Consider the following 113590-nt stretch of genomic DNA (forward strand, 5'->3'; position numbering starts at 1 on the left):
AAACAAATGAGCGGTCCCGCTTGAGGCCCAGAACCCAACAGATCCCAGCACCTTTGGGGTGACAAGAAGAAACAATACCCACACCCCACCAACCACCCAAAACCACCCACCACACCCGGGCGTGTCGTACGGGAATGACCGGGGGCGTCTGACGTGCTGCCCGCGCACGGGAGCTCATCGAGACCGGAGCCGCTGCAGCCTGCGACAGCGCACTCTCCCGTGCACAGGAACCGCTTCCCTCGGTCAGGGACGCGAAGAGGGAGCCGCCACCGGTGGTGACCGCTCCCTCTGGAATGGCGACGGGCCGATGCCCCGGCTGCACGCCTAGGCCACAGTGAGACTGGCCAGCGTCTTCTTGCCGCGTCGCAGCACCGCGTGGCGCCCGTGCAGCAGCGGCTGGCCTGCCAGTGCGGCCTCGGGGTCGGTGACCCGTACGTTGTTGACCGAGACCCCTCCCTGAGAGATCGCGCGTCGGGCTTCGCCCAAGCTCTTCACCAGTTCGGTCTCGACCAGTGCCGCAGCGACTGTGGTGTCTGGCGCGACCGTCGCGGCCGGCAGCTCGGCAAGGGCGGCGACCAGGGTGGCTTCGTCGAGCGTCGTGAGATCTCCGTTGCCGAAGAGCGCCGCCGAGGCCTCGATCGCCGCGCGTGTGGCGCTCAGCCCGTGCACGAGTGCAGTGACCTCCAGCGCCAGGCGACGCTGTGCCTCACGTCTGTACGGCTCGTCAGCGACCTTTTGCGCGTACTCCGCGATCTCGTCGCGATTCAGGAATGTGAAGACTTTGAGGCGAGCGATCACGTCTGCGTCATCGGTGTTCAGCCAGAACTGGTAGAACGCGTAGGGGGCCGTGAGATCGGCGTCGATCCAGATGGCGTTGCCCTCGCTCTTGCCGAACTTGGTGCCGTCGGAGTTCGTGATGAGCGGTGTGCCCATCGCATGCGCAGACTGCTTCTCGACGCGCCTGATCAGATCGACGCCGCCGACCAGGTTGCCCCACTGATCCTGACCGCCGCTCTGCAGCGTCACGCCCTCACGCCGGAAAAGCTCGAGAAAGTCATTGGCCTGCAGCACCTGGTAGCTGAACTCGGTGTAGCTGATGCCGGCGTCGGAGTTCAGCCGCTTCGAGACGGCCTCTTTCGAGAGCATCGCGCCCACGCGGAAGTTCTTGCCGATGTCACGCAGAAAGTCGATCGCGCTCAGCTGTGCCGTCCAGTCGAGGTTGTTCACGATGTGCACCGCGTTCTCGCCCTCGTCGCTCAGATACCCCGAGACCTGATGCTGTATGCGTGTGACCCACTCCCCGACCTGCTCTCGGGAGTGCAGCGTGCGCTCAGCGGTCGGCCGGGGATCGCCGATGAGTCCGGTGGCCCCGCCGACCACGGCGTACGGGGTGTTGCCGGCCAGCTGGAGACGACGCATCAGCAGCAGCTGCACCAGGTGCCCCAAGTGCAGGCTCGCCGCAGTGGGGTCGAATCCGCAGTAGTAGCGGATCGGGCCGGCGGCGAGGGATGCCCGCAGGTCGTCGAGATCGGTGCTCACTGAGATGAGTCCGCGCCATTGGAGCTCGTCGACGATGGAGTCGAAGGATTCGTCAATGCGCTGCGGAGCAAGTTCGGTCGGAGTGTCCGTCACGGTTTCAGTCACTTTCTCTCTATGCCTGCGGCTCGGCGACGCCGATGCGACGCAGCGTCTCACCGAGTGTTCGTGGTGCCTCTTCCAGCTGGGCCCGCACGTTCACCACAGCAGTGCCGCCGCGACCGGTGCGGGCGTTCACCGACCCGGCGACGGTCAGCACGTCTCGCACGCCGGGCGTGAGCCGAGCATCCACCGACGCGTACTCGGCGTCAGTCGGCTCGTCGAGCCCGATGCCACGCTGCTCGCAGTAGCCGACCAGCTTGCCCGAGATCTCGTGCGCATCACGGAACGGCACGCCACGCTTGACGAGCCACTCGGCGACGTCGGTCGCCAGAGAGAAGCCCTTGGGCGCGGCCTCGGCCATGCGCTCGGTGTTGAAGCGGGCCGTCGCGACCATACCGGCGTAGGCGGGCAGCAGCACTTCGAGCTGTGTCACCTGGTCGAAGATCGGCTCTTTGTCTTCTTGCAGGTCGCGGTTGTACGCCAACGGCTGGGCTTTCAGCGTCGCCAGCAGGCCGGTCAGGTCGCCGATGAGCCGGCCGCTCTTGCCACGGGCCAGCTCGGCGATATCGGGGTTCTTCTTCTGGGGCATGATCGACGAGCCGGTCGAGTACCCGTCATCGAGAGTCACGAAGTCGAACTCGGCGGTGTTCCAGGTGATGATCTCTTCGGCGAAGCGCGACAGATTGATGCCGATCAGCGTGAGGATGAACGAGAACTCCGCCACCACATCGCGCGAGGCCGTGCCGTCGATCGAGTTCTGCACCGACGAGGTGAACCCCAGGTCTTCGGCGACCGCCTGCGGGTCGAGACCCAGCGTGTTGCCGGCGAGCGCGCCCGAGCCATAGGGCGACACGTCGGCGCGATCGCGCCAGTCGGCGAGTCGGTCGAGGTCGCGCAGCAGCGGCCAGACGTGCGCGAGCAGGTGGTGTCCGAGCAGCACGGGTTGCGCGCTCTGCAGATGCGTGCGGCCGGGCAGCGGGTCGTCGATATGGCGTTCAGCCTGCTCGAGCAGCGCGTCGACGACGTGGGCGACCAGACCGGCGATGGTTCGGGCATGATCTTTCGCGTACATGCGCACGAGGGTCGCGATCTGATCGTTGCGCGAACGACCGGCGCGCAGCTTGCCGCCGAGCTCGCCGCCGGCGATCTCGATCAGGCCGCGTTCGAGTGCCGAGTGCACGTCTTCGTCTTCGGGCTGGGCGGCGAACGCGCCGGATGCCACGCGCCGACCGAGTTCGTCGAGCGCGGCGATCATGTCTCGGTACTCGTCGTCGGTCAGATAGCCTGCCCGGTGCAGAGCCGCCGCGTGTGCGTGCGAGCCTGCCAAGTCGTACGGAGCGAGCACCCAGTCGAACTGTGTCGACCTGCTCAGCTCGGCGAGAGCCGGCGACGGCCCGTCGGTGAAGCGTCCACCCCAGAGAGCTCCGGCTTTTCCTGCGCGTTCAGACATTGTGCTCCTTCATGCCGCGCCTGCGGCCGTGATCATTCTACGCGAGAGGTCTCGTCGAGCCGGTGCACCGCGTCGCGCGCCGAATGCGCAGAACGGGCCGCGGCAGGTGGATGTGCCGCGGCCCGTTCAGGACTCGTCGATCTGGGCAGCCGTGCGGGGCTGCCCTGCTCAGTGCTGCAGCAGCCAGGCCAACAGCGCTTTCTGCGCGTGCAGACGGTTCTCGGCCTCGTCCCAGACCACGCTCCTCGGGCCGTCTATCACCGACGCCGAGACTTCATAGCCGCGATAGGCCGGCAGGCAGTGCAGAAAGACCGCGTCGTCGGCGGCCTGCCCGAAGAGCTCGTCGTTCACCTGGTAGCCGGTGAAGAGTCGTTGGCGTTCGGCTTTCTCAGCCTCCTGCCCCATCGACACCCAGGTGTCGGTGAGCACGACGTCGGCTCCACTGACCGCGGCCTGCGGATCAGTGCCGACCCAGACGGAGCCGCCGGTCTCAGCGGCACGTCGCTCGGCATCCGCAACGACCTTCGGGTCGGGCAGATAGCCCTCGGGCCCAGCCACGCGCACATGCATGCCGGCGGTCGCACCGCCCAGCAGGTACGAATGCGACATGTTGTTCGCCGCATCGCCGACGTAGGTCAGGGTGAGGCCGGAAAGCGCACCCTTGTGCTCGCGAATCGTGAGCAGGTCGGCCAGGATCTGGCATGGGTGAAAGTCGTCTGACAGAGCGTTGACGACCGGAACGCGGCTGTTCGCGGCCATCTCTTCGAGGCCCGACTGCGCGTAGGTGCGCCAGACGATCGCCGCGACCATGCGCTCGAGCACATGTGCGGTGTCGCTGATCGACTCCTTGCCGCCGAGCTGGCTCGATTGCGACTCGACGATCAGGGGCGAACCTCCGAGATCGGCGATGCCGGTGGCGAACGACACGCGGGTGCGCGTCGAAGTCTTGTCGAAGAAGACGGCGACTGTCTGCGGGCCCTCAAGCGGCCGCTGCGAGAATCGATCGGCCTTGAGCGCGGCAGCGAGGTCGAGCACCTCGGCCTGCTCTGCTGGGGTCAGATCGTCGTCTCGAAGAAAATGCCTAGTCATGCGTTGAGCCTCTCTGTCGCCTTGGTCCATCGTTCGCCGAACTCCTGCACCTCTGCCTCGCCGATGATCAGCGGCGGCGCGAGGCGAATGGTCTGCGCGTCAGGTGCGTTGATGATGAGGCCCTCGTCGAGCGCAGCTGCGACCAGGTCGGCCGCGACCGGCTTCTCGAGCTGCACGCCGAGCAGCAGCCCCATGCCGCGCACGCCGGTGACGAGCGGCAGCGTCGGCAGCGCGTCGCGCAGGTGCTGCGACTGATGCTGCACGTTGTCGAGCAGCGCCTCGCCCTCGATCGAGCTGATGACCGTGCGGCCTGCGGTCGTCGCCAGCGGGTTGCCGCCGAAGGTCGAGCCGTGATCGCCGGCATGCAGGATGCCGCTGGCTGCTCCGACGGTGACCGTCGCGCCGATCGGCACGCCACCGCCGAGGCCCTTGGCCAGCGTGAAGACGTCGGGCATGATGCCTGACTGCTGGAAGGCGAACCAGCTGCCAGTGCGGCCCATGCCGGTCTGCACCTCGTCGACGATCAGCAGCGCGTCTGCCTTCGTCGTCAGCTCGCGGGCCTTCTGCAGGTAGCCTTGGGGCAGCGGCAGCACACCCGCCTCGCCCTGTACGGGCTCGACGAAGATCGCCGCCACCGAGTCGTCGATGGTGTCGAGCGCGTCGAGCGTCGCCGGGATGAACTCGACCTCACCGGCAAGCGGTTCGAAGCGTTCGCGCAGCTTGTGCTTCCACGTCACGCTGAGTGCACCGAGGGTACGCCCGTGAAAGGCATGCTCAAGCGCGAGAATGCGGGTGCCTCCGCCCTGGTGCGCGTGGGCGCGGGCGATCTTGAAGGCCGCTTCGTTGGCCTCGGTGCCACTGTTGGCGAAGAACACGCGGCCGTTCTCGGGGCTGCCGGCGACGCGCAGCAGGTCTTCGGCGAGACCGATCTGCGACGGCGAGGTGAAGATGTTCGAGACGTGGATGATGCGAGCGGCCTGCTCGCTGATCGCACGCACGAGTGCGGGGTGGGCGTGGCCGAGCGCCGAGACGGCGATGCCTGCCAGAAAATCGAGGTACCGATTGCCATCGACGTCGTATACCCATGCGCCCCGACCGTGATCGAGCTCGCGTGCGGGGGTGCCGAAGACGGGAAGCAGATGCTCCTGATAGTCAGTGGTCCAGTCTGCCATGTGTGTGATGTGCTCCTGTGCGGTGAATGTGTGCGTTTCGCGATGAGTGGGCGGATGCGGTGGTCGGGGCCGCCGTGAACGACCGGTCAGTCGTGGCGGTCCCGCATCATCGTCGCTCGATGGACGCTTCGCTCGTCTGGGCACCGTCGGCCGCGTCGGGCTCCGGGGTGACGAGCGTTCCGATGCCCGACTGCGTGAAGATCTCGAGCAGGGCCGAGTGCGGACGACGCCCGTCGACCACGTGCGCCTGCGGAACTCCGCCGCGTACGGCGTCGAGGCAGGCGCGCATCTTCGGGATCATGCCGCTCTCAAGGCTCGGCAGCATCTGTTCGAGTTCGTCGGCGGTGATCTGCGAGACCAGGCTGGTGGGGTCTGGCCAGTCGCGGTAGAGCCCGCCGACGTTCGTCAGCAGAACGAGCTTCGCGGCGCCGAGCGCCACGGCGAGGGCAGAGGCAGCTCGATCGGCGTTCACGTTCAGCGGCTGTGCACCGCACTCTCCCTCTGGCGCGATCGACGAGACCACCGGCACACGGCCGGCGTCGAGCTGCGCGCGCACGATCTGCGGCTGCACGCCGACGACCTCGCCGACGAGCCCCAGATCGACGGGCTTGCCATGGTCGTCTCCCGTGATGCGCTCGCCGATGAACAGTCCGGCGTCTTCGCCCGAGATGGCCACGGCGAAAGGACCATGATGATTGATGCGCCCGACCAGGTCACGCGAGATCTGCCCGGTGAGCACCATGCGCACGATCTCCATCGCCTCTGGCGAGGTGTAGCGGTAGCCCACGCGAAACTCGGTGGGAATACCCAGACGTTCCAGCATCCGGGTGATCTGTGGGCCGCCCCCATGCACCACGACGGGCCGGATGCCGACCATGCTCAGATACACGACGTCCTGCGCGAATGCGTCGATCAGCGCCGGGTCGACCATGGCGTTGCCGCCGAACTTCAGCACGAAGGTCTCGCCGTGGAACTTCTGCAGCCACGGCAGCGACTCCATCAGGGTGGCGGTCTTGACCTCGGCGAGAGCGGCGTCTTCGGACAGCGAGAGATGCTCAGTCATGTCAGCTCTCGTATTCGCTGTTGATCTCGACGTACTCATGGGTGAGATCGCTGGTGCGCACCATACCGGTCGCCTCGCCTGACTTCAGGTCGATGAGCACACGCACCGCGCGGGGCGCCAGATCGACGGTGGCCGGGTCTCGGTCGGGCTGACCCGCGTGACAGACGCGCGTGCCGTTGATCGTCACGTCGATGTCGAAGGGGTCGAACGCGGCCCGGGTGGTGCCCACGGCAGCGAGGACGCGCCCCCAGTTCGGGTCGTTGCCCGCGATGGCGGTCTTGAAGAGGTTGCTGCGTCCCACGGCGCGGGCGACCTCGATCGCGTCGTCCTCGTCAGCCGCGTGCTGCACCTCGATGTCGATGGTGTGCGAAGCGCCCTCGGCGTCGTCCTGGATCTTGGCGGCCAACGCGTCGCAGACCTCGGTCAGCCGGGCGACGAACTCCGCGTGCTCCGGCCTGACGCCCGAGGCGCCCGAGCTCAGCAGGGTGACCGTGTCGTTGGTCGACATGCAGCCGTCGACGTCGAGCCGGTTGAAGGTGTGTCGTACGGCTTCGTCAAGCGCCTGCTGCAGCTCGGCGGCCTCGATCTCGGCGTCGGTGGTGACGACGACGAGCATGGTGGCCATGCCCGGGGCGATCATGCCCGACCCTTTGGCGATGCCGCCGATCGACCAGCCGTCGGGGTGCTGCACAGCGACCTCTTTGGCCACAGTGTCAGTGGTGAGGATGGCTTCGGCGGCCAGGCTGCCGCCGTCTGCCGAGAGTTCGGCCGCGGCAGCGGTCACCCCGCCGACCAGCTTCTCGAGCGGCAGCTGATGGCCGATGATGCCGGTCGAGCAGACAACCACGTCGCCGGCCGACACACCGACCTGTTCGGCGACGGCCTCGGCTGTCGCATGAGCCGTCTGGAAGCCCTGATCGCCGGTGTAGCAGTTCGCCCCGCCCGAGTTCAGCACGACGGCGTCAACGCGCCCGTCTGCCGCGGCCTGACGGCTCCAGCGCACTGGATTCGCCTGGCAGCGATTCGTGGTGAACGCTGCAGCTGCATCGAAGCGCGGCCCGCGGTTGACGACGAGCGCCAGGTCGCGGTCTCCGTTCGCCTTGATGCCGGCGGCCACGCCGGCCGCCTCGAAACCTGCTGGTGTGGTGACGGTCACGGAGCGACTCCTTCGATGGGCAGCCCGGCGGCCTCGTCAAGGCCCAGGGCGATGTTTGCAGACTGAATGGCGGCACCTGCGGTGCCCTTCACGAGGTTGTCGAGCGCCGAGACGGCGACGAGCCGGCGAGCGGCTTCGTCGACGGCGATGCCGAGCGAGGCGACATTCGAACCGAGCACGGATGCGGTCGCCGGAAAGCGGCCGGCGGGCAGCAGTTCGATGAAACGTTCGTCTTCGTAGGCAGCCTCGTAGGCGTCACGGAGGTCGTCGAGCGTGGTGCCCGCAGACAGTCGTGCGGTCGAGGTGGCCAGGATGCCACGGGCCATCGGCACGAGCACCGGGGTGAACGAGATGCGAATGTCGCGCGACGAGGTCTCGCCCGGGATGCTGGCGGCCCAGCGCAGATCCTGTTGGATCTCGGGGATGTGCCGGTGCGTGCCTCCGACGGCGTAGGCGCCGGCCGAACCGAGGATCTCGCTGGCGAGCAGATTCGGTTTCAGCGAGCGTCCGGCGCCCGAGGGGCCGACCGCGAGCACGGCGACCAGGTCGTCGGTCTCGACGAGGCCCGCCGCGACGGCCGGGGCCAGCCCGATGCTGACGGCGCTCACATTGCAGCCCGGCGCGGCGATGCGGGTCGCGCCGCGCAGCCATTCGCGCTGACGGCTGCCCTCGCGGGGCAGCTCTGGCAGGCCATAGGCCCAGGCCCCGTGGTAGTCGCCGCCGTAAAAGCGATTCCAGTCGTCTTCATCGATCAGTCGATGATCCGCTCCGGCGTCGACGACGATGACATTCTCGGGCAGCTGGTCGGTGAGCTCGCCGCTCTTGCCGTGCGGCAGAGCGACGAAGACCACATCGTGACCCGCCAGGCTCTCAGCACTGGTGTCATCGAGCACCAGGTCGCCGAGGCGATGCAGGTGCGGATGAATGTCGCCGAGACGCTGCCCGGCGTTCGAATGAGCGGTGACCGTGCGCACCTCGAGCTGCGGGTGCGACGAGAGCAGCCGAAGCAGCTCTCCACCCGCGTACCCGCTGGCTCCGGCGACTGCTACAGAGATCGACATGGCATTCACCTTACGTCAGGCCCGCAGCTGCGCGCCGAAGCGCTCGGCTGCCAGCGCGACCGCGGCATCCTTCGCCTCGGTCGCCTCCGCGGCGGTCAGCGTGCGGTCGGCCGCGCGGAAGCGCAGGGCGAATGTGAGCGACTTTTCGCCATCGCCGACACCGTCTCCGCGATAGTCGTCGACCAGCTGCACATGTTCGAGCAGGTCGCCGGCCCCCTCGGCGACGGAGGCTCGCACCTGCGCCGCGGGCGTGTCGAGCGGCACCACCAGCGAGAGATCCTGAGTGGCAGCCGTCTGCGTGCGCACCGGTGCCGCGTGCACCTGAGCCGGAGCGACGCGCTGCAGCGCGTCGATGTCGATCTCGGCGACGGCGATGCGTCCATGCAGCTTCATCGCGGCGATGTGGTCGGGGTGCAGCTCCCCGGCGAACCCCACGACCAGTTCGCCCTCTGCCGTCGAGACGACGACCTCACCGCCGCGCCCGGGATGCAGACCGACGAGCTCTGCCTGACGCAGCTTGAGGGTGACGCCGAAGACGAGGCCCACCTGCGCCACGAAGGCGCCGGCCTCCTGCCAGTCGACGGGCAGCGCCTTGATGCCGGGCTGATGCGCGATGCTGTTGCCGGTGATCACAGCAGCGATGTGTCGCGGCTGCGCCGGCAGACTCTCATAGAGCGCCTGCAGTGTGGCCGCATCGGGACGAGCCGTGCCGATCGGCAGCTGCTGCGAGCCGGTCTGCTGCCCCGTCTCAGGGCGAAAGACCAGCTCCTGCTCCACGATCGCCAGGTCGGTGAGGCCGCGGCTGATGTTGCGCCGCGCGACGTCGAGCAGACCGGGCAGCACGAGCCGGCGCAGAAGCCCCTCTTTGGCGTCGAGCGGGTTCGCCAAGGTGACCGACGGCAGCTGCGCCGACTCGAACAGTGCGTTCTGCGCTGCCGAGACGAAGGGGTAGCTGAAGACCTCGGTGTAACCGGCGCCGGCGAGATGCCGGGCCAGGCGACGGCGCGCCTGCTGCACGGCGGTGTAGCCGTGGCCGGGAGGGGCCACCGGCAGACGCACCGGAATGCGCTCGTAGCCGGCGATGCGGGCTACCTCTTCGACCAGGTCGACCTGTTCGGTGATGTCGGGGCGCCAAGTGGGGGCCGTGACATCGAGCACATCGCCGTTGTCGACGACCTGGGCACCGATCTGACGCAGAATCGAGACCACTTCGTCACGGGTGACGTCGATGCCGGTCAGGGCGGCCGCCGCATCGACCGGCAGCTGCACGGTCGTTCTGGGCAGTTCGGGCAGGTAGGCCGAACCGAGCTCGGAGGCAGTTCCGCCGGCGAGCTCGATGAGCAGGTCGACGACGCGCTGCGCCGCCGCCGGCGCGATGACCGGATCGACTCCGCGCTCGTAGCGCTTCGACGCCTCACTGGGCAGTTTGTGCCGGCGGGCGGTGCGAGCGATCGAGACCGGCTCGAACGCTGCGGCCTCGACGAGCACGCGTTTCGTCGTCTCGCTCACCTCGGTGGCGGCGCCGCCCATCACGCCGGCCAGGCCGACGACATGAGCGTGATCGGCGATGACCAGGTCTTCGGGGTCGAGGGTGCGCTCTTTCTCATCGAGCGTGGTCAGCTTCTCGCCGGTCTGCGCGCGCCGCACGATGAGTCCGCCATCCAGCCGGTCGAGGTCGTAGCCGTGGATGGGCTGCCCGGTCTCGAGCATGACGTAGTTCGTGATGTCGACGACGACCGAGATCGACCGAATGCCGGCCAGCGTCAGCCGTTCCAGCATCCACGGAGGCGTCGGGGCGCCGGCATCGACGCCGTCGACGACGCGCGTGACGAAGCTGCGCACGCCGGCCGCGCCGCGGATCGGCTGTCGGTCGTCGATCTCGGCCGAGAAGCCGGAGGCGAGCGCGGGCGCGCCCACCCGATCGATCGGGTCGACGAAGGCCGCACCGGTCGCATGGCCGTACTCGCGAGCCACACCGCGAATCGAGAAGGCGTAGCCGCGATCGGGCGTCACGTTGATCTCGACCGCCCGGTCGTCCAGGCCCAGCAGCGGAATCGCCGGCGTGCCGACCTCGGGATCGAGCCCCAGATCGGCGAGCACGATGATTCCGTTGTGGTCTTCACCCAGACCGAGCTCACGCGCGCTGGCCATCATGCCGTCAGAGACGTGCCCATAGGTCTTGCGCGCCGCGATGCGGAAGTCGCCGGGAAGCACGCTGCCGGGCAGCGTCACGACGACTTTGTCGCCGACCGTGAAGTTGTGGGCGCCACAGACGATGCCGCGCACCGCCTCGCCGCCGTCGGCCGCCTGCTCGCCTTCGGGGGCCACGCGCACGCTGCACCAGTTGATGGTCTTGCCGTTGGTCTGCGGCTCGGGCGTCGCCTCGAGCACCTGACCGACGACCAGCGGGCCACTGACCTCGAACGCGTGCACGTCTTCTTCTTCGAGCCCGACTTTGACCAGCGCGGCCAGCACCGCATCCGGCTCGGAACTCTGCAGCTCGACGAACTCGCCGAGCCAGCTCAATGGAACCCGCATCAGATAATCACCCCGAACTGCTCGCTGAAACGCACATCGCCCTCGACCATGTCGCGCATGTCATTCACATCGTTGCGGAACTGCAGCGTGCGTTCGACTCCCATGCCGAACGCGAAGCCGGAGTACTCGTCGGGGTCGATGCCCGCCGCACGCAGCACGTTGGGGTGCACCATGCCGCAGCCGCCCCACTCGACCCACTGCGGGCCGCCTTTGGCTCCCGGATACCAGACGTCGAGCTCGGCGCTGGGCTCGGTGAAGGGAAAGTAGCTGGGACGCAGGCGAATGCGCGCATCGTCGCCGAACATGATGCGCGCCATGTGCTCGAGTGTGCCGCGCAGGTCGGCCATCGTCAGCCCGCGGTCGACCGCGAGCCCCTCGAACTGGTGGAACACCGGGGTGTGCGTCGAGTCGAGCTCATCTGTGCGGTACACCTGACCAGGCGCCAGAATGTAGACGGGCAGGTCGCGCGACAGCAGCGACCGCACCTGCACCGGCGAGGTGTGGGTGCGCATCAGCAGATGCCGGTCGACCGGTTCGACGAAGAAGGTGTCCTGCATTGCGCGGGCCGGATGGTCGGCGTCGAAGTTCAGCGCATCGAAGTTGAACCACTCGTTCTCGATCTCGGGGCCCTCGGCGATCTCCCACCCCATGCCGACGAACACGTCGCTGACCTCTTCGACGAGCAGGTTGAGCGGGTGGCGGGCGCCGGTGCGGTGGATGCTGGCTGCGGCCGTGACATCGACGGCCTCGGCTGCGAGCCGCTCGGCCTTCTCCGCAGCCGCGAGCGAGCTCTCACGCGCGGCGAAGGCCTTGTTGACCCGACCGCGCGCCTGGCCGACGAGTTTGCCGGCCTGAGCCTTCTGTTCTTTCGGCAGGCTGCCGATCGACCGGTTGAGCGTGGCCAGCCGAGAACCGTCGCCGCTGTGCGCGGCACGAACCTGCTTCAGCTCATCGGTCGTCGCCGCAGCCTCGATCGCTTGCAGAGCATCGTCGACAAGACCGTCGACGATCTCGCCCGTGATGGGAGTGTGATCAGACATGATTCCGTTCCGTGACGTTCCTCGCGAGGCGGCTGCCACATGGTGCAGCCGCGATCGAAGTGGAGGGTGCGCCTGCGCGCACCTCTCCATTCTAGCGACGTCTGCGTGTCACACCCGGAATACCCTCGACGATGCTCACGCCGGTCAGGCGTGCATGCGAAACGCAGACTGATAAAGACAGACGCTGGCGGCGATGGCCAGATTCAGTGACTCTGCCCGACCGTAGATCGGCAGGCGCACTGCCTGGTCGGCGAGGGCCAGCTCGGCCTCGTCGAGACCGTGCGCCTCATTGCCGAAGAGCCATGCCGTCGGCTGAGCCAGCAGCTCTGCCGTGGCAGTGTCAGAAGAGAGTTCGTCGCCGCTGATATCGGCGGCGAGCGTCTGCAGGCCGCTCTCGTGCGCCAGTCGCACGGCGTCTTCCAGGCTGACACCGACTGCCACGGGCAGGTGGAAGAGCGACCCCGTCGTCGAACGGACCACTTTCGGGTTGTACACGTCGACGCTGCCATCGGTGAAGATCACTCCGTCGGCGCCCACTGCGTCAGCAACGCGCAGCACGGTGCCGGCGTTTCCGGGGTCTGAGACATGATGCATGATCACGAGGAGCCTGGGGTCCGCAGCGAACAGGTCTTCGGCACGCACGGGAAACTGCCGGGCCACCGCCACGACGCCTTGTGGATGCACTGTGTCGCTCATCGCTTTGAGCACGCGCTCGGTGACGGTCTCGACCGGCACACCGGCGGCGCGAGCGGCGTCGAGCAGGTCGCCGAGACGTTCGACCGCGTTTTCGGCCGCGTAGACCTGCTCGACCGCCTGAGACCGCCATTGCACAGCCTCGGCCACAGACTGTGGCCCGTCAAGCAGAAAACGCCCGGTCTTCGACCGGGCGTCTCTGCGTGCCAGTGCGGCAGCGAATCTCACGCGCTCATTGTGAACGCTGGTGAGCATGTTCAGGCCTGAGGCGCATTCACATCAGCGGGCAGAGCCTGCTTGGCGGTCTCGACCAGGCTGCTGAACGTCTTGGCGTCGGTGACGGCCAGTTCGGCGAGCAGGCGACGGTCGACCTCGACACCGGCCAGGTTCAGCCCCTGGATCAGACGGTTGTAGGTGATGCCGTTCGCACGGGCTGCAGCGTTGATGCGCTGGATCCAGAGGCGGCGGAACTGCCCCTTCTTCGCACGACGATCACGGAAGGCGTAGGTGTACGAATGAGTGACCTGCTCCTTCGCCTTGCGGTAGAGGCGCGACCGCTGACCGCGGTAGCCCTCTGCCTTCTCGAGGATCTCGCGACGCTTCTTCTTGGCGTTGACGGAACGCTTGACTCTTGCCATTTCAGTACTCTCTCTTCGGTCCGGTTCGCTCTTACTTGCCCAGCAGTCGCTTGACCTGCTTGGTGTCAGCGGCCGAGACCGGGACATCCGCGCTCAGGCGACGGGTGCGACGTGACGACTTGTGCTCGAGCAGGTGGCGCTTGTTCGCCTGCTCGCGGTACAGCTTGCCGCTGCCGGTGGTGCGAAAACGCTTCTTGGCACCGGAATGTGTCTTCTGCTTTGGCATCTTCTTCTTCTCTTTCGTATCTGCCGACCGGTGGATCGGTCAGTTGGTCTTCTCTGCCTCGGCCTCTGCCTCAGCCTCGGCTTCGGCGGCCTTCGCCTCGCGCTTCGCGGCGCGCTCGGCCTCGGCCTTGATCTCAGCCTTGGTGCGGATCGGCGCCAGCACCATGGTCATGTTGCGGCCGTCCTGCAGTGGCTTGAACTCGATGGTCGCGTATTCTTTGAGCTCTTCGGCGAGCTTCATGAGCAGTTTGTAGCCGAACTCGGGGCGGGACTGCTCACGACCACGGAACATGATCATGACCTTGACTTTGTCGCCGCTCTTGAGAAAGCGGAGCACGTGACCCTTCTTGGTCTCGTAGTCGTGGCTGTCGATCTTGAGACGGAAGCGAATCTCTTTGAGCTGAGCGTTCGTCTGGTTGCGACGGGCCTCACGGGCTTTCTGAGCGGCTTCGTACTTGAACTTGCCGTAGTCCATGAGCTTCGCCACCGGCGGCTTCGAATGCGGGGCGACCTCGACGAGGTCGAGGTCTGCCTCACGTGCCAAATGCAGTGCCTTGGCTACAGAGACGACACCGATCTGCTCTCCCTTGGGGCCGACCAGGCGGACTTCGGGAACTCGGATACGGTCATTGATGCGCGGCTCGCTAATCGGCTGCTCCTTACTCGTGCACGGCATGGTGAACGTCAGAGAAGCAGCAAGGCGCAGGCGCGTCTTGAGCACTTTAGACCCGGCAGTCTGTATTGAGGTCGACTACAGTAGGTGGGAGTGTGAACTCCTCTTCAGCTCAGCGCTGGGCATCATCGAGATGCACAGCAGAAGTCATACTACCAGAAACAGGCGCGTTCCTGCGAGCACCTGCGCCACTCCCACGATGTGGAGTTCCGAGAAGACGAGAGAAAGAGCGACGATGACCGAGCGAAGCATCCACGAGGGCGACATTCTCGGCGAGCGTTCCAGCAGTCTGCGCCGAGACGACGCCGTCGCGGCGCGCGAGATGAACGACACCGAGCGAGAGGCGCTCGACGATCTCACCCGTGACATCGGCGACGTGCCTGCGGTCGAGATCATCTCGACGGCGGCGGTGCATCTGATGAGCGCCGCAGCGGTCAAGATCGGGCTGGCTCAGGATCCCGAGCAGGAACGCGACCTCGACGAGGCGCGAAAGCTCGTCGAGGCACTGGCGGGGCTGGTCGTCGCGTCGGCTCCCGCTCTCGGCAATCTGCATGCACGCAGCCTGCGCGACGGGCTGCGCACCCTGCAGCTCGCCTTCCGCGAGGCATCGCTGGTTCCCGATGCCCGCGGCGAGGGCCCGGGCGAGAAGCTCACGGGCCCGGTGAACTAGCGCACCAGAACGCCCTCCGTACAAGACGGGTCGTGCGTGCTCGGGCTCACCGACCCGGGGTTCAGTACTGAGTGCGCACGAACCGCACGCCGATCGAGTCGACCTGCCCCATGATGGTCTCATCGGCACGCCACTGCGCAGAGAGCCAGTCAGACATCTCTTTCAGCGCCGCGGCGTCCAGACCGTCGATGATCTCGAGCTGCACCAGAATCTCCGGCCCGCGCAGCTGTGAGGTCGGATCCCCTGGAAGGAGCACCAGAGACTTGATGCTGGGCAGTTCGCCGGCCGGACGCATGAATGCCTCCAGCACACGCGGGTCGTCGATCGCAGGGGTCCAGGCACGACCCGTCGCCAATGCCTCCAGCGCCGGCCAGCGCACGACGAACTCGCTCTCGGCACCGGGGTCGACCACGACGCGCGGCGTGTGCTCCCCGGCTGCCGCCAACGCGACCCGCGGAGCCTCGGCCGGCACGGGTCGGGCCTCGGGGTTCCATCGCTGCATGGCGTCCACCGCAGTGAACACCGGCAGCGCACGCTGACCGTCAGGAGTCGCCACGGTGACGGTCGCGAGCTCGGCCGACTTGTCGACCGGCAACCCGTTCGCGCCCACACCCGAGGATTCGAGCTCGGCGACCAGCGGGATCAGCAGTCTGGTCTCGTGCAGCACTGCGATGACCTCGCTGATGCTGATCTCGGCGAGCCGGAACCGGCGCACCGCCTCGAGCCAGGCCGTCGGCGAGCTGCCGTCATCGGCCGCGAAGCGGTTGCGTTCGAATCGACGCCCGGCCCATGGCGTGCCGGCCGAATCGGCAGGCAGCCCGGCTGCGCAGTTGTCGCTCATCAGCGCCCTCAGTCGCGCGCGATGTCGAGCGCCTCGGCCAGGGTGAAACGGCCGGCATAGAGGGCCTTGCCGATGATCGCCCCCTCGAGACCGGCAGGAATCAGGCCGCGCAGTGCGGCGACGTCGTCCAGAGAGGAGACGCCGCCTGAGGCCACGACCGGCTTGTCGGTGCGAGCGAGCACCTCGCTCAGCAGCTCGAGGTTCGGGCCTTTCAGCGTGCCGTCCTTCGATACGTCAGTGACGACGTACCGCGCGCAGCCGGCCTCTTCCAGACGTTCCAAGACCTCGAAGAGATCGCCGCCCTCTTTCGTCCACCCGCGAGCGGCCAGCGTGGTACCGCGCACATCGAGACCGACGGCGATCGCTTCGCCGTACTCGCCGATCACCTTGGCGGCCCATTCGGGGTTCTCCAGTGCGGCCGTGCCAAGGTTCACGCGCTTGACTCCGGTGCTCAGCGCCTGTTCGAGCGAGCGGTCGTCGCGGATGCCGCCCGAGAGCTCGATGTTGACATGCCCGGCCTGCTTGATCACGCGTCGAATCGCTTTGCGGTTCTCGCCGCGTCCGAAGGCCGCATCGAGGTCGACCAGATGGATCCAGTCGGCCCCCTGTCGCACCCAGTCGAGCGCGGCATCCGTCGGGTCGCCGTACGACTTCTCGGTGCCTGCCTCGCCTTGGGTGAGGCGCACGGCCTTTCCGTCGGCGATGTCGACAGCAGGCAGGAGCACCAGTTCAGGGCGCTGGGCCAGATCTTCCTCACTCATGTGTCTCTCCCTCATTCCTCGTGGTCACGGGGTGCCCGAGTGACCTGATGTCTCATTCGCGGCGTCTCAGTGTGCGGTGTTCGGCAGGGTGCCGAGCCAGTTGCGCAGCAGTCTGATGCCGGCGCGGCCCGACTTCTCGGGGTGGAACTGCGTCGCGCACAGGGCGCCGTTCTCGACCGCGGCCAAGAAGGGTTCTCCGTAGGCTGCCGTGGTCACGACCGGCTGCGGAAACGGCGGGTCGGTCTGCAGCGTCCAGCGTTTCGCCGCAAAAGTGTGCACGAAGTAGAAGCGCTCGTTCTCGATGCCCGCGAAGAGACGGCTGTCTTCGCCGGGCTGAACGGTATTCCACCCCATATGCGGCAGCACAGGTGCCTGCAGCCTGGTGACGGTGCCGGGCCACTGTGCAAGACCGTCGTGCTCGGTCTCACCTTCGACTCCCCCGTCGAACATGACCTGCATGCCCACGCAGATGCCGAGCACTGGACGCCCTCCGGCGAGGCGCCGCTCGATCATCTGCGGAGCGCCGACGTCATTGAGCTGATCCATGACCGCACCGAACGCGCCGACGCCGGGCACGAGCAGCCCGTCGGCGGCGAGCACCGCGCTCTTGTCTCGGGTCAGCCGCACAACGGCCCCGGCCTGGGTCAGCGCCTTCGCTGCAGAATGCACGTTGCCGCTGCCGTAGTCGAGAACCGCGACTGTGGGTCGTGCGCTCACAGCGCTCCCTTCGTAGACGGCACCCCGGTCACGCGCGGGTCGAGCGACACTGCGGCTCGCAGTGCACGAGCGACCGCCTTGAACTCGGTCTCGGCGATGTGATGCGGGTCGCGGCCGGCCAGCACACGCAGGTGGATGGTGATTCCCGCGTGGAAGGCGAACGACTCTACGGCGTGACCGACGAGAGAACCGGTGAAGTGACCGCCGATCAGGTGCATCGTGAATGCCTCAGACTCGCCGGTGTGCACGAAGTACGGACGCCCCGAGATGTCGACGACGGCCTGTGCCAGAGCCTCGTCGAGCGGCACCGTGGCGTCGCCGTAGCGCGTGATGCCCCGTTTGTCGCCCAACGCCTGCTTCACTGCCTCGCCCAAGACGATGGCGGTGTCTTCGACGGTGTGATGCACATCGATGTCGATGTCGCCGGTCGCCTCGATATCGAGGTCGATGAGCGAGTGTCGGCTCAGTGCCGTGAGCATGTGATTGTAGAAGGGAACCCCGGTCTCGATGTGCGACGTGCCGGTGCCGTCGAGATCGACAGTCACGCGGACTGACGATTCAGAGGTCTCTCTGCGCACGGTCGCTCGACGCGATGATTCAGGCATCTCTCTCCCTTGTCAACTGCCCTCGTCCAGGGCGATCAGCCGCCCGGAGGCAATACGATCACCTAGTCTAACCGGCGGTGACCGGCGTGGCGATTCGTTCGAAGGCGGCAAGGAACGCGCTGGTCTCGCTCTCGGTTCCGGCGGTGACGCGCAGCGTGTGCGGAATACCGTTGTCGCGAACGATGATGCCCTCGGCGAGCAGACGCGTGAAGGTGTCTTTCGGGTCTGCCACGCCACCGATCAGCACGAAGTTCGACGCAGAGGGATAGGGCGTGAAGCCGAGCTCGGCAACTCGCCGTTCGATGCGGTCTCGCTGCGCGCGGATGCGATCGACATTGGCGAGCATCGCCGGCGCGTGACGCAGTGCGGCTTCGGCCGCGGCCTGAGTGAGCGCAGAGAGATGGTAGGGCAGCCGCACCAGCCGAAGTGCGTCGACGAACGCCGGATCTGCGGCGAGATAGCCGACCCGTGCACCCGCATAGGCGAACGCCTTGCTCATGGTGCGCGAGATAGCCAGACGTGGGCGCCCGGGCAGCAGTGTGAGTGCACTCGCAGCGTCGGCACCGCTGAACTCCTGGTAGGCCTCGTCGACGACCACGATGCCCTCAGTCGCGGCATATGCCGCTTCGATCACCTCGAGCGAGGCACCGGTGCCGGTGGGATTGTTCGGCCGGCAGATGAAGACGAGATCTGGGCGGTGTTCGCGAATCGCTGCCGCAACGGCGTCTGGGTCCAGGACGAAGTCAGGCTGCCGGTTGATCGGCAGCCACTTCGTCTGTGTGCCAGCAGCCAGCAGCGGATACATCGAGTAGGTCGGCACGAAGCTCAGCAGCGAGCGGCCAGGCCCGCCGAAAGCCTGCAGCACCTGCTGCAGCACCTCGTTCGAGCCATTCGCCGCCCAGATCTGCTCTGGCGTGAGATCGTGGCCGAGGTACTCGGCCAGGGCTTCGCGCAATGCGGTGAACTCGCGATCGGGATATCTGTTCAGACCGGTGACCACGGCTGCGACGCTGTGCTGAATGTCGCGAACGGCCTCTTCTGGCAGACCGAAGGTGTTCTCATTCACGTTGAGTTCGATGGGCACGTGCAGCTGCGGTGCGCCATACGGCTGTTGTCCGACGAGTTCTGCACGAAGAGGAAGATCATCAAGAGTGGTCACGCCCGCCAGTCTACGCGTGTGATCACGGGAAGCAGACGACCGAACCGGACGGCGTCGTCGTGGCCCTGGTCTCTGTGGTGTGCTCGGTTGGTGGTTCAAGCGTCGAGCAGATGCGCGGGAATGATCAGCTCTTCGCCGGGATGCACCATGCCGTCGCTGAGGTGATTCGCCCGGCGGATCTCGGCGACGGCGTCTCGCACATCGTGACGCGGAGCCGAAAGCTGTGCGATGCCCCAGAGCGTGTCACCCGGCTGGACCTGCACCTTGGTGATCTCGATCGGCCCGTCATCTCCGGCGAAGGCCTGGGTGCCGAACGAGATGGCGGCAGTGATCACAGCAGCCAGCAGCAGCGCCAGCGCGACTGCACGCACCTGGCGACCACGGCGCGTGAGCCGCGTGCGCGTCTTGACGGTCGGGGCCGGTGAGAGGGTCTTCGTCGCATCCATGAGGGATCCTTTCGAACGTGTCTTTCGAATATATCTTCGAACTGGCGTTTCGGCAAGCCGTTCTCGCCACGCCTGTTCGAAGACATCTTTGGTCAGATGCGCGGTGTTCGGATAAAGTTTCGAATGAGCATCACCTGAGTCAGTGCACCACGACCCACCGACATCACCCGCAGAAGGACTGAGAGATGACCACGAGACCACGCACGTCGACGACGTCAGGCCGCGGTGACCGCTCACGGCTCAGCGCGAAGCAGCAGAGCATCCTCGCGTTCATCACCGAGTCGATCGGCGACCGCGGATACCCGCCGAGCATGCGCGAGATCGGCGATGCAGTCGGCCTCTCGTCACTCTCGTCCGTGACCCATCAGCTCAACCAGCTCGAACTGGCCGGCTGCATCCGACGCGACCCGAAACGGCCGCGCGCGCTCGAAGTCCTGGTGGAGCAGGATGCTGCCGCAGTCATCGAGCCGCCGTCGACTCCGGCGCAGCAGGCACTGTCAGTCGTCTCCGAAGAGACCGCCATGGTGCCGTTGGTCGGCCAGATCGCCGCGGGCTCTCCCATCCTCGCCGATCAGCACATCGACGACGTCTTTCCCCTGCCTCGTCAGCTGGTCGGTCAGGGTGAGCTGTTCCTGCTCAAAGTCCGCGGAGACTCCATGATCGACGCCGCGATCTGCGACGGTGACTGGGTGGTGGTTCGGCAGCAGCAAGATGCGGTCGCAGGTGACATCGTCGCCGCACTGCTCGACGAAGAGGCCACGGTCAAGACGTTCCGTCAGCGCGACGGGCACACCTGGCTGCTCCCCCAGAACACGCAGTACGAGCCGATCCTGGGTGACCACGCGGTCATCCTCGGCAAAGTCGTCGCCGTGCTGCGCTCCGTCTGAGCCCAGCCCTGAGACGTCAGTCGCCCCTGTCGCAGCGCCGCATCTGGCCCCATACACTGCACCACGCCCACGCGTCGAACCGGCGACGAGCGCTGCACGGCCCAAGGGTCACTGCGCGGCAGGAACGCTGACGGCGACGGCTTCGATCTGCTGGGCCAGCTGCGGACTGACCCGCGCAGACAGCCTCGTGCCCGCGTCAAGGTACTCGGTGTGCAGCACCTGACCATGCTCGTGTGCATGCGCCACGAGGTCGCCGCGGTCATACGGCACCACGACATCGATCTCGACGCCTGGGTCGGGCAGGGTCGTCTCAATGCGGCGCACCAGCTCGGCGATGCCCTCACTGGTGCGGGTCGAGACCATCGAGGCCTCAGGCTCCATGGCGCGCAGCACCATGCGACGCTCGCCGTCGACGAGGTCGATCTTGTTGAAGACCAGGATCTCGCGAGCGCCCTCGAGCCCTGACTCGGCGAGCACGGTTCGCACGGCGTCGATCTGCGCCTGCGGATCGGGGTGCGAGCCGTCGACGACGTGCACGAGCACATCAGCGTCGGCCGCCTCTTCGAACGTCGATCGGAACGCCTCGACGAGCTGGTGCGGCAGCCGTCGCACGAAGCCGACGGTGTCGCTGAGCGTGTAGACGCGACCGTCTTCGGTCGTGTTGCGTCGCACGGTCGAGTCCAAGGTCGCGAACAGCTGGTTCTGCACAAGTTCGTCCGAACCGGTGATCGCGTTGACCAGCGACGACTTGCCGGCGTTGGTGTACCCCACCACGGCGACCGAGGGAATCGCGAAACGATCGCGGTTCGCACGCTTCGCGGCACGCGCCGGCGCCATTGCCTTGATCTGCTTGCGCAGCTTCGCCATGCGCGTGTGAATGCGGCGGCGATCCATCTCGATCTGCGTCTCACCGGGGCCGCGCGAGCCGATGCCCTCGCCGGCCGCGGCACGACCGCCGGCCTGACGACTCAGCGAACCGCCCCAGCCGCGCAGACGCGGCAGCATGTACTCCATCTGCGCCAGCTCGACCTGCGCCTTGCCTTCTCGGCTCTTGGCGTGCTGAGCGAAAATGTCGAGAATCAGCGCGGTGCGGTCGACGACCTTGACCCGCACGACGTCTTCGAGGGCACGGCGCTGGCTCGGGGCCAGCTCGGTGTCGGCGATGACGGTATCGGCGCCCAGTGCGGCGACGAGCTCCTTGAGCTCGTGCGCCTTGCCATGCCCGAGGTAGGTGCCTGGGTCGGGGTTCAGCCGGCGCTGCAGCAGCGCGTCGAGCACTCGCGATCCGGCGGTCTCGGCGAGCGCAGCGAGCTCGGCCAGCGAGTTCTCGGCATCGGCCAGGCTGCCCTGCGTGTACACGCCGATCAGCACGACGTTCTCAAGCCGCAGCTGTCGGTACTCGACCTCAGAGACGTCTTCGAGCTCGGTCGACAGCCCGGCCACGCGCTTGAGCGCCTCGCGTTCGAAGCGTTCTTCGTCGCCGCCGTGCGCCTCGGTCGCCTCGGACTGCAGCGCCTGCGCATGGCCGACCTTCGCCGTGGTCGCGTCGATCTCGCGGCCGAGGGCCTCCGTCGCCTGCTCGCGAGCCTCGATCCTCTGTAGCAGCTCGTCCAACGGGCGCCCGGAATCTGTCATGTATGTGTACCTCCACTAACCTGAACGCATGGCTCACGAGCATTATTTCGCAGAACATCCACACGTCGCCGCCCATTGGCGCGACATCGATGTCGATCTCGATGGTCGCACACGCACCGTCGCCGTCGCCAGCGGACTGTTCTCGCCCGACGGGCTCGACAAGGCCACGCGCATCCTGCTCGATCGCGTGCCCGAGCCGCCGCAGACCGGCGAGGCGCTCGACATCGGGTGCGGCTGGGGGCCGATCGCGCTGACACTCGCGCTGCGGGCGCCGCAGACGCGGGTGTGGGCGGTCGACGTGAACGAACGGGCGAGGGAGGCCACGGCGCGCAACGCCGATCACCTCGGCCTCGATCGCATCGTCGTCGCCTCCCCCGAAGACGTTCCGGCCGACCTCGGGTTCGACGTCATCTGGGCGAACCCGCCCATTCGCATCGGCAAGCAGGCGCTGCACGCGCTGCTGCTGACCTGGCTGCCGAGGCTCGCTCCCTGCGGCGAGGCCTGGCTCGTCGTCGGCAAACAGCTCGGAGCCGACTCGCTGCAGCGCTGGCTGGCCGACGAGCTGCCCGGCGCATTCGACGTGCGACGTGCGGCCACCGCGCGCGGATTCCGTGTGATCCACATTCGACGAGACGCCTGACGTAGGCTGTGTGCCGGGTGCAGCAATGGCGCTGCGCCCATCCTGAGAAGGACGACAAGACTGGAGCACAGATGACCGAAGCGCAGCAGCCCGACCCCGAGACCACTCGGCGCATCGACGAAGAGATCGCCCGCTGGCGGGCCGTCTACGATGCGCCCGAGGCGAACGCGCTCGACCTGCTGCTGCGGGCGCATCCCCGCGATGCCGTGGCCTTCCGCACTGTCGACGCCGACTGGAACGCCACCGATCTCACCTATGGCGATCTCGACGAGCTCTCGCAGCGTTCGGCTCGCGTGCTCGCCGATCTCGGCGTCACCGAGGGGTCTCGCGTCGGCGTCATGATGGCCCGGTCGGCCGACTACATCGGCATCCTGCTCGGCATCTGGCGCCTCGGCGCCGTGCACATCCCGCTCTTCACCGCACTCGCGGCACAGGCCATCGGGATGCGGGTCAACGCCGGTCGCGCCACCCTCGTCGTCGCCGACGCGAACCAGCGACACAAGCTCGACCCCAGCGAAGACCTGCCGGCGGACGGACGCAGCTGGAGCATCCTGCGCGTCGACCCGGTCGACGACGACACCACAGCCGAAGCTCACCCGGAGTGGGCAGACGACGCGGTCTACGGGCCGCTCGTCGAGGCGGCCGAGCCGCTGACCGAATCGGCGTCGATCGGCGGCGACGGCGTGCTCGCACTGCTCTACACTTCGGGCACGACCGGGGCGCCGAAGGGCGTGCCGCTGCCGATGAAGGCGCTGGTGTCGTTCCGCTCGTACATGGTCAACGGGCTCGATCTGCAGCCCGACGACGTGTTCTGGAACGCCGCCGACCCCGGCTGGGCCTACGGGCTCTACTTCGGGGTGCTCGGGCCGCTGGTCGTGGGTCACACGAACCTGCTGCCGCACGACAAATTCACCGCCGAGCAGGCCTGGAACGTGCTCAGCCGGTTCGGCGTCACCAACTTCTGCGGAGCACCCACCATGTTCCGTGCCATGCGCAACGACCCGCAGAGCGACCTGCCCGTGCACCTGCGCCGCGCGTCGTCTGCCGGTGAGCCCCTGACGCCTGAGGTGCTCGAGTGGTCGCGCGATGTGCTCGGAGCCGAGCCGCACGATCACTACGGACAGACCGAGCACGGCATGCTGATCGGGGTGCCCTGGCGCGAGGGCATCTCGCTGCCAGCCCAGGCCGGTTCGATGGGTGTGACGCTGCCCGGCTGGCACTGCGAGATCCTTGATCAGGATGCTGACCGGCCGGCCAAGGCCGGCGAGGTGGGTCGTCTCGCCTTCGCGCCCGCCGAGAGCCCGGTCTGGTGGTTCCCAGGTTATGACGATGCACCGCAGAAGACCGCCGAGCGATACACCGACGACGGCCGTTGGTACCTCACCGGAGACCTCGCCTGGCAGAGCGACGACGGTCAGCTGCACTTCGTGTCGCGCGACGACGACCTCATTCTGGCTGCTGGATATCGCATCAGTCCGCTTGACGTCGAGAGTGTGCTCGCCATGCACCCGGCAGTGCGCGAGGTCGCGGTCGTCGGCAAACCCGACGAGCTGCGCGGCGAGGTCGTCGCAGCCTATATCGTGCTCGCTCAGAGCTTCACCGGCGACGAGACCCTCATCCACGAGCTGCAGCAGGAGGTCAAGACCCGCTACGCAGCGCACGCCTATCCGCGGGTGATCGAGTTCGTCGACGAGCTGCCCCGAACGGCGAGCGCGAAGGTGCAGCGCTACGTGCTCAAAGAGCGGGCCTGATCGTCGGCGCTGCCGACTGCTGTGGGACCGCCTGAGTCCCTCGGAACGAGAATCGCAACAGAAGGAGACAACATGTCAGTCGTCGTCATCAATGCGCTTGAGGTGCCCGAAGGCGAGGGTGCCGAGCTGGAGCGCCGCTTCGCCGCTCGCCGTCACTCGGTCGACGGGCAGCCGGGGTTCGAGAGCTTCCAGCTGCTGCGCCCGACCGCGGGTGAGGATCGCTACTTCGTGCTGACGCAGTGGGCGACGCAGCAGGACTTCGAACACTGGCGCGACAGCCGTGCGAACCATGCTGCGCACGCTCACGGCGAGGGCCACAAGCCAGTCGCCACTGGGGCGCATCTGCTCGAGTTCGAGGTCGTCGACCTCGAAGAGATCTGATTCCGTACTCGTTCAGTACTCGCGGCAGACGAGCTCTGGGCGCAGCAGCGTCTCAGGGCCTGACGACTCACTTCACAGTCTGGAAGCCCCATCCGACGCACCCCCTTCCCCTGAATATCCGATTCCTCAAATACTCACCGGGTTCAATACCAACGCCCGATCCGACACAGCACTTCACATGGTTCACCAGACTTCACAAGCCCCCCTCTGGCCAACGTCACGTCAGTCTGGTCAGAGAGTGTCGAGGTCGAATGCTGCGTCATCCTCCGCGGCGGCAGCGCCCTGGCGATCCCGCATATTTTCGATGTGAAGCGGGTCGTTGAGGTTCTCAGGCTCCCGACGGACACATTCCCACAGACCATCGATATGCTCGTGCAGTGAGTCCGAAATGTGAGCCCACATGGGATCAAGTACAAAATCAATACCGGCACGTCGCGCATGCTTTGCCGCCGGTACAAAATCGCTGTCACCCGCAATCATGATGATCTGATTGACTTGGCCATTCATGGCTAGAGTCGCGATATCAAGGCCGAGCCGCATATCTACACCCTTCTGGGTGATGTCAAGGGTGAAATCGTTTTCAGTGAGATCACTGACGGCGATCGAGCCTTTCAGCAGTCGCTTGAGCTTGTCAGGCTTTAGCTGATAACCGGACTGAGTTTCCAAGATCTCACCACGTCTCAGCGCCACTTTACGTCGCTTGACCAGCGCCTGATGAAATTCGACCATCCAGTCGTGATCTTTGGTCTTTGCAAGGTTAACGTCTCGCCTGGTCAATGGGTGAAACAAGACTTTCTCAGAAGGCGGGCAATCGTAGTAGAAGATCCGATAGAGCCGTGACTTGGCTTTTCTCGTATGGCGACGACAATACTCAAGAAGTTCATCAGCACGTTGCTCCGGAGTCTTATGCCCGAACAGACGCGCAGCACGCCGACGATAGAAACCTCCGTCAACCAGAATGGCAGTGACTTGCTCAGCTCGTGTCGGAATCGGGGACGAATCCCGATGGCCGGTAACCGCCACCAATTCAGCCCCAGAACTACCGCGCCGCCCTCGTCCCCCAGTCATCCGCGACCCTTCTGTTCTTCGAGAAAAAGCCCCTGTCATCGGCCGACCCATGATCAAGCGGGTGGTCAACGGCAGGAGCTCTTAAGTAGAAGAGCATACCTCAATTCCGAGAGCAAATGTCACCCTGCGAGTCAGGTGACACCCTTCACGATGCAGACCGCGCTCATGCCCCCTCGATGGCCTGTTCGAGTCGTTCGAGCTTCCCATCCAGCTCGCCCTCGTATCCGGGGCGAATATCAGCCTTGATCACGAGCGAGATTCGCGATCCGAACGGTTCGACGGCCTCGGTCGCGCGCTTGACGACATCGAAGACCTCGTCCCACGAGCCTTCAAGCTCCGTGAACATACTGTTCGTCCTGTTTGGCAGGCCGGAGTCGCGCACAACCTTGACCGCCGCAGCGACCGCATCGTGCACCGACGCATCGGCTCGGCCAGTGCCCGACGGCGCCACAGAGAATGCCAACAGCATGATTGCCTCCTCAGATTCTCAGTTCTCGTTCAGTCGGTGCCCCACGCTGGCTCAGTGCTCGGGCCAGCGTTCGCGGCGCTTCGCCGTGCGCCAGAACAGCAGCTCGTAGCGTGTGGCGATGAGGAACGCGTCGAGCATGCGCTGGCGCTCGTCAGAGCCGACCTGCTCGGCCGCCGCATCCGTCCAGCGCCGGGCCTCGGTCACCGCCTGCTGGAACTCCTCGCCGTCGTAGTTGGCCACCCACTGGGCGAACGGATGCTGTGGATCAGCGGCGAGCACATCGTGCGCGTGCACGGCCAGCCGGGCCGAGACATCCGCATACACCCAGAAACACGGCAGCAGGGCCGCCACGGTGACGGCATACGACTCGGTCGCTGCAGTAGCGACCAGGTACGAGGTGTAGCCGAGCGAGGTGGGCGACGCCTGCAGCGGCTCGCGCACCTCTTCGGCGCGGCCGTGCGGCAGCAGCGTCTCGTGCAGCTCGGTCTCACCGGTGCTCGCCTCTGCCGCCGCGCTCGCCCAGAAGGCGGCACTCTGCGGGTCGGGTGCACGGGTCGCCGCGAAGGCGAGCGCTTTGGCGTAGCCCGTCAGGTAGAACGAGTCCTGACGCAGATAGAACAGGAAGTCGTCCATATCGAGGGTGCCGTCACCGAGCTCGCGCAGAAAGTCGAGTTCGTCGATCTGAGCGCGCAGCCCGGCGGTCAGCGTCCAGGCTTCGTCGCTGAACGCGGTGCTCATGCGTGCAGCTCGGGGTTCAGCTCGATGCCCTGGCCTTTGCGGTGCAGCGCCTCGACCGCGCCGGTGACCGAATTGCGACGGAACAGCAGGTTGCTCTCACCGCTCAGCTCGACGGCCTTGACGACGCGCTGCGTGCCGCCGCTGCCGAGCAGCGTGACCTTGGTGCCCGCCGTGATGTAGAGCCCGGCCTCGACGACGCTGTCGTCACCGATCGAGATGCCGATGCCGGCGTTCGCGCCGAGCAGCGCGTGCTCGCCGATGCGCACGCGCTCACGACCGCCGCCCGAGAGCGTGCCCATGATGGATGCGCCGCCGCCGATGTCCGAGCCGTCGCCGACCACGACGCCCTGCGAGATGCGCCCCTCGACCATCGACTCGCCGAGAGTGCCGGCGTTGAAGTTGACGAAGCCTTCGTGCATGACCGTCGTGCCCGGAGCGAGGTGTGCGCCCAGACGCACGCGAGCGCCGTCTCCGATGCGCACGCCCTTGGGGCTCACGTAGTCGATCAGACGCGGGAACTTGTCGACCAGCAGCGCGACGACGCCTGCTGCGCGCAGCTGCCCGCGGCGACGGTCGAAGGTGTCGGGCTCGACCGGCCCGCGGTTGGTCCAGACGTTGTTCGGCAGGTGGCCGAAGATGCCGTCGAGGTTGATCGAGTTGGGCTGCACCAGCAGATGCGACAGCAGGTGCAGGCGCAGGTACGCGTCAGCGGTGTCTTCGACGGGCTGCTGCAGGTCGACGACCACTGAGATCACCCGACGTTCGACCTCGCGCAGCTCGTCTCGCGCCTGATCGCCTTCGACGAGCCCCGCAAAGTGCGACTCGAGCCCCGGCTGCTGGCCCGGTGCATCTTCGACTCTCTCGAGCAGCTCGGGCAGCGGGAACCACACGTCCAGCACATCGCCCTTCGCAGTGAGCGTGGCGAGGCCGGTGCCGAATCCGATGCGGGGTGCGTTGTCTGGGGTGTCAGTCATAGGCACAGATTGTACCCGTCGCTACCATGTTGACCATGAACACTTCGCCCGACGCTCTCGACCTCTCCGGCTCGGTCATCGACCTGACCCGCGCCATCTGCGACATTCCGTCTGAGTCGGGTGACGAACGGCGGCTGGCCGACACGGTCGAGCATGCGCTGCGCGCGCAGACCGACCTCGAGGTGCTGCGCGACGGCGACACCGTTGTGGCGCGCACGCACCTCGGACGCGACCGACGAGTGCTTCTGGCGGGGCACCTCGACACCGTGCCGATCCGGGACAACGTGCCGACCACCACCACGACCGACGCCGAAGGCACCTGGCTGAACGGTCGTGGCACCGTCGACATGAAGGCCGGTGACGCCGTGTTTCTGGCCGTTGCGGGTCGTGTGCCTGCCCCGAGCGTCGACATCACCTATGTCTTCTACGACAACGAAGAGGTCGCCGCCGACCTCAACGGTCTGGGCCGAGTCTCGCGTGAGCACCCTGAGTGGCTGGCCGCCGACTTCGCCATCCTGGGCGAGCCCACCGGTGGCGAGATCGAAGGCGGGTGCAACGGCACGTGCCGCTTCCTGCTGCACACTCGGGGCCGGCGCGCGCATTCCGCCCGCGCATGGGTCGGGGTGAATGCGATTCATGCCGCCGCCGGCATTCTCGACATTCTGCGCGACTTCGAGCCCGAGACGATCACGGTCGACGGTCTTGCCTACCGCGAGGGTCTCAACGCCGTAGGCATCACGGGAGGTGTCGCCGGCAACGTGATTCCCGACGAGTGCACCGTGCACGTCAACTATCGCTTCGCACCGAGCCGCAGCGCAGCCGAGGCAGAACAGCGCATGCGCGACCTCTTCGCCGGCTACGAAATCGAGTTCATCGATATGTCGCCGGGAGCCCGCCCCGGGCTCGACGCCCCGATCGCCCAGGAGTTCGTCGAGGCCGTCGGCAGCGAACCGAAGCCGAAATACGGCTGGACCGATGTCTCCCGATTCAGTGCGCTCGGCATCCCCGCGGTCAATTTCGGGCCCGGTGACGCGCTGCTGGCGCACGCCGACGATGAACGTCTGCGCGTTGACGAGGTGCCGCGCTGTCTGGATGCGCTGGTCGCCTGGCTGCGCTGACCCGAGGTGTGCGAGGCTCAGTGAACACTCGTCTGTCGGTGGGAGCGGTTATTCTCAGATAACACACAGCCGATTCATGATTGGAGCTTGGCCACATGACCAACAACACCCCGAGTACCCCTCCCGCAGGTTGGTACCCCGACCCGCAGCAGCCAGGTGCAGAACGCTACTTCGACGGCACCGGGTGGACGGCACAGCAGCGAAACCCGCACGCTCAGTTCGGCGCTCCACAGCGAGGCCAGTCGCCGAAGAGTTTTCTGGCCACCTGGCTGCTCAGCCTGTTCTTAGGCTCCTTGGGCATCGACCGCTTCTATCTCGGCAAAGTCGGAACCGGCATCCTGAAGCTCATCACCCTCGGTGGCTTCGGCATCTGGTCACTGATCGATCTCATTCTCACCCTCACCGGCAACGCAACTGACAAGCAGGGGCTCAAAGTGCGTCCGGAGGGCAAGCAGGCGACCATCGCCTGGATCGTCTCTGCCGTGGTCGTTGTGCTCGGCATCGCCTCGGGTGCCACCTCAGGCGCCACGCTGTCGTCAACCACGACGGGCGTCGGCACGTCGGCAACGCAGCAGCCATTCGTATCGAGCACACCCACGAATGAGGCACAGACCGATGCTGCCCCCAAGACCGAAGCCACACCTGAGACCGCACCGACCACGAGTGCGCCCGAGCCTCCGGCGGTCTCAGTGTCGCAGACACAGGCTGCGCGAAAGGCGCAGAACTACCTTGATCTGACCGGCTTCTCACGAGATGGCCTCATCAAGCAGCTCGAGTTCGAGCACTTCTCGGCTGCCGACGCCGCCGCCGCGGTCGACTCGTTGAACGTCGATTGGAGCACCCAGGCCGAGCGCAAAGCTGCCGACTACCTGAAACTCACCGGCTTCTCGCACAAGTCGCTCGTCGATCAGTTGGTCTTCGACGGGTTCACGACAGCCCAGGCCGAGCACGGGGCCCAGAGCGCCGGACTCTAGCCTGCGTCGTCTTCGTCCCCGACTCATCAATGTGCAGAAGGGTCTGGGACGAAGTGCGCTCTGCCCCTTTTCGGTCGCTCGTGAGATACTGGAGTGGTGCAAAGCAGCACGCTCGTATCGCTCAGAAAGAGGTATAGGCCATGGCAGCGATGAAACCGCGCACTGGTGACGGACCGATGGAGGCCGTCCGAGAGGGCAAGGTCATCGTGGTACGCGTGCCACTTGAAGGCGGCGGACGACTTGTCGTCTCGGTCACGCCAGATGAGGCCAAAGAGCTGCACGCCGTGCTGGCCGACGTGGTCGCCTGAACCGGCTTGCCAGGGTCTCAGCTCGCTGGGGCCACCACAGTCAGCAGCCCGTCGTCCAGCGGAAGCAGCGACGAGCGAATCTGATCACGCTGACCGATCTCTTCGATGAGGTCGCGCAGCCCGGTCGTCTCGGCATCCCGCGCAGCCGGATCAGCCACTCGCCCGTGGGCAAGTGCATGGGCCAGCACGATGAGGCCGCCCGGTCGCGCCAGCCGCAGACCGTGTGCGACATACGTCGGCGCCGAAGCGATGTCTGCGTCGATGAAGACCAGATCGTACGAACGGTCGGCAAGTCGTTCCAGCACGCCTGACGCGCGCCCCAGAATGGCCCGCACGTGCGAGCCGGGCAGGGCCGCCTGCGCAAACGAGCGCTTGGCCGACTGCTGGTAGTCGACCTCTGTCTCAATCGTGGTCAGCGTGGCCTCTGGCGCGCCTTTCAGCAGCCACAGACCGCTGACACCGGTTCCCGTGCCCACCTCGACGATATTGCGGGCATCGACGGCGCCGCTGAGCAGCGCGAGCTGCGCGCCGACGATCGGCGAGACCGCCTCGACATTCCACTCGAGCGCCGCCGCTCGGGCGCGTTCGATCGTCTCAGGCTCGGTCTGGTATTCGGCCGTGTACCTGGCGATGTTCGCCGCTGATGTCATGGCAACCTCCTGCTGCAAGCATAGGAACAACTCGGCTACTGTAATACTTGTGGGAATGAGTTTCGAGAAAATCCTCTTGGTCGCAGTGGTCGCTGCGCTCATTCTCGGCCCGGCGAATCTGCCTCGCTACGCAGAGATGCTCGGTCGCGGCACGCGCAAGGTCAAGGAGTTTCTCGAGAGCTCGAAGCAGCGCGTCAAAGACGAGACCGACGGCGCCATCGACGACCTCGACTGGAAGAAGCTCGACCCGCGCCAGTACGATCCGCGTCGTATCATCGCCGAGGCGCTGCAAGACGACCCGCCAGTCACCACGGCCACAACCGCAGCAGGCTCCACTGGTGCCGCAGGCGTCACAGAGACCGGGGCCATCGCGTCCACCGCACTCACGGCCACGGCACTCGTCGCGAGCGAACGAGCCGAGCGCGAACGCAACCAGCGTCCCGCTCCCTTCGACAGCGACGCCACCTGATCACGCAGGCCTCAGCCGCAGTCAGTCGACCCTGAGCGGGATTGACCGCCCCTGCAGCCCGCGGGGCCGCTCGACGAGTCGGGTCGCCAGTGCGTGCAACGCCTGTGCCGCTGGGTCTTCCCCGGCGGTCAGCACGGCCGGCTGACCGATGTCGGCGCCCACCCGCAGCGAAATGCTCATCGGAATCTGCGCGAGCAGCGGCACCGGGCGCTCGAGGTCTTGGCTGAGTTCGTCGGCTGCACGCCGGCCTCCTCCGGTGCCGAAGACTTCGATGCGCTCGTCGCCCTGCTGCAGCCACGACATGTTCTCGACGACACCGACGACCTTCTGCCCCAGCTGCCCGGCGAGCAGCCCGGCTCTCACGGCGACCTCTGAAGCGGCATCCTGCGGCGTGGTCACGACGACCACCTCCGCGTTCGGCAGCAGCTGCCCGGCGGTCAGTGCGACGTCGCCGGTGCCCGGCGGCAGGTCGAGCAGCAGCACGTCGAGATCACCGAAGTGCACGTCGGTCAGAAACTGTTTGAGCGTGCGCTGCAGCATCGGGCCGCGCCACGACACGGCTTTGCCCGCGCCGACGAACATGCCGATCGAGATCGCTTTCACACCGTGGCCGATCGGCGGCAGCATCAGCTCGTCGAGCTTGGTCGGGCCGGTCGCAATGCCCAGCTGGCCGGGAATCGAGAAGCCGTAGACGTCGGCGTCGAGCACCCCGACGTTGAGGCCGCGGGCTGCCAGGTCGGCGGCCAGGTTCGCTGTGATGGTCGATTTGCCGACGCCGCCCTTGCCGCTGGTGACCGCGATGACCCGGGTGAGGGTGCCCTCGCCGAACGGATTGCCGCGGTGGCCCTTGCGCAACGAGGTGAGCAGGGCGCGCCGCTGCTCGTCACTCATCACTTCGAGGGAGACGCCGGCGTTGCCCGGGCCGACGACGCTCTCGAGTGCCTCGATGACGTCGCGCTCGATGCGCTGCGAGGCCGGGCAGCCCACGATCGTAAGGCGCACGAGGGCCTCGGCACGGCCGTCGGCGAGCGTCGCCCGCTCGATCATGCCGAGGTCGACGAGCGGCCGCCGCAGCTCTGGATCCTGCACCCGAGACAGCGCGGCCTCCAACGCCGGGTTGATGCGCTTCGACGTGGGATCCGGCATCATCAGCGCCGCTCCTGAGCCTGCCCGTCACCAGCGTGGTCGCGGGAGACAGGCGTCGTCTGGGCATCGCCCTGGCCAGCGGCGGATGCTCCGACGGCCGATGGAGGAACGCCCACGCCCGCCTGCTGCGGCACCATTTCGCCACGCAGCTCTTGGATGGTGGCAGTCAGATCTTCAAGCTGCTCTCGCAGCTCGTCGCGCACGAACCGCTCGCTGGCGAGCTCGCTCACGGCGAGACGCAGCGCGACGACTTCGCGTGCCAAGTACTCGGTGTCGGCCAGATTGCGCTCTGCGCGCTGACGATCCTGCTCGATCTGCACGCGGTCGCGGTCGTCCTGACGGTTCTGCGCCAGCAGCAGCAGCGGAGCCGAGTACGACGCCTGCAGACTCAGCACCAGGGTCAGAGCGATGTAGCCCATCGCCGCCGAGTCGAAGCGCAGACCTTCAGGGCCGATCGTGTTCCAGGTGATCCAGAGGACGATGAACACGCTCATGCCGAGCAGAAACGCCGGGGTTCCCATCGCTCGGGCGAACGACTCGGTGAACCGGCCGAAGGTGTCGGCGCTGCCGAACTCGACAGGATCCTTGCGCCTCCACAGCCGCACGCGACGTGCCTGTGGTGCGTTCAGCAGTCCGTGATCACTGCTCGCCTGCTTCGCCATCATCGTTCACCTCCCCGACTCGGTGCCGCCAGTCTTCAGGCAGCAGGTTGTCCAAGACGTCGTCGACCGTCACCACGCCGAGCAGACGCCTGTTGCCGTCGACGACGGGAATCGACGTCAGATTGTAAGCGGCCAGATTGCGCGCAACCTCGAGTGCTGAGGTCTCAGGGGCCATTGGCTCGATGTCGTCGTCGACCAGTGTGCCGAGACGCTCATGCGGAGGATACCGCAGCATCCGCTGAAAGTGCACCATGCCGATGTAGCGACCCGTCGGGGCCTCGTATGGAGGGAGGGTGACCCAGATCGCGGCGGCCAGCGCCGGAGCGATCTCATGCCGGCGGATGAGCGCGAGACCTTCGGCCACCGTCGTGTCGGCCGAGCAGATCACCGGCTCGGTGGTCATCAGACCACCGGCGGTGTCGGGTGCGTAGCGCAGCAGCATTCGCACGTCGGATGCCTCTTCGGGCTCCATCAGCTGCAGCAGCTTCTCTTTGCGGTCAGGGGCGATCTCTGCAACGAGGTCGGCTGCGTCGTCGGGCTGCATGTGGTCGAGCACCTCGGCGAAGCGGATGTCATCGATGGTGCGCACGAGTTCGGCCTGGTCGCTTCGGCCGAGCTCTTCGAGCGCGTCGGCGAGACGTTCGTTCGACAGGTTCTCGACGACCTCTTCGCGCCGGCGGTCAGGCAGCTCCATCAGCGAGCTGGCGAGGTCTGGGGCCTGCAGCTCCTGGAACGAGGCGAGCAGGTGGGTGGTGTCCTGCTCGACGCCGTCACGGTGGATCTCTTCGGTCTCGTCCCAGGGCACGAGCACGGTCTCACCGCGGGAGAACGGCGATGCGCTGGTCTTCGGCTTGCGCATGAAGGCGTCGGCGATCACCCACTCGCCTGTGCTGAGCTTCTCGATGCTGACGTCTTCGATGCGGCCGGTCTGCTGGGAGTCGCGGAGCCGCACGGTGCGGCCGAAGATCTCAGCGAGGATGCGGGTCTCGCCGGCGCGCTGCTCGAAGCGGCGCAGATTGATCAGGCCCGTGGTGATGATGGCACCAGAGACGATGCCGGTGACGCGGGCGATTCGCAGAAACACCCGTCTTCGGCCGGGAACCTCGACTAGCAGGCCGACGACGACAGGCGGGCCCACGGTGCGATAGGTGACGATCACGTCACGTGCGCGGCCCACTCGGTCACCGGCAGGGTCGAACACCCCGCTGCCGATGATGCGGGAGACAAAGATCTTGGGTGACGTCACATGCAAATGGTACGCTGCACTCCCGGCTGAGTGCGACAATCTCGCATGAGTGCGACAATGAGGTCATGGCAAACGGACTGAACTCTGCAGGGCAGGGCAACGCGCACATGTTTCCGACGCTGCCGACAGGCACGACCGTCGCAGAGTACGAGACGTATCGGGAGGCTGTCGCCGCGGTCGATCAGCTCGTCGAGAAGGAGTTCCCCGTCGAGAAGGTCAGCGTGGTGGGCAACGATCTGCACAGCATCGAGCGAATCACCACTGGCCTGAGCTATCCGAAGGCGGCGCTCAGCGGACTGGTCAGCGGCCTGTGGTTCGGGCTTTTCCTCGGGCTGATCATGATCATCTGGACGCCGAACAACGGGATGAACTATCTCTTCGCCGCTCTCGCGCTGGGCGCGGGATTCGGGATCATCTCGGGCATCGTGACCTACGCGCTGACGCGTCGCTACAAGAACTATCAGTCGACGACGGCGGTCGTGGCGGGCAGGTATGCGCTCGTCACCGATCCCTCGGTCGCCGGGCAGGCGCAGCGCATCCTCGGCACCGCACCGTCACTCGGGGATACGACCCCGCCGCGCCCGCCGCAGGCCTGAGCCGCATTCCGTCTGCACAGGAGTGCCAGGCACGCTCGAGAACTGCACCGACGTGCCAACACTGCCACTCCCACGCAAACCTGTCGCTCTCGCGCAAATCAATCTGACAGACAGCTGCGTAACGGTCACGCAGAGGCAAGTGACGAGCACCACTCCTCGACCTCGTCAGCCGTCCGGGGGAAGGCCGCGGTCAGCGGCTCGACGCCGTCTTCGGTCACGAGCACGTCGTCTTCGATGCGCACGCCGATGCCGCGAAAATCCTCGGGGATCGTCAGATCGTCCGCCTGGAAGTAGAGCCCCGGCTCGATCGTGAAGACCATGCCGGGCTCGAGCAGAGCATCCTGATACATCTCGCGGCGCGCCTGCGCGCAGTCGTGCACGTCCAGCCCCAGATGATGGCAGGTGCCGTGCACCATGAACCGACGGTGCAGCTGCCACTCGGTGTCGAGCGTCTGCTCCAGCGGAATCGGCAGCAGCCCCCACTCGCTGGTCTTGCGAGCGATCACCTCGAGCGCCGCATTGTGCACGTCGCGAAAGCGCACACCCGGCCGAGCCATCGCGAACGCCGCATCAGCGGCCTCGCGCACAGCCTCGTAGACCTCGCGCTGCCGCGCCGAGAACCGCCCCGACACCGGAATCGTCCGCGTCACATCAGCCGTGTACAGGCTGTCGACCTCGACACCCGCGTCGATCAGGATCAGCTGGCCGTTCTGCACGGCGCCATCGTTGTCGGTCCAGTGCAGGTAGCACGCGTGATCCCCCGCCGCAGCGATGGTGTCGTAGCCGACGTCGTTGCCGAGCTCGCGAGCGCGCGCCCAGAACACGCCCTCGACGACGCGTTCGCCTCGCGGATGCCCGCTGATCTCAGGCATCCTGCGCAGGATGTCATCGAAGCCAGCCTTCGAGGCCGCGACCGCCTCGCGAATCTGTGCGATCTCCCAGCGGTCTTTGACCAGACGCAGCTCACTCGCATCGCGTTCGAGCAGGCCGTCGCCTGCGGCGTCATGGCGCTTTCCCAAGTCGTCGACCGCCGCATCGACAGTCGCGTCGACCCCGGCGATCACCGAGATGGGACCGGCGTGTGCGCTCAGCACTGCAGGCAGCTGACGGATGTCGGCCGTGCTGACGCCCAGGCGTGCGGCGATCTCATCGAGGCCGGGCCGCGGTCCGTTCCAGAACTCGCCGATGGCCGGGTCGGCGTAGAACTCGTCGGTGTCGCGCCCGGCAGGCCGGCGAAAGAGCAGCACAGGCTCGTCGTCGCTGTCGACCGGGGGCAGCACGAGCACGGCGCCCGGCACCGCGTCTGCTCCCCAACCGGTCAGATGTGTGAAGGCGGTGTGCGGCCGAAAGCGGAAGTCTGTGTCGTTGCTGCGCACTTTGACATCGCCTGCGGGCACCACCAAGGTGTGCTCGGGCAGCTTCGCGCGCAGACGATCGCGGCGGTCCTCGGTGAACTTCGCCACGACGTCGGTGTCAGGAAGCTGCGGCCCGCGATCTGCCCAGCCCTGTGAGATATAGGCGCGAAAGTGCTCGTTCTTCGGAGTGCGCGAGCGCGCCTCACCCGGCTGCTGTGCTGAATCGCTCATGCTCCCATTCTCGCACCGGTGTCAACCGCCTCTCGCGCACGACAGAGCTCCGCCCGCAGCACGCGGAACCGGCTCACGTACCATGACGATATGGGTCTCACTTTCACGCGCATCGATCTGCACACCCACTCTCGGGTGTCTGACGGCACGCAGTCCGCGACCGAGCTGGTCGACGAAGCAGCGGCCACCGGCCTCGACTGCCTCGGGCTCACCGACCACGACGACACCGGCGGCTGGGACGAGGCAGCCCACGCCGCCGAGCAGGCTGGCATCGGTCTGGTGCGCGGCATGGAGCTGTCGACCATCACCCGCAGAGGCTCGATGCACATGCTCGCCTACCTCTTCGACCCGACGAACCGAGCCCTCACCGAGCTCACCGCCGAGATTCGCGACTCTCGCGAGCACCGGGCCGAGCGCATCGTGGCGAGACTGGCCAGAGACTATCCCATCACCTGGGCCGATGTGCTCGCACAGTCGGGCGAGGCAAAGGCGATCGGTCGCCCGCACATCGCGGATGCCCTGGTCGAACGCGGCATCGTCGCAGACCGCACCCAGGCCTTCGACCGCATGCTGCATCCTCGAGCCGGCTACTACGAACCGTACTTCGCCCCCGACCCCGTCGAGGCGATCACGCTGATTCGCGAGGCCGGCGGCGTGCCGGTGATAGCGCATCCTGCGACGGTCGCACGCGGCGCCGGGCCCGACGACGACCTCTTGCACCGCATGGTCGATGCCGGTCTCGGCGGTCTCGAAGTCTGGCACCGGCTCAATCCGCCGAAGTTCCGCGCGCACCTCATGCAGATCGCCCGCGCCTACGACCTCATCGTCACCGGCTCGAGCGACTACCACGGCGCAGGCAAGCCGAACCGACTCGGTGAGAGCCTCACCCCGCCCGATCAGCTCGAGCGCATCGCCGAGCAGGCGTCCGGCGTGCCGGTGCTTCAGCCCTCGAAGAGCTCCTGGCCGATGTAGCGGCCTTCTTTCGGCGACGGCGGAATCGCGAAGATACCAGACCCGATGTGCGAGATGTACTCGTTCAGCAGATCTGACGCGCCGAGGCGGCGCTGCAGCCGTGCGAAGTGCTCGGGGTCATTCTGGTACGTGATGAACACCAGCCCGGCGTCGAGCTGCGCATGCGAGTTCAGCCCATCGGTGTAGTTGTACGACCGGCGCAGCACCTTCACACCGTCGTTATTCTCGTGCGCGGCGAGAGCGATGTGCGAGGTCATGTCGATGACGCGTTCGCCGTGGTCGTCGGTGGCGGCGAAGTCGGGGTCGTCGAACTCCTTCGCCCCGGTGAGCGGCGCGCCCTCGCCTTTCGTGCGCCCGAAGATGGTCTGCTGGTCGCCGATGCGGTCGGCATCCCACGTCTCGATGCTCATGCGGATCTTGCGCACCACCTGATACGTGCCGCCGGCGAACCAGTCTTGGCCGTCGCCATCGCTCCACACGAACTGCTCGTAGTCGTCATCGGTCGTGATGTTGCGCGTGCCGTCTTTGAACCCCATCAGGTTGCGCGGGGTCTCTTGCCCCGGCCCGGCAGACGCCCGCCCGAAGCCCATCTGAGTCCAGTGCGTCTCGACCAGACCGCGCCCGATGCGAGCCAGGTTGCGCACTGCGTGGTAGACGACCTGCGGGTCGTCGGCGCAGGCCTGCACGCTGAGGTCGCCACCGGTGAGCGCGGGGTCGAAGTTGTCGCTCGGCAGAGCCGGAAGATCGGCGAGCAGGGCGGGGCGTTTGCCTTCGAGCCCGAAGCGTCCCGGTGCGAACAGCGACGGGCCGAGCCCGATCGTGACCGTGAGGCTCGCCGGTGCCAGTCCGAAAGCCTCACCGGTGTCTTTCGGCACTCCCTGCTCGCTGGTCGGCTCGACCGACCCGACGGCGTCGCCCTTCTGCAGCAGACCCGCTGCGGCGGTCCACCGGGCCAGCAGCGTCTGCAGCTGCTGCTTCGAGGTCGTCTTCACATTGAACGTCATGAACATCATGTAGCGCTGGGGCGGCGTCTGCACGCCTGCCGGATGCGCCTGCCCGTAGAACGGCACCGAATCGTGCAGGTCAATCGTGTCTCGGCCGTCGTTGTTCGTCGCAGCCCAGGTGATGCCGCTGCCTGCGAACGCACCGCCGACGACGCCGAGTCCGGTGCCCGTCAGCAGCGCACGGCGGCTCACGCCGGCTCGTGGCGGCGCTGCATCGGCGGATGCTCCGGTCGTCTGCGTCTCTGTGCCGGCGTCTGATGCACGGCTTGGTTCGCGATCGGTTTCGTGATCGGGTTCGTGACCGACTGGCTGATTCTCTGACATCTGTTCTTTCCCTGCTGAGATCTTGCGATCTGCTGTGCTGCTGTCTGCGCGAGAGCGGGGCGCCGGCTCGTCGCCGGCGCCCCGCATCATCACGTGCCCGATATCTGTCGGCCGTTCGGCCGACGCCGTCTGCACACTCGAGCCGTGCAGAGGTCGCTGCTGATCAGCAACGCACTGCGAGCGCTGCTGCGCTGTACAGTACTGGACTGCTGCGCCTGTGACAGCAGACTACGCAGTGGCGACCTTCTCGGCAATCGAGGCCAGCGCATCGTGCAGCGGCTGGATGCCCTTGGTGAGCTTGTCCGAGTCGCTCGCCTTCAGCTGCTCGTCGTAGGTCTTGAACCCGCCGATTGCTGACGGGTCGCGGTAGCCGTCAAGCATCTTCTGCACGTTCTCGAACTCCTGGTCGATGGTCTTCACCAGATCGGGGTCGATCTTGTCGAGACCGTCGCGCAGCGAGGCGTACGCCTGCTGGGCGCCCTCGACGTTGCCCGCGAAGTCGACGAGGTCGATGTGGCTGTATGCCTCTTCCTCACCGGTGATCTTCGTGGTCGAGACCTCTTCGAGCAGGTCTGCCGCACCATTGGCGAGGTCCTCGGGCTTCAGACCTTCGGTGAACGTCGGAATGACCTGGGTGTTCAGGATGTCGACGTTCTTGACCAGCTCGGTCGAGAGCGTCTTGGTCTCGGACGTGATCGCCCCGCCCTGCCAGAGGTCGCGCTCGATGGCATGGAAGCCGTGCCAGCCGGCTGCGTCGTCGAGGTTCGACTCGCGCATGTCGATCAGGTAGTCGAGGTTCTGAGCATTGTCTTCAGGATTCTCGTTGCCCGGCACGAGGAAACCGTCGACGGCCGACTCGGCGCGCTCATAGTACGGACGTGCCGTGGCGTAGGCGGTCTTCGCGCCTTCGACGTCGCCGGCCTGGACTTTCGCGTCAAGATCCTTGACCGTCGTGTCCAGCTGGGCGACCTGGTCCTTGATGTAGCTGCCGTACGCCGGCACTCCGGCGTTCAAGACGTCCTGCGCCGAGCCGCTGGGCGCGGCGGCGGCCTCGCCGGTCACGGTGAAGTCGATGTACTCGCTGTCGGCGCCGGGGCAGTAGATGCGGTACTTGCCGCCGTCGAGCGTCGAGGTGAAGCTGACCGCGTCGAGTCCGGGAGCGAGGTTCTCTTTCTCACCGATGATCTTCTGGTTGAACAGCAGCTCGACCTCGCTGATCGCCGGCGCGCTCTCATTCTTGACCGTGAAGGTCACGGGGCCTGCAGCGGCCTCAGTCGTGTCGAGCTTGCAGGTGTCCTTGCCGTTGTCGCTGGCGAGCGTGACATTCACCTGTGCCGCGCCGCCAGACGACTGAGCGGCGTCGCCGCCGTTTGACGAGCACCCTGCCAGGCTGATTCCGGCCAGCACGGCAACGCCGCCGGCGACGAGCACCCGAGTGTGATGCTTCTTCATCTGTGTTCCCTCCAACTGTCGCGGATCTCTCCGCTCCCTGATTCTCTGCACGATACGCAGAGAAAACCTGTCACTTCGCCGCAGCGCCCGCTTCGACGGCTGATTCTGCGCGCGCTGCCGCTTCGGCGTCTTCGGCAGCCTGATCTCTGGCACGCCGATGGTCGAGCGCGCCCGAGAGCAGCAGCCCGGCGGCGACGCAGAGCAGCACTCCAGGCAGCCATCCCCACCAGAGCGCACGCTCGGCCGCCTGCTGCTGCGCGTCGACGAGGCGATCGGTCACGGCGGCGACCTCATCGTCCGAGACGACCCAGTCCGCGTCCAGACCGCCGCTGACGCTCACCGTCTTCGTGCCGCTGATGCCGCCGCCGGCGAGCACTGCGTTGAGCGTCGTGTTCTGCGACGCGTTGATCAGCGTGCTGCCGCTCGTGCGGGCGCTGTAGGTCTGTCGCTGGCTCCACTGGGCTGAGAACGGGCCGGGCGTGCGTTCGAAGTTGAGGCCCGATGGCAGCCGCCCGCCATTTCGGTGCTGCAGATCGGCGATGGTGGGATTCGACGGCAGATCGCTCGGCGTCGCCGATGACACGGTCGTCTCCCACTGGCTCTGCCGCACGCCGCCGACCATGCCGTCAGAGACATGCTGCAGCGTCACGTCGTCCTGCCCGTCAACGGCCAGGGTGATCTGGTCGTCGCCGACTTCGGTCAGACGCACCGAGACGGTCGCACCCGGCGACGTGCCGGGCCGTTGGGCCTGCAGCGTATCGCCCATCGCATCAGCTGGCATGCGGGGCACCAGAGCGAACAGGGCCGCCGCGAGCACTACCGCACCGCCGGCGAGCCATGCCTTCAGGCGCAGGCGACGATGCAGCGGCACGACGTGCGAGTCGGGCCAGAAGTAGATGGCCAGCACTGGCAGCAGGTAGGCCAGCCAGGCGACGACCTCGATCAGACGAGGATCGATCGGAATGCCGAACATGCCGGTGATGACCGCGCCGAGCACCGAGGTCTTCGGCATCCATGCCGAGAAGTCGGCGATCTGCTGCTGCCCGATGACGATCCAGCCGGCCTCGTGGGCCGTGCGGAAGACGTTGAGCACCAGGCCGGCAGCGATGAAGACGAGAAAGATCCCGGTGATGCGGAAGAACTTGCGCAGGTTCAGACGCAGACCGCCGACGTAGATGCCGAAACCGATCGCGACGGCGACGAGGATGCCGACGGCTGCTCCGATGAGGGCGAGCGCCTCGCTCGACTGCGACGCCTGAATGGCGGCGAGCAGGAAGACGGCCGTTTCGAACCCTTCTTTGACCACCGCGAGAAAGGCCATGCCGGCGAGCGCATATGCGCCGCCCGCGTTCAGAGCGCTCGTGGCGTCGTGCTCGAGATCTCGTTTCATGCTCTTGGCATGGTGATTCATCCACAGGATCATCGTGGTGACGAAGACCACGGCGATGGCGCCGATGACTGTCTCAAGCGCCTCCTGCTGCGCCTGCGGCAGGTTCATCGAGAGCGTCTGCAACACGACGCCGACGCCGATGCTCAGCAGCACGGCAGCCGTGACGCCGAAAATCAGAGGTCTGAGCGGCTTGCCGTTCTTGCGCAGAAAGGCCGCGATGATGCCGACGATCAACGTGGCTTCGAGACCTTCGCGCAGGCCGATCAAAAACGTCCCGAGAAACACACCGTTCCAATCATCTGATGAAGTGTGGACTCGCCTGACAATAGCACCGGAACGACCCACACACATCGCGTGCGGCAATATTCGGGAGCCCGAATTCTGAAGTATGGCTTTCCTTACACTTCTGTCGTATCTCAGCAGCTCGATTCTGGGGCGAAATCGACCATCAGACACCCCGCACTGGACCAGAGTCGGCTGCCGGCTGTCGATCCCACTGCGAGCGGGTCGGCGGCACGGCGCGGCATCAGGATGCTTCAGTCGTGCATCGAGACGCGACGACGGGTTTCAGGCGTGTCGCGCCGCGAGCCACTGCCACGCGTCAGTGCCGGGTGCCACAATGGTCGGCATGGAGAATTCCGCCAAACGCGTGCTCTTCGTGCACGCGCACCCCGACGACGAGACGCTCTGGAGCGGTGGCACGATCGCCACCTATGCCGCTCAGGGCGCCCAGGTCACCGTACTCACCGCCACACGCGGCGAGCTCGGCGAGGTGATCCCTGAATCGCTCAAGTACCTCGAACACGACCAGCCCGAATTCTCGGCGGCGCGCGAGGCCGAGCTGAGCCAGGCGGTGAGACAGCTCGGAGTCACCGACCACCGGTGGCTCGGAGGCCTGCACGCCAAGCCCGCCGACGTGCCGTTGCACCGGTACAGCGACTCGGGCATGCAATGGGGGCCTGGCGGAGTCGCCGAGCCCGCCGCCGACTCCCCCGAGAATGCCCTGGCCAACGCTCCGCTCGATCAGGTCGCCGAAGACATCCAGGCGGTCATCCAGCAGGTTCGCCCGCATGCCATCGTCACCTACAACGCCATCGGGGGCTATGGCCATCCCGACCACGTCATGGTGCATCGCGCGACCCAGCGCGCCTTCGACGCCGCGCATCTCGATCCAGACGCATGGCATCCGTCAACGCTCTTCGCCGTGCAGCGGCCCCGAAGCGCAGTGCGTCGCGACGCGGCACGAACTGAGGCCAACAGCAGATTCACGCCCCTGCCCCACAGCCGACAGGTGACCGTGCCAGACCGGCAGATCGACACCAGCGTCGACGTTCGACCGTTCCACGATCAGATTCGTCGCGCCATGCAGTGCTACCGCACCCAGCTCGTCGTCGAGGGAGACTACTACGCTCTGTCGAACGGCACTGGTGGCCCGGTGGCCGGCTTCGAGTACTTCACCGAGATCGGCGGGCGCGCCTACGCCGCCTCGCCAGACGCGCAGCGCGATCTGGTCAACGGCTGGGAGCCCATTCGAAGCGGCCGCTCAGAGACCTATTACAGTCCGCCGACCGGGGCCGTCACCATCGGCGGCCGGCGCATCATGCACTCGGTGTTCACGCCGATTCTGCTGATTCTGCTCGGGGTGCTCGTCACGTTCATCACCACGTTCAGTCACAACGCCGTCTGGCGCCCGACAGATTCGGCGTCGCCTGCGATTCCCTATGGCCTGGTCTTCTCGCTCATCGCTCTGCTCGGCGTCGCCCTGGCACTGCGACTCGAACTCGCCGCACGATGGTCGGCAGCCTGGTACGCAATCGGCGTCTGGGCGACGATGTTCGTCTTCGCCGCATCCTCACCCGCACAGGGCGTGATCATCAGCGGCCTCGGGGTCAACGGATACATCTGGCTGTACGGCGGCTTGCTGGCGGTCGCTGTGCTCGCGGTGGCACCGCTGCCCCACCGCAGCGGCAGCCATCCGAGCTGACTCCGACAGGGCCCGTTCAATCGACTCCCCCGCACCTCGGGTGGTGAGGGCAGCCTCATCGTCGGGTGATGTCACCTGGCGGTACACTGGCGGCAAGACTTTCGGAGGCTGATTCTGTGACCTATGTCATCGCACTGCCCTGTGTCGATGTCAAAGACCGAGCCTGCATCGAGGAGTGCCCGGTCGACTGCATCTACGAGGGCGATCGCACCCTGTACATCCACCCCGACGAATGCGTCGACTGCGGTGCCTGCGAACCGGTGTGCCCGGTCGAGGCGATCTATTACGAAGACGATCTGCCCGAAGAATGGTCCGACTACTACCGCATCAATGTCGACTTCTTCCAGGAGCTCGGATCGCCCGGCGGAGCCGCCAAGGTCGGCCCGACCGGCTACGACCACCCTGCCGTCCGCGATCTGCCGCCGCAGGGTGAGGGCCGCTGACCCATGCCACGCAATCTCGTCGCGCAGACTCCGATCTATCCATGGGAGCAGCTGAAGCCCATTCGCGAGCGCGCCGCACAGCATCCTGACGGGCCCGTCGATCTCTCGATCGGCTCACCGGTCGACCCGGTGCCCGACCTCGTGCAGCGCGCGCTGGCCGAGCACGCCGATACGCCCGGCTATGGCACCGCCGCGGGTTCGCCGGCGCTTCGGGAGGCCATCGCGGGCTGGTACGGCCGCCGCCGCGGCGTCGAGCTCGATGGCGAAGCGGTGATGCCCACGATCGGCTCGAAAGAGTTCATCGCGCAGCTCGCACTCTGGCTCGGGCTGGGAGCAGACGACGTCGTGGTGCAGCCCGTCGTACATTACCCGACCTATGCGGTCGGTGCAGATGCCACGGGCGCGCAGCTGGTGAGCAGCGACGATCCCGACGAATGGCCCGCGAGCACTCGTCTGATCTGGCTGAACTCTCCGGGCAACCCCGACGGTCGCGTGAACGACGTGGCGCTGCTGCGCCGGGCGGTCGCTCGGGCACGCGAGCTCGACGCGATCATCGTGCAGGACGAGTGCTACGCCGAGCTGGGCTGGGAGGCCCCGTGGGATGCGCATGTGCCGTGCATTCTCGAAGATGCAGTCACCGACGGCGACCTGAACAATGTGCTGTCAATGTACTCACTCAGCAAGCAGTCGAACATGGCGGGCTACCGCACCGGTATCATCGCCGGCGACCCGACGCTCGTGCAGTCGCTGGTCAACCTGCGCAAGCAGTTCGGACTCTCACTGCCGCGGCCGATCCAGGCCGCGATGACCGCAGCACTCGACGACGACGAGCATGTGCAGGTGCAGAAAGCGGTGTATCGTCGCCGCCGCGAGCTGCTGCTGCCCGCCGCACGCGCCTGGGGCCTGCAGGTCTCTGACAGCACCGCGGGCCTCTATCTGTGGGGCACGCGTGGCGAGGACGGCTGGGATACTATGCGCGCACTCGCCGAGCTGGGCATCATCGGCGGCCCGGGGCACTTCTACGGGCCCGCCGGCGAACGGCACGTGCGCCTCGCGCTCACCGCGACCGACGCCGCAATCGAGACCGCCGCAGCTCGCCTCTCGCTCTGATCTGTCGCTTGCTCTGCTGATCTCGGCGCATTGGTCCGGTCCAATGCCCGATTTCGCGTCTTTTTTGTGCGCCGCTCACAGACGGTCTTGTGCCGTATGAACAGGTCGTTCAGGGGTTATCCGACATCTCACGGCGAATCGCAATCTCGATTTCAGGAACTGGCGCGCACCTCGTAGGATGACGTTTGACCGTGCTACAACGCCGTGACGCCGTCACACATCAGTAAAGGGAGACAGCAGTGAGCGACCGCAACAAAACTGTGAAGCTGATTCATCCGAACGGTGAGACCGAGTTCCCCATTCTTGAGACGTCGGCGGGACACGATGCGATCGACTTCACAAAGCTCACGAAGAACACCGGCCTGACCTCGTTCGATCCCGGTTTCGTGAACACCGCCTCGACCAAGTCGAACATCACGTTCATCGATGGCGACGAGGGCATCCTGCGCTACCGTGGCTACCCCATCGAGCAGCTCGCGGAGCACTCCAGCTTTCTCGAGGTGGCCTGGCTGCTGATTCACGGCGAGCTGCCCACACCAGAAGAGCTCGCCGACTTCGAGTACCGCGTGATGCACCACAACATGCTGAACGAAGATTTCAAGCGCTACTTCGATGTCTTCCCCAAAGAGGCCCACCCCATGTCAGTGCTCGCCAGTGCCGTGAGCGCGCTGTCGACCTTCTATCAAGATTCACTCGACCCTCAGGACCCCTACCAGGTCAAGGTCTCTTCGGTGCGGCTGCTGGCGAAGATGCCGGTGCTCGCCGCCTACGCGCTGAAGCGCAGCCTCGGTCAGCCGCTGATGTATCCAGACAACAGCCTCGGCTACGTCGACAACTTCCTGCGCCTGACCTTCGGCATGCCCACTGAGCAGTACCAGGTCAACCCGGTCGTCAGCCGCGCGCTCGAGCGTCTGCTCATTCTGCACGCCGACCACGAGCAGAACGCATCGACCTCGACCGTGCGTCTCGTCGGTTCGACTCAGGCGAACATCTTCGCCAGCGTGTCATCCGGCATCAACGCACTGTTCGGTCCGCTGCACGGCGGTGCGAACGAAGCCGTGCTGACCATGCTCGAGCAGATTCGCGAGTCGGGCATGAGCGTCGGCGACTTCGTCGAAAAGGTCAAGAACAAAGAGTCCGGCATCCGTCTGATGGGCTTCGGCCACCGCGTGTACAAGAACTACGATCCGCGCGCCAAGATCGTCAAGGCCTCGGCGGAATCGGTACTCAACGAGCTGGGCGTGCACGACCCGCTGCTCGAGATCGCGACCGAACTCGAAGAGATCGCGCTCAGAGACGATTACTTCCAGTCACGCCGCCTGTACCCGAACATCGACTTCTACACCGGCGTCATCTACAAGGCGATGGGCTTCCCGACGAAGTTCTTCACCGTGCTGTTCGCAATCGGGCGTCTGCCCGGCTGGATCGCGCAGTGGCGCGAGCAGAACGACGACCCATCCACAAAGATCGGTCGCCCGCACCAGCTCTACATGGGCAACGTCGAGCGCGACTACCCAGGCATCTGACCGCTGGTCTTCCGAAGCCCTGGCCTCCAGCTCACGCTGAGGTCAGGGCTTTCTGCTGTCGGCCTTGTGCCTTCTGGAGTCCGCCTTCTGCCCGCTGCTGCAGCAGTGTGCACCCCTGTGCACCGTTCCGCCAGCCCGTGCACACTTCCGCCAAGATCACACACATTCTGACAGAACCGTGATCGCACCGGCCAAACCTTGATCGCACCGGCAACCGTGTCGAGGTGGCGTGCCGCCCCGGCCGTGTCAGCTGCTGAGGCACACAGAAAGAGCGGGTGGCCAGTGGGCATTGCCGCCACTAACCACCCGCTCTTGAGCCAGGGAGAGCATCCGCGATGCGGATGCTCTCCCTCCCAGACAACGTGCTGCGCCGCGGGGGCGCCGCGCGACCTACTTCGAGGCGTTACGGCGACGCGAGGCCTCTTTGGCGCGCTCGTTCGCATCGAGCGAGACCTTGCGGATGCGAATCGCCTCGGGGGTCACCTCGACGCACTCGTCTTCGCGGGCGAACTCGAGGCACTCCTCAAGGGTGAGCTCACGGCTCGGGGTCATCGACTCAAAGGTGTCAGCGGTCGCCGAACGCATGTTCGTGAGCTTCTTCTCTTTGGTGATGTTGACGTCCATGTCTTCGGCGCGCGAGTTCTCACCGATGACCATGCCCTCGTAGACCTCTTCGGTGGGCTTGACGAAGAACGACATGCGCTCCTGCAGGTTGGTGATCGCGAAGGGTGTCACGACACCGGCGCGGTCGGCGATGATCGAACCGTTGACACGGGTCGAGATCGGACCGGCCCAAGGCTCGTACTCGGCGGCCAGCGTGTTGGCGATGCCGGTGCCCTTGGTCTCGGTCAGGAACTGCGTGCGGAAGCCGATCAGGCCTCGCGACGGCACGATGAACTCCATGCGCACCCAGCCGCTGCCGTGGTTGCTCATGCTCTCCATACGACCCTTGCGTGCGGCCAGCAGCTGCGTGACGGCACCGAGGAACTCTTCAGGCACATCGACGGTCAGCTGCTCGGTCGGCTCGTAGGTCTTGCCGTCAATCTCTTTGGTGACCACCTGCGGCTTGCCCGCGGTGAGTTCGTACCCCTCACGACGCATCTCTTCGATGAGGATGGCCAGTGCGAGCTCGCCTCGGCCCTGCACCTCCCAGGTGTCGGGGCGGTCGGTCGGCAGCACCTTGATCGACACGTTGCCGATGAGTTCGCGCTCGAGACGCTCTTTGACCAGGCGAGCGGTGACTTTGGCACCCTTGACGCGACCGGCCAGCGGCGACGTGTTGATGCCGATCGTCATCGAGATCGCGGGGTCGTCGACGATGATCGGAGGCAGCGGGCGGGGATCCTCAGGATCGGTCACGGTCTCACCGATGGTGATGTCGGGGATGCCGGCGATGGCGACGATCTCGCCGGGGCCGGCGCTCTCACCGGGAACACGGGTCAGGGCCTTCGTCTTGAGCAGCTCGGTGATCTTCACGTTCTCTTGCGAGCCGTCGGTGCGGATCAGTGCAGCCTGCTGCCCCTTCGTGAGGGTGCCGCTGAAGATGCGCAGCAGTGCGAGACGCCCGAGGAACGGTGATGCGTCGAGGTTGGTGACGTGCGCCTGCAGCGGAGCCTCATCGTCATACTTCGGGGCCGGCACGTGCTTCATGATGGCCTCGAACAGTGGCTCGAGGTTGTCGCTGTCGGGCAGCTCGCCGTCGACAGGACGGTTCCAGCTCGCGCGACCGGCGCGCCCGGATGCGTAGATGACCGGCACGTCGAGCAGTGCGTCTTCGTCGAGATCCGGGACTTCGTCTTCGAGGTCGCCGGCGAGGCTCAGCAGCAGATCCTGGCTCTCTTCGACGACCTCGCCGATGCGAGCGTCGGGACGGTCTGTCTTGTTCACGACGAGAATGACGGGCAGACGCGCGGCCAGCGCCTTGCGCAGCACGAAACGCGTCTGGGGCAGCGGACCTTCAGAAGCGTCCACCAGCAGCACGACCCCGTCGACCATGCTCAGGCCGCGCTCGACCTCGCCGCCGAAGTCGGCGTGCCCGGGGGTGTCGATCACGTTGATCGTGATGTCTTTGCCCTCGCTGGCCGGGCCGTTGTAGAAGATCGTGGTGTTCTTCGCGAGAATGGTGATGCCCTTCTCACGCTCGAGGTCGTTCGAGTCCATGACGCGGTCTTCGACCTCGGCATGCGCATCGAACGAGTTCGTCTGGCGGAGCATCGCATCGACCAGTGTGGTCTTGCCGTGGTCGACGTGTGCCACGATTGCGACGTTGCGAAGATCCTCGCGTGAAACTAGGGCCATCAGGTTCATCCTCAAAATGTGTGTGCCAGGTCGGGCACGGAACAGACGGCGGTCGGCAACCGCCGGGGCTCCATCGAGACGAAACGAGGAGCCAATCCATCTTAGTTCACGCACGTGAACATGGCGAACACGATTCTGACGAAGCAGAAGCTCCGTGCATCACACCCGGTATTCTGTGCCCTGTATGTCTACCGAACCCACCACCCCCACCGCCCCGAAGACGGCAGCGTCCTGGCGCGATCTCTTCGCCTCACCGAGCCGGGCAGCCGTCATCGTGCTCGCCAGCGGCATCGCCCTGTACGGCACCAACGTCTACCTGACCGCGAGTCTGCTGCCGAGCGCCGTGGCCGACATCGGCGGCCACGAGCTCTACGCGTGGGTGTCGACCGCATTTCTGCTGCCCTCGGTGGTCGCCTCGCTCTTCGTCGGCCGGGCCCTGGCCGGCTGGGGCGCACGCCGCGCATACCTCGTCGCGTTTCTCGGTTTCAGCGCCGGCCTGGTGCTCAGCATGATCGCGCCGAACATGCCGGTGTTCCTGGCGGGCCGATTCGTGCAGGGCTGCGCCGGCGGTCTGCTGACCGGTCTGGCCTATGCAGTCATGCGTGTGGCCCTCGCTCCCCGACTCTGGACGCGTGCGATCGCCCTGCTCTCAGCGATGTGGGGCGTCGGCAACTTCGTCGGCCCCGTGCTCGGAGGCCTCTTCGCCGAGTTCGGCATCTGGCGAGGGGCGTTCGTCCCGCTGGCGATCGGAGCCCTCGCCGCCGCCGGGCTGGCCGTGCGCACGCTGCCGCGCACGACGTCCAGCGTGCAGATCGAACGCGTGCCTGTCGTCTCGCTCACCCTGCTCACCGCGGTCACCGCCGCCCTGTCGCTGACCGTCGTCTTCACCGAGACCGCCAAGGTGCTCACGCTGCTCGCCATCGCCACAGCACTCGCCGTCGCATTCGTGCTGGTCGAGCGCAACGGGGCACGCACTCTGCTGCCGCACAGCGTCTACCGGGGCAGGTCACCGCTGCGCTGGATCTATGTTGTGATCGCCGCACTCGCCGCCGCGTCGGCGATCGAGGCGTTCGTGCCGCTCTTCGGGCAGGAGCTCGCCGGGATGTCTCCGTTCGTCGCCGGCTTTCTGGGCGCGATGATCTCTTGGGGCTGGACGTTCGGCGGCATTCTGACTTCTGGGGCCGTGTCAGACGGCCGGGTCGCAACCCTGCGCGTCGGCGGGCCGCTGCTGCTCGCGGCCGGTCTGGCCGGCTACGCTCTGGTGCAGCCCGCGGATGCCGGCCTCGGCACGGTCGTGCTGTGGTTCGCCGCGTTGTTCGTCGCGGGCGTGGGCATCGGATCATCGTTCGGGCACACGGCGGCTGCGGCGCTGCGCAGCACGGACGACCCGGTGGAGTCGCAGAAGGCCTCAGCCGGAGTGAACACCGTGCAGCTGCTGGCGAACACGGTCGGCTCTGCCCTCTCGGGTCTGCTGGTGAATCTCGGCGGTCCGACGATTCCCGGCAGCGCTCGCTCGCTGACGCTCTTCTTCGCGGCATTCGCAGCCGTCGGCGCCGTCGCAGCCTGGCTCGCAGTGCGACAGATGATGCCAGGCTCGCGACGCGAGGTCAGACGCTAGTCCGGCACGGCTCAGCCGATCGCTCAGGCGATTCCTGCGCTATCAGCAGAAGGTCAGCTCCACACCTGACGCCGCTGCGGCATCGGATGCTGCCCTCGACGCGCCTCGGTCATCAGAGGTGCGGCCTCGACCCCACGCGCCTCAATCAGCTCGCAGGGCCCGACGGTGCGACTCCACCGATCTGCGAAGCGCTTCGCGGTCTCGGCACGCCGACCGATCTCTTTCGGCACCGCAAGCAGCGTCGAGGCGGGCAGCAGACGATCGAGCAGGGCGAGCGGGCCATCCGTCAGAACGCTGGCCAGCGTGACCGGCCCACGGTCGATGCGCAGCAGGAAACGCGGGCGTTCGACCGGGCCGAACAGTTCGCTGACGGCATCCATGATGAGACGGCGGTCAGTCTCAGAGCCGCCGTTGACACCCAGTGCCCACGAGAGAGGCCGCCTCTTCTCGTCGCGAATGGGCGCCACCGTCAGGTTGGCACGGCCGAAGCGCTCGGTGGTGCCCTCGTCGGCGAAGGTGTCTGCTATCGACTGCATGGCGCCGAGGTAGACCTGCTCTGGACGCGCTCGATACCGAATGCGTCGCGCCACATCGAGCGTCGGCGGCCAGAGCACCACGATGCAGCCCACGAAGTACACGAGCGCAGCGATGAGGCTGCCCGCAGACAGGCCGAAGCTGAAGAGCGTTCGCAGCATGAGCACGGCGAACAGTGACGCGACGGCCCAGAGCACCGCGGTGAGGCCGAGCAGCGTCGGCTCGTGCAGATTCGCGACGGAGCGCCCGTCGCCGAGAACGGCGGCCTGGCCCTCTTGATCGGCATACGGTTCGCCGACGCCCCAGCGCTTCCAGGTCGTGGGCCGCGGTTCGAGGGCGGCAAGGCTGCGCGCGGTGAGCTTCGCCGCCGGCTCGCGGCTGACACTGATCGAGGCTGTGCCGCCGGTTTCGCCGCCCTGCCCCAGCCTGGCGCGGAGCCGCGCGATCTGCTCGCTTGTGAGCGCAGGTGCGAGACCGGTGACGATCTCACGCTCGCTCTCGAGATCGACGCCCCAGAGGTGTTCGTGTTTGCGGCGCAGCCGGCTGAGCTCTGAGCTGCCGTCGAGCTTCGAACGTGCCGGCAGCAGGCAGGTGACCGTCCAGTTGTGGGCGACCTTGCCCGGCCACGTCGGGTCGAGCCGAAGCGTTCGCCCGCGCAGCTGCTGCGTCGCCGCCGAGGTCGCGGTCGCAGTGAGATCGATGAGCGTGTTCATCGCGGGGCAGTCCCAGCCTTCGCCGAGCAGGCCGCGGGTGCCCACGAGCACACGCACGCGCCCCTCGGTGACCAGACGGTTGAGCCCCGCGATAATGGTGGCCGCGCTGGCATCGGTGACGATGTCGACGACGGATGCGTCAGCCATTCCCGTCTGCGGCGTCGCGCTGGTCGTTCCGACGGATTCGCCCCCGCCTCGCACTGTGCAGGTCGCCCCGCACAGCTGTGACAGTGCGGTCGCCAGGCGCTCGGCCTGGTCGGCTCGCACGCGCAGGTGTTGACCGGTCACGAGCACCGGGTGCAGCTCGGCGATGGCCGGGTCTGCCGCGATGGTGTCGAAGGCGCGCAGTGCGCCGCTCTGCGCCGAAACCGCCGACGCCGCTGTCGGCCCGGCTGCGGCACCGCGCAGGCGCGCTCCGCCCGAGATTTCCGCGGCATGCCGCTGCGAACGCGAGTTCCCGTGCGTCGCGAAGTCGGTGACCACGACGGCGCGCACGAGCTCGCCGTCGTGGCGCAGCTCCTCGTGCAGGATGTCGACGGCGGCCTGATCTTTGGCCGCAGACATGGCCAGCACCTGCTCGACGGTATCTCGGCCGCGACGCAGCCCACGATCGGTCAGCCGCCAGCCCAAGTCGGCGAGCACGCGTCGCATCCGCCGCCACTCGCCTACGCGCGCGGGGTCGATCAGCAGCCGCTGCAGCGCGTACCTCGCGAGCACGGTGAAACGGTCTTCAGCGGTCGGAGCAGCGGTCGAGCCGGCGGGCAGACGGCCCACCAGCGGATGCCTCGGGTCGAGATCGGCGAGCATCACGGCCGCCGCGTGGGCGAGATCGAAGTCGGTGTCGAACGCCCGTGCAAGGGCGGCGTCTCTGGCGGCCTGACTGTCGAGAGCAGACGGTCGGGAGGCTGCGAGGGACGCGCCTGGGGCATCCTCAGAATCGGGCGACATGGCAGCAGACGACTCAGACGCGGGCGGCTGCAGCACCGAGATCAGCCAGTCGTGCCCGTCTGCCGCGCCAAGTGTGTCGGTGATCAGCTGCTGCAGCTCGTCGTCGTGGCGCCGCAGAAAGCGCTGCTCATCGGCAGTCGGCTCGGTGAACCACACGATGTCGCGCGACGGTGCGAGATTGCCCTCGCGGATCACCGCCGGGGTCGGCACCTCGTAGTCGACCTCGCCGAGCAGCTGTGCGTAGTTCGCATAGTGCGGATCTTCGCTCGAGGGCAGCGTCGCGGTGAGTCCGATGAGCAGCGGGGTGTCGCCGGTGGCGCGGATGCGCGCGACGAGGCACCGAATGACCAGCGCCCAGTGGTCGAGCAGGTGATGGCATTCGTCAAGGATGATCGTGCGCACGCCGTGGGCGACGAGCCGGTCGATCAGCGCGACCGCGTTAGGGTGCAGTGCGCGTTCGATCGTGGCGGGGTCGTCTGCGATCTCGGACTTGCGGGCCCGAGCTGCGCGGCGGCGCACTCCTGCACGCCAGGCCTGAGGGTTGCTCTGCTCGAGGGCAGAGAGCCAGGCGCGGGCATCGTGCTCGGTGCGTCCGCCTTCGACGAGCTCGTTCACCCACAGCTCAGCCGCGACGTCGTCGAATGGCTTCGAGTCGGCGACGGTGCTGACCATCTGATAGGTCAGGGCCGTGAGGTCGCCGAGATGCTGCGGATCTTCGGAGACCGCGGTCTCTGATCGGGGCGCGAAGGCGCTGAGACGATCGGGAGGTGCTGAGGCCGCAGGGTCGAGCGAGGCAGCCTTCTGTGGCGTGCTGGCCGCCAGCCCGCTCGCCGTTCTCGCCCACTGCTGGCGGATGGTCACCGTCGGCGCGAGCACGACGGCACGCCGGCCGTCACGCATGGCCAGCAGCATTCCCACCAGAGTCTTGCCCGAGCCCGGCGGTGCGACGATGTGCAGACTCTCGTGGCCGGCGAACTCGATGCGCTGCAGAATGTCGCGCTGATAGGTGCGCAGCGTGCCGCTGAAATGCCAGGCGTTCAGCGGATGCGGTGAATCGGCGCCCGCTCCTCTGAAAGGTTCTGCGGCTGCAGACGACGGTTCGTTCTGCGGTGATGCGACAGAGGCTCGCTTGGTCGCGGGCCTCTTCTTCTTTCGTCTTTCCACAGCTGCCGCACCTCAGGCAGCAGTTGCCGCGCTCACCAGACCGATGACGCCGCCGACTGCGCTGACTGCGGCGAGAGTCAAGGCGATCGCGATGAGAATCTGGTGCACCCGCAGAAAGCTCGTGGCCTTGCCGTTCTCGTCCCGAGCGCGCTTGTCCTGCGTCACACGGCGCAGAAACTGCGGCCAGACGATCACGTTGAAGAAGGCGTTGACGAGCAAGACCACTGAGATGAAGATGAGCATGGCGCCAGCATAGTTCGGTGTGTGTTGATGCTCCATCGAGATTGCAGAAATGCCGAGTTGCAGCTGGGCGGTTTCCCCGAACACGCCGTGCACACAGCCCTAGACTCATGAGATGACGACTGAGACCGCTCATGAGACGGCCGGCACGCCCGATAGGTGGCCAGAGACCGCCGAGGCGCTGATGCGGTCGCGTTTCGAGGCGTTCCGTCACAAGGATGCCGCCTGGCTGCTCGCCTCGTGGCACCCGCGCGCGAGGCCGGCTGAGCTTCGATTCGATCCTGAGATTCGGTGGCGGGGGCTGCAGATCGTCGACACCGTCGCGGGTGGGCCGGACGATGCCGAGGGAATCGTGGAGTTTCGCGCCACCTATGTTGCCGGCGGGCAGAGCGGCGTTCAACACGAACGCTCGCGCTTCGTGCGCGACGAAGGCCACTGGGTCTACCTCGACGGCGACGTGACTGAGTGACCCAGTCCAGTGGTGCCTCAGCCGAGGGGCAGACGGGCCGCGACGTCGTCGAGAAAGTCGTCTACTGCATCCTGCGCATAGCCGGGCTGAAAACGCACGATCGGAAACCGCACGCTGCGCAGGCGATCAGACGACATCGTCGCCGTCGTCTCCTCGCCTCTTTCGATCTGCTGCAGATATGCGGCGACCTCGTCGAGAAAGTCGTCGACTGCGGCCTGCGCGTAGCCCGGTTTGAACCTCGTCAAGCGAAAGCGCACGCTGAGCACCTCTGGCGAGGTCAGTCTGCCGGTGCCGGGCTGAGATCCTGCAGATGCATACGGCATTTGTGCCTCCTGAATCGTTGATGGAGCGACGGCCGCCGCTGCGCCTCAGTCTAGGGTTCGCTGCTGACATGCCGGGTGGGTCGACCGACTGATCGCGAGACACAGCGATCGGGTATTCCTGCGAACGGTTGCCGGACGGTTCGCGCACGGTGCCGTTGGACAGCACGCGAAAGCCGTGCAGCTCGTCGCGTTCACGACGGGCGAAGCGGGCCTCGACTGTGAACAAAGACATTCCTTCTTTACACGTTCTCGCGCTCGCATTCTTCTCAGCAGGGCCTGATGCACGTCTGTGAGAATGGCTCCATGCCCCAGATCATCTACTACGCAGCCTCAACACTCAACGGATTTCTCGCTACAGCCGACGACTCGCTCAACTGGCTGCTCGAAGTGCCGCAAGAAGACGCATTCGGCGCAGCAGACGTTCTCAAGGAGCGTCTGGGAGTGCTCGTCGAAGGCTCCACCACCTATGAGTGGATACTCCGCGAAGGTGGCCTGCTGGAGCATCCGGAACGCTGGCAGGAGTTCTACGGCCAACACCCGACCTACGTGTTCACGTCACGTGATCTGCCGCTCGTTCCCGGCGCTGACATCCGCCTGATCTCAGGCGAGGTCGAACAGCACATCGCGGCGATCTCCGAGGCCGCAGGCGATCGCGACATCTGGGTGGTGGGCGGTGGCGAGCTGGCGGGTCAGTTCGCCGACGCCGGGGCCCTCGACGAGATCATCGTCACCATCGCGCCGGCAACGCTGGCACAGGGCAAGCCGTTTCTGCCGCGAACGCTGAGCTGGCGCGAACTCGAGCTCACGGGCACTCGCCAGATCGGACGGTTCGCGGAGCTCAAGTATGCGGTGCGGCGGGAGGGCGGCGGGTCTGATGCGAGCACAGACGAGGCGGCATCGGTCGATCAGGCGGGCCGACTCTGGGCGAGGCACAGCTGACATCGTTTCTGCACCGTCAGACTCCGCTGCGAGGTGAGCGTCAAATCGGCTCACCGGTGATGAGAGCCGCATCGCCCAATGCCGGTTTCACTACGAGTAGTGACTCGTGCCGCGTCGTTCAGCCGGCATCCGCCAAAACGCAGAGAATCCGCCCGCGCGACCGAAGTCGTACGGGCGGATTCTTGCGCTGCGCAGCGGGCTGCTGCAGAGCAGGACGCCGCAGAACTGCTGGCTTTACTTCCAGTTCTTCTTCACCGATGTGCCGCCGATACCGGCGTTGAAGGTGTTCGTCGGGTCGAGCTCTTTGAAGTGCTCCACCATCGACTCGGGCATGTGATACAGGCGCCCGTAGTTGTGCTCGGCCGGCAGCTTCGCACCGCGAGCCTCGAGCAGCTCCTGAATCTGGTCGTGCAGCTTCTCGGTGTCGACGCCCTTCTTGGCGACGTAGTCCTGGTGCATCACGTGGCAGAAGAAGTGACCGTAGTATGCGGTGACCTCCAGCTGATCGGCGATCTCTTTGGGCAGCACCTCGAGCCAGTCCCAGTCGTCGCGACGCAGGGCCACGTCGATCGGAATCAGGCCCGAGATGTGCTTGCGCTTCATGTTCGCGTAGCGGGTCGCAGCGCTGGCCGCACCGAAGCGGTTCAGCGAAGCGCTCTTCTCTTCGTCTGCCGTGCAGACGAAGAAGTCGCCCTGGTGCTCGGGCTCGGCGAAGAACGCCTTGAGCATCTTCTCGCTCTCGGCTTTCTGATCGGCGCTCACAGTGACCAGCAGGTGGTGCTCGAAGCGGTTGCGGTACTCCATCAGACGCTTCGGCAGCTGGTTCGGCAGCAGGTCGAACGCAACCTGCGACACCGTGTCGGCGAAGGTCGGGCCGATGCCCGGAATCTTGCCGAACACGCCGTTTGCCCACGTCTTGAACGAGAACATCTTGGTCTGCAGACCGGCGCTCATGAACTTCAGGAACACATAGGTGTCTTTGCCGTACTTCTCGGCCAGGTCGAAGGCGCTGCGGCCCATGTACTCACCTGAGATGGGCAGCGGCATGTCGGCCTCGAGGAACATGCGGCGAATCTCTTCGAGCTCATGAGTGCTGTTCGTGCCGATGTAGAACATGGTGGGGTTCACTTCGAGCGGGAAGGTGCGCGTGCGCACGGCGAAGACCATGAGCTTGCCGGCCGAGCCCGAGGCCTCGAAGAGGTATTCGGGGTTGGCGTTGTAACGGGCGGGGGTCGGCTCGATCTTGCGCAGGTGCTCGGCGTACTCGGTCTCGCTGCTGTCTGCGGGCGCCGGGGTGACGTCTGCGGCCGACCAGTCGCCGCGCTGCAGGCGGTCGAGAGCGACCTCTGGGTCGTCGCCGAGCGAGATGCCGAGGTGGTTGACCAGCTCGACCTTGCCCTGCTCGTTCACACGGGCGAAGATCGCCTCGCGTGTGAACGCCGGGCCCTTGCGAATCTGGCTGCCGCCCGAGTTGTTCGAGATGCCGCCGATGACCGAGGCGCCGATGGATGTCGACCCGATCACCGAGTGCGGCTCGCGGTTGTGCTTGGCGAGCTCTTCGGTCAGGTGCGTCAGCGGGGTGCCGGCGAGCGAGATTGCCTCGCGGGCGTCGTTGATGAGGTGCACCTCGTTGATGCGGTGGGTCGAGATGACGACGATCGGGCGATCGTAGGGCTGGAAGCCCGGGCCCGAGCCACCGGTCAGGCCGGTGTTCGAGGCCTGCGGAATGACGATGAAGTTGTTGTCGACGCAGACCTGCAGCGCCTTCCACATCTGAACCAGCGTGGTCGGCCGCAGCACTGCGAAGATGGGGCCGCCGCCGAAGCGGTAGCCCTTGCTGAACGGCATCGTGGCGCGCTCTGACGTCAGCACATTCTCGGCGCCGACAATGCTCTTGAAGGCACCGATCGCCTGATGCTCTGCGCCCGTTGTCTCTTGAGAGGGAGTCATCTCAGTTCTTTCTGTCGATAGTTGCTCCCGCATCGCGTTTTCGACGCGCCATTGCAGGGGAGTGTTGCCGTGCATCGTGGTACGGCCACTAGCAATCTTCCGGTGCTGAGCATGGGCTGTCAAGCAGGTGCAACGGACGTCAGGGCACTCTCTCTGCCTTGTGGCCAGACCATATGCGGGCAGCGCTGTATTTCTGTGAGATACATGTTGTATGCAAGTTCGCGCGTGTCGCGCGACCCGTCGGCCGCCCTCTGCACCCCGCGAGCCCTCACGAAGCCCCGTCACACGACGAGGCGCAGCTGACGAGCTCCGAGGCCGACGCGAACCTCCTGGCCCCAGCTCGCCGTGAGACGATCGCCCTCCATGCCGTCGCCGAAGACGATGAGCCGGTCTGATTCGACGGTGACCACCAGCTCGGTTTCACCCTCGCGGCCGCCGCCGGTGCCGACGGCCCCGCCGAGCATCCCCTCGACAAGGTTCACTGCAGTCGTCGGCGACGGCCACGCCTCACGCACGAACCAGGCCAGACGCTCATCAGTCGGCGCGGGCAGGCGTCGGCCACCGCGATCATGGGCGATCGATGCGCACCACCCGGTGGCTCCGGTGCCGGTGCCGACGATGAGCCCCGAAGACGACTGCCGCTCGCAGCGCTCCCCGACCTGCAGGCTATACCTGGCCGACTGATGCGACGGGTGCCCCACGAACACCTCGTTCAGAGCACAGAGGCGCTGACCGTCGTCGAGCTGCGCCTCGACAGTGGTGAGCGCAGAGATCTCGGCCGATTCCGGCGACTGCAGCAGTCTCAGAGCCTCGTCAGCCGAGTGCCGCACCAACACACCTGCATTGACACCTGGCTCCGGATCGACACCGATCACCAACTGGCCGTCCAGGTATTTCGCCACGTTCGCGACGAGACCGTCCTGCCCCACGACGACTGCGACGTCCTCAGGAGCCATCAGAAAGCGGCTGAGATCCTCACGCTCGACCTCGGCGAGCGCCCACCCGTCGGGCAGCCCGCCTGCGACGGCCGCGCGCGCTGCAGCAGCCGCATCGTGGCGGCGCTGCACCTCTGCGAGCGTGCGGCCGCGGGTGCGCAGAAAGAACTCGGCCTGCCCACGGGTTCCGTGGCGATCGAGCAGGTCGTCGAGCTCGGTTCGCCGGTAGACCACCACGGCCCTGCTGCGCATGGCGCTCACCGCCTTCCGGTGAAAGCGCTCAGCACATCGGTGAGCAGATCGGGCGTGATCGTCAGGCTGTCGATCTTCGGCAGAGAGCCAGAGCCGACGAGTTCGCGCAGCGCCAGCGCCATCAGCGTCTGCCGATCGACGTCGCGGTACGCGGCGAGTCTGGCGGTCTCGCGCTCGGCCTCGGCAGCGCCTACGACACTCACCTCCTGCGCTCGGGATGCCGCGTCGATCTCGCGTCGTTCAGACGCCGCTCGAGTCTCGACGAGCGCGGCGGCCGACGCCTCTTCGGCCTGCCGACGTGCATTGGCGCCTTCCTGCACCACCAGTTGTTCGCGTCTGCTGGCCAGCTCGATGCTGCTGGCCAGCTCGTTCTCTGAGATCGCCCGCTCACGCTCGACGGCGAGGGCCCGCCGTTCGTAGGTCGCGCGATCGGCTTCGGCCTGCAGCTGCTCGCGCACCGGCGTCTGCAAGGCCACCTCGACGTCGGCCTCGGGTCGAATCGCCAGCACGTGCACACCGAGCACCGCGAGACCCGTGCGCTGCAGCCGCGTGTCAGCCCGCAGGCCGTCGGCCAGTGCGGCGCGCACCTCACCGATGCCGATGCGCAGGGCGTTCTGCAGCGACATCGTCGCGAGGTGGTCGACGGCGATGCTGCGCGCGACCTGGCCCACGATCGTGGTGACCTGCTGCAGTCCAGTCGAGGTGGCATCGGCCTTGACCGGAAAGATGCCGAAATCGAGGCGCTGCGACACGGTGACCGGGTCGACGAAGCCGAAGGTCACATTGGCCTGCACGGTGACGTCCTGGTGATCAGCGGTGATGGCGTGAAACATGAGCGGCAGCTCTTGGTCGTCCGAGGGCACCTCGCTGAGCACCGAGGTCACCGGTGAGAACCAGAAGGCCTGCCCGACGCCTTCGTGAGCGAGCTGCCCCTTGCGCAGGTGCACGACGTAGCCGGTCGACGTGCCGAGAAAGCGGCGGATGCCGGGAAGCGTCTTGATGGTCGCCATGATGTGCTCCTTCGTCGCGGTTATTTATGTCATTCTGACGATAACGACATCGCGAGATACTGTCAAGGTGACGATAACTGCTATGCTGTGGGTATGTTCGCCAAGGAGAACCCACGCCAGCGGGCAATGAGCAGACCTCGTCATGATGCTGATGCCGTGGCCAGCGAACACGCTGGAACACGAGCCGATTCTTGTGGTGGCGCTGGCTCAGCGGTGATACCTCGCACTGCAGCCGACATCGCCGTCACGGTGGATGTCGTGGCGCTGACCGTGCGCAACCAACGTCTGCAGGTGCTGCTGGTCGAACGCATGCTCGACCCGTTTCGAGGATGCTGGGCGCTGCCTGGAGGCTTCGTGCTCGCCGACGAATCTCTTGAAGACGCCGCGCGACGTGAGCTCGAGGAAGAGACCGGCGTGCAGCCGGGCCTGCTGCCGGGTCAGAAGCGAGACGACGGCGCACAGGCGAGCCTGAGCCTGATTCCGCACAAGAGCGCTGCGATGGGCGGCCACCTCGAACAGCTGCGCACATATGGCCCACTGCACCGCGACCCACGCGGGCCGGTGCTGTCAGTCGCCTACCTCGCGCTGGCACCCGCGTTCGACGTGCCGAGCGCCGGCGGCGATGCCGCTGAAGTCGCGTGGCACGATGTCGCGAAGGTGCTGGGAGACAAGGCCGCTCAACCTGCGCAGGCATCGGCGCGCACAGCATCGCAGACGCCTGTGTCGACGCAGAGATTCACCCCTTCCCAGCCCCAGTTGGCTTTCGACCACGCGCAGATTCTCGCCGACGGGGTCGAACGTGCGAGAGCGAAGATCGAATACTCCCCCTTGGCGACGGCCTTCTGCCCGCCCGAGTTCACAATCGCCGAGCTGCGCGAGGTGTACGAGGCCGTCTGGGGCGCGCCGATCGACGCTCGCAACTTTCATCGCAAGGCGGTCGGAACGCCCGGTTTTCTCGAGGCGACCGGTTCGTCACGGGCACAGGCGGTCGGCCGCCCGGCCGCCCTCTATCGTCGGGCACCCGGCACCGATGTCACAGATGGAGTGCTGAATCCGCCGCTGATGCGCTCACGCTAGTTCTCACGGGCGATCCCGCTGACGGTCAACCGCCGCACCGGTCAAGAGATGATTCCGAAGCACCGAGGTTCCCCTCCAACAGCCTTCGAACACAGCTCTCCCACATGAACCGCAAAGGAACTCTCCATGCCGGGTCCGTAGCGTCATGTGCATGATGACACGAAAAAGCACCGACGAGTCCACCGCCCGCCGCTCTTGGTATCGCAAGATCACCGGATGTGCCATCGCGGTCACCCTGGTATCTGGCCTGACCTTGGCCGGGTGCACCGCTGCCACCACGTCGAGCGAGACCTCAGCCGCAACGACCCCGGTCGAGACCACGACCACCGAGACAAGCACCACCAGCGCCGCCACCTCGACCACAGCCGAGACGATCAGCTCGACCGCCGCCGCGGCTGAGGCATTCCTCGCGACGCTGTCTGACGAGCAACGCGAGACCGTTCTCCACGACTACGACGACGAGACGAAGTCGACGTCATGGTCGAACTTCCCGGTCACCTTCGTGCAACGCGCGGGCGTGAATCTCAGCGACCTGACCGATGAGCAGCGGACGGCAGCGCTTGCCGTGCTCCAGTCGCTGCTGAGCGACGAGGCGTACAAGACCGCAGTCGGCATCATGGGCGGTGACGAATACCTCCATGAGAACAGCAGCAGCACCGAGCAGTCGCTGGGGCAGTATTACATCGCGTTCTTCGGCGACCCCTCAGACACCGCGGCATGGGCGGTGCAGTTCGGCGGCCATCACCTCGGCATCAACGCCGATCTCAACGGCGGTGCCCACACCGTCACATTCGCTCCGACGCATCTCGGCGTGCAGCCCGCCGTCTACACGAACGCCAGCGGAGAGCAGGTGCAGCCCTTCGACGGCATCTACACCGACGCATTCGCGTTCTTCGACAGTCTCACCAGCGAGCAGCAGACGACATTGACCTCAGGAGATGTGACCTTCTGCGCACCCGGTGACACCTGCGACTTCACGTCAGGATCAGGCCTGACCGGCGCCGACCTGACCGATGATCAGAAGCAGCTGCTGTTGGGCCTCATCGCGAACTGGGCCGGTATGGCCGACGACGAGACCAACGCGGCCGCTCTGGCGAAGATCGAAGCCACTCTCGATACGACCGTGATCGCGTGGCGCGGCGAAACGACCTACGACATGAGCAAGGGCAACGGCATCTCCTTCTCGATCTCGGGACCGAACGTGTACGTCGCGCTGGAAGCCCAGCCCGGATCTGCGGGTGCTGACGTCGATGGGGTGACCACCTCGGGATGGGGCCACGTGCACAGCATCTACCGAGACCCGACGAACGACTACGCGAACAGCGTCACGCAGCAGAAGGCGTCGAACACGATGGGCGGCGGAGCGCCCCGCGGTGCGGGCCCTGCCTGACGGCTCGGGCCGCCGGCCCCGAGAATCCGGCTGAGAGTGCAGGGCTTGCGACGCGCCACACGTCTCGACTACCGTGGCACCAGCATCTCTGCGGCACACGGCCGCGGTGAGAAGAGATCAAGCGCAAAGGCGACACGTTGAGGGCACTCGGTTCCAGCATCCATCGCTGACCGACCCTGCGCCGCCTGTGGTCCCGTCTCGTGTCAGCATCCTCTGACATTCTGGAGACCCCTTTTGCCCACCTCTCGCTCCCCTCGTCCCGCCACGCCTGCATCCGCCATCGCACTCACTGCACGACGTGAGCTTCGCCTGGCCAGACGGCCGCGACCTCCTCACGCACGTGACAGCCGCGTTCCCGCCCGGCCGCACCGGCCTCATCGGTGACAACGGCGCCGGCAAGTCGACCGCACTCGCGCTGCTCGCCGGCCGCCTGCAGCCGACGGATGGCCGAATCACTCGTTCGGGCACCGTCGCGTGTCTGCCCCAGCGGTTCGACCCCGGCCAGACCGTCGCCGAGCTGCTCGGTGTGCGCGCGGTGCTCGATGCGATCGCTGCGGTGGAGCGCGGCGGTGTCGCCCCCGGGCTCTTCGAGCGCATCGGCGACGACTGGGATGTCGAGGCGCGGGCGATCGCAGCCCTCGCAGCGGTCGGCGTCGATTTGACGTCGGCGACGACCACGGCATCCGACGACGACACGTTCACGCCCGACCACTGCAGCGACGACCACGACCAGAGCATCCTCGATCGCACCGTCGGCACACTCTCAGGCGGCGAGACGATGCTCGCGGCCATCGTCGGAATGCAGCTCGCGGTGCAGCGCTCCCGCGCTGACGTCGCACTGCTCGACGAGCCCACGAACGATCTCGACGCCGACGCCCGCGAACAGGTCTACCGTCTGATCGGAGGCCCACGTCGCCAATGAGCAGCAGGCCGCCGAGCAGGCCCTTCGGTCGGCCGAGCAGACGCTGAGGGCCGAGCGTCGACAGCGCACTCAGGCTGAGCAGCGCATCGCGCATTCCGAGCGGCGGGGTCGCAAAGACGCCGCCAACCGCAAGTTCGTCAAAGCCGTGATCAACGACCGGCGCAACTCGGCAGAGAAGGCGCAGGCCGCCCGTCGTGGCACGCTCGACGATCGGGTGAATACCGCCCAGCGCGCCGTCGACGCCGCCGAGTCGCGGGTGCGCGACGACGAACACATCGTGATCGAGCTGCCCGATCCCGATGTTCAGGTGGGACGCCGCATCGCATGCCTGACCGGTGCCGACGGGCGCGAGTTCGTGGTGCAGGGCCCGGAGCGTGTCGCCCTCACCGGATCGAACGGCGTCGGCAAGTCGACGCTGCTGCGCACGATGCTCGCGGGTCGGACTGAGGAGGGCGAGGCGAAGCCGCACGTTGACGGGGCGAAGGCGGCGCACGGCGAGCTCTTCGTCGACCACGTCGGCTATCTCTCGCAGCAGCTCGCCGCCCTGCACGACGACGAGAGCGTGACGCAGAACGTGGCGCGCTTCGCATCGGGCCTGGACGATCGCGAGTTACGCAATCAGCTTGCGCGTCTGCTGCTTCGCGGTCGCATGGTGGATGCTCCGCTCGCCTCGCTCTCCGGCGGCGAGCGTTTTCGTGTGGCACTGGCGCAGGTGCTGCTGGCCACTCCCGCGGTGCAGGTGCTCGTGCTCGATGAGCCGACGAACAGCCTGGACATCGCGAGTGTCGACCGGCTGGTCGAGGCACTCGACGCGTATCGCGGTGCGGTGATCGTGGTGAGCCACGATCGGGCGTTTCTCGAACGCCTGCACCTCGATGTGGAGCTGCTGCTCGACGCCGCGGGACTGCTGACCCGACGCTGATGGGCGAGTCAGGGGTCGAGTGCCGGCGCGGCCGTCACAGTTGCCTCATCATTCGCCCGCTGCCTTGCTCGATACTCGGCGAGGAGCGTCGTACTGCGCGCAGCAACCGTCGTGGCACTCAGCATCCGCTTCGTCTGCGGCCAGCGCGTTCGCCGCCGCTGATGCACAGCAGCCGTCACCACGCCACGCCTCGACGCCCTCGCGAAATGCGAACGCGGCGATGGCCAGAGCGGCGACCGAATCAGCCCAGCCCCAGTCCAACAGGCTGTTCAGCAGCAGGCCGACCAGTACCGCTGCAGAGAGATACGTGCAGATGAGGGTCTGCTTCGAGTCGGCCACAGCAGAAGCAGAGCCGAGTTCACGGCCGGTGCGCCGTTCGAACCAGCTCAGCACGGGCATCACAACGAGGCTGAGGCCTGCAATGACGATGCCAACCTGCGAGTGCTCCGGCTGCTGCACGCCGAACAGCGTCAAGAGCGCATCTGTCGCGACGTAGAGGGCCAACCCGAAGAATGAGAGCGCGATGACACGCAGGGCCGTACGTTCCCGACGCTCTGGGGTCGGCGAGGCGAACTGCCAGGCGATCGCAGCCGCGGAGAGTACCTCTACGACCGAATCAAGACCGAACCCGATCAGCGCGGCCGACGAAGCCGCATGGCCGGCGAGCAGCGAGACCGTCGCCTCAACGATGTTCCAGACGATTGTGATGGCGACGATGATTCTGATGCGTCTGCGCAGAACCACAGAACGTTCCCAGGTGAGAAGCGTCGTCACAGCGCCCTCGCACATTCGTCGATACAGGGCACACCCTCGTCGACCGCCAGAGTGACGTCGACCAGAGCGTCCAAGGCAGTTGTGAGATTCGGGTCGGCTATCTCGTAGCGGGTGCGTCGACCTTCTGGCTCGGCCACCACGATGCCACACCCGCGCAGGCAGGCCAGATGGTTCGAGACGTTTGTTCGGGTGAGGCCCAAATCGTGTGCCAGGTGAGCCGGATACCCCGGCTTCTGCATCAGCGACAGCAGGATGCGCGACCGGGCGGGATCGGCCATCGCACGCCCCAGGCGATTCATGACGTCGATTCGAGAAGCATAAGTCAGCATGCGCTGACCATACAGCTAAGGCTGACCAATCGCAATCTTGCTGCCGGTGTCTGCCCTCACCCCTCGCGCGCGAAGCGCTCAGCCCCTAGGCTGAGCGCATGACCGCCGCAGACGCCGAGGACGATCCAGACCGCAGTGACCACGATCTGCAGCAGCAGTTCGCTGCACTCATCGGTCAGTTCTCTGCCGAAGAGGCTCTGCAGCTGCTCAACGAGATCGATGCTCCGCAGCCCGAGAACGTCCTGTCTGAGCTGGCCGAACAGCGCCCGAGCCTGCGCCGACCGCGCCTCGCGCAGCCGGCGCTGCTGCGCATCCGCATTGATCTCGACCTCGACATCGACACCTCGCCCGACGAGACCGTTGCCAACGGGGCCAAGGGTGCCTCAGCAGCACAGACCCCACCGCATGAACGGCAGATCTGGCGCCGTCTCGACCTGCGCAGCGACCTCACGCTCGACCAGGTGCACCAGGTGCTGCAGGCCGCCTTCGCCTGGCAAGACACGCATCTGCACCGCTTCGCACTCGGCGGGTCTCCCCTCGACCAGGGTGTCGAGCCCTTCATCTGCGAGTACGACATCGAAGAGGGCGACGTCGAGGGCACGCCCGAATCCTCGGTGCACCTCGATGAGGCCCTGCAGCAGCCCGGCGACCGGCTGTTCTACCTCTACGACTACGGCGACTGCTGGCAGGTGACGCTGCGCCTCGAGCGCGTCATCGAGCTCGAGGGTGCGTCGGGCACTTCGACTGCGGATTCCCCTGCCGCCACCTGCGTCGACGGCCGCCGGGCGGCCCCGCTCGAGAACACGCGGGGGCTGGTCGCTGCGGGGGATCCGTCGGCGTTCGCCGAGCGCGACCCTGACCGGTTCTCGGCCGCCGAGGTCAACGCGTCGATCGAGCTCTTGGCCGCTCGGCAGCTCGAACACGTGAGCGAAGCGGTGCGGCGGCTCGTCAGACTGGCACCGGCGTCGATCGCCGAAGAGACTCTGCGTCGCGCACAGGTCGTCGACGGCCTGCTGCGAGCGCGCGCGGGCGCGGCGGGCGAACGCGGGGCATCCGCCGACACCCCTCAGCGCGACCCCCTGCTCGCCGAGGCGTTCGCCCCGATCATGGCTGTGCTCGACCACGTCGGCGACGACGGCGCCGAACTCACCGCGGCCGGGCGCCTGCGCCCGCACCTCGTGTCGGCCGTGGCGCAGCTGCTGCCATCGTGCGACGGCTGGCCGGGCAGCGCCACACGCGAGGATTCAACTCCGCCGGTCGCGAACCTGCGCGCACTGCTGCAGAGCATCGGCCTGCTCTACGTGCGCGGCGGGCGGCTTCGGCTGACGCGCGCCGGCCGCCGGGCTCGCACCGATGCGGCGGTCTTCGTCACCGCGCTGCGCACGCGGCTCGGCGCCGAGGCTCTGGACGATCCGCAGGAGTTCGTCCGGCTGCTGTACCTGCTGCACGTCGCCGCCGAGGGGCACAAGCCCGAGATGCGCCTGATCGCCGCCGAGATGACCGCGTTCGGCTGGCGCACCGCCAGCGGCGGCGGTGTCGCAGAGTCGGCGCTGTATGCCGACGTGAGCAGCTATGTCACCCTGTTCGCCAATCTCGGGGATGCTCACGAGGCACAAGATGAGAACCTCGCCTCGCGGGCGGAGCCGGTCGGATACAGCCGCATCTCTGCTGCGGCAGCAACGCTCGCGTCCGAGCTGCTGCGCGGGTGACTTCGGCACTGGGCGTTCAGCCACTGTTCGCGCTGGCACCGGGTAAGATGGGGGCTGACGCGCCGATCGAGATGCGGTCGGCAGCTTTTAGGAGTTTTCAGATGACTGAACAGTCTCAGCAGCCTGACCGCAACCTCGCGCTGGAGCTGGTGCGAGCCACTGAGGCCGCAGCGATCCGCGGGTCGGTGTGGGTCGGCCGTGGCCAGAAGAACGAGGCCGACGGGGCCGCTGTCAACGCCATGCGACAGTTTCTGCACACCGTCGCATTCGACGGCGTCGTGGTGATCGGCGAGGGTGAGAAAGACCGCGCTCCGATGCTCTTCAACGGCGAGCACGTGGGCGACGGCACCGGCGTTCAGGCCGACATCGCCGTCGACCCGATCGACGGCACCACGCAGACTGCTGCCGGCCGCCCCAACGCGGTGTCGATCATGGCCGTCGCCGACCGAGGCAGCATGCTCGACGCGTCAACGGTGTTCTACATGGACAAGATCGTGACCAGCTCGATCGGCGAAGGCGTCGTCTCGCTCGAGATGACCCCTGAAGAGAACATCCGCGAGCTGGCCAAGGCGCTCGGCAAGCCGGTCAGTGAGATGACCGTCATCGTGCTCGATCGCCCGCGCCACGAAGAGCTCATCGAGCGCATCCGCTCGGTCGGCGCCAAGACCAATCTCATTCTCGACGGCGACGTCGTCGGCGGCATCAATGCGGCAAGCCCCTGGGGCGACGCCGACATGCTGCTCGGCCGCGGCGGCAGCCCCGAAGGCGTGATCACCGCGGCGGCGATCAAGGCGTTCAAGGGCGTCATGCAGGGCCGTCTGGCTCCGAAGGATGACGCCGAGCGTCAGCGCGGCATCGACGCCGGGCTCGACATCGACAAGATCTACACCGACTCCGAGCTGGTCGCCAGCGACAACACCTACTTCGTCGGCACGGGTGTGACCGACGGCGTGCTGTTGAAGGGTGTGAAGGGGCCGCGCAACGGCTACATCCACACGCAGAGCATCGTGCTGCGCTCGAAGTCGGGCACCGTGCGCTGGATCGAGGCCGATCACCTCGCCTCGAAGTGGGCGTGATCGCTCGTCTCGATTGAGCCGGGCCGCCGAGCTGAATCGGTGTGAGCTCAGCGCAATGCAGCTCAACTCAACTCAACGCAGTGCGGCTGAGCGCAGCTGAAGAGTGACCCGATGGGGCCGCCGGATCGTTCGGCGGCCCCATCGCTGTATCACTCGGGCTTCATCAGGGTTGACAGCTGCTCCCCCATCGACGTCCTCGGGTCTTTCCGCCCCCGACACAGGCCATTCGTCGGCGCTGTGCCATCCGGGTGTCGCAGGTGAGGCGCGCAGGCAGGGCGAGGCTCCCGGCAGTGTGCGAATGCCGGGAGCCTCGCTTCGTCTCCGGAGTCGATTCGGCCCGCTACCCGCCGATCGGTGGGGTCGCGGGGCGTTCGGCCTCGGCAGCAGCGCGAGCGGCGGCCGGCAGCACCTCGGCGATGCGATCGATCACGCTCTGATCGTGTGCAGCCGAGACGAACCACGCCTCGAACGCCGACGGCGGCGCGGCGACTCCCCCGTCGAGCAGCGCGTGGAAGAACGGCGCATATCGCCACGTCTCACTCGCCTTGACCTCGTCGTAGTTCACCAGCGCTTCGTCGTGCTCGCCGAACGCAATCGAGAACAGCGACCCCGCACGCTGGATGCGATGCGCGACGCCCGCAGCATCCAGCGCCTCGGAGACTGCACCCTGCAGCGCCTCAGAGGCAGCGTTCACCCGCTCGTAGACCGAGGCGTTCGCCAGGCGCAGCGTGGCGAGCCCGCCCGCGATCGCCAGCGGATTGCCCGACAGCGTGCCCGCCTGGTACACCGGGCCGAGCGGGGCGAGCAGGTTCATGTACTTCTCGGCGCCGCCCACAGCCGCAATCGGCATGCCGCCGCCGATCACTTTGCCGAAGGTCATCAGGTCGGGCGCATACGGCTCGGCCGCATCGGCGTTCTCGAGCCCCCACCATCCGGCGTCACTCACGCGGAAGCCGGTCAGCACCTCATCGAGCGTCACCAGCGCACCATGCGCATGAGCGACCTCGATCAGCTCGGCGTTGAAGCCGGGCAGCGGCGGCACGATGCCCATGTTCGCCGCAGCGGCCTCGACGATCACGCCGGCGATCTCGTCACCGCGCTCGGCGAAGAGGGCGCGCACGGCCCCGATGTCGTTGTACGGCAGCACGATCGTCTGCGCGCTGACCGCCGCGGTCACGCCGGCAGAGGCGGGCAGGCCGAAGGTCGCGAGCCCCGACCCGGCATCCACCAGCAGCGAATCGCTGTGACCGTGGTACAGGCCGGCGAACTTCACGATCAGGTCGCGGCCGGTCGCTCCTCGCATCAGGCGAATGGCGGTCATGGTCGCCTCGGTGCCGGTCGACACGAAGCGCAGCCGCTCGACGGGGGCGACCCCGCCACGACGCACGCGCTGCGCGACGACCTCGGCCAGCTCGGCCTCGCCTTCGGTCGGAGCGCCGAACGACAGTCCCCGAGCTGCGGCAGCCTGAACCGCAGCGACGACCTCAGGCTGCGCGTGGCCGAGCAGCGCCGGCCCCCACGACCCGACCAGGTCGACGAACTCGTTGCCCTCGACGTCGCGCACATGCGCTCCCGACGCACTGGCGATGAAGTTGGGCACGCCGCCGACCGAGCCGAAGGCTCGCACCGGCGAGTCGACGCCGCCGGGAATGATGCGCTCGCTGCGCTCGAACAGCTCTGCGTTCGTGGTCATGTTGTGTGTCACCTCTCGATTGTGATGAAGTCGTTCGGGCGGATGCGCCATTCGCGTCCGCATGTCGCCTGCGTGGTCGTGCGGTCTGCCGCACACCGCAGCAGGGTCACTCCCCGAAGCTGCCGTGGTTCAGGCGGTCGGCGACTTCAAGCGCCCAGTACGTCAGCAGCGCCTCGGCACCGGCGCGGAAGATGCCGGTCACCGACTCGTCGATCACGCGTTCGCGGTCGAGCCAGCCGTTCGCGGCGGCGGCCTCGATCGAAGCGTACTCGCCTGACACCTGGTACGCCCAGACCGGCACCGGGCTGATCTGCGACACACGGTAGAGCACATCGAGGAACGACGCGGCAGGCTTCACCATCACCACGTCGGCGCCTTCTGCGATGTCGAGCTGTGCCTCGCGCACACCCTCTCGTCCGTTCGCCGGATCCTGCTGATAGGTGCGGCGGTCACCCGTGAGCTGCGAGTCGACGGCCTCGCGGAACGGCCCGTAGAACCCAGACGCGTACTTGGCCGCATAGGCGAGCAGCATGACGTCCTGGTAGCCGTTTGCGTCGAGCACGTCGCGCAGGTAGCCGATCTGTCCGTCCATCATTCCGCTCGGCGCGAGCATGTGCGATCCTGCCTCGGCCTGAGCCAGCGCCATCGCACCGTAGCGCTCCAGCGTGGCGTCATTGTCGACCCGCCCCTGCGCATCGAGCACGCCGCAGTGGCCATGATCGGTGAACTCGTCGAGGCACAGATCGGTCTGGATCACGATCGCATCGCCGACCTCTTCGACCATCGCGCGCACCCCGCGCTGCACGATGCCGTCTGCGGCATCCGCCTGCGAGCCGACTGCGTCGAGGTGTGCCGGAATGCCGAACAGATTGACGCCGCCGATGCCCGCCTCAGCGGCGCGAGCCGCGATGCGGCGCAGCGATTCGACGGTGTGCTGCTCCTGGCCGGGCAGCGCCGAGATCGGCACCGGCTCAGTCGCATCCTCTCTCACGAACAGCGGCAGAATCAGCTGCGACGGCTCGATGCGAGTCTCGCGCATCATGCGCCGCACGGCCGGCGACTGACGCAGGCGCCGCGGACGAACGCGGGGAAAGGCCGCGAGCGCCGGGGCTCCGAGCTCGCCGGGGGTGCGCGATCCGCCGGCGGGCAGATCATAGGCATGGTCTGAAGCATGTGCAGTCATTTGGTGACTCCTTCTGTCGCTGACTGGTCGGTAACGCTGCTCCGGCTGATGCTGGGCGCGCGTGAGATTGTGGTGGCCGCGCCGGTGCGGCGGCGGCCGGCGGCGAGCTCGGCGAGGACGGCGAGCATCCCGGGGATGCTGTGCTCGCGTGCCGTCGCCGCAATGCGCAGCCCGAGCACCTCGGCGTCGTTCGTGGTCTGCTCGCCGATCGAGACGAGCACGGTCTGCGCGGCCGATGCGCCGAACTGGATGGCGACCTGCTGCGCGACGGTGCCGCTGGTCACGAGAACGGCGTCGATCGCTCCGCGGCGCACGTCTTCGATGGCCTGCTGCGACAGAGCAACGCCGATGGTGCGGTAGGCGTCGACGACGTCGACCTGCCAGCCGAGCGCGCGCAGCCCCTGATCGAGCGTGGCGTGCGCCTGTGCCGAGTGCGGCAGCAGAAGCCGAGCACGATCATCGGCGGCGGCTTCGCCGGGTCGGGGGAACACGTCGAGCAGACCGTGCGCACTCTGCTGCTGCGGGACCAGATCTGGGCTGAGGCCGAGCCTCGCCTGCACGGCTGCGGCTGTCGTGGTGCCGACGCATGCGGTGCGAAACCGCGGCGTGGTGGCTGCTAGACCGCAGTCGTCGAGTGCGTCGACGCCGCGCTGACTGGTCAGCACGACCCAGTCGTAGTCGCCGGCCTGCAGCCGTTCGACCGCCTGTTCGAGCTTCGAAGCGTCTGCGGGCGGCACCGTGCGGATCAGTGGTGCGACGACCGGCACCCCTCCTCGAGCGGCGATCTCAGCGGCGATGCGCTCGCCTTCGGTCCCGCCGCGAGGAACGAGCACACGCCATCCGTGCAGATCTGCGGTCACAGCGTCGTGCGTTGCAGCGTCGGTCACGCTGGCCTCCGGGCATCTGCCGCCGCGATGATCCGGGCGGCCCCCGCAGCGATCAGCTGCTGCGCGACGCGCTCGCCCTCACTGACGCTCCAGGCTTCGGTCGTCGCAGCATCTGCAACCGCGCTGAGCATCTCGCCGAGCTCGAGCACCTCATCGACGGCGACATCGTGCTGAGCGTCGTCCAGGTCATAGACCCGAGCATGCAGTTCGACCGAGCGCAGGTCAGACGCGACGACCGCATACACGCCGACCGGAGCGGCGCATCCACTGCCCAGCCCGCCCAGCACAGCACGCTCGAGGGTCGCGACCAGACGAGTCGGGGCATGGTCGAGGGCGGCGACCAGATCGCTCTCGCCCTGTCTCGTCTCGACGGCGAGCACGCCCTGAGCCGGTGCCGGCACCCAGGTGTCGATGGGCAGCGGCTCGTGGTGGTGCGTGGCCGCCGAGGGCAGCCGTTCCAGCCCGGCCGCAGCGATGATCACACCGTCGAGGTCATGGTCTACTCGACCGATGCGGGTGTCGATGTTGCCGCGGATGTCGACGATCTCGACATCAGGTCGTGCCCGGCGCAGCTGTGCCTGGCGACGCGTCGAACCGGTGCCCACCCGAGCCCCGTGCCTGAGCCCGGAGAGACCTTCGCCGGCGCGCGTCACGATCACATCCCGCGGATCGACCCGCTCGGGCATCGCTGCGATGTCAAGGTGCTGCGCCTGCGCGGTGGGCAGGTCTTTGCACGAATGCACGACCACATCGTAGTCACCGGCGGCGAGGCCCTGTCGCAGTGCGGTCGCGAACACGCCGACGCCTCCGATCTGTGCGAGTGAGGCCTTCGACACGTCGCCGTGAGTCACCACCGGCACGAGTTCAACCGCATACCCGGTCGCCTCCTCGAGCGCGTCTGCCACCAGCTGCGACTGTGCCACCGCCAGTCGCGAACCGCGCGTTCCGAGACGAATGGTCGTGCCTGTCACTTTGCCACCTCTTCATGTGTCGGGTCGGCTGCCGTCTCGTGCGACGCACCGCTTTCAGTGTGCGCGGAGTGAGCCAGCAGTTTCAAGGTCTGTTCCCGAGCGTGCGGCATCACCGATGCGAGGCCGGTGCCCGAACGCCATGATCCGACCACCGCGAGGTCTCCGTGGTGCGCGACTGCGGCATCCACCGCCTGTCGAATCTCGATCGCCCGATCGCTCGGCTGCACGTTCAGCCAGTGGTGCACCGCAGACGCGACCACTGCATGATCTGCGATGTCGACGCCGGTGAGCACGCGCGCGTCGCGCACCGCCTGGGCACGCAGCTCATCGTCGCCCAGCGCGGTCGGCTGCCCGGCGCGGCCGTAGCTCAGCCGCAGCACGTGACGACCGGGGTGAGTCGAGGCTGCGGCGTCGGTGATCCAGCGCCATTTGGCCGAGGCGTGCGTCATCGCCTTCGCCTGCACATCAGGCGCATCAGCGGTCACGAGCAGGCCGGTGCCGCGGGGCTCGGCATCGAGTCGCGCGTCGTCGACGACCAGGGTCACGAGTGCGACGGCCGCCGGATGCGCCCAGCCGCCCGCCTCGAAGATCTCGAGCAGGTGCAGGGCGGGGTCGGCCGTGGTCGCCAGCACGAGTTGGGCTGCGGTGTGCCATGCCGGTGAGCTCGGCTCATGCACCTGCCGCTCGGCTGGCGCGCCGTCTGCTGCGCCGGCGTCGATCGCATCGGCACGCACACGCCACCCGTCGGTCATGCGTTCAATGCGATCGACTCGGCTGTGCAGCAGAATGCGACCGCCCGCGACGACGATGCGGCTGCGCAGCCGGTCGGTCAGAGTGTGCATGCCCCCGGCGAGCCCGCGCACGGCAGACCCTGGAGCACGCTGCGCCTGCAGATTCCGCACCGCTGCGCTGAGCGTTCCGGTCTCGGCGAGCGCAGCGAGCAGGCCGTGCGCGACCGATTCGACGGGCATCTCATAGGGGTCGCCCGAGTAGATGCCACCGGCCACCGGGGCGACCAGCCGGTCGACCACGGCACGGCCCATGCGCTGCTCGACGAGCGTGCCGAGAGTCGTCGCCCGGGGTTCCACAGCGTCGACGCCGACTGACGGCGGCAGAGTCAGATCGAGCCGTGCGATGCGCGCTCCCTCGGCGCCAATGGCTTCGACGAGCTCACCATACGCCGCGCCTTGCTCGTCGAGGTCTGCGGGAATGCCCAGCAGCCCCGTGCGCGGCAGGCGGCTCGCAGCGAAGCATCCGTCGCAGCGGTAGCCGACCCACGCACCCGCGGGATTCGGCGCGACCACTCGGCCGGCCAGCCCGAGCTCGGCCAACAGCGGTTCGACCCTGCCGCCGCGAGTGGCGAACGATTCGGTGCCGGCGTCCATCTCGAGACCTGCGAGCACATGCCCCGTCACCGGCCCACCGACGTGATCGCCGGCTTCGAGCACGATCACGCGTCGCCCGGCCTGCACCGCCGTCCAGGCGCTGACCAGCCCGGCGATGCCGCCGCCGACGACCAACAGATCGGCATCGAGCTCAGCATTGCGTTGCTCGGTCACCGCTCGGTCGCCTCCCACGCGTGCACGTGTGCGACGAGGCGGGTGAGCACGTCGGGATCGGTCGTCGGCGGCACACCGTGGCCGAGGTTGAACACGTGACCGGCAGCTCGCTGTCCGGCCGCCAGAATGCGGTCAGCGGCGGCCTCGCGCACTGCGGACGGCGCACCGAGCAGCGCCGGGTCGAGGTTGCCCTGCACCGGAACGTCAAGGCCCAGCCGATCGATCGCGTCGGCCAGCTCAGTGCGATAGTCGACGCCCACCGCGTCGGCGCCTGCGTCGCGCAGGTCGCAGAGCATCTCGGGCCCGGCGAGACCGAAGTGGATGCGTGGCACGCTGCGTGCGTCGACGGTGCGCAGGTCGGCCACGCTGGCGAGCACGCGGGCGGACGCCGGGCGTACGTGTGCACGGTAGACGGCCGGGGCCAGCGACCCGACCCATGAGTCGAAGAGCTGCACGGTCGATGCTCCGGCGAGCACCTGTGCGCGCAGGAACGCCGCAGAGTAGTCGGCCATCTTCATCACGAGACGCTCCCAGACCTCGGGCTCGGCGAACATCAGTGCACGCGCGGCCAAGTGGTCTTTCGAAGGGCCGCCTTCGACCAGATAGGCGGCGAGAGTGAAGGGAGCGCCGGCGAAGCCGATCAACGGAGTGCCGCCCAGCTCAGCGACGGTGAGGCGCACGGCCTCGGCGATCGGCGCGAGCTGATCGGCGGTGAGTTCGGGCAGCGCATCCACGGCGGCCGCAGTGCGCACGGGCGAGCCGAACACGGGGCCGCGCCCGGGAACGATGTCGACGTCGACCCCGGCCAGCTTCAGCGGAACGACGATGTCAGAGAAGAAGACCGCTGCATCCACGTGATGGCGACGCACCGGCTGCAGCGTGATCTCGGCGGCGAGATCGGGGCGCAGACACGCGTCGAGCATCGCAACGCCCTCGCGCACCGTGCGGTACTCAGGCAGCGACCGCCCCGCCTGACGCATGAACCAGACCGGCACGTGTGCTGACGACTCGCCGCGAAGGGCCCGCACCAGAGCCGAATCAGCAGTTGATGCTGGGGCGTTCGATGCAGGAGAGACCGGGTTCAGCGGGTGCGCGGCAGGAAGACTCACACGGCCATTCTCGCAAACATCTGACGATTTAGAGAATTGACCGAAAACGCTTAGAATGTCAGACGTGCTTCTCTGCGTGTCGTCCAGTCACAAGAACGCGCCGTTCTCCCTGCTCGAGGGACTCTCCGGCGCTGCCGATGCTGCGCGCACTCTGACGTCTCGAAGCGAGTTCTTCGGCGGAGCGGTCGTCGTCGCCACCTGCAATCGCTTCGAAGCCTACCTCGATGTGCGCCAGCCCGAAGGCTCAGATCCCCGACTCGCAGTCGTGGCCGCCTGGCAGGCGGTGTGCGCCCACACCGGAGTCGACTATGAAGACTTGAAGACCGGCAGCGCGGTCTACGTCGGCGACGCCGCCGCCCAGCATCTGTTCTCGGTGACCGCCGGCCTTGAGTCGCTCGTCGTCGGCGAGACCGAGATCTCTGGTCAGGTCGCCGCAGCCCTCGAGCACGCGCGCAAGATCGGCGCCACCACCTCTGATCTGGAGCGGCTGTTCCAGACCGCGGCGAAGACCTCCCGCGAGGTGAAGAACCAGACCGAGCTCGGCCGCATGGGTCGTTCGATCGTGCAGCTGGCGCTCGATCTGAGCGACAGCCGCATCGTCGACTGGTCGAAGCTGCGCGTGCTGCTGGTCGGCACCGGGCAGTACGCCCGTGTCACCGTCGCCGCGCTGAAGGCTCGTGGCGTCACAGACATCGCGGTGCACTCAGCCAGCGGACGAGCCGAGCATTTCGCAGAGGTGCGCGAGCTGCGCGCGGTGCAGGCGGAGCGCCTCCCCCATGAGCTCGCCTGCGCCGACCTGATCGTGACCTGCACGACGTCGCCGCATACGGTGGTCGACGCCGAACTCCTGCGTGTCAGCCGCGCCGAAGCCAGCCACGTCGGATTCTCCCGTGCCGTTGTCGATGCGACGGGCAGCGATGCCGATGCCGCGGTGTGCCCCTTCGAGCATGGCTCAATCGGCGCGGTCTCGGCTGTGCCGAATCTGCCGGCTCGTCAGCTCATCATCGACCTCGGCATGCCGCGCAACGTGGCTGTCGACGTCACCGATCTGCCCGAGGTCGAGCTGCTCGATCTTGAGACGATCAAACTGCACGCTCCGCTGAGCGAGCTGCGATCGAGCGACGATGCCCGTTCGCTCGTCGACGAGGCCGCGCAGAGCTTTCATCAGCAGCGCAATCAGCAGCGGGTCGGCCGCGGGCTCGCGCAGCTGAAGGCGATGTTCTTCGACAAGCTCGATGCCGAGATCGAGCGGTCGCGGCATCACGAGCCGAGCCAGGCGAACACCGAGAAGGCGTTGCACCACTTGGTGGGTGTGCTGCTGAACACGTCGATGCAGCGTTCGCGCGATCTGGCGGCAGAAGATCGCCCGCACGATTTCGTCGACGCGCTCGAGGCACTGTACGGCATCCAGGTCGACATGGCCGATGAAGACGTCGAGACCTGCGGACGCTGCCCGATCGCGCATGAGATCTTGGGGCCGCACACGTATCGTGCCGCTGATGACGACACGCTGCGTTCGGTGAGCTGAGGCTGTTCGATCTCAGCTTCGAGTGAGCAGCGGCTCAGAGTGCAGCGCGCACCGGGTTCGTGAGCTCGCCGACGCCAGTGGCCGCCACGGTCACACTGTCTCCGGGCACGATCGGCCGCACGCCTGCGGGCGTTCCGGTCAGAATGACATCGCCGGGCAGCAGGGTGAAGGCCTGGCTGATGAACGCCAGCAGGGTCGGCACATCGAAGATGAAGTCTTTGGTCTCACCTGACTGCGCCGCCTCGCCGTTGATCGACGACGTCACGGTCACTGAGGCAGGGTCCAGCTCGGTCTCGATCACGGGGCCCAGCGGGCAGAACGTGTCTAGGCCCTTCGCCCGAGCCCACTGCCCATCCCCCTGCTGCAGCGTGCGCGCACTGACGTCGTTTGCCACGGTGTAGCCGAACACCGCCTTCTGCCAGTGCTCGCGCGGCAGGTTCTTCACGACCTTGCCGATCACGATTGCCAGCTCGGCCTCAGGCTCGATGGTTCCGGCGAACTCCGGAATCACGATCGGGTCGCCCGGGCCGATCACCGAGGTGTTCGGTTTGAAGAAGAGCAGCGGATGCGTCGGCACCGCGTTGCCCTTCTCTGCCGCATGGGCGGCATAGTTGCGTCCCACCGCGATGACTTTCGAGCGAGGGATGACCGGGGCGAGCAGTCGCGCATCGGCAAGCGGAACGCGATCGCCGGTCGTGTCGTAGCCGGCGAACATCGGGTCGCCATTGAGAACGACGATCTCGTCGCCGTCGATGATGCCGAATGCCGGGTCAGCGCCATTGCGGCTGAAACGTGCGATCTTCATGCTTCACTCCATTGGTCGATCAAGGCGGTGGCACCGGCGCAGTCCGCGCGAATGCCACCGCCTTCTGATGAGAGACAGCCTGATCGGCGGCTCAGGCCAGGCGGGTCATCCAACCGCGCTTGTCCTCGACGCGACCGAACTGGATGTCGGTGAGCGCCTTGCGCAGGCCGTGCGTGACCTCGCCGCCGGTCTGGGCCGGTGCGGGAATCGTGAAGTCCGGGCTGCGCAGCTCGGCGAGAGGGTTGATGACCGCAGCGGTGCCGCAGGCGAAGATCTCGGTGATCTCGCCCGACTCCACACCCTGGCGCCACCAGTCGAGCGACACCGAGGTCTCCTCGACGGTCAGGCCGAAGTCCTCGGCCGCGATCTGCATCACCGACTCGCGGGTCACGCCGTGCAGAATCGAACCGGTCAGCTTCGGAGTGACAAGACGTCCGTGCTTCGTGACGAACATGATGTTCATGCCGCCGAGCTCGTCGACGTTCGTGTGCGTCTCGGCGTCGAGGAACAGCACCTGCGAGCAGCCGTTGCGGTAGGCCTCTTCCTGAGGCTCCAAGCTGGCAGCGTAGTTGCCGCCGCACTTCGCCTCACCCGTGCCGCCGAGAGCGGCACGTGAGAAGTCGGTCGACAGCCAGATGTTGACGGGCTTCACCCCGTCTTTGAAGTACGGGCCGGCCGGGCTGGCGATCACGATGTACTTGACCTCATGCGCCGAGTGCACGCCGAGGAACACCTCGGTGGCAATCATGAAGGGGCGCAGATAGAGGCTCTTCTCGCCTTCGGCATCGGGCACCCAGTCGGCGTCGGCCTGCACGAGCTCTTTCAGCGACTGCACGAAAGTGTCGACCGGCAGCTCAGGCAGCGCCAGGCGCTCGGCCGAGCGCTGGAATCGGTGTGCGTTGCGGTCAGGGCGGAACGTCCACACGCTGCCGTCTGCGTGGCGGAAGCCCTTCAGACCTTCGAAGATCTCCTGGGCGTAGTGGAAGACGCTCGCCGCGGGATCGACCGAGAGCGGACCGTACGGCAGCACCTGTGCGTCATGCCAGCCCGCCTCGTGGGTGTAGTCGACCGTGACCATGTGATCGCTGAAGTGCACGCCGAAGCCCGGATCTTTCAAGATCTCGGTGCGCGTCGCAGCATCGGTGGGGTTCGTGGTCAGATGCTTTTCGAAAGTCATCGCGTTCGTCTCAGTCATTTCGTCCTTCTTCAGAGAGGTCTACAGAGTTCTTGTCGTGGTGCAGCTGCCAGCTCAGGGATGGTGGAGCGCGGGGGCGCACATGCGGCGCGATCGTGTCGCGCGAGGCGGCTTCGGCGCCGCACCCACTATCGTACCGCGCATGCTGCCGTGCTGCGGCAGGCGTGCCCGGATGGATCAGAGCGCACGGCGCCGAACGTGCGGTCAGCCCTGCAGGCGGGCCACGATCGCATCGCCGATCTCGGCAGTCGTGCGCACGACGTCCGCCCGCGACGCGGTGTCGGCCCGCACCGCCTCGACGATGCGACCGGCCGACGCGGCATGCCCCTGCGTCTGCAGCATGAGCGCCACCGAGAGGATCGCCGCCGTCGGGTCGGCCTTCTGCTGGCCGGCGATATCGGGTGCCGAGCCGTGAATGGGCTCGAACATGCTCGGTGCGGTGCCGTCGGCGTTGATGTTCGCGGATGCTGCCAGGCCGATTCCGCCGGTGACCGCTGCAGCGAGGTCGGTCAGGATGTCGCCGAACAGGTTGTCGGTGACGATCACGTCGAAGCGGGCCGGGTCGGTCGTCAGGAAGATCGTGGCAGCGTCGACGTGCAGGTAGTCGTGGGTGACCTCGGGGAAGTCCACGGCGATCTCGTCGACCAGACGCTGCCACATGCCGCCGGCGTTCACGAGCACGTTCTTCTTGTGCACGAGCGTGACATGGTGTCGCGGGCGCTTTGCGGCCGTCTCGAACGCATAGCGGATCACCCGGGCCGCGCCGAACGCGGTGTTCACCGACACCTCGGTGGCGACCTCGTGCTCGGTGCCGACGCGGAGGGCTCCCCCGTTGCCGGTGTAGAGCCCCTCGGTGCCCTCGCGCACGACGACGAAGTCGATGTCGCCGGGGCTCGAGAGCGGTGAGCGCACGCCGGGGAAGAGCTCGACCGGTCGCAGGTTGACGTACTGGTCGAATGCGAAGCGCAGCTTCAGCAGCAGACCGCGCTCGAGCACGCCCGCGGGCACACGACGCGGGTCGCCGACGGCGCCGAGCAGCAGCACATCGTGCTGACGCAGCTCGTCGAGGGTCTCGTCCGTGAGCACCTCGCCGGTGCGCTCGTAGCGGCGAGCCCCCAAGTCGTAGTCGGTCGTGCCGAACTCGAAGCCGTCTTCGACGGCGACGGCCTCGAGCACTTTGAGCCCCTCGGCGACCACCTCTGGCCCGATGCCGTCACCGGCGATGACTCCGAGATCGATGCGTGTGCTCACCATTTCCTCCTCAGGATTGACCCGGCCTGCAGGGCGCAGCAGCGCCGCCGGGCACGACGTGTTCCAGCCTAGCGGCAGCACAGGTACAGTGTCAGAAAGCCAGATCACCAGACCGGCGCCCCCGCCGCGCGGGTTCACACACGAGGAGTCACCATGATCGAGCAGATCACCCCGCAGCAGGCACTCGAGCGTCAGCAGGCCGGCGCCGTCATTCTCGACGTGCGCGAGACCGACGAGTTCGCCGGGGGTCACGCGGTGGGTGCGGTGAACATCCCGCTCTCCGAGCTGCAGGCTCGCCTGGGCGACGTGCCCGACGCCGACGATCTGCTGGTCATCTGCCAGGCCGGCGGACGCTCCCAGCAGGCCGCGCTGTGGCTCGATCAGCAGGGCATCGCCGCCGCGAACATCAGCGGCGGTACTTTCGCTTGGGCGTCAGACGGCCTGCCCGTCGACTGATCGGCACCCGCGTCAGCGGCTTCGACTCACTCTCCGAAGAGCAGGTGAGAGAGCACGATGTCGTTGACCTGCGGATTGGCCATGACGAGCTGCTGCACCGAGATCATGATCAGCGGAACGACGGCCCATCCGGTCACATAGGTCAGCAGGCGTCGCCACCAGGTCATTCCCCGAGTGATCCACCATGATGCCGCCAGCAGCGCGAGCGGCACGACGAGGCCGACCAGCAGCAGCGTCCATCTGACCCAGCCGAGACCCGCGAAGACGGCCTGCCAGCCGGTGTCGGAGTTCGCGAAGGCGAACGCGAACGCCTGCCACACCGGGTAGGCGAAGAGCACCGCCGCCAGCACGCCCCACAGCGCGTCTGAGACGCGGATGCGCAACCCGCCCGGCTGCTCGGCTGCAGCCCCGGCGCGGTCGCCGGCGTTCGCCCGCGACTCTTCGGTCTGCGTGTCGTCGCCCAGCACCACGGTGTCGACGGACTCGGCGCTGCTCGGGTTCAGGCTCTCACCGCTCGTCTTGTTCGACTCGTGGCCGGTGCTCACTGTGCGCCTCCGATGCTCGCGGTGATCAGTGTGATGATCCAGGGCCACGGTGCCAGCAGCACCAGCCCCAGCACGAGCCAGAGCATCTGCCAGTACCAGCGGCGGCCGCGCACGAAGCAGACGGCGAACACGACCCAGAGCGCCGGGCCGGCGAGGCCGAGCAGCATCTGCACGCGATCGACACCGTCGAGCAGCGGCTGCGGCGGAGTCGCCAGGCGCTTGAGCAGAATCGTCACCCACGAGATCGTGTAGACGAGAAAGACGCCGAGGATCGCACCATAGCCGATGAGCACGCCGGAAGGCAGCTGGTCGATCGCGGCCAGTGCGCTGCGATCCTCTTCGACCACCGGCACCTCTTCATGGTCGGTCGGCCGACTTCCGGGCACGACGGCCGAGGCATCAAGCCGGTCTGACTCCCAGACGAGCGCCTCGTCGTCGGTGCCGCCGCGTTCTCTGTCACCCATGCTCTCAGGCCTCGCCATCTCCGGTTGCGTGAACGTCATCGGTTCGGGCCTGGTCGCTCGAACGTGGTCCGCCCTCAATGATACTGATTCCAGACACGGCTGAGGGCCGCCCGACACTGGTTCGGGCGGCCCTCAGGGTCTGTGTCACCTCATCTGTACGCGGAGGAGGTCACGCGGGTGCAGCGTGGATCAGGCGTGGCGATCGACCTGGCCCTCGACGTAGTCGGCGTCGATCTGAGCGTTCGACCACGAGAACAGCTTGCGCAGCCCCTTGCCGGTCGCCTCGATCGGGTGCTCCTGGCCCTCGGCGCGGAACTTCTTGAACTCCGGTGCGCCGGCGGCCTGGTCGGCCATGAAGCGCTCGGCGAAGGCACCCGACTGGATGTCGGCGAGCACCTCTTTCATGTGCTGCTTGACGCTGGCGTCGATGACGCGCGGCCCCGACACGTAGTCGCCGTACTCGGCAGTGTCAGAGATCGACCAGCGCATCTTGGCGATGCCGCCCTCGTTGATCAGGTCGACGATGAGCTTCATCTCATGGCAGACCTCGAAGTACGCGATCTCAGGCTGGTAGCCCGCCTCGGTCAGGGTCTCGAAGCCGGTCTGGATGAGCTTCGACAGACCGCCGCAGAGCACAGCCTGCTCGCCGAAGAGGTCGGACTCGGTCTCTTCTTTGAACGTGGTCTTGATGGCGCCGGCGCGGGTGCCGCCGATGCCCTTGCCGTATGAGAGGGCGGTCTCGAAGGCCTTGCCCGACTCGTCGTTCTCGACGGCGACCAGGATCGGCACGCCGCGGCCGGCCTCGTACTCGCGACGCACGGTGTGTCCCGGTCCCTTCGGCGCGATCATCACGACGTCGACGCCCTTCGGCGCCTGGATGTAGCCGAAGCGCACGTTGAAGCCGTGCGCGAAGAGCAGCGTCTTTCCCTCTGCGAGGTTGGGCTCGATCTCATTCTTGTAGATGTCGGCCTGGTACTGATCGGGTGCGAGTACGACGATGAGGTCGGCCCACTTGGTCGCCTCGGCGTTGCTGAGCACCTCGAAGCCGAGCTCCTCGACACGAGCGCGGGTCTGCGAGCCCTCGCGCAGGGCGACCTTCACCTCGACGCCCGAATCACGAAGGTTCAGCGCGTGCGCATGGCCCTGTGAGCCGAAGCCGATGACGGCGACTTTCTTGCCCTGGATGATGGTCAGATCGGCATCGTCGTCATAGAAGATCTCTGCTGCCATGGTGTTACTCCATTTCTGTTGTGTGGATGCGGTGGGAATGTGAGTCTGTCGGGTCACCGCCCGGTGTGGGCTGCGGTCAGCCGCGCGTGACGCGGTCGGTCATCGACCGCGGGCCGCGCGAGATCGCAAGCAGGCCGGACTGCACCAGCTCGCGAATGCCGTACTGCTCGAGCAGTTTGAGCAGAGCACGGTTCTTCGCGGCGTCGCCGGTCACCTCGATGACGACGGCGTCCTGGCTGACGTCGACGACACGGGCGCGGAAGAGCTCCACGACCTCGACGATCTGCGAGCGCGTGCCGGGGTCGGCCTTGACCTTCACCAGCATGTGCTCGCGCAGCACCGAGGCCTCGTCTTCGAGCTCGACGATCTTGATCACATTCACCAGCTTGTTCAGCTGCTTGGTCACCTGTTCGAGCGGCTGGCGCTCGACGTTCACGACCACGGTCATGCGCGAGAATCCCTCGACCTCGCACTGCCCCACGGCGAGCGAGTCGATGTTGAACGCGCGCCGGGCGAACAGCCCGGCGACTCGGGTCAGCAGGCCGGGGGTGTCCTCGACCAGCATTGAGAGCACATGCTTGCTCATCAGATCACTCCTCGCCTTCGAATGCCGGTGACTCGTCTTTCGCATACTGGATGAAGTCGTTGCTGACCCCCTGCGGCACCATCGGCCACACCATCGCATCGGCCGAGACCACGAAATCGATCACCACGGGGCGGTCGTCGACCGACAGCGCCCACTCGATCGCGGCATCCACGTCATCTTCGCTCTCGACGCGGCGCGCCGCACAGCCGTACGCCTCGGCGAGCTTCACGAAGTCGGGCACCCGCTCGGAGTCGTGACCGGTGTGCAGCTCGGTGTTCGAGAAGCGCTTGTCGTAGAAGAGCGACTGCCACTGCTTGACCATGCCCAGCGACGAGTTGTTGATGATCGCCACCTTGATCGGGATGCCCTCGAGCACGCAGGTCGCGAGCTCCTGATTGGTCATCTGAAAGCAGCCGTCGCCGTCGATCGCCCAGACCACGCGGTCGGGCTGAGCCACCTTCGCGCCCATCGCGGCGGGCACACCGTAGCCCATGGTGCCGGCGCCGCCCGAGTTGAGGAACGAGTTCGGGCGCTCGTACTTGATGAACTGCGCGGCCCACATCTGGTGCTGGCCGACGCCCACGGCGTAGACGGCCTCGGGGCCGGTGAGCTCGCCGATGCGCTGAATGACGTGCTGCGGTGCGATCAGACCGTCGGTGGGCTGAGCGAAGCCGAGCGGGTAGTCTTCGCGCAGCTTGTTCAGGTGCTCCCACCAGTGCGTCAGATCGGGGGTCTGCTCCGAGGTCTCGGCCTCGTACTGGGGTACGAGCTGGTCGAGCACTTGGCGCAGGTCGCCGACGATCGGCACGTCTGCATGCCGAATCTTCGAGATCTCGGCCGGGTCGATGTCGACGTGCACGACCTTGGCCAGCGGGGCGAAGGTCTTGGCGTTGCCGGTGACGCGGTCGTCGAAGCGCGCGCCGAGGCTGACGATGAGGTCGGCCTGCTGCAGCGCGAGCACTGCGGGAACGGTGCCGTGCATGCCGGGCATGCCGAGATTCTGCGGGTGTGAGTCGGGGAACGCGCCGCGGGCCATCAGCGTGGTCACGACCGGCGCCTTGGTCGCCTCGGCGAGTGCTTTGAGCTCGGCGGATGCCCCGCTGCGGATGACACCGCCGCCCACGTAGAGCACGGGACGCTGGGCGTTCGCGAGCAGCTGGGCCGCGGCCTGCACCTGGCGGCCGTGGGGCTGCGTCGCAGGATGGTAGCCGGGCAGGGTGATCTGCGGAGGCCAGCTGAAATCGGCAAGGCCCTGCTGGGCGTCTTTGCTGATGTCGACCAGCACCGGGCCCGGACGGCCGGTGCTGGCGATCTCGTAAGCCGCGGCGAGCGCCGGGGCGACCTCGTCGGCGCTGCGCACGAGGAACGCGTGCTTGGTGATCGGCATCGTGATGCCGACGATGTCGGCCTCTTGGAAGGCGTCGGTGCCGATCAGGGTCGAGAAGACCTGACCTGTGATGGCGATCAACGGCACGGAGTCCATGTAGGCGTCTCCGATGGCGGTCACCAGGTTGGTGGCGCCGGGGCCCGAGGTGGCCAGGCAGACGCCGACGGTCTGACCAGCCGTCGCATACCCCTCGGCCGCGTGACCGGCGCCCTGCTCGTGACGCACGAGATAGTGGCGCAGGCCCTTGGCGTCCATCAGCGGGTCGTAGGTGGGCAGGATGGCGCCGCCGGGCAGTCCGAACACATCGGTGACACCGAGCTTCTTCAGCGAGGCGATGAGAATCTCTGCCCCGGTGAGATCGCGCTCTTGCACGGTGGGTGTCGGTTTCGGTGTGGGAGCCATGCCTGTCATTCCTCGATCATGATTCATTGGTTGTCGTCGTCGTGCGGCGAGTCAGAAGAAGAGCCCCGAGTTCATCGGGAAAGAGACGCAGGGAGATCTGCGTGATGAGCTTGCGAGCGTATCGTCTCTGCCGAGCACCCCTGTTCAGAACGTCTGCCATGGTTCGGCGACGTGGTCTGTCTCAGCGGCCGATCAGATGGGTTGCACCGATCCAGCCTGCGACATTCAACGCTAGCACACGCGATGGCTCCCCGGCGCCGAGACGGTCACTGCGCAAGAGCGAGATGGCGTCGCCGCAGCGAGGCCATGGTCAGCAGCACGCCGGCGAGTGCCCGTGGTCCGGTCACGGTGAACGCGGCCGCGGTGCGCCCCTCGCCCACGTGCACGCCGACGTCGCCCTCGTGCAGCGCGCGGAAGACGTCTTCGTCGGTGCGATCGTCGCCGGCATAGAAGACGACGGTGGCACCGATGTGCTGACGCAGGCGTTCGATGGCCTCGCCCTTGTTCGTCTCGCGCAGCGAGAACTCGAGCACGTCGTGACCGGCGATCACGCGGGCGACGGGCAGCTCTGCGGCGACTCGTTCGCGGGCCAGCCGCTGCAGCCCTTCAGCGTCAGCGGGACGCACACTGCGGGTGTGCAGCACGGCGCCGACGGGTTTGTGCTCGACCCAGGCGCCGTGCACGCCGGTCACGAGATCTTCGAGCGTCGAGCTCAGGCGGCTAACGTCGCGGATCGTCCCGGTGCTCAGCGGGCTGGGATCGGGAACCCCGCTGTCAAGCTGAATCTGTGCGCCGTGCGACCCCACCAGGAGCATGCCCGGAGGCGCGTCGCTGACCGCACGCAGCGATTCGAGCGCCCGGCCCGAGACGTACGCGACGTCGGTGCGCGGCAGCTGCCACAGCTGGATCACGGCCAGGTGCGAGTCGGCGAGCGACCGTGAGTCGGCGGGGTTGTCGGTGAACGGCGCGACCGTGCCGTCGAAGTCCAGCGCCACCAGCAGCTTCTCGGCCTGCGTGATGCGCTGCAGCGCAGCGTCGAGTTCGGGGGTCATGCGCGGCCGCCCGAGACGGTGTCGTCCGGCGTGGCGTCGCTCTGAGCGCGGTTCTCGGAGCTGATCTCGCGCAGTCTTGCCAGGAAGGCGTCAGACCAGCGCTCGACGTTGTCTTCGCGCACGTGCCGACGCATGATGCGCATGCGCCGGGCGACCTCTGCCTCGGGCATCTCCATCGCATCCACGATGGCCTGTTTCAGCCCGTCGATGTCATGCGGGTTGATGAGCAGTGCGGTCTTCAGCTCGTCACTGGCACCGGCGAACTCGCTGAGCACCAGAACGGCGTCGTTGTCGACGTGGGTGGCCACGAACTCTTTGGCGACCAGGTTCATGCCGTCGCGCAGAGCTGTGACGAGCAGGATGTCTGCGGCCAGGTAGAACGCCGCCATCTCTCGTCGCGGAAAACTGCGGTGCAGATACTGGATGGCCGGCCGACCGATGGTGCTGTGGTCGCCGTTGATGCGGGCGACAGAGAGCTCGATGTCGTCGCGCAGACGCTTGTACGTCTCGACACGTTCGCGGCTGGGCACGGCGATCTGGATCAGTGTGGTGTCTTCGACGTCGACGCGGCCCTCGTCCAGCAGCTCGCCATAGGCCTTGAGCCGGTGCCGGATGCCCTTCGTGTAGTCGAGTCGGTCGATGCCGAGCAGCACGCGATGCGGGTCACCCAGGTCATGGCGGATCTGCCGAGCGCGCTCCTGCACCTCAGGATCTTCGCCGAGCCGCTCGAACTCGTCGGCGTCGATCGAGATCGGGTAGTCGTGAAAGGCCGCGACATGTCCGCTGCCGCCGTCGAGTTCGGCAGGCACGTCGATCAGCCCCCGCCGAGCCGCGATGCCGAGCAGCGTGCGCACGGCTCGCGCGAAGTTGCGAGCGTCTTCAGTGCGCTGAAAGCCGATCAGGTCGGCGCCGAGCAGCCCTTCGAGAATCTGGCGACGCCACGGCAGCTGGGCGAAGAGGCCGTAGGACGGAAACGGAATGTGGTTGAAGAAGCCGATGCTGAGATCTGGGCGGATGGAGCGCAGGATGCGCGGCACCAGCTGCAGCTGGTAGTCCTGCACCCACACCGTCGCGCCGGGGCTCGCGATGTCGGCCACGCGTGCGGCGAAGCGTTCGTTGACCGACTGGTACGAATCCCACCACACGCGGTGATAGAGCGGCGGCGCGATCACGTCGTGATAAAGCGGCCAGAGCGTCGCGTTCGAGAACCCCTCGTAGTAGCGCTCGAGTTCCGTCTCGCTGAGACTGACCGGGTAGACGTGGAACGACCCGCCGCGCGATCCGCCTTCGGCGACGAAGGGCTCGAACTCTTGGTCGGGCACGCCGGGCCAGCCGACCCATGCCCCGTTCGAGAGCTCCATGACCGGCTCGAGCGCGGTGACGAGGCCTCCTGGCGAACGACGCCATCCCGGAGTTCCGTCGGGGCCGATGGTGCGGTCGACCGGCAGTCGGTTCGAGACCACGATGAGGTCGAATTTCTCCGCGGGTGTGCTCATGCCGTCTCCCTCGGGTCAGTTGCTTTCATGGTAGCCCACCGGATCAGCCGACCGGTTCGGCGCCGAGATAGACCTCGGCGAGGTCGTCGATGAGCTGGGAGGCACCCGCCTGATACCCGTTCTGATTCGGGTGGGTGCCATCACCGCGATACTGCCTCACCCACTCGCCGCGGTCGTCACGCGCCGAACGCCAGGGATCGACCACGCTCCAGCCGCGATCTGCGGCGATCGCGCGCAGTCGGTCGTTGTAGTCGAGAGCGGCCTGCGGCGCGCTGTTCCAGGGCGGGATCATGGCCGCCGAGACCCGGTCGACGTGCACGGCATCGATGATGCGACCGAGCGCGGCAGTGCTGTCGTCGAAGTCGGTCTTGGCGGCGATGTCGTTCGTGCCGGCCATGATGAGCAGGGCGTCTGCGCCACTCACCGGCTTCGCCGAGCGCGCCATGTCGGCGGTCGTCGCACCGACCTTCGACCAGCCGCCGAGAAACTGCAGCGCGCCGAGGTCGACCGTGTCGTGCCAGGCGCCGCTCACGTTCGTGCCGGTGAGCTGGCCGACGATGCCGACGCTGAGCGAGTCGCCGACGACCGCGAGATGGACTGTGTCGCTGGGAGCATATCCACCGAATGTGCGCAGCGGCAGATTGCGAAAATGTCCCGGCTCGATGCCGTCAGCGCTGCAGCCCGCGACCGGGAGCATCCCCATGATCAGCGCCGCGCCCAGAAACGCGCGTCTGCTCAGGTGGCTGCTCACGCAACCAGCTTAACCGCGATGTCGTGCCGACACCGCATCGTCGGCGCGCTCAGTCGTGTCAGTCGTGAGCCCGGCGTGCCCTGCGCACCTTCCACACCACGAATGCGGCGACCAGCGCCACCACGACGACGATGACGACCCACTGGAACGCGCCGACGTACTCTTCGACGATGCCGTAGTTCTCGCCGAGCGCATAGCCGGCGAGAACGAGCACCGTGTTCCAGACCAGCGAGCCGAGCGTGGTCAGCGGCACGAAGACGATCATGCGCATGCGTTCGATGCCCGCCGGAATCGAGATCAGGCTGCGGAAGATCGGTACCAGGCGGCCGAGCAGAACTGTCTTGCGGCCATGCCTGACGAACCACTGCTCGGTGCGCTCGATGTCGTTGACGCTGATCAGCGGCACTCTGGCGGCGAGGCGGATGAAGCGCTCTCGCCCGAGCCAGGCTCCCAGTGCGTAGAGGGCGATAGCGCCGACAACCGAACCGACTGTGGCCCAGAGGATGACGGCCACGAGGTCGAGTGACCCCTGAGAGGCGGCAAAGCCCGCCAGCGGCAGGATGGCCTCGCTGGGAATCGGCGGAAAGAGGTTCTCTGCCGCCACCAGCACGGCGACGCCGAACTCGCCGAGCGCGTCCATGATCGTGGTGATGAACCCGGCGAAGGCTCCGAGGTCAGCGGTCGGGTCTGCGGCAGCGAACAGCATGGTGCACCATCTCTCGTTGTCGGTCACTGATTCGGCGGGCCTGGACCGGAGCGTAGCGCTCGACGGCCTGCTGTCGGTCGGGATCGACTCAGCGACGATGCGCGAGGCGCTGCCCGATGACGAAAAAACCCGGAGACGTGATATCTCCGGGTTCCCCTTGTGCGCCCCCTGGGACTTGAACCCAGAACCCGCTGATTAAGAGTCAGCTGCTCTGCCAATTGAGCTAGAGGCGCGTATCGTGCTCGCTTGAGCCAAGAGAAGACTTTAGCACAGTTCGCTCGCGTGTCCAAACCAGGTCGTCTGTGTCTAGAATCGCTCGCATGAGCACCGCACAGAATCACCCCGAACGCCTGCAGGCCGGCACGCCGGCGCCCGACTTCACACTGCCCGACGCCGACGGCCGCCCGGTCTCGCTGCACGACCTGCGCGGCCACAAGGTGATCGTCTACTTCTACCCCGCCGCAGAGACGCCCGGCTGCACCAGAGAGGCCTGCGACTTTCGCGACAGCATCGCTTCGCTGCAGGCCGCCGGCTACATCGTGGTCGGCGTGTCGAAAGACACCCAGCAGAAGCTGCAGCGATTTCGCGAGCACCACGAGCTGCCGTTTGCGCTGCTCAGCGACCCCGATCTCGTGGTGCACAAGGCGTACGCCGCCTTCGGCGTCAAGAAGCTCTATGGAAAAGAGGTCACCGGTGTGATTCGCTCGACCTTCGTGATCGACGAGAACGGTGAGCTGACCCTCGCACGTTACAACGTGCGCGCGACCGGGCATGTGGCATCACTGCGGAAGGCCCTCAGGCTCGACGACTGAGCAGCCGCCGGCGGATGATGCGCGTGGGCTCCGAGGTCAGCGGTCGTTGCGCTGCTGACTGGCTTGAACGACCGGCCTGGTGAAGAGCAGAACGATCGTGACGATCGCGGGGGCGAGCAGGAACGCGAATGCACGCACGCTCGAGCCTTCGCCGCCCAGACTGCCGGCGGCGAAGGCGGCCAGCACGAGCTGCACGAAGACCCCCGCGGATCGGCCCCATGCGCGCCCCTTGAGCAGGGCGCGACCGGCGCTGACGATCCAGAGACCGGCACCCAGGCAGATCACGATCAGCGCGATGGCCGACACCGGCGACTCGGCTCTGGCGACGAAGAGCTCGATCAGCAGCCACACGGCCAAAACCAATGCCGCGACACCTTCGAGCGTCATCAGCACGCTCGCGAGTCGAAGCTGCCAGGGATGCCTGCGGTCGGCCATGAGAATGTTCTCCTGATTCCCCGCCCGCACGGACGGTTCGCGGTGAAGATCCTAGCGCAGAGCGCCTGATCTCGTCAGCTCTGGACCCTTGCGCTCGAACCGCTGCTATGCCAAGATTCACTTGCACTCATGACGGTATCGCTCTCAGCGAGACGTCATCTCTGCAAGGAAATTCGAACAAGGAGTGGTATGGACTGGCGTGATCACGCAGCGTGTCTGGCAGCCGACCCGGAGCTGTTCTTCCCCGTGGGGAACACCGGGCCAGCCGTAGACCAGATCGAGAAGGCCAAAGTGGTCTGCTCTGATTGCGAGGTCACTGACGAGTGCCTGCACTATGCGATGGAGACCGGACAGGATGCCGGCGTCTGGGGCGGGCTCAGCGAAGACGAGCGGCGGGCGCTGAAGCGCCGCGCAGCCCGTGCACGCCGCGCCAGCTGATCTCAGCCCAGCTGAGAAGACTCACGAGAGCCGAGCCCTTCGGGGTTCGGCTCTCGTTCTGTGTGTCGCGGGTTTCGCAGACGATGAGGCGGATGCCCCTCAGCCGTGACTGCGCAGCGATCGCACCGGGATGGTGATGGTCACTTCGGTGCCGCTGCCCGTCAGCGTGTGCCAGTCGATCGCACCCGAAAGCTCGCCCTCGATCAGCGTGCGCACGATCTGCGTGCCCAGGCCTGAGCCGACCTTGCCCTCGGGCAGCCCCCCGCCATCGTCGCCGACGATGATGCGCAGCTCCTGCTCATCACGATCGGCCTTGACCCACACCTGGCCGTCAGCGCCATTGAGTCCGTGCTCGACCGCATTCGTCACCAGCTCGGTCAGTGCCAGCGCCAGCGGTGTGGCCGATGCCGAGGGGAGTTCTCCGAAGCTGCCGCTGAAGGTCGGGTAGACCTTGCCTGTGTCGACCGAGGCCACCTCGGTGATCAGCCGCAGCACACGTTCGAAGACCTCGTCGAAGTCGACTGACTGAGAGAGTCCCTCTGAGAGGGTATCGTGCACGACGGCGATGGCTTCGACACGACGCATGGCCTTGAGCAGGGCGGCCCTGGCCTCTTCGGTCTGCGTACGGCGTGACTGGATGCGCAGCAGCGACGAGACCGTCTGCAGATTGTTCTTCACACGATGGTGGATCTCGCGGATCGTCGCGTCTTTGGTCAACAGCTCCTGCTCCTGTCGACGCACTTCAGAGACGTCTCGGCAGAGCACGATCGCCCCGATGCGGTGGTGGTTGCGACGCAGCGGAATGGCCCGCAGTGTGATCGTCGCGCCGTTGCCTTCGACATCGGCGCGCCAGGAGGCTTTGCCGCTGGTCACCACGGGCAGGCTCTCATCGGCGATGCTCTCGCCGGTGACGAGCGTCACCGTCACGTCTGAGAGGTTGCGCCCCTCGATCTCGCCGTCGAACCCCAGTCGGTTGTAAGCCGAGATGGCGTTCGGGCTCGCGAAGAGGACCTCGCCGACACGATCGAGACGGATGAGACCGTCGCTCACGCGCGGAGCACCGCGACGCGGGCCGGTCGGGGCCGACAGGTCGGGAAAGTCACCGACGGCGATCATGTCGAGCAGATCGCTGGCGCAGCCCAAGAACACCAGATCCTGCCGACTCGGCGTGCGCGACTCGGCCACGTTCGTGTGCCTGGTCACCACAGCGATCGGCGCGGTCGTCTCGATGTGATCACCCTCTTTGCGGATCGCTCGGCGCACCGGCACTGCACGCAGACGAGTCGGCGAATGCTGCGTCCAGTCGGGGTTCTTCGACACGTGCCCGACGCCCTGCACGTAGGTCTGATCGATCAGCGAAGCCCACTCCTCACGAGCCCGGTGTCCGATCAGATCGTGTGTGAAGGCCGTGGGAGATCCGCTCGGCCGGGCATGTGCGACCGCCTCGTACTGACCGTCGCTGGTGGGCAGCCAGAGAATGAGATCGGCGAGTGCCATGTCGGCGATCATCTGCCAGTCGCCGATCAGCGAATGCAGCCAGTCAAGGTCTTCGGCGACCAGTCCGGGGTTCTTCTCGGCGAATTCAGAGAGTATCGACACGCTGCCAGTCTACCGGCCGTGGCATCGCCGACGCCGCCCGGACCACGGCGGCTGTCCACAGATCTCTCCACAGCATCCGGCGCCTCGACGGCACGGGGTCTTTAGTCTGGGACGACGTCAGACCGACCGTCTGCGGAACGTCGGCTGACATCGTCAGAGATCACGATCAGGGGAGCCCCATGTCACAGCAGACACCACACCAACCGAACCACGACAGCCGAACCGTTTTCGAGCGCCGGCTGATCCGTCTCTTCGTCGCCGCCCAAGAAGTGGATGCCGGGGTGCGCCCGGCCGAGCATCTCACCCGATGGCTGGCCGACGACGTGCTGATGAAGATACGGGTTCGCGCCGAACTCGCACAACAGCGACACCGCCTGAGACGAGGACGCCCGGCGCGACCGGACGTGCATGTGCTGCGCACGCTGGTTCGCCCGACCTATGACCTGACCCGTATCGACTGCGTCGTGGTGTTCACCAAAGACGGAGCCCGCACCCAAGTCGCAACCGTGGTCTTCGGTCGGAGCCGTGATCGCTGGCTCGTCGAGGAGTACGCCGTGCTGTGAGCCGCCCGGCGCAGACGAGTCAGGCCGGTCTCCCCGTTTCATGGGGAGACCGGCCTGACAGTTGGCGTGAGCGACTTGTGCGCTCGAGCCGGCTACTTCTGCTTGTTCGCGCGCCGCTGGGCGCGGTTGGCGGCCGGCTTGCCCTCGCCGCCGTCGCTCTCGTTGCCGTCTTCGTCGGCCGCAGAGTAGCTGTACTGTGCAGGCTTGTCGGTGCGGTCGAGACCCTTCGCCTCGACCTGCACGTCGGGAATGCCGTCGCCGTCGATGTCTTTGTGCTCGATCTGCACGTCGAGGTTGAACAGGAACCCGATCGACTCCTCTTTGATGCCGCCCATCATCTGGTTGAACATCGTGAAGCCCTCGCGCTGGTACTCGACCAGCGGGTCGCGCTGTGCCATCGAGCGCAGGCCGATGCCCTCCTTGAGATAGTCCATCTCGTAGAGGTGATCGCGCCACTTGCGGTCGAGCACCGAGAGCACGACGCGGCGCTCGAGTTCGCGCATGGCCTCGTCGCCGAGCTGCTGCTCGCGCTTCTCATAGGCGATGTGCGCGTCTGAGAGCAGCTGCTCTTTCAGCATCGAGACGGTGACACGGCCAAGGTCGCCACCAGCCTCCTCGACGACCTCGTCACGGGTGACCGATACCGGGAAGACGCCCTTGAGGTCGCGCCAGAGCCCGTCGAGATCCCATTGAGCAGCCGACCCCGAGGTGACGTGGTCGTCGACGATCGCCTCGACGCTGTCATCGAGAAAGCCCTGGACCTGCTCGGCGAGGTCGGCCCCATCGAGGATGCGACGGCGGTCGGCGTAGATCGCGTTGCGCTGGCGGTTCATCACGTCGTCGTACTTCAGCACGTTCTTGCGGATCTCGGTGTTGCGCGCCTCGACCTGCCCCTGGGCGTTCTCGACTGCGCGGGAGACCATCTTCGACTCGATCGGGGTCTCGTCTTCTGGCGATGTGCGGGCCATCAGCGCCTCGGCAGCCGACGAGTTGAACAGGCGCATCAGGTCGTCTTCGAGCGACAGGTAGAAGCGTGATTCACCGGGATCGCCCTGACGACCGGAACGACCGCGCAGCTGGTTGTCAATGCGCCGTGACTCGTGTCGCTCGGTGCCGAGCACGTACAGACCGCCGGCCTCGATGACCTTCTCGGCTTCGTCGTGCACGCGCTGCTTGACGTCGGCGAATGCGGTGTCCCACGCCTCTTCATACTCTTCTGGTGTCTCGGTCGGTGAGAGCCCGCGGCTGGCCAGTTCGGCGACTGCCAGGAACTCCGCGTTGCCGCCGAGCATGATGTCGGTGCCGCGACCAGCCATGTTCGTGGCGACCGTGACCGATCCGAGACGACCCGCCTGAGCCACGATCGCGGCCTCGCGTGAGTGGTTCTTGGCGTTCAGCACTTCGTGTTTGACCCCGCGCTTGGCGAGCAGGCGTGAGAGGTACTCGCTCTTCTCGACGCTCGTGGTGCCCACCAGCACCGGCTGGCCCGCCTCATGTCGATCGACGATGTCGTCGACGACCGCATGGAACTTGGCCTCGGCGGTGCGGAAGATGAAGTCGGCCTGATCTTTGCGCACCATGGGCTTGTTCGTGGGAATCGGCACCACACCGAGCTCGTAGGTGCTCGAGAACTCCGCTGCCTCGGTCATGGCCGTACCGGTCATGCCGGCGAGCTTGCCGTATGAACGGAAGTAGTTCTGCAGGGTGATCGTGGCCAGGGTCTGGTTCTCGGCCTTGACCTCGACGCCCTCTTTCGCCTCGATCGACTGGTGGATCCCCTCGTTGTAACGACGGCCCTGCATGATGCGACCGGTGTGCTCGTCGACGATGAGCACCTCGCCGTTGAGCACCACATAGTCTTTGTCGCGCTTGAAGAGCGCTTTCGCCTTGATGGCGTTGTTCAGGAACGAGATCAGCGGAGTGTTCGCAGACTCGTAGAGGTTCTCGATGCCGAGATAGTCTTCGACCTTCGCGATGCCTGACTCGAGCACGCCGATGGTGCGCTTCTTCTCGTCGACCTCGTAGTCGGTGCCCTCTCTGAGTCGACGGGCGACCTTGGCGAACTCACCGAACCAGCGGTTGGCGTCGCCGTCGCCGGGCCCTGAAATGATCAGCGGGGTGCGGGCTTCGTCGATCAGGATCGAGTCGACCTCGTCGACAATGGCGAAGAAGCGGTCGCGTTGCACGAGGTCGCTCTTCTGCCACGCCATGTTGTCGCGCAGGTAGTCGAAGCCGAACTCGTTGTTCGTGCCGTACGTGATGTCTGCGGCGTACTGCTCACGTCGCTCCTGGGGAGTCTGCCCGGCGACGATGCAGCCGGTGGTCATGCCCAGGGTGCGGAATACACGACCCATCAGATCGCTCTGGTACTTGGCCAGGAAGTCGTTGACGGTGACGACGTGCACACCCTTGCCTGCGATCGCATTGAGGTAGGCCGGCAGCGTCGCGACCAGGGTCTTGCCCTCACCGGTCTTCATCTCGGCGATGTTGCCCTGGTGCAGCGCGGCACCGCCCATGATCTGCACGTCGAAGTGGCGCATGCCCAATGTGCGGTCGGCGGCCTCGCGCACGGCGGCGAACGCCTCGGGCAGCAGATCGTCGAGTGTCTCGCCGCTGTCATAGCGGTCACGCAGACGCTGCGTCTCTTCGTGCAGATCGTCATCGGTGAGCTCTTTGTAGTCGTCGCCGAGGGCGTTGACCTGGCTCACCACCCGCTTCAGCCGTCTGAGGATGCGCCCCTCACCGATGCGCAGGATGTTGTCGACGATTCCAGCCACGTGTCCACTCTCTCTCAGGTCTCGTGCAGGCCTCAGCACACTGTCAGTCGCTGCCGCAGGGCGCACACCGAAACATTCTACGGCCTGCACGCAGATGTGTGGGGCCAGTCTCAGAGAATGCCCAGCTCTGCTTCACCCTACGGTCAAGGCGCGCGGCGTTCGCGCGAGCACCAGCATTCCGACCACGTCACCGCCCGACGCGAGCACGGCAGCCCTCGCCGCTCTCATGGTCGCGCCCGTCGTCATCACATCGTCGATCAGCACGACCTGCCGGCCGTCGACCGCGGAATGATCTGCGTAGAGCGCAGCGGTGAGGTTGCGTCGGCGTGCGGCGGCGCCGAGCGTACGTTGGTCACGCAGCCCGCGAACCGGCCAGAGCACGTCTTCGCGCACCGACTCGCCACAGCGGTCGAACGCCCGCTCAGCCAGGCAGAAGCCTCGTCTGCGCCGCGCGGCCGCCGACGAGGGCAGCGCCACCCACAGGGCATCGTCGACGTCGAGCAGTCGCCGCGCCACGACGGCGAGCCGGTTGGCATGCGCGCGCAACAGGCCGAGTTCGGCCGTGCGCCGTTCGTCTTTCACAGCTCGGATGACGACGCGGATGCGACCGTCATGATCGTCCCAGCCCAGGCAGGGCACGCCCTCGAGCCACACAGCCGTCGGCGAGTCGTCGAAGTGCTGCAGACACGCGGCGCACAGCGCTCTGAACGTCTTGGCCCCGCAGGCGAGACAGGCTTCGGGCAGGAGCAGCGTGCTGATCTCTCGCACCGCGCCCATCACGTCCATGCGTCGAGCATCGCCGACGACCGGCCCGTCGGGCCATGATGCGACGCCGTTGTGCAGAAGTCAGTGCCAGATGGTGGTCAGTGCAGAGACTCGCACCCCGAGTTCGGTCACGCTGCCGCTCTGCACAGCGAAGAGTCGACCGTCGCTCACCGCACGCAGTTGGCCGTCGTGAGGCGCACCAACGAGCTGTGTGACGCGCCCGTGCACCGTGGTCTGAGAGCCGCTGCCGCTCAGCGAGCGAACGACGATGGTGCTCTCCCCCGTCGCAGTCGTCGGCGCCAGTGCCGCCGCGACCTGATCGTCGGCATTCCAGGTGAGGGCGGTCACCGCTCCTGACGTTCGACCGACCTCGGTCGCCGCGGTGAGCTCGGCCGGATGCCCGGCTGCATCACGATGCACCCCGAACGCCAGCAGACGGACGTTCTGCCCTTCGGCAACAGCCACCCCGATTCGGGCACCGTCCGGCGCCACGGCAGCGGCGACCACAGCACCAGCGCCAGCTGCTTCAGCGGGCAGCGGCATAGGGTTCGAGACTCCGCTGTCTGCGTCGACCCAGACGATCTGGCCGTCGCGCAGCGTCCATGCGGTGCCGACGACGTCGATCGACGCGATGCCCGATGTCGTTCCGGTCAGCACATGCGGGGTCTGGTCGCCGCCCATGTAGTGCATGCCGTCTGCGGCGCCGGCCGCGAGTCGCCCGCGTGCGACGCTCAGGGCACTGACCGGCGTGTCGGTGAGCGCCGAGCGAATCGGCTGCAGTTCAGAGGGCAGTGGATCGACCGACTGCCAGCTCTGGCCGTCCATGGCCTGCAGGCTCTCACCCTCTGCGCCGAGCACCACGCCGTTCTGGGCATGAGGAAAATCCATATCGGCAGTCGGAATCGTGGGCAGGTCGATGCGCAGGTTGTTGACCGTCAGACTGACCTCTTGGATGTCGTCGACCTGCTCGAGCGAGCGCACCAGCAGGGTCTTCACCTGACGCTGGTGCAGCTCGTCGAGCGAGAGGAATTCGCCGCTCAACGAGATCGAGGCGACTCCGCTGCTCACCCCCACGGCCTCCACCGCCAGATGCAGATCGCTGCTGATCAACTGCTGCGCGCCGGCCTGCACCGTGGGCACCGGGCCGGCGAGAAAGGCTTTCACCAGTCTCGTGGCCGTCTGATCACCGGCCTGGAACCAGCGCACGTCGGGCACGAGTGTGTCGCCGGCGGTCGAGAGGTAGGCCAGTCGAGCCGGTCGGAAGACCAGGTCGAAGCTCGCTCGCGTCATCAGCACGCCGTCGGGTGCGGCGCTGATGCGCCACTGCCCGTTGACCTGGACGAGCGAGTACTCCTGGTTCAGACGGGAAGTCTGGTCGCGGTAGACGCCGACGGCGTCGACCGTGGCCTGCAGCGCCCCCGTGGCAGCGACGTGGCCGACGTCATGATCGTCGAGGTCGGGCATGCTGTCGAGCACCTGCACCTGTGCGTCCGGCTGCCAGCTGGCTGCGAGCCCGTCGGTCAGAAACTCTCGGGCGACTGAGTGGCTGCCGCGGGTGTCGGCCGATGCCAGAATGAACCCGTTGATGATCTCGGTCGGGCTCGCCCCATCGGCCGGCCCGGAGGCGTTGACGACGTAGCCGCTGCTGTTCGTGCTGCCCCCGCTGTCGACCACCCGCTGAGGCACCCCGGAGTCGGGCAGCCGGACGCATCCGCCGAGCACCAGACCGACCGGCAGCAGCACGGCGGCGAGCAGCCCGGCGAGCGCCCGTTTCGACCCTCTCGTCATCAGCTCTCCTCTTCGAGTGGCAGCGTGATCGTGAACGTCGCACCCCGCCCCAGCTCAGACGCCGCCGACACGCTGCCACCGTGCAGCTGCATGTCTTCGCGGGTGATCGACAGCCCCAGCCCGGTGCCGCCGAGGGTGCGCTGGCGCGAGGCGTCGGCCCGCCAGAACCGGTCGAAGACGTGCGGCAGGTCGTCGGCCGAGATGCCTCGACCGTGGTCGACGACGCGGATGCGCCCGACGGCCGGCACGACGCCGCTCGGCCGATCGACGGTCACCTCGATGGGCGAGCCCGCGCCGTGCTCCAGCGCGTTGGAGAGCAGGTTGCGCACGGCTCGCCCGACGCGCACGCTGTCGACGGATGCCGGCACGGCGCCGTCTGGAGCCGTCACCGTGATGGAGCTGCCCTGACGTTGCGAGAGCGCCTCGCAGTCGGTGACGACGCTGCGCACCAGAGCGACCAGGTCGACCTCGGAGCGGTCGAGCGCGACGACGCCGGCGTCGAGACGGCTGGTCTCGAGCAGCTCGCCGAGCAGACGTTCGAAGCGCTGCACCTGGGTGTTCAGAATCTCGGCCGAACGCCGCGTCGCCCCCTGCAGCTCGCCGCGCTTGGCATAGATGACGTCTGCCGCCAGGCTGATCGTCGTGATCGGCGTGCGCAGCTCGTGCGAGACGTCTGAGACAAAGCGCCGCTGCAGCGTCGAGAGTCGACGCAGCTCGAGAATCTGGCGTTCGAGCGAGTCGGCCATCTTATTGAACGAGCGACCCAGCGCGACGGCCTCGGCGGCGCCGGTCTGCGGCAGGCGCTGCCCGAGGTCGCCCTGTGCCAGGCGGCTCGAGACCTGGACGGTGCGGCGGATCGGTCGCAGGATCAACGACGTGACGATGACGGCGATGGCTCCGGTCATCAGCACCAGCACGAGCGCGGCGATCAGCAGCATCAGCTGCACGAACTCCAGCGTCTGCTGCTCGGGCGCCAGGGAGTTCTCGATGTAGATCTCGTGCTCGCCGGCGAGCGGTACGCTGAACGACCCGCCGACCACGATGGCCGGCTCTCCACCGGCGCCCGTGGCCGACTGCCAGAAGATCGTGTCGGGGTTGGCCTGCACCTGTTCGCGCAGCGATGCGGGAATGCTCTGCGCGTTCAGCGAGGCGCTGATCAGGTCGGGGCTGTTCAGCACCGGCCGTTCGCCCGACTCAGTCTGCAGCAGCGCGACCTGCTGAGAGAGGGCGAGCGACTCGGCGCTGCGCAGCATCGACACCTTCAGCGTCTGCAGAGACTGTTCATCCTGCGCCGTCGACCCGAGGCCGATCGATCGCACGTCCTCGATCGCCGACTGGCTGAGTCCGATCACCGTCTCGCTGCGCGATTTGAACAGCTCGGTCGAGATGCGCAGCGAGATGAGCCCGAACACGAGCAACGCGGTCAGCGTGCTGAGCACCAGCGAGACCACGAGCGCTCGAGCCGTCAGCGAGCGTCGCAGCCACTGCATCAGGCGTCTGGCCGGCACCCGCAGCAGACTGGCCGCCACGATCAGTCTTCTCCGGCGATGTACCCGATGCCGCGCACGGTGAGCACGTACTCGGGGTTCTCCGGGTCGTCTTCGATCTTGGCGCGCAGCCGCTGCACGTGCACGTTCACCAGCCTGGTGTCGGCTTTGTAGTGATACCCCCAGACCTCTTCCAACAGCTGATCACGGCTGACGACAACGCCCGGCTGCCGGGCAAGGGCGGCCAGGAGATCGAACTCGAGCGGGGTGAGCCGCACGATCTCGCCGTTCTTGGTGACCTGATGGGCGGCGGTGTCGATCGTGAGCGCGCCGAGACGCAGCACCGAGGCGACGTCGCCGGGCAGCCGGCGAAGGCGTGCCTCGATGCGCGCGACGAGCTCCTGCGGCGAGAACGGTTTGGACACATAGTCGTCGGCGCCGGCTGCGAGCCCGGCGACCACGTCGGTGGTGTCGGTGCGCGCCGTCAGCATGACGATCGGCACGTCGGATTCTGCGCGGATGCGCCGCGCCACCTCGACGCCGTCGAAGCCGGGCAGCATCACGTCGAGCAGCACGAGATCAGGATGCCGGTCGCGGCAGGTCTGCACGGCTGTTGGTCCGTCTTTCGCCGTGTCGACCGACCAGCCCCGCCCACGCAGCACGATCTCGATCATCTCCAGGAGATCGGGGTCGTCGTCGACGGCGAGAATGCGATGCGCCATAGGTCAGTACCGATAGTGGTCAGGCTTGTACGGGCCGTCGACGGGCACCCCGAGATAGTCGGCCTGCGCCGGCGTCAGTGTGGTGAGCTCGACGCCGAGAGCGGCGAGATGCACTCGCGCCACGTGCTCGTCGAGTGCCTTGGGCAGTCGGTGCAGGCCGATCGGGTAGGCCTCGAGATTGGTGTGGAGCTCGATCTGAGCGAGCACCTGATTGGTGAACGAGGCACTCATGACGAAACTGGGATGCCCGGTCGCGTTGCCGAGGTTCAGCAGGCGGCCCTCGCTGAGCACCAGGATGCTGTGGCCGTTCGGCAGGTGCCATTCGTCGACCTGCGGCTTGATGTTCACCTTGCTGGCGCCCGGCAGGCGTTCGAGCCCGGCCATGTCGATCTCGTTGTCGAAGTGCCCCACGTTGCCGACGATGGCGTGGTTCTTGAGCTTGAGCAGCTGATCGACGGTGACGACGCCAAGGTCGCCGGTGGCGGTCACCACGATGTCGACCTCGTGGGCGACGTCGTCGAGTCTGGCGACCTGGAAGCCGTCCATCGCCGCCTGCAGGGCGCAGATGGGGTCGACCTCTGAGACGATCACGCGGGCGCCCTGACCGCGCATCGCCTCGGCAGCACCCTTGCCGGTGTCGCCGTAGCCGGCGACGAACACGACCTTGCCGCCGATCAGCGTGTCGGTGCCGCGGTTGATGCCGTCTGGCAGCGAGTGGCGAATGCCGTACTTGTTGTCGAACTTGCTCTTGGTGACCGAGTCGTTGACGTTGATGGCCGAGAACTGGAGTTCGCCGTCACGAGCCATGTGCGCCAGCCGGTGCACGCCGGTCGTCGTCTCTTCGGATGATCCCGTGATGTCGTGGATGACCCGGGTGAACCAGCCGGGTCGCTCCGACAGCAGCGCGTCGACGACCGCCCACATGGCCGTCTCTTCATGGCCGAGCTCATGCGAAGGCCGCGCAGATGCATCCTGCTCGGCCTGGAACCCGAGGTGCACGAAGCCGGTGGCGTCCGCCCCGTCGTCCAGGATCAGGTTCGGGCCGATCCAGTCGGCCTCCTGCTGCTCGGCCTCACGAGACCAGTCGAAGACCCGGGCCAGCAGCTGCCAGTACTCGTCGACCGTCTCGCCCTTCCACGCGAAGACCGGCACCCCTGCCGGCTCGTCGAGGGTGCCGTCGGGGCCGACCACGACCGCGGCTGCGGCTTCGTCCTGCGTCGAGAATATGTTGCACGAGCTCCAGCGAACCTGTGCGCCGAGCGCGACCAACGTCTCGATGAGCACTGCGGTCTGCACCGTCATATGCAGCGACCCGGCAATGCGAGCACCCTTCAGCGGCTGCTGCCCGGCGTACTGTTCGCGCAGCGACATCAGCCCTGGCATCTCGTACTCGGCCAGGCGGATCTGATGTCGGCCGGCCTCGGCGAGCGCCAGATCGCGAATCTGGTAGTCGAAGGGCTCGTGGGTCTCGCTCATTGGGCAGTGCTCCTTGCAGTATCGACGGACTGCTCCAACTGTAGTCGGTGCGCTCACCTCTACACTGGAGCCATGTCAGCGTCTTCGTCTCACCCGTCACGATCCGGGCACCGGTCACGGCACCGTCGTCTGCGCAGCCGTGTCGGCGGCCCGTACCTGCAGGCGCTCGGCTCTCGACGACAGGCCCTCATCGATCGCATCACCGCCACGAGCTCGTATGTCAAGGCGAACTGGGCGCCCGAACTCGACGATGTGACGGTGCTGCTCTCTGACATGCCGAATCAGATGCGAGACGGGCACGATCCTCGCTGGACGGTCGATCAGCGTCAACGCACCATCGTGCTCCATCGCCTGCCTCTGACGCTCGGCGCCGAGATGGAGGACGCCGACGAGGTGCAGCGCCAGATGACGATCGAGTACTGCGTGCTCTCGGCCTTCGCGGAGCTCACCGGGCGCCAGCCGTGGGAGATGCACGGCCACCAGATATAGCAGCCGACGTCAGCGCGCCAGCACGTCGACCGCGCCAGCGGCCTCGACGCCGGCCAGAGCGGTCGCCGCGATGCCGTCGCCACCGCTGGTCGCCACCGCGAGATGCACGGCCTGCGTCGGTCGAACCTCGACGGACTGTCCTGCTGAGACGTCCAGCGTGCCGATACCGCTGTCGTCGAGCTGAACGTCGCGTGACGCGCCGTCGACCTGCACAGACACCGTCGTCGACGGTGTGCCGCTGACCTGCAGCGCCAGCTTGGCCGGAGTCGACGGCACGGCGAACGACAGCGGGGCGGTCACGGCGTCGGCGCTCTGCAACCAGGTGAAGTCGGCCTGATCGCGTGCGCCCGAGGTCACACGAGCTGCGCCCACGATCGCGGCGTCGGCCACGACTGAGATCTGGTAGTCGCCGTCGGGCAGGTCGCCGAGCGGCGAGTCCACGACGACGCCCTGCGTCAGCGAGACGTCGAACGTGCGCGAGGCGGCGCCGCTCACGGTCACGTGCGCGACGGTGCCTTCGTCTGGCGAGAGCAGGCGAAGCACCGGCTGCGTGTCTTCCCAGCCGCTCTCGCCCGCGAGACCGGCACGATCGGCACTGCCTGCGATGTGCACTCCGGTGATGCTCTGCTGCGTCGCAGGTTGAGCGCCCGGCGCCTGCACGTCGAGGCCGCCGGCTTCGAGACCGCGTGCGGTCGACTGCTGCAGGAAGGCGGCGACTGGTGCTCGCACCGCCTGCACACGCACGAAGATCTGCTGATCGGTGGTGGTGACGGCCGAGATCGGCAGCACGCGTTCGCTGCCGGCTTCGATGTTCAGCTGGCCGGTGGTCGTCAGCAGCTGCCCTTCGCCGGTGAAGACCGTGAGCGTCACCGTCGAGGCGAGCGAGCTGGGATTGACGAGACGCACCGACGTGGAGCGCCCCACCTGCTGCGAACCACCGCCGATCCAGCTGTCGAACGTCGGGCTGGTGCACCCTGCCAGCACCGTTCCCCTGGTCTGACCGTCGTCGATTCTGGCGCCGCTGAGCACGCCCAGCTCGGACTGATGATCGGTGCTGGTGCGCACCACGGTGCTGGCCGAGACGCCGTCACGCGTGGCGACCCGACCGGCGGTGCCGAACGGCGCGGGACTGGGCTGGCCGATGCCCTGCACCGTGAGATCGGAGTCAGAGATCGCAGCGATCGATCCGCTGCCCACCGCGTCTCCGGCATCCACCGACGTCATGGAGCCGCCGGTGCGGAACCCGACCGGGCAGACGCGGGTACTCTCGACCGAAGCCGGAACGACGGTGCTCGCCTGACGGCTGAGGTCGACTTCGGGCGTGGTCAGCGTGGTCAGTGCCCACCCTCCGGCGGCCAGGGCGACCACGACGACGACGGTCAGCAGCCACCGTGTGGCATGGCGGGCAGCCCGGCGCACGCCGCCGGACTGCTGCCCGCCGTTCGGCTGCTCGTCGCGCTGGGCGCTGCGAGTCTCTGACGTCATCGTGTTCGTGCGTTCGGATGCTGCATCAGACATCGTCGACGTCTCCTTCCAGCAGCGAGAGTGCCGACGACGTCTCGGCGTCGCGCAGTCGGCCCGTCGGCAGGCTCAGCGCGAGGAAGAGCAGCAGCACGATCGCCTGCGGCACGACGAGCCACCAGACGCTCGGCCCGGACGCCGTCACGGCGGCCGAGCCGGTGACGCGCCACAGCTGACCGATGTCGCTGCGCCCTGCGGGTTCGAGGGCGGTGTTGGCGTCGAGCACCGAGCTCACACGATCGGTCGAGACGCCGGATTCGGCGGCGCGCAGCAGCACGAAACGAGCGCCCATCTGGTTCAGCGCGTCTGTGGGATCGTAGCCGCTGTAGCTTGCCAGATTCGACACGGTCGACTCGACCTGCTGCCGGCCGTCGTCGAGGCTTCGCGCACTGATCATCTGACGGTGCCTGCCCTGCAGGGTGCCGAAGAAGGCCGACGGCGTCGTCGTCGCGTCGAATGATCCATCGGGGTTCGCGACGATCTCGAGCACACGACCGCCGGGGGCGTTGCGCTCTTCGGCCTGGACCAGTGCGGGTGCGGTGTTCGTCACCGCCCCGACGGCACCGCCCTGGCTGATCGTCAGTGCGACCGGAGCGGCGATACCCGCTGCGACGCCGCAGATGGCGACGGCTGCCGCCGTCTTTGCGAGACCGGCCCGCGCACCGATGAATGTGCCGGAGATCGCCACCAGCAGGAACAGCATCGCCACGGAGAGCAGCGGGGCCGCGTCCCAGGTGCTCGGCAGGCCGAAGACTCGGGTCGAAGTGAGGCCTGAGAACACGACGGCCAGCGCACCGGTCGCCACGAACAGCACGAGCCCGGTGAGAATGCGCCCCCAGCGGTGAGTGAAGAGACCCACCAGAGCGATGGCGATGAGCACAGCCGCCGAGATCGCGGCAACGCCCTGCGCGACCAGCGGGTGCCCGTCGAGGGCTGGGACCAGGGTCTGCCAGAGCCAGGGAGCGGAGCCGGGCAGCAGCAGGTCAAGCGGCTCGCCACGACCGCTCGAGGGCAGCGAGCCGCCGATCGAGAGAAGGCCCAGCCAGTCGTGGGTCACGAACGCGTCACGCACCGGACCCGCCCAGACCGCGAGGCTGGGGATCACCACAGCCCAGAGCGACCGCAGCAGGCGGCGTGCGAAGACCGACCAGACGATGATGCCCACCAGCACGACGAGCCAGCCGATCGGCGAGCATGCGCTCAGCAGCGCGAGCCAGAGACCGGCGGCTGCGGCACGACCGATCGACCGCTCGCGCCCGTTTCCGGGGCGGGCCACGGCGAGCAGAGAGCCGATGGCCATCGGCAGCACGATGTGAAAGACCATCGGCGACAGATCTCCCGAGACCAGGGCCTGCACGAACACCGGAGCCAGCGCCCAGACGATGCCGCCGACGATACGCACCCACGACGTCTTCGAGAGCGCCCGCATCAGATACCACCCGGAGACGAAGGCGAGCGGCATCGCCGTGAGCAGCAGGATGACGATCGCCGTCGACGGATGCCAGAACGTGAGCACAGAGAGCAGCGTCCACAGGGCGGAGTTCGGATCGGTCACCAGGCCGGTGTCGACGGCGCCGAAATGCTGCAGCGAGAACAGCGAGACGAAGCTCGCCCACCAGTCAGGCCGCAGCGGCTCGACGGCCCCTCCAGAGACCTCGCCGGCGGCGATCAGGCGCCACAGCAGCAGCACGTTGAACGCCCACAGGGCGAGCGCGGCCAGGGGTGCCTTCGACCGCCAGAACGGCACAGTGTCATCATCGTCGACGTCGCCGTCGATGAAGAGGGCCTCTTCGCGCTGATCAGCACGCAGCCGGTTCACACTGCCTGCTGAGAGCAGCAGCGGTTCAATGGCCGACCACGGTGCGACCGAGGTATCAGCGATGCGTCGGCGATGAGCAGCGACACGCCCGCGGCTGAACATGGCGGTGACCGTGGCCGCCCACTCTCCTGCGATCAGCGCGGGACGCTTGTCGAAGAGATGCTGCAGCGTTCGCCCGAACGCGATGAAGGGCAGCGCCAGCCACAGGAACACGGCACTCGTCCCGCTCGTGTAGCTGAGGCGACGGTACAGCTGGGCCCAGCGAACCTGACGATACTTCGGCCGGCGCGTTCTGGCGGCAGGCGTGCTGCTGCGTTCGCTGAGACGATGATGCGCCACGCGGGCCGACGGCACCGTAACGACGCGGGCTCCGGCCAAGCGTGCGCGGATGCCGAGGTCGAGCCCGTCATCGCTGAAGGCCAGGTTGGTGTCGAGGCCGCCGAGGCGCTTCCAGAGTCCGCCTTGGACGAGCATGCCGGCGGTGCCCACTGCGAGCACGTCGGACTGCGTGTCGAACTGCGCCTGGTCGAGCTCGCCCGCAGCGGGGCTGACCTTCTCGCCTCGGGTCGTCATGGTGAGACCGAACTCGTCGAGGTGATCGGGACGATCTGCATCGATCAGTTTCGGTCCGAGCAGCAGCGCGCTCGGCGAGCGGTCGTGCTCGGAGAGCAGCTGGGCGAGTGCCGTGGGCTCAGGGGTGCTGTCGTCGTGCAGCAGCCAGAGCCAGTCGTCGTCCTGCAGGTCGGGGATGACGGCGTCGACGGCGTTGCCGACCGCAGCGCCGAACGAGGTGTCGGATCCGGTGCGAACGATGTAGTTGACTCCGCCGGCCCGGGCGACGGCTGCGGAATCGTCGGTGGATGCCGTGTCGACGACGATGACCGGCGCCCGCAGCGTCTGCTGGCGCAGACCCGTGAGCGTGTCAGCGAGCTGTGACGCACCATTGTGCACCACGACGACGGCGAAAATGCGTGCGCTCATCTAGGGCTGCTGCCTTTCAGACTGCACGCCTTCTGAGCTTTCTGCGCTCACGTTCACTCAGACCACCCCAGATACCGAATCGCTCATCATTCTGAAGAGCATACTCAAGGCACTGAGCGCGAACCTCACAGGAAGAGCAGATGCGCTTGGCATCGCGGGTCGAGCCGCCCTTCTCGGGAAAGAACGCCTCGGGGTCGGTCTGCGCACACAGCGCCTCGGACTGCCACTCGAGCACACCCTCTTCACGGTCGAAGCCCGTATAACCGGCCACGCCGCGCAGAATGGGATCGTCGAACCAGTCGTCAGGCACCGCGCTGAGATGCTGCTCGGCCATGCAGGTGCCTCCTTCTGTGCAGATGGTGTGTAGGCAATTCGACCTGTCTAATTACACCCGTGTAATTCCTCCGAGTCAAGTCGGGCCGTATCGAATCCCGGCCCGCCGACAGGCAGCCGTCGACGTCGCATCCTCGAGACGGCGCCAGACCCTCTGCTCCGCGTCGGCGAGACGCCAGTCGGTATAGTTGGCTCCTATGGGAACTCTGATTACCGGCGGTGCCGGATACATCGGCGCACATGTCGTGCGCCTGCTGCAGGAACGCGACGAGCACGTCGTGGTCGTCGATGATCTGACGACCGGGGCCGCCGATCGAGTCGGTGACGCCACGCTGCATCAGTTCGACATCTCGGCAGCCGGGGCGAACGAGCGCCTCGCCGACATCATGCGCGACGAGCAGATCGACTCCGTCGTCCACTTCGCCGCGAAGAAGCAGGTCGGCGAATCAGTGGAGCGCCCACTCTGGTACTACCGTCAGAATCTCGACGGGCTGAACAACGTGCTGCAGGCCATGGTCGACGCCGACGCGCAGAACATCGTCTTCTCGTCATCGGCCGCCGTCTACGGCGAGCCCGACGTGGCCGTCGTGCCCGAAGACGTCGTCTGCCGACCGATCAACCCCTACGGCCAGACCAAGTTCGCCGGCGAGTGGCTGATCGACGCCGTCGCTCGTGCCCATGGCATCCACGTCGCCAAACTGCGTTACTTCAACGTCGCCGGATCCGGCTGGGACGACCTCGGCGATCCAGCCGTCCTGAACCTCGTGCCCATGGTGTTCGACCGCATCGCACAGGGCAAGGCTCCGCTCATCTTCGGCGACGACTACCCCACCCCTGATGGCACCTGCGTGCGCGATTACATTCACGTCTACGATCTCGCCGACGCCCATCTGGCTGCACTCGCCTACCTCAAGCGCGACGACCGCCCTGAATCGACCTTCAACATCGGCACCGGCAGCGGCTTCAGCGTGCGCCAGGTGGTCGATGAGATCCTGAAGGTCACCGAGAGCGATCTGGCGCCCGAGGTGCGCGGCCGCCGAGCCGGCGATCCGCCGCAGCTCATCGCCGACAGCTCGCGAGTGAACCAGGTGCTGGGCTGGCACGCCAGCCACGACCTGTCTGATATCGTGACGAGCGCCTGGCAGGCCTGGCTCGTGGACCACCCAGCCAGCGAGGCCTGAGGCCTGGCCCGCGCCGCATCCCACATTCACCGACAACACATGCGATGATCGCACAGGAGGACAGATGACGCAGCTTCGCGTGGTCATCGACAATCTCTTCGATGCCGACCCCAGCGGAGTGACCCGATACACCACCGAGATCACGCGCGCGCTCATTCGCACCGCAGAGAACGGCGACTCGGTCACCGGCGTCATCGCCTCGCACCCGCAGCAGCTCATCAGCAGACTCGAGGCCCAGCTCCCGGGCCTCGACCGGCTCATCCGCCTGCCGGCCAGCAGCAGCCAGCTCGCGCTCGCCTGGAACATGGGCATTCCGCCCAGGCTGCTCAGCGATGGCACGACGCACTCGCCGACGATGCTGGCCCCGTTCTTCTCGCACAACCGTCTGCTCGAGCCCGGTGTGCAGACCGTCGTGACCCTGCACTCCGGTGCGATCTGGACGGCTCCCGAAACACTCTCACGCCGTGAGCGCATGCGCATCGGCCGCCTGCTGAAACTGACCGAACGATACGCCGACGCGATCGTGGTGACGCATCACGAGCTGGCGCATCTGGTCGATCAGAACACCCGCATGGGTGACCGTGTGCAGGTCGTGCCGGTCTCTCCGTCGCGACATCTCGTCGCCCGTGGCTCGGTTGCCGGGCGGGCCAGAGAGCTCGGATACCCAGATCGGTTTCTGATCGCATTCGCCAGTGAACGACCGGCCAGTCTGCGTCTGCTGCTGGCCGCCTATGCGCAGGCACAGATCGATGAGCCGCTGCTGCTCATCGGCCGCCAGGATCCCGGTCAGACGCCGGCGTCGCGAATCATCGCCGACTCCGGCCTCAACGCCGATCAGGTGCGGCTGCTCGGTGAAGTCGACGACGAGGCTCTCGCCGTGCTCAACACACGGGCGAACGCGCTGGTCTATCTCGGTGATGCAGACGCCCTCGGACTGCCCCTGTTCGACGCGATGGTGGCTCGCACCCCGGTCATCTACCCCGAGTCCGAGTCGCTGCTCGAGGTCACCGGAGGCGCCGGTCTCGGGGTGCCGCTGGAGGGTTCGTCGTTGGTCGACGGCATGGCGGCTGCGATGCGCACCGTCGTGACTGACAAAGAGGCCGTCAAGCGTCTCGGCCAGGAAGGCGCAGACCGCGCCCGCTCGTTCACTTGGGAGGATTCGGCGCGGGCCATCTGGGCTCTGCACCGAAGTCTCACCTGATCTGTCTCAGGCCCGTCGCCATGATCGGCCGCGCGGTCGTCGGGCGGCGCGGGGCAGGTCGGTCTCGACTCCGCACCGTGCCTCGGGCCGACGCCTCAGTTCTCGCCGCGCGACCGGGCGATCACGTCGGCCACTGCGGCATCCACCTTCGACCAGTCGAGATTCGACTCGGGGAAATCGGGCGGTACCAGCTCCAGGCTGTTGATCGGCTGCTTGCGCGACTTGTCGGCCAGCGCGACCAGCGCGCCGATGGAATTGCGCGGGGCGTCGGTGTTCACGAAGTCGGGGCTCGCCTCGGCGATCTGCTGAAAGTTCGTGAGCAGCGTCTGCGGGGTGAACTGCTGGATCAACGCCTCTTGCACCTGCCGTTGACGACGCATGCGATCCCAGTCGCTGGTCGTCTTCCGGCTGCGCGCGTACCAGAGCGCCGTCTCGCCGTTCATGTGCTGGCGGCCGGCCTCGACCGAGCCGTGGTAGACGTGGTGGGTGTCGCTGCCGTCGACGAAGTCGAGATGCTCGGTGACGTCGATGTCGACACCGCCGAGCGCGTCGACCATCTTCGAGAAACCGTTCATGTCGATCATCACGTAGTAGGGAATGCGAAGCCCCGTGACGCCCGATGCGATGTCTTTCATCGCCTGGATGCCCTGTTGAAAGCCGGTGTCATCGTGGATGTCGGGGTACAGCCCCGTTTTGACCTGTGTGGCGTAGGTGTAACCGCCGTTGGCCTTCCACGACCGCGGGTAGACCCCCTTCAGCGGAGACCCATCTGGCAGTCGCACCGGATGCAGGTCGCGCGGGATGCCGATGATCGCCGCCTGCCCCGTCTTCGCGTCGACGCTCACGACCGAGATCGAGTCGGGGCGCATGCCCTCGCGCCCTTCGCCCGAGTCAGCGCCGAGCAGCAGGAAATTGTATCGGCCGTCGACCTCTTCGAGCTGCCCCTGCCCCGTGAACAGGTCGTCGAAGAGCGACCGCGCCGAGCCGATGTACTGCACGGCCCCGTAGGCGCCGAAGAGCGCCGCGGCCAGACCGACGACGGTGACGAGGCTCAACGCCGCACGTGCACCCGGCCGCACGCGACCGATCTTGGCCGTGCGAAAGGTGTCGACGGTGAGCAGAGCCCAGAGCAGCACCCAGGCGACGATGACCACCTGAAGCGCAGTCAGCGTCCAGACGTTGAGCGCCGTGGAGGTGAAGCCGGCGAGGTCGCTCTTCGACCAGATCAGCGCACCGATCGCGCCGACGACCATGATCAGCCATGCTCCGAAGCCGATGCGGCCGAGCCGTCGATTGCCGGTCAGCAGCTGCGGGGTGCCCGGCAGCAGAAAGTTGAGCACGACGAGCCACCAGGCGCGACGCCGCATCAGCGGCTCATCGGTCTGGTTCGGGGTGCGCAGTGGGGTCTGGTAGGTCATCTCAGCCGAGTGAGCGCTGCAGTCGGGCGTTCTTCTGCTCGACCAGCTCTTCGAGTTCCACGGCGTAGTCGTGCAGCTGGTCGCGCAGGGCGACGTCAGAGGCGCCGAGGATGCGCACGGCCAGCAGCCCGGCGTTGAACGCATTGCCGATGGCGACAGTGGCCACCGGGATGCCCGCAGGCATCTGCACGATCGAGAGCAGCGAATCGAGACCGTCCAGCTTCGCCAGCGGCACCGGGACTCCGATGACGGGCAGCTCGGTCACCGCGGCGAGCATGCCGGGCAGATGTGCAGCGCCGCCGGCGCCCGCGATGATGACCCGCAGACCACGGCCGGACGCAGCCGAGCCGAACTCCATCAGCCGACGCGGGGTGCGATGCGCAGAGACCACTTCGACCTCGTGCGCGATGCCGAAGCGGTCAAGCGCCTCGACCGCCTTCGACATGACCGGCCAGTCGGAGTCGGATCCCATCACAATGGCGACTTTGGGGTTCACAGCTGTCATGACACCCCAGACTACACGGAGAGGCTGTCAACGACCTCGGAGCCGAGCGCGCGAGCGGCGGCGCGGGCGGCATCCCTCGTCTCGACCAGGTCGAACCCGGTCACGTTGACGTGACCCATCTTGCGGCCAGGCCGGTACGACTTGCCGTACCAGTGCACTTTGGCCTGCGGCACCTCTGCCAGCGCTCGGGAGAGTGCCCGCTCATGGTCGACGCCGTCGTGGCCGCCCAGCACGTTGACCATCACGGTCACCGGCTGCCGAGCCTCGGGATCGCCCAGCGGCAGGTCGAGCACCGCACGCAGGTGCTGTTCGAACTGCCCCGTGACGGCGCCGTCCATGCTCCAGTGGCCGGAGTTGTGCGGGCGCATCGCCAACTCGTTCACCAGCACACGACCGTCGTTCGTCTCGAAGAGCTCGACGGCGAGAGCACCGGTCACCTCGATTGCCTCGGCGATCGTGACCGCGATGTGGCGGGCCTGCTCGACCACGTCGTCGGTGGCGTCGGGCGCCGGGGCGATGACTTCGGCGCAGACACCGTCGACCTGTTCGCTGGCGGCCAGCGCCCAGGCGCGCATCTCGCCCGAGGGGCGCCGCGCCACCTGCTGCGAGAGCTCACGCCGAAAGTCGACGGCTTCTTCGACCAGCAGTGCTCCGCCGATCTGGTCGAGCACCTCAGGGGCCAGCCAGTCGGCGACCTCGCGGCTCGAGGTGACCAGACGCACGCCGTGACCGTCATAGCCGCCACGCGGCGTCTTCACGATCGCGCGACCGCCATGCCCGTCGATGAACGCCTGCACAGCGTCGGCGGTGGTCGCCCGCACCCACTCCGGCTGCCCCAGCCCGAGTTCGGCGACCTTCTGGCGCATCTCGATTTTGTCTTGCGCGAAGCGCAGCGCCTGCGGGCCCGGGCGCACAGCGACGCCAGCCTCGACGAGCCGCTGCAGAACCGACTGGGGAACGTGTTCGTGGTCGAAGGTGATCACGTCGACACCACGGGCGAACTCGAGCACCTGTTCGGCGTCGGTGCAGTCGCCGACCATTGTCGTCGCGAGCTTCGCCGACGCGCCTTCGGCCTCGGCGAAGACCTTCAGCTCGATGTCGAGATTGACGGCCACGGGGGTGAGCATGCGGGCCAGTTGGCCGGCTCCGATGACTCCGACACGAAATGTCATGACTGGGGGAACCTCTCTGCGCTGGGGGGCGCAATCGCGAATCGAGGGCCGGCGCCGGGGGACGTCGGTGGCTGCATGGGCTGCGTTGTGATCGCAGCGAGCCGGTAGCGGTCGCGCCGAGC

106 protein-coding genes and 1 tRNA gene (1 of these 107 cut by a window edge) are annotated in these 113590 nt (G+C 66.8%); 32 read left to right on the plus strand and 75 right to left on the minus strand.

The genetic code is table 11. The annotated features are described in order from the left end of the window. Positions 1-324: 324 nt before the first annotated feature. From tyrS to infC, 13 genes are all read right to left on the minus strand, one after another. Positions 325-1644, minus strand: coding sequence for a tyrosine--tRNA ligase (gene tyrS / locus LRX77_RS09545; RefSeq protein ID WP_231832678.1), 1320 nt, complete (start codon positions 1642-1644; stop codon positions 325-327). A gap of 7 nt (positions 1645-1651) precedes the next feature. Continuing rightward, a complete protein-coding gene (gene argH / locus LRX77_RS09550; RefSeq protein WP_231832679.1) occupies positions 1652-3088 on the minus strand; it encodes an argininosuccinate lyase in 1437 nt (478 codons plus the stop codon). A gap of 168 nt (positions 3089-3256) precedes the next feature. After that, positions 3257-4177, minus strand: a complete 921-nt coding sequence (argF, locus tag LRX77_RS09555; protein WP_231832680.1) for an ornithine carbamoyltransferase — start codon at positions 4175-4177, stop codon at positions 3257-3259. Beyond that, positions 4174-5349 carry an acetylornithine transaminase gene (locus tag LRX77_RS09560; RefSeq protein ID WP_231832681.1) on the minus strand — a complete coding sequence of 392 codons (1176 nt, stop codon included), beginning with the start codon at positions 5347-5349 and terminating at the stop codon, positions 4174-4176. Before LRX77_RS09560 ends, argF begins: the two co-directional genes overlap by 4 nt. A 106-nt stretch (positions 5350-5455) precedes the next feature. Continuing rightward, entirely contained in the window at positions 5456-6412 is a 957-nt protein-coding gene (gene argB, locus LRX77_RS09565; protein WP_231832682.1) for an acetylglutamate kinase, read from the minus strand. A 1-nt stretch (position 6413) separates the two neighbouring features. Next, positions 6414-7568, minus strand: a complete 1155-nt coding sequence (gene argJ / locus LRX77_RS09570) for a bifunctional glutamate N-acetyltransferase/amino-acid acetyltransferase ArgJ (protein WP_231832683.1) — start codon at positions 7566-7568, stop codon at positions 6414-6416. After that, positions 7565-8629: an N-acetyl-gamma-glutamyl-phosphate reductase gene (gene argC, locus LRX77_RS09575; RefSeq protein WP_231832684.1), complete on the minus strand. Its 1065-nt coding sequence runs from the start codon at positions 8627-8629 to the stop codon at positions 7565-7567. Before argC ends, argJ begins: the two co-directional genes overlap by 4 nt. Before the next feature lie 15 nt (positions 8630-8644). Next, a complete protein-coding gene (gene pheT / locus LRX77_RS09580) occupies positions 8645-11167 on the minus strand; it encodes a phenylalanine--tRNA ligase subunit beta (protein ID WP_231832685.1) in 2523 nt (840 codons plus the stop codon). Beyond that, complete coding sequence (gene pheS / locus LRX77_RS09585) at positions 11167-12207, minus strand: phenylalanine--tRNA ligase subunit alpha (protein WP_231832686.1); 1041 nt, start codon at positions 12205-12207, stop codon at positions 11167-11169. The genes pheT and pheS overlap by 1 nt, the downstream gene beginning before the upstream one ends. A gap of 144 nt (positions 12208-12351) precedes the next feature. After that, a complete protein-coding gene (locus LRX77_RS09590; protein ID WP_231832687.1) occupies positions 12352-13155 on the minus strand; it encodes a TrmH family RNA methyltransferase in 804 nt (267 codons plus the stop codon). Positions 13156-13157: 2 nt separating this feature from the next. Further along, a complete protein-coding gene (gene rplT, locus LRX77_RS09595; RefSeq protein WP_158037505.1) occupies positions 13158-13538 on the minus strand; it encodes a 50S ribosomal protein L20 in 381 nt (126 codons plus the stop codon). A 31-nt stretch (positions 13539-13569) separates the two neighbouring features. Then, positions 13570-13764: a 50S ribosomal protein L35 gene (gene rpmI / locus LRX77_RS09600; RefSeq protein WP_158031884.1), complete on the minus strand. Its 195-nt coding sequence runs from the start codon at positions 13762-13764 to the stop codon at positions 13570-13572. Between the two features lie 39 nt (positions 13765-13803). Continuing rightward, positions 13804-14439, minus strand: coding sequence for a translation initiation factor IF-3 (gene infC / locus LRX77_RS09605; protein ID WP_231832781.1), 636 nt, complete (start codon positions 14437-14439; stop codon positions 13804-13806). Positions 14440-14758: 319 nt separating this feature from the next. Between infC and LRX77_RS09610 the strand changes: the two genes are divergently transcribed. After that, positions 14759-15106: a DUF1844 domain-containing protein gene (locus LRX77_RS09610; protein WP_231832782.1), complete on the plus strand. Its 348-nt coding sequence runs from the start codon at positions 14759-14761 to the stop codon at positions 15104-15106. 61 nt (positions 15107-15167) lie between these two features. Here LRX77_RS09610 and LRX77_RS09615 read toward each other — a convergent pair whose 3' ends face one another. From LRX77_RS09615 to LRX77_RS09640, 6 genes are all read right to left on the minus strand, one after another. Beyond that, a complete protein-coding gene (locus LRX77_RS09615) occupies positions 15168-15947 on the minus strand; it encodes an SseB family protein (protein ID WP_231832688.1) in 780 nt (259 codons plus the stop codon). 8 nt (positions 15948-15955) lie between these two features. Next, positions 15956-16708 carry a bifunctional 1-(5-phosphoribosyl)-5-((5-phosphoribosylamino)methylideneamino)imidazole-4-carboxamide isomerase/phosphoribosylanthranilate isomerase PriA gene (gene priA / locus LRX77_RS09620; RefSeq protein ID WP_231832689.1) on the minus strand — a complete coding sequence of 251 codons (753 nt, stop codon included), beginning with the start codon at positions 16706-16708 and terminating at the stop codon, positions 15956-15958. Between the two features lie 66 nt (positions 16709-16774). Then, positions 16775-17425: an imidazole glycerol phosphate synthase subunit HisH gene (gene hisH / locus LRX77_RS09625; protein ID WP_231832690.1), complete on the minus strand. Its 651-nt coding sequence runs from the start codon at positions 17423-17425 to the stop codon at positions 16775-16777. Further along, a complete protein-coding gene (gene hisB / locus LRX77_RS09630) occupies positions 17422-18030 on the minus strand; it encodes an imidazoleglycerol-phosphate dehydratase HisB (protein WP_158037497.1) in 609 nt (202 codons plus the stop codon). Before hisB ends, hisH begins: the two co-directional genes overlap by 4 nt. Positions 18031-18097: 67 nt before the next feature. Then, positions 18098-19189, minus strand: a complete 1092-nt coding sequence (locus LRX77_RS09635; RefSeq protein ID WP_231832691.1) for a histidinol-phosphate transaminase — start codon at positions 19187-19189, stop codon at positions 18098-18100. A 95-nt stretch (positions 19190-19284) separates the two neighbouring features. Further along, positions 19285-19635, minus strand: a complete 351-nt coding sequence (locus LRX77_RS09640) for a LysM peptidoglycan-binding domain-containing protein (protein ID WP_231832692.1) — start codon at positions 19633-19635, stop codon at positions 19285-19287. A 185-nt stretch (positions 19636-19820) separates the two neighbouring features. On the opposite strand from LRX77_RS09640, the gene lexA reads away from it, so the two are divergent. Continuing rightward, positions 19821-20522 carry a transcriptional repressor LexA gene (lexA, locus tag LRX77_RS09645; RefSeq protein ID WP_231832693.1) on the plus strand — a complete coding sequence of 234 codons (702 nt, stop codon included), beginning with the start codon at positions 19821-19823 and terminating at the stop codon, positions 20520-20522. Positions 20523-20630: 108 nt separating this feature from the next. Here lexA and hflX read toward each other — a convergent pair whose 3' ends face one another. Next, a complete protein-coding gene (gene hflX, locus LRX77_RS09650) occupies positions 20631-22157 on the minus strand; it encodes a GTPase HflX (protein ID WP_231832694.1) in 1527 nt (508 codons plus the stop codon). A 28-nt stretch (positions 22158-22185) separates the two neighbouring features. Between hflX and LRX77_RS09655 the strand changes: the two genes are divergently transcribed. The 3 genes from LRX77_RS09655 to LRX77_RS09665 all read left to right on the plus strand — a co-directional run bounded on the left by LRX77_RS09655 (position 22186) and on the right by LRX77_RS09665 (position 24929). Further along, a complete protein-coding gene (locus tag LRX77_RS09655; RefSeq protein WP_231832695.1) occupies positions 22186-22797 on the plus strand; it encodes a class I SAM-dependent methyltransferase in 612 nt (203 codons plus the stop codon). Positions 22798-22868: 71 nt separating this feature from the next. After that, entirely contained in the window at positions 22869-24548 is a 1680-nt protein-coding gene (locus LRX77_RS09660; protein WP_231832696.1) for an AMP-binding protein, read from the plus strand. 72 nt (positions 24549-24620) lie between these two features. Then, a complete protein-coding gene (locus tag LRX77_RS09665; protein WP_231832697.1) occupies positions 24621-24929 on the plus strand; it encodes an antibiotic biosynthesis monooxygenase family protein in 309 nt (102 codons plus the stop codon). 231 nt (positions 24930-25160) lie between these two features. Here the strand turns inward: LRX77_RS09665 and LRX77_RS09670 are convergent, their stop codons facing one another. From LRX77_RS09670 to dapD, 4 genes are all read right to left on the minus strand, one after another. Beyond that, positions 25161-25997 (minus strand): NYN domain-containing protein, encoded by an 837-nt coding sequence (locus LRX77_RS09670; protein ID WP_231832698.1) that lies wholly within the window; start codon positions 25995-25997, stop codon positions 25161-25163. A gap of 163 nt (positions 25998-26160) precedes the next feature. Further along, a complete protein-coding gene (locus tag LRX77_RS09675) occupies positions 26161-26466 on the minus strand; it encodes a thiamine-binding protein (RefSeq protein ID WP_231832699.1) in 306 nt (101 codons plus the stop codon). Positions 26467-26517: 51 nt separating this feature from the next. Then, the gene (locus LRX77_RS09680; RefSeq protein ID WP_231832700.1) at positions 26518-27204 is read right to left on the minus strand and encodes a TenA family protein; all 687 of its coding nucleotides are present in this window, start codon (positions 27202-27204) and stop codon (positions 26518-26520) included. Beyond that, positions 27201-28178: a 2,3,4,5-tetrahydropyridine-2,6-dicarboxylate N-succinyltransferase gene (dapD, locus tag LRX77_RS09685; protein WP_231832701.1), complete on the minus strand. Its 978-nt coding sequence runs from the start codon at positions 28176-28178 to the stop codon at positions 27201-27203. Before dapD ends, LRX77_RS09680 begins: the two co-directional genes overlap by 4 nt. Before the next feature lie 35 nt (positions 28179-28213). On the opposite strand from dapD, the gene dapE reads away from it, so the two are divergent. The 3 genes from dapE to LRX77_RS09700 all read left to right on the plus strand — a co-directional run bounded on the left by dapE (position 28214) and on the right by LRX77_RS09700 (position 30578). Further along, complete coding sequence (gene dapE / locus LRX77_RS09690) at positions 28214-29296, plus strand: succinyl-diaminopimelate desuccinylase (RefSeq protein ID WP_231832702.1); 1083 nt, start codon at positions 28214-28216, stop codon at positions 29294-29296. A 95-nt stretch (positions 29297-29391) separates the two neighbouring features. Further along, complete coding sequence (locus tag LRX77_RS09695) at positions 29392-30270, plus strand: NINE protein (RefSeq protein ID WP_231832703.1); 879 nt, start codon at positions 29392-29394, stop codon at positions 30268-30270. A 140-nt stretch (positions 30271-30410) separates the two neighbouring features. Further along, positions 30411-30578 (plus strand): DUF3117 domain-containing protein, encoded by a 168-nt coding sequence (locus tag LRX77_RS09700; protein WP_231832704.1) that lies wholly within the window; start codon positions 30411-30413, stop codon positions 30576-30578. A gap of 17 nt (positions 30579-30595) precedes the next feature. Here the strand turns inward: LRX77_RS09700 and LRX77_RS09705 are convergent, their stop codons facing one another. Beyond that, the gene (locus tag LRX77_RS09705) at positions 30596-31228 is read right to left on the minus strand and encodes an O-methyltransferase (RefSeq protein WP_231832705.1); all 633 of its coding nucleotides are present in this window, start codon (positions 31226-31228) and stop codon (positions 30596-30598) included. Positions 31229-31283: 55 nt separating this feature from the next. On the opposite strand from LRX77_RS09705, the gene LRX77_RS09710 reads away from it, so the two are divergent. Continuing rightward, entirely contained in the window at positions 31284-31697 is a 414-nt protein-coding gene (locus LRX77_RS09710; protein ID WP_231832706.1) for a twin-arginine translocase TatA/TatE family subunit, read from the plus strand. A gap of 21 nt (positions 31698-31718) precedes the next feature. On the opposite strand, the gene LRX77_RS09715 is transcribed toward LRX77_RS09710, so the two are convergent. The 3 genes from LRX77_RS09715 to LRX77_RS09725 are packed head-to-tail and all read right to left on the minus strand — an operon-like array spanning position 31719 to position 34751. Beyond that, the gene (locus tag LRX77_RS09715; RefSeq protein WP_231832783.1) at positions 31719-32843 is read right to left on the minus strand and encodes a P-loop NTPase; all 1125 of its coding nucleotides are present in this window, start codon (positions 32841-32843) and stop codon (positions 31719-31721) included. Between the two features lie 2 nt (positions 32844-32845). After that, positions 32846-33505: a DUF1003 domain-containing protein gene (locus LRX77_RS09720; RefSeq protein WP_231832784.1), complete on the minus strand. Its 660-nt coding sequence runs from the start codon at positions 33503-33505 to the stop codon at positions 32846-32848. Further along, positions 33483-34751 (minus strand): magnesium transporter MgtE N-terminal domain-containing protein, encoded by a 1269-nt coding sequence (locus LRX77_RS09725; protein WP_231832707.1) that lies wholly within the window; start codon positions 34749-34751, stop codon positions 33483-33485. Before LRX77_RS09725 ends, LRX77_RS09720 begins: the two co-directional genes overlap by 23 nt. Positions 34752-34816: 65 nt before the next feature. Between LRX77_RS09725 and LRX77_RS09730 the strand changes: the two genes are divergently transcribed. After that, complete coding sequence (locus LRX77_RS09730; protein ID WP_231832708.1) at positions 34817-35347, plus strand: general stress protein; 531 nt, start codon at positions 34817-34819, stop codon at positions 35345-35347. Positions 35348-35472: 125 nt separating this feature from the next. Here LRX77_RS09730 and LRX77_RS09735 read toward each other — a convergent pair whose 3' ends face one another. Beyond that, complete coding sequence (locus tag LRX77_RS09735) at positions 35473-36933, minus strand: aminopeptidase P family protein (protein ID WP_231832709.1); 1461 nt, start codon at positions 36931-36933, stop codon at positions 35473-35475. A 90-nt stretch (positions 36934-37023) separates the two neighbouring features. Between LRX77_RS09735 and LRX77_RS09740 the strand changes: the two genes are divergently transcribed. Further along, positions 37024-37905, plus strand: a complete 882-nt coding sequence (locus LRX77_RS09740) for a PHP domain-containing protein (RefSeq protein WP_231832710.1) — start codon at positions 37024-37026, stop codon at positions 37903-37905. Here the strand turns inward: LRX77_RS09740 and efeB are convergent. From efeB to efeU, 3 genes are all read right to left on the minus strand, one after another. Next, positions 37875-39233 (minus strand): iron uptake transporter deferrochelatase/peroxidase subunit, encoded by a 1359-nt coding sequence (gene efeB, locus LRX77_RS09745; RefSeq protein WP_231832711.1) that lies wholly within the window; start codon positions 39231-39233, stop codon positions 37875-37877. The two genes, LRX77_RS09740 and efeB, sit on opposite strands and share 31 nt — an antisense overlap. A gap of 228 nt (positions 39234-39461) precedes the next feature. After that, entirely contained in the window at positions 39462-40685 is a 1224-nt protein-coding gene (gene efeO / locus LRX77_RS09750; RefSeq protein ID WP_231832712.1) for an iron uptake system protein EfeO, read from the minus strand. A 70-nt stretch (positions 40686-40755) separates the two neighbouring features. After that, complete coding sequence (gene efeU, locus LRX77_RS09755; protein ID WP_231832713.1) at positions 40756-42360, minus strand: iron uptake transporter permease EfeU; 1605 nt, start codon at positions 42358-42360, stop codon at positions 40756-40758. Positions 42361-42703: 343 nt separating this feature from the next. Between efeU and LRX77_RS09760 the strand changes: the two genes are divergently transcribed. From LRX77_RS09760 to LRX77_RS09775, 4 genes are all read left to right on the plus strand, one after another. Then, on the plus strand, positions 42704-44059 hold the full coding sequence (locus tag LRX77_RS09760; protein WP_231832714.1) for a PIG-L family deacetylase: 1356 nt from the start codon (positions 42704-42706) through the stop codon (positions 44057-44059). A 116-nt stretch (positions 44060-44175) separates the two neighbouring features. After that, positions 44176-44502 carry a ferredoxin gene (fdxA, locus tag LRX77_RS09765; protein ID WP_231832715.1) on the plus strand — a complete coding sequence of 109 codons (327 nt, stop codon included), beginning with the start codon at positions 44176-44178 and terminating at the stop codon, positions 44500-44502. 3 nt (positions 44503-44505) lie between these two features. Continuing rightward, positions 44506-45612 (plus strand): succinyldiaminopimelate transaminase, encoded by a 1107-nt coding sequence (gene dapC, locus LRX77_RS09770; protein ID WP_231832716.1) that lies wholly within the window; start codon positions 44506-44508, stop codon positions 45610-45612. 239 nt (positions 45613-45851) lie between these two features. After that, the gene (locus tag LRX77_RS09775; protein ID WP_231832717.1) at positions 45852-47138 is read left to right on the plus strand and encodes a citrate synthase; all 1287 of its coding nucleotides are present in this window, start codon (positions 45852-45854) and stop codon (positions 47136-47138) included. A 390-nt stretch (positions 47139-47528) separates the two neighbouring features. On the opposite strand, the gene typA is transcribed toward LRX77_RS09775, so the two are convergent. Further along, the gene (gene typA / locus LRX77_RS09780; protein ID WP_231832718.1) at positions 47529-49436 is read right to left on the minus strand and encodes a translational GTPase TypA; all 1908 of its coding nucleotides are present in this window, start codon (positions 49434-49436) and stop codon (positions 47529-47531) included. A gap of 184 nt (positions 49437-49620) precedes the next feature. On the opposite strand from typA, the gene LRX77_RS09785 reads away from it, so the two are divergent. Further along, the gene (locus LRX77_RS09785) at positions 49621-51054 is read left to right on the plus strand and encodes an MFS transporter (protein WP_231832719.1); all 1434 of its coding nucleotides are present in this window, start codon (positions 49621-49623) and stop codon (positions 51052-51054) included. A 53-nt stretch (positions 51055-51107) separates the two neighbouring features. Here LRX77_RS09785 and LRX77_RS09790 read toward each other — a convergent pair whose 3' ends face one another. Next, a complete protein-coding gene (locus tag LRX77_RS09790) occupies positions 51108-54413 on the minus strand; it encodes a DEAD/DEAH box helicase family protein (protein WP_231832720.1) in 3306 nt (1101 codons plus the stop codon). Positions 54414-54425: 12 nt separating this feature from the next. Continuing rightward, positions 54426-54656: an SCO4848 family membrane protein gene (locus LRX77_RS09795; protein ID WP_231832721.1), complete on the minus strand. Its 231-nt coding sequence runs from the start codon at positions 54654-54656 to the stop codon at positions 54426-54428. Between the two features lie 112 nt (positions 54657-54768). Between LRX77_RS09795 and LRX77_RS09800 the strand changes: the two genes are divergently transcribed. After that, positions 54769-55122 (plus strand): YchJ family protein, encoded by a 354-nt coding sequence (locus LRX77_RS09800; RefSeq protein WP_231832722.1) that lies wholly within the window; start codon positions 54769-54771, stop codon positions 55120-55122. Positions 55123-55139: 17 nt separating this feature from the next. Here LRX77_RS09800 and LRX77_RS09805 read toward each other — a convergent pair whose 3' ends face one another. Further along, a complete protein-coding gene (locus LRX77_RS09805) occupies positions 55140-55445 on the minus strand; it encodes a DivIVA domain-containing protein (protein ID WP_231832723.1) in 306 nt (101 codons plus the stop codon). A gap of 303 nt (positions 55446-55748) precedes the next feature. Here LRX77_RS09805 and LRX77_RS09810 point away from each other — a divergent pair, with 303 nt between their 5' ends. Continuing rightward, positions 55749-56384, plus strand: coding sequence for a dihydrofolate reductase family protein (locus LRX77_RS09810; RefSeq protein WP_231832724.1), 636 nt, complete (start codon positions 55749-55751; stop codon positions 56382-56384). Between the two features lie 234 nt (positions 56385-56618). On the opposite strand, the gene dld is transcribed toward LRX77_RS09810, so the two are convergent. The 3 genes from dld to LRX77_RS09825 form a co-directional block, all read right to left on the minus strand. Then, positions 56619-58334, minus strand: coding sequence for a D-lactate dehydrogenase (gene dld / locus LRX77_RS09815; protein WP_231832725.1), 1716 nt, complete (start codon positions 58332-58334; stop codon positions 56619-56621). Between the two features lie 281 nt (positions 58335-58615). Further along, complete coding sequence (locus LRX77_RS09820; RefSeq protein WP_231832726.1) at positions 58616-59521, minus strand: hypothetical protein; 906 nt, start codon at positions 59519-59521, stop codon at positions 58616-58618. A gap of 5 nt (positions 59522-59526) precedes the next feature. Further along, positions 59527-60531: an SPFH domain-containing protein gene (locus LRX77_RS09825; RefSeq protein WP_231832727.1), complete on the minus strand. Its 1005-nt coding sequence runs from the start codon at positions 60529-60531 to the stop codon at positions 59527-59529. A gap of 213 nt (positions 60532-60744) precedes the next feature. Here LRX77_RS09825 and LRX77_RS09830 point away from each other — a divergent pair, with 213 nt between their 5' ends. From LRX77_RS09830 to LRX77_RS10555, 4 genes are all read left to right on the plus strand, one after another. After that, the gene (locus LRX77_RS09830) at positions 60745-61608 is read left to right on the plus strand and encodes an NUDIX domain-containing protein (RefSeq protein WP_231832728.1); all 864 of its coding nucleotides are present in this window, start codon (positions 60745-60747) and stop codon (positions 61606-61608) included. A gap of 151 nt (positions 61609-61759) precedes the next feature. Further along, positions 61760-62998, plus strand: a complete 1239-nt coding sequence (locus tag LRX77_RS09835; protein WP_231832729.1) for a DUF3500 domain-containing protein — start codon at positions 61760-61762, stop codon at positions 62996-62998. Positions 62999-63296: 298 nt separating this feature from the next. Then, positions 63297-63920, plus strand: coding sequence for an ATP-binding cassette domain-containing protein (locus LRX77_RS10550; protein WP_331716161.1), 624 nt, complete (start codon positions 63297-63299; stop codon positions 63918-63920). A 145-nt stretch (positions 63921-64065) separates the two neighbouring features. Continuing rightward, positions 64066-64842, plus strand: a complete 777-nt coding sequence (locus tag LRX77_RS10555) for an ATP-binding cassette domain-containing protein (RefSeq protein WP_331716162.1) — start codon at positions 64066-64068, stop codon at positions 64840-64842. Between the two features lie 48 nt (positions 64843-64890). Here LRX77_RS10555 and LRX77_RS09845 read toward each other — a convergent pair whose 3' ends face one another. Together LRX77_RS09845 and cmtR are read right to left on the minus strand one after the other, a co-directional pair. Further along, complete coding sequence (locus LRX77_RS09845) at positions 64891-65631, minus strand: cation transporter (RefSeq protein ID WP_231832730.1); 741 nt, start codon at positions 65629-65631, stop codon at positions 64891-64893. Further along, complete coding sequence (gene cmtR / locus LRX77_RS09850) at positions 65613-65945, minus strand: Cd(II)/Pb(II)-sensing metalloregulatory transcriptional regulator CmtR (protein WP_231832731.1); 333 nt, start codon at positions 65943-65945, stop codon at positions 65613-65615. Before cmtR ends, LRX77_RS09845 begins: the two co-directional genes overlap by 19 nt. A gap of 98 nt (positions 65946-66043) precedes the next feature. Between cmtR and LRX77_RS09855 the strand changes: the two genes are divergently transcribed. Continuing rightward, entirely contained in the window at positions 66044-67654 is a 1611-nt protein-coding gene (locus LRX77_RS09855) for a plasmid pRiA4b ORF-3 family protein (RefSeq protein WP_231832732.1), read from the plus strand. 101 nt (positions 67655-67755) lie between these two features. Then, on the plus strand, positions 67756-68730 hold the full coding sequence (gene glpX, locus LRX77_RS09860; RefSeq protein WP_192496746.1) for a class II fructose-bisphosphatase: 975 nt from the start codon (positions 67756-67758) through the stop codon (positions 68728-68730). A 340-nt stretch (positions 68731-69070) separates the two neighbouring features. Here glpX and hemL read toward each other — a convergent pair whose 3' ends face one another. The 6 genes from hemL to hemE all read right to left on the minus strand — a co-directional run bounded on the left by hemL (position 69071) and on the right by hemE (position 76132). Further along, positions 69071-70423, minus strand: coding sequence for a glutamate-1-semialdehyde 2,1-aminomutase (hemL, locus tag LRX77_RS09865; protein WP_231832733.1), 1353 nt, complete (start codon positions 70421-70423; stop codon positions 69071-69073). Between the two features lie 106 nt (positions 70424-70529). Beyond that, positions 70530-71606 carry a porphobilinogen synthase gene (gene hemB, locus LRX77_RS09870; protein ID WP_269453858.1) on the minus strand — a complete coding sequence of 359 codons (1077 nt, stop codon included), beginning with the start codon at positions 71604-71606 and terminating at the stop codon, positions 70530-70532. Next, positions 71603-72493: a uroporphyrinogen-III synthase gene (locus LRX77_RS09875; RefSeq protein WP_231832734.1), complete on the minus strand. Its 891-nt coding sequence runs from the start codon at positions 72491-72493 to the stop codon at positions 71603-71605. The genes hemB and LRX77_RS09875 overlap by 4 nt, the downstream gene beginning before the upstream one ends. Further along, positions 72490-73464, minus strand: a complete 975-nt coding sequence (gene hemC, locus LRX77_RS09880; RefSeq protein ID WP_231832735.1) for a hydroxymethylbilane synthase — start codon at positions 73462-73464, stop codon at positions 72490-72492. Before hemC ends, LRX77_RS09875 begins: the two co-directional genes overlap by 4 nt. Then, positions 73461-75023 (minus strand): protoporphyrinogen/coproporphyrinogen oxidase, encoded by a 1563-nt coding sequence (locus LRX77_RS09885; RefSeq protein ID WP_231832736.1) that lies wholly within the window; start codon positions 75021-75023, stop codon positions 73461-73463. The genes hemC and LRX77_RS09885 overlap by 4 nt, the downstream gene beginning before the upstream one ends. After that, a complete protein-coding gene (hemE, locus tag LRX77_RS09890; protein ID WP_442961630.1) occupies positions 75020-76132 on the minus strand; it encodes a uroporphyrinogen decarboxylase in 1113 nt (370 codons plus the stop codon). Before hemE ends, LRX77_RS09885 begins: the two co-directional genes overlap by 4 nt. A 64-nt stretch (positions 76133-76196) precedes the next feature. Between hemE and LRX77_RS09895 the strand changes: the two genes are divergently transcribed. Further along, the gene (locus LRX77_RS09895; RefSeq protein ID WP_231832737.1) at positions 76197-77660 is read left to right on the plus strand and encodes a glutamyl-tRNA reductase; all 1464 of its coding nucleotides are present in this window, start codon (positions 76197-76199) and stop codon (positions 77658-77660) included. A gap of 34 nt (positions 77661-77694) precedes the next feature. On the opposite strand, the gene LRX77_RS09900 is transcribed toward LRX77_RS09895, so the two are convergent. The 3 genes from LRX77_RS09900 to LRX77_RS09910 all read right to left on the minus strand — a co-directional run bounded on the left by LRX77_RS09900 (position 77695) and on the right by LRX77_RS09910 (position 80914). Then, positions 77695-78465: a fumarylacetoacetate hydrolase family protein gene (locus LRX77_RS09900; RefSeq protein ID WP_231832738.1), complete on the minus strand. Its 771-nt coding sequence runs from the start codon at positions 78463-78465 to the stop codon at positions 77695-77697. Between the two features lie 91 nt (positions 78466-78556). After that, positions 78557-79660, minus strand: a complete 1104-nt coding sequence (locus LRX77_RS09905; RefSeq protein WP_442961631.1) for a branched-chain amino acid aminotransferase — start codon at positions 79658-79660, stop codon at positions 78557-78559. A 204-nt stretch (positions 79661-79864) separates the two neighbouring features. Then, positions 79865-80914 carry a 3-isopropylmalate dehydrogenase gene (locus tag LRX77_RS09910; protein WP_231832739.1) on the minus strand — a complete coding sequence of 350 codons (1050 nt, stop codon included), beginning with the start codon at positions 80912-80914 and terminating at the stop codon, positions 79865-79867. Positions 80915-81064: 150 nt separating this feature from the next. Between LRX77_RS09910 and LRX77_RS09915 the strand changes: the two genes are divergently transcribed. Next, entirely contained in the window at positions 81065-81367 is a 303-nt protein-coding gene (locus LRX77_RS09915) for a rhodanese-like domain-containing protein (RefSeq protein ID WP_231832740.1), read from the plus strand. Between the two features lie 26 nt (positions 81368-81393). Here LRX77_RS09915 and LRX77_RS09920 read toward each other — a convergent pair whose 3' ends face one another. From LRX77_RS09920 to LRX77_RS09965, 10 genes are all read right to left on the minus strand, one after another. Next, entirely contained in the window at positions 81394-81912 is a 519-nt protein-coding gene (locus LRX77_RS09920; RefSeq protein ID WP_231832741.1) for a hypothetical protein, read from the minus strand. Then, positions 81909-82376, minus strand: coding sequence for a hypothetical protein (locus tag LRX77_RS09925; protein ID WP_231832742.1), 468 nt, complete (start codon positions 82374-82376; stop codon positions 81909-81911). Before LRX77_RS09925 ends, LRX77_RS09920 begins: the two co-directional genes overlap by 4 nt. A gap of 189 nt (positions 82377-82565) precedes the next feature. After that, on the minus strand, positions 82566-83606 hold the full coding sequence (ilvC, locus tag LRX77_RS09930; RefSeq protein WP_231832743.1) for a ketol-acid reductoisomerase: 1041 nt from the start codon (positions 83604-83606) through the stop codon (positions 82566-82568). Positions 83607-83682: 76 nt separating this feature from the next. Continuing rightward, positions 83683-84192, minus strand: coding sequence for an acetolactate synthase small subunit (ilvN, locus tag LRX77_RS09935; RefSeq protein ID WP_231832744.1), 510 nt, complete (start codon positions 84190-84192; stop codon positions 83683-83685). A 4-nt stretch (positions 84193-84196) separates the two neighbouring features. Next, complete coding sequence (locus tag LRX77_RS09940) at positions 84197-85990, minus strand: acetolactate synthase large subunit (protein ID WP_442961632.1); 1794 nt, start codon at positions 85988-85990, stop codon at positions 84197-84199. Positions 85991-86247: 257 nt separating this feature from the next. Then, a complete protein-coding gene (gene otsB / locus LRX77_RS09945; protein WP_231832746.1) occupies positions 86248-87033 on the minus strand; it encodes a trehalose-phosphatase in 786 nt (261 codons plus the stop codon). Next, positions 87030-88529 carry an alpha,alpha-trehalose-phosphate synthase (UDP-forming) gene (locus tag LRX77_RS09950; protein WP_231832747.1) on the minus strand — a complete coding sequence of 500 codons (1500 nt, stop codon included), beginning with the start codon at positions 88527-88529 and terminating at the stop codon, positions 87030-87032. The genes otsB and LRX77_RS09950 overlap by 4 nt, the downstream gene beginning before the upstream one ends. Before the next feature lie 43 nt (positions 88530-88572). Then, the gene (locus LRX77_RS09955; protein WP_231832748.1) at positions 88573-89280 is read right to left on the minus strand and encodes an SGNH/GDSL hydrolase family protein; all 708 of its coding nucleotides are present in this window, start codon (positions 89278-89280) and stop codon (positions 88573-88575) included. Positions 89281-89338: 58 nt separating this feature from the next. Next, complete coding sequence (locus tag LRX77_RS09960) at positions 89339-89986, minus strand: DedA family protein (protein ID WP_231832749.1); 648 nt, start codon at positions 89984-89986, stop codon at positions 89339-89341. 160 nt (positions 89987-90146) lie between these two features. Beyond that, positions 90147-90219: transfer RNA gene (locus LRX77_RS09965), tRNA-Lys, on the minus strand. 87 nt (positions 90220-90306) lie between these two features. On the opposite strand from LRX77_RS09965, the gene bcp reads away from it, so the two are divergent. Beyond that, positions 90307-90798 (plus strand): thioredoxin-dependent thiol peroxidase, encoded by a 492-nt coding sequence (gene bcp / locus LRX77_RS09970; protein ID WP_231832750.1) that lies wholly within the window; start codon positions 90307-90309, stop codon positions 90796-90798. 36 nt (positions 90799-90834) lie between these two features. On the opposite strand, the gene LRX77_RS09975 is transcribed toward bcp, so the two are convergent. Further along, positions 90835-91233, minus strand: coding sequence for a hypothetical protein (locus tag LRX77_RS09975; RefSeq protein WP_231832751.1), 399 nt, complete (start codon positions 91231-91233; stop codon positions 90835-90837). 189 nt (positions 91234-91422) lie between these two features. Here LRX77_RS09975 and LRX77_RS09980 point away from each other — a divergent pair, with 189 nt between their 5' ends. Further along, positions 91423-91671, plus strand: a complete 249-nt coding sequence (locus LRX77_RS09980) for a WhiB family transcriptional regulator (RefSeq protein ID WP_158031970.1) — start codon at positions 91423-91425, stop codon at positions 91669-91671. Positions 91672-91770: 99 nt separating this feature from the next. Here the strand turns inward: LRX77_RS09980 and LRX77_RS09985 are convergent, their stop codons facing one another. Continuing rightward, positions 91771-93270, minus strand: coding sequence for a sensor histidine kinase (locus LRX77_RS09985; protein ID WP_231832752.1), 1500 nt, complete (start codon positions 93268-93270; stop codon positions 91771-91773). Between the two features lie 179 nt (positions 93271-93449). On the opposite strand from LRX77_RS09985, the gene LRX77_RS09990 reads away from it, so the two are divergent. Next, a complete protein-coding gene (locus LRX77_RS09990) occupies positions 93450-93833 on the plus strand; it encodes an Rv3235 family protein (RefSeq protein WP_231832753.1) in 384 nt (127 codons plus the stop codon). Between the two features lie 92 nt (positions 93834-93925). On the opposite strand, the gene secA is transcribed toward LRX77_RS09990, so the two are convergent. The 6 genes from secA to ahcY all read right to left on the minus strand — a co-directional run bounded on the left by secA (position 93926) and on the right by ahcY (position 102848). After that, the gene (secA, locus tag LRX77_RS09995; RefSeq protein ID WP_442961633.1) at positions 93926-96610 is read right to left on the minus strand and encodes a preprotein translocase subunit SecA; all 2685 of its coding nucleotides are present in this window, start codon (positions 96608-96610) and stop codon (positions 93926-93928) included. A 132-nt stretch (positions 96611-96742) separates the two neighbouring features. Beyond that, entirely contained in the window at positions 96743-97396 is a 654-nt protein-coding gene (locus LRX77_RS10000; protein ID WP_231832754.1) for a ComF family protein, read from the minus strand. A gap of 60 nt (positions 97397-97456) precedes the next feature. Further along, entirely contained in the window at positions 97457-99163 is a 1707-nt protein-coding gene (locus tag LRX77_RS10005) for a GerMN domain-containing protein (protein WP_231832755.1), read from the minus strand. Then, complete coding sequence (gene mtrB / locus LRX77_RS10010; RefSeq protein ID WP_231832756.1) at positions 99163-100692, minus strand: MtrAB system histidine kinase MtrB; 1530 nt, start codon at positions 100690-100692, stop codon at positions 99163-99165. Before mtrB ends, LRX77_RS10005 begins: the two co-directional genes overlap by 1 nt. Before the next feature lie 2 nt (positions 100693-100694). Further along, the gene (gene mtrA / locus LRX77_RS10015; RefSeq protein WP_231832757.1) at positions 100695-101372 is read right to left on the minus strand and encodes an MtrAB system response regulator MtrA; all 678 of its coding nucleotides are present in this window, start codon (positions 101370-101372) and stop codon (positions 100695-100697) included. 3 nt (positions 101373-101375) lie between these two features. After that, on the minus strand, positions 101376-102848 hold the full coding sequence (gene ahcY / locus LRX77_RS10020) for an adenosylhomocysteinase (protein WP_231832758.1): 1473 nt from the start codon (positions 102846-102848) through the stop codon (positions 101376-101378). Between the two features lie 72 nt (positions 102849-102920). On the opposite strand from ahcY, the gene LRX77_RS10025 reads away from it, so the two are divergent. Next, positions 102921-103337 carry a hypothetical protein gene (locus LRX77_RS10025; RefSeq protein ID WP_231832759.1) on the plus strand — a complete coding sequence of 139 codons (417 nt, stop codon included), beginning with the start codon at positions 102921-102923 and terminating at the stop codon, positions 103335-103337. A 9-nt stretch (positions 103338-103346) separates the two neighbouring features. Here the strand turns inward: LRX77_RS10025 and LRX77_RS10030 are convergent, their stop codons facing one another. From LRX77_RS10030 to LRX77_RS10040, 3 genes are read right to left on the minus strand one after another with little or no spacing between them, the layout of a single operon-like run. Then, the gene (locus LRX77_RS10030) at positions 103347-104855 is read right to left on the minus strand and encodes a DUF5719 family protein (protein ID WP_231832760.1); all 1509 of its coding nucleotides are present in this window, start codon (positions 104853-104855) and stop codon (positions 103347-103349) included. After that, a complete protein-coding gene (locus tag LRX77_RS10035) occupies positions 104848-107658 on the minus strand; it encodes a glycosyltransferase family 2 protein (RefSeq protein ID WP_231832761.1) in 2811 nt (936 codons plus the stop codon). The genes LRX77_RS10030 and LRX77_RS10035 overlap by 8 nt, the downstream gene beginning before the upstream one ends. A gap of 16 nt (positions 107659-107674) precedes the next feature. Next, positions 107675-107992 carry a WhiB family transcriptional regulator gene (locus LRX77_RS10040; RefSeq protein ID WP_231832762.1) on the minus strand — a complete coding sequence of 106 codons (318 nt, stop codon included), beginning with the start codon at positions 107990-107992 and terminating at the stop codon, positions 107675-107677. A 196-nt stretch (positions 107993-108188) separates the two neighbouring features. On the opposite strand from LRX77_RS10040, the gene galE reads away from it, so the two are divergent. Next, on the plus strand, positions 108189-109172 hold the full coding sequence (gene galE / locus LRX77_RS10045) for a UDP-glucose 4-epimerase GalE (RefSeq protein WP_231832763.1): 984 nt from the start codon (positions 108189-108191) through the stop codon (positions 109170-109172). 64 nt (positions 109173-109236) lie between these two features. Continuing rightward, positions 109237-110373 carry a glycosyltransferase gene (locus LRX77_RS10050; protein WP_231832764.1) on the plus strand — a complete coding sequence of 379 codons (1137 nt, stop codon included), beginning with the start codon at positions 109237-109239 and terminating at the stop codon, positions 110371-110373. 95 nt (positions 110374-110468) lie between these two features. Here LRX77_RS10050 and LRX77_RS10055 read toward each other — a convergent pair whose 3' ends face one another. The 4 genes in view from LRX77_RS10055 to LRX77_RS10070 are tightly spaced (at most 11 nt apart) and all read right to left on the minus strand, a layout consistent with a single transcriptional unit that may run on beyond the window. Then, complete coding sequence (locus LRX77_RS10055) at positions 110469-111791, minus strand: LCP family glycopolymer transferase (protein WP_231832765.1); 1323 nt, start codon at positions 111789-111791, stop codon at positions 110469-110471. A 1-nt stretch (position 111792) separates the two neighbouring features. Beyond that, positions 111793-112296, minus strand: a complete 504-nt coding sequence (gene purE / locus LRX77_RS10060; protein WP_231832766.1) for a 5-(carboxyamino)imidazole ribonucleotide mutase — start codon at positions 112294-112296, stop codon at positions 111793-111795. Positions 112297-112307: 11 nt separating this feature from the next. After that, positions 112308-113468, minus strand: coding sequence for a 5-(carboxyamino)imidazole ribonucleotide synthase (locus LRX77_RS10065; protein WP_231832767.1), 1161 nt, complete (start codon positions 113466-113468; stop codon positions 112308-112310). After that, on the minus strand, positions 113465-113590 hold the end of the coding sequence (locus LRX77_RS10070) for a PH domain-containing protein (RefSeq protein WP_231832768.1). 549 nt of this gene lie beyond the right edge of the window; only the last 126 of its 675 coding nucleotides appear in the window; the start codon falls outside the window, past its right edge — the gene reads right to left on this strand; its stop codon occupies positions 113465-113467. Before LRX77_RS10070 ends, LRX77_RS10065 begins: the two co-directional genes overlap by 4 nt.

It is taken from the genome of Pseudoclavibacter sp. 13-3, from assembly GCF_021168475.1.
Lineage (GTDB): Bacteria > Actinomycetota > Actinomycetes > Actinomycetales > Microbacteriaceae > Pseudoclavibacter_A.

Coding starts and splice junctions, on each gene's coding strand:
- pheT (WP_231832685.1), bottom strand. CDS start 11,167: ATGCGGGTTCCATTGAGCTGGCTCGGCGAGTTCGTCGAGCTGCAGAGT.
- efeB (WP_231832711.1), bottom strand. CDS start 39,233: ATGTCAGAGAATCAGCCAGTCGGTCACGAACCCGATCACGAAACCGAT.
- LRX77_RS09760 (WP_231832714.1), top strand. CDS start 42,704: ATGGAGAATTCCGCCAAACGCGTGCTCTTCGTGCACGCGCACCCCGAC.
- LRX77_RS09905 (WP_442961631.1), bottom strand. CDS start 79,660: ATGACTGAGACGAACGCGATGACTTTCGAAAAGCATCTGACCACGAAC.
- LRX77_RS09660 (WP_231832696.1), top strand. CDS start 22,869: ATGACCGAAGCGCAGCAGCCCGACCCCGAGACCACTCGGCGCATCGAC.
- LRX77_RS09925 (WP_231832742.1), bottom strand. CDS start 82,376: ATGGGTGACAGAGAACGCGGCGGCACCGACGACGAGGCGCTCGTCTGG.
- ahcY (WP_231832758.1), bottom strand. CDS start 102,848: ATGAGCGAGACCCACGAGCCCTTCGACTACCAGATTCGCGATCTGGCG.
- LRX77_RS09675 (WP_231832699.1), bottom strand. CDS start 26,466: ATGCTGTTGGCATTCTCTGTGGCGCCGTCGGGCACTGGCCGAGCCGAT.
- LRX77_RS09835 (WP_231832729.1), top strand. CDS start 61,760: ATGATGACACGAAAAAGCACCGACGAGTCCACCGCCCGCCGCTCTTGG.
- LRX77_RS09900 (WP_231832738.1), bottom strand. CDS start 78,465: ATGAAGATCGCACGTTTCAGCCGCAATGGCGCTGACCCGGCATTCGGC.
- LRX77_RS09960 (WP_231832749.1), bottom strand. CDS start 89,986: ATGCTGTTCGCTGCCGCAGACCCGACCGCTGACCTCGGAGCCTTCGCC.
- LRX77_RS09915 (WP_231832740.1), top strand. CDS start 81,065: ATGATCGAGCAGATCACCCCGCAGCAGGCACTCGAGCGTCAGCAGGCC.
- LRX77_RS10000 (WP_231832754.1), bottom strand. CDS start 97,396: ATGGACGTGATGGGCGCGGTGCGAGAGATCAGCACGCTGCTCCTGCCC.
- efeO (WP_231832712.1), bottom strand. CDS start 40,685: ATGAAGAAGCATCACACTCGGGTGCTCGTCGCCGGCGGCGTTGCCGTG.
- cmtR (WP_231832731.1), bottom strand. CDS start 65,945: ATGCTGACTTATGCTTCTCGAATCGACGTCATGAATCGCCTGGGGCGT.
- galE (WP_231832763.1), top strand. CDS start 108,189: ATGGGAACTCTGATTACCGGCGGTGCCGGATACATCGGCGCACATGTC.
- dld (WP_231832725.1), bottom strand. CDS start 58,334: ATGACTCCCTCTCAAGAGACAACGGGCGCAGAGCATCAGGCGATCGGT.
- LRX77_RS09700 (WP_231832704.1), top strand. CDS start 30,411: ATGGCAGCGATGAAACCGCGCACTGGTGACGGACCGATGGAGGCCGTC.
- otsB (WP_231832746.1), bottom strand. CDS start 87,033: ATGACCCCCGAACTCGACGCTGCGCTGCAGCGCATCACGCAGGCCGAG.
- mtrA (WP_231832757.1), bottom strand. CDS start 101,372: ATGGCGCATCGCATTCTCGCCGTCGACGACGACCCCGATCTCCTGGAG.
- argB (WP_231832682.1), bottom strand. CDS start 6,412: ATGACTGAGCATCTCTCGCTGTCCGAAGACGCCGCTCTCGCCGAGGTC.
- hflX (WP_231832694.1), bottom strand. CDS start 22,157: ATGACAGATTCCGGGCGCCCGTTGGACGAGCTGCTACAGAGGATCGAG.
- LRX77_RS09735 (WP_231832709.1), bottom strand. CDS start 36,933: ATGAGCGATTCAGCACAGCAGCCGGGTGAGGCGCGCTCGCGCACTCCG.
- LRX77_RS10005 (WP_231832755.1), bottom strand. CDS start 99,163: ATGACGAGAGGGTCGAAACGGGCGCTCGCCGGGCTGCTCGCCGCCGTG.
- typA (WP_231832718.1), bottom strand. CDS start 49,436: ATGGCCCTAGTTTCACGCGAGGATCTTCGCAACGTCGCAATCGTGGCA.
- LRX77_RS09940 (WP_442961632.1), bottom strand. CDS start 85,990: ATGACAGGCATGGCTCCCACACCGAAACCGACACCCACCGTGCAAGAG.
- pheS (WP_231832686.1), bottom strand. CDS start 12,207: ATGTCTGATCACACTCCCATCACGGGCGAGATCGTCGACGGTCTTGTC.
- LRX77_RS10065 (WP_231832767.1), bottom strand. CDS start 113,468: ATGACATTTCGTGTCGGAGTCATCGGAGCCGGCCAACTGGCCCGCATG.
- dapC (WP_231832716.1), top strand. CDS start 44,506: ATGCCACGCAATCTCGTCGCGCAGACTCCGATCTATCCATGGGAGCAG.
- LRX77_RS09975 (WP_231832751.1), bottom strand. CDS start 91,233: ATGGCCGACCGCAGGCATCCCTGGCAGCTTCGACTCGCGAGCGTGCTG.
- LRX77_RS10030 (WP_231832760.1), bottom strand. CDS start 104,855: ATGTCTGATGCAGCATCCGAACGCACGAACACGATGACGTCAGAGACT.
- dapE (WP_231832702.1), top strand. CDS start 28,214: ATGAACACTTCGCCCGACGCTCTCGACCTCTCCGGCTCGGTCATCGAC.
- LRX77_RS09695 (WP_231832703.1), top strand. CDS start 29,392: ATGACCAACAACACCCCGAGTACCCCTCCCGCAGGTTGGTACCCCGAC.
- argC (WP_231832684.1), bottom strand. CDS start 8,629: ATGTCGATCTCTGTAGCAGTCGCCGGAGCCAGCGGGTACGCGGGTGGA.
- LRX77_RS09665 (WP_231832697.1), top strand. CDS start 24,621: ATGTCAGTCGTCGTCATCAATGCGCTTGAGGTGCCCGAAGGCGAGGGT.
- purE (WP_231832766.1), bottom strand. CDS start 112,296: ATGACAGCTGTGAACCCCAAAGTCGCCATTGTGATGGGATCCGACTCC.
- LRX77_RS09910 (WP_231832739.1), bottom strand. CDS start 80,914: ATGGTGAGCACACGCATCGATCTCGGAGTCATCGCCGGTGACGGCATC.
- LRX77_RS09560 (WP_231832681.1), bottom strand. CDS start 5,349: ATGGCAGACTGGACCACTGACTATCAGGAGCATCTGCTTCCCGTCTTC.
- LRX77_RS09720 (WP_231832784.1), bottom strand. CDS start 33,505: ATGGCGAAGCAGGCGAGCAGTGATCACGGACTGCTGAACGCACCACAG.
- LRX77_RS09705 (WP_231832705.1), bottom strand. CDS start 31,228: ATGACATCAGCGGCGAACATCGCCAGGTACACGGCCGAATACCAGACC.
- LRX77_RS09810 (WP_231832724.1), top strand. CDS start 55,749: ATGCCCCAGATCATCTACTACGCAGCCTCAACACTCAACGGATTTCTC.
- bcp (WP_231832750.1), top strand. CDS start 90,307: ATGAGCACCGCACAGAATCACCCCGAACGCCTGCAGGCCGGCACGCCG.
- LRX77_RS09795 (WP_231832721.1), bottom strand. CDS start 54,656: ATGCTCATCTTCATCTCAGTGGTCTTGCTCGTCAACGCCTTCTTCAAC.
- LRX77_RS10025 (WP_231832759.1), top strand. CDS start 102,921: ATGTCAGCGTCTTCGTCTCACCCGTCACGATCCGGGCACCGGTCACGG.
- argF (WP_231832680.1), bottom strand. CDS start 4,177: ATGACTAGGCATTTTCTTCGAGACGACGATCTGACCCCAGCAGAGCAG.
- LRX77_RS09730 (WP_231832708.1), top strand. CDS start 34,817: ATGGCAAACGGACTGAACTCTGCAGGGCAGGGCAACGCGCACATGTTT.
- lexA (WP_231832693.1), top strand. CDS start 19,821: ATGACCACGAGACCACGCACGTCGACGACGTCAGGCCGCGGTGACCGC.
- rpmI (WP_158031884.1), bottom strand. CDS start 13,764: ATGCCAAAGCAGAAGACACATTCCGGTGCCAAGAAGCGTTTTCGCACC.
- hemB (WP_269453858.1), bottom strand. CDS start 71,606: ATGACTGCACATGCTTCAGACCATGCCTATGATCTGCCCGCCGGCGGA.
- LRX77_RS09715 (WP_231832783.1), bottom strand. CDS start 32,843: ATGCCGGATCCCACGTCGAAGCGCATCAACCCGGCGTTGGAGGCCGCG.
- LRX77_RS09980 (WP_158031970.1), top strand. CDS start 91,423: ATGGACTGGCGTGATCACGCAGCGTGTCTGGCAGCCGACCCGGAGCTG.
- ilvN (WP_231832744.1), bottom strand. CDS start 84,192: ATGAGCAAGCATGTGCTCTCAATGCTGGTCGAGGACACCCCCGGCCTG.
- hisB (WP_158037497.1), bottom strand. CDS start 18,030: ATGCCTGAATCATCGCGTCGAGCGACCGTGCGCAGAGAGACCTCTGAA.
- LRX77_RS09710 (WP_231832706.1), top strand. CDS start 31,284: ATGAGTTTCGAGAAAATCCTCTTGGTCGCAGTGGTCGCTGCGCTCATT.
- LRX77_RS09615 (WP_231832688.1), bottom strand. CDS start 15,947: ATGAGCGACAACTGCGCAGCCGGGCTGCCTGCCGATTCGGCCGGCACG.
- infC (WP_231832781.1), bottom strand. CDS start 14,439: ATGCCGTGCACGAGTAAGGAGCAGCCGATTAGCGAGCCGCGCATCAAT.
- LRX77_RS09825 (WP_231832727.1), bottom strand. CDS start 60,531: ATGGCGACCATCAAGACGCTTCCCGGCATCCGCCGCTTTCTCGGCACG.
- LRX77_RS09950 (WP_231832747.1), bottom strand. CDS start 88,529: ATGAGCACACCCGCGGAGAAATTCGACCTCATCGTGGTCTCGAACCGA.
- glpX (WP_192496746.1), top strand. CDS start 67,756: ATGACTGAACAGTCTCAGCAGCCTGACCGCAACCTCGCGCTGGAGCTG.
- LRX77_RS09670 (WP_231832698.1), bottom strand. CDS start 25,997: ATGACTGGGGGACGAGGGCGGCGCGGTAGTTCTGGGGCTGAATTGGTG.
- hemL (WP_231832733.1), bottom strand. CDS start 70,423: ATGACCACGAACGCAGAGCTGTTCGAGCGCAGCGAGCGCATCATTCCC.
- LRX77_RS10050 (WP_231832764.1), top strand. CDS start 109,237: ATGACGCAGCTTCGCGTGGTCATCGACAATCTCTTCGATGCCGACCCC.
- LRX77_RS09785 (WP_231832719.1), top strand. CDS start 49,621: ATGTCTACCGAACCCACCACCCCCACCGCCCCGAAGACGGCAGCGTCC.
- LRX77_RS10040 (WP_231832762.1), bottom strand. CDS start 107,992: ATGGCCGAGCAGCATCTCAGCGCGGTGCCTGACGACTGGTTCGACGAT.
- LRX77_RS09855 (WP_231832732.1), top strand. CDS start 66,044: ATGACCGCCGCAGACGCCGAGGACGATCCAGACCGCAGTGACCACGAT.
- ilvC (WP_231832743.1), bottom strand. CDS start 83,606: ATGGCAGCAGAGATCTTCTATGACGACGATGCCGATCTGACCATCATC.
- LRX77_RS09680 (WP_231832700.1), bottom strand. CDS start 27,204: ATGAGCACCGCGTTCAGCGACGAAGCCTGGACGCTGACCGCCGGGCTG.
- LRX77_RS09800 (WP_231832722.1), top strand. CDS start 54,769: ATGACGACTGAGACCGCTCATGAGACGGCCGGCACGCCCGATAGGTGG.
- LRX77_RS09640 (WP_231832692.1), bottom strand. CDS start 19,635: ATGGATGCGACGAAGACCCTCTCACCGGCCCCGACCGTCAAGACGCGC.
- rplT (WP_158037505.1), bottom strand. CDS start 13,538: ATGGCAAGAGTCAAGCGTTCCGTCAACGCCAAGAAGAAGCGTCGCGAG.
- LRX77_RS09845 (WP_231832730.1), bottom strand. CDS start 65,631: ATGTGCGAGGGCGCTGTGACGACGCTTCTCACCTGGGAACGTTCTGTG.
- LRX77_RS10055 (WP_231832765.1), bottom strand. CDS start 111,791: ATGACCTACCAGACCCCACTGCGCACCCCGAACCAGACCGATGAGCCG.
- LRX77_RS09590 (WP_231832687.1), bottom strand. CDS start 13,155: ATGCTCACCAGCGTTCACAATGAGCGCGTGAGATTCGCTGCCGCACTG.
- dapD (WP_231832701.1), bottom strand. CDS start 28,178: ATGACTGACACCCCAGACAACGCACCCCGCATCGGATTCGGCACCGGC.
- priA (WP_231832689.1), bottom strand. CDS start 16,708: ATGAGTGAGGAAGATCTGGCCCAGCGCCCTGAACTGGTGCTCCTGCCT.
- LRX77_RS09610 (WP_231832782.1), top strand. CDS start 14,759: ATGAACGACACCGAGCGAGAGGCGCTCGACGATCTCACCCGTGACATC.
- LRX77_RS09805 (WP_231832723.1), bottom strand. CDS start 55,445: ATGCCGTATGCATCTGCAGGATCTCAGCCCGGCACCGGCAGACTGACC.
- argH (WP_231832679.1), bottom strand. CDS start 3,088: ATGTCTGAACGCGCAGGAAAAGCCGGAGCTCTCTGGGGTGGACGCTTC.
- LRX77_RS09655 (WP_231832695.1), top strand. CDS start 22,186: ATGGCTCACGAGCATTATTTCGCAGAACATCCACACGTCGCCGCCCAT.
- LRX77_RS09990 (WP_231832753.1), top strand. CDS start 93,450: ATGTCACAGCAGACACCACACCAACCGAACCACGACAGCCGAACCGTT.
- LRX77_RS09820 (WP_231832726.1), bottom strand. CDS start 59,521: ATGCGCAGCAGGGCCGTGGTGGTCTACCGGCGAACCGAGCTCGACGAC.
- LRX77_RS10035 (WP_231832761.1), bottom strand. CDS start 107,658: ATGAGCGCACGCATTTTCGCCGTCGTCGTGGTGCACAATGGTGCGTCA.
- LRX77_RS09740 (WP_231832710.1), top strand. CDS start 37,024: ATGGGTCTCACTTTCACGCGCATCGATCTGCACACCCACTCTCGGGTG.